Raw genomic sequence first — 115343 nt, 5'->3', positions numbered from 1 at the left:
ACCATGACCACATTGTTCATTGTTTTGGCGGCTTATTTAATTGGTTCCATTCCCTTTGGCTACCTGCTGGCCCGCTTCTGGAAAGGCATTGATATTCGCCAATACGGCAGCGGCAACATTGGGGCAACCAACGTTTGGCGCACACTGGGCAAAGGACCGGGAATGCTGGTACTGCTGCTGGACATGTTAAAGGGTGTGTCGGCGGTACTGCTGGCTAAACAACTGGAAAATGCCGATTTAACTCTTTTGGCTGCGGCACTGGCTGTAATGATGGGGCACAGTTGGCCGGTGTGGCTGGGATTTAAAGGGGGTAAAATTATCGCTACCGGTGCGGGGGCCATGCTGGCCGTCGCTCCCGCTCCCCTTCTCATGAGTTTACTGGTATTTGTGTTGACCCTCGGCCTCTCCCGCTATGTTTCCTTGTCCTCCATCCTGGGGGCGGTTTCCTTACCCTTCTGGATATTTGCTTTCAATTATAATGCTAAGTATTTATTTTTTGCCATAATGGTGGCAGCCTTTGCCGTTTTTAAGCACTGGCCCAATATTAAGAGGCTGGTGACCGGAACGGAATTTAAAATCGGGGGAAAAAAATCCTAATCTTGGAGGGTCGTGAATGTCCAAAATTGCAATGATTGGAGCCGGGAGTTGGGCTACCGCACTGGCTCAGGTATTGGCCCAGAAGGATTATTCCGCCGTTTTATGGGCCCGCAGGCAGGAACTGGCGGATTTAATCAATGATGGCGAAAACAGCCGGTATCTGCCGGGCATTCCTCTTCACGCCAAAGTCACCGCAGATACCGACCTGGAAAGGGTTCTGCAAGGGGCTGAGGCCGTTGTGTTCGGAGTTCCTTCCCATTGCTTCAGAGACTTGCTGAAAAAAGCTCTCCCCTTCCTTCAGCCGGGGGCACAAATCATCAATGTGGCCAAGGGCCTGGAAGAAAGCACCTTGTTGAGACTTTCCCAGGTTTTTGCCCAGGAGGTGGGAGAGGCTGCCCTGGACCGTTATACGGTTCTTTCGGGACCCAGCCATGCAGAAGAAGTGGGACGGAACATACCCACCGCCGTGGTGGCTGCCTCCCGTAATTTGGCCACGGCAGAATATGTGCAGGATCTTTTTATGTCCACAAATTTTCGTATCTATACCAATCCCGATGTAACCGGAGTGGAATTGAGCGGAGCCTTAAAAAATATTATCGCCCTGGGCACCGGTATTGCCGATGGCCTGGAGTATGGAGACAACACCAAGGCGGCCATGATGACCCGGGGATTGGCGGAAATAACCCGTTTAGGCTTCAGTATGGGGGCGGAGCTGCTTACCTTTGCGGGACTTGCCGGAGTAGGGGATTTGATTGTTACCTGCACCAGCATGCACAGCCGCAACCGCAGATGCGGCATTGAAATTGGCCGGGGTAAAACCCTGGAGGAAGCGGTGGAGAGTGTTAAAATGGTGGTTGAGGGCGTCCGGACAACCCGGGTAGCCTGGCAACTGGCCAAACAGCAGGGAGTGGAAATGCCCATTACCGAACAAATTTACCGGGTGTTGTTTGAAAACTGTTCGCCCCGCACCGCGGTGATGCACCTGATGGGCCGGGGCAAGAAACTGGAAATGGAAGAAATTGTATCGGAGAAAATAAGCTGCACCATGGATCAAGGCAGAGAGGAAAAACAATAAGAAAACAGGGCCCAAGGCCCTGTTTTTTATTATTGTTTTTTCTTTTGCCCGGGATTGGCCCAAGGGAGGTCATGATGAGGTGATTTGGAGGGACTATTGGGTTGTTGAGGCTTCATTGGTTTCTCGGCATGGGGGGGTTTATGACCTACAGGAGAATGGTTTTCCGGTTTTTTATCTATTTGGGGGCCTTTTCCAGGACCCATTCCAAAACCCATGCAAATCGCTCCTTTATATTTATGGTATTTACAGTAAATATATGGAATCCAGTGAATTTTGGTTCCAGGCAAATGGGCTTTTTTAAAAAAAAATTAAAATTAAATCTAATTTATCTCTAAACCAGTCATAAAGGGACAAATATCAAATATGTTTTAAACAATAGAAAGTGCAAGATATGTTAGGAAAATTTTAGGATAGGCGGAAATTATCGTCATAAATTGGACAGAGGCTCATATATATATAATGTTAATGTATGCCACTGGGAAAAAATTCAGGTAGGAGGTTTGCCTTCCGCCTAAAGTGTTTGGTTTCCGGTCTTCAACGGTCCATGATCGCGGGGGAGGGATGTAGTATTTCAATATAATTTTCCCTGATAATTCGTATGATATTTGGAGGAGGGATAAAACATTTATGGAAAAATTAGATATCTTCCGCGATATAGCGGAGCGGACCGGGGGAGATATCTACCTCGGTGTGGTCGGCGGTGTCCGGACCGGTAAATCCACGTTTATAAAAAGATTTATGGAATTGACCGTTATTCCTAACATCAAAAATGTATATGATAAAGAGCGGGCCAAGGATGAACTTCCCCAGAGCGGGGCCGGAAGAACCATTATGACCACCGAGCCCAAATTCGTACCCAACGAGGCGGTTGACATCGCCGTAAACTCCGGTTTGAAGGTCAGAATGCGGTTGGTTGACTGTGTTGGCTACAGGGTGGTAGGTGCTTTGGGCTATGAAGAAGAAGAAGGTCCCCGCATGGTGACCACGCCTTGGTTTGAAGAACCCATTCCTTTTCAAGAGGCGGCTGAAATTGGTACCCGCAAAGTCATCTCCGAACACTCCACCATTGGGGTGGTTGTTACCACTGATGGTACCATTACCGATATACCCAGGGAAAATTATATTGATGCTGAAGAACGGGTGGTGGAAGAATTAAAAGACATCAATAAGCCCTTTGTGATCTTACTAAACTCCACCAAGCCCCAGGCTTCCGAAACCTTACAGATGGCGGCGGAAATGGAAGAAAAATACGATGTTCCGGTGCTGCCCGTGGACTGTGCCGAATTAAATCAGCAGGATATCTTAAAAATCCTGGAGCAGGTTCTCTATGAATTCCCCGTGAACGAAGTCAACATTAGTTTGCCCCTTTGGATCGAGGAATTGGAAAGCAAGCACTGGCTGCGCCAAAGTTTTGAAGATGCGGTTAAAGACACCGTGCGCTATGTCCGGCGTCTAAGGGACATTGAAAACGCTGTTACCAGTTTGGACGGGTATGACTTTGTCCATCAGGTTAACCTGAAGCATATGGATATGGGAACCGGTTCCGCCTCTATCGACATGGTGGCCCAGCCGGATCTGTTCTACCGGGTATTATCCGAGGAAACCGGCCTGCCTGTTGAAGGAGATCACAACATCTTCAGGATCATGAAAGAATTGTCGGTGGCTAAGCGCGAATATGACAAGGTGTCCAATGCTTTGCTGGAAGTCCGCGAAACCGGCTACGGCGTGGTGACTCCCAGGCTGGATGAAATGAATCTGGAGGAGCCTGAATTAATTCGCCAGGGCAACCGTTTTGGAGTTAAACTAAAGGCCAGCGCCCCCTCCCTGCATGTCATACGGGCGGATATCACCACCGAGATTACACCGATCATTGGAACCGAGAAACAATGTGAAGAGCTGGTTCAATATATGTTGGCCGGGTTTGATGAGAATCCTCAAAAAATCTGGGAATCCGAAATATTTGGCAAAACCCTTCATGATTTGGTGCGGGAAGGAATTCAAAACAAACTCCACCGGATGCCGGAAAACGCACAGGTTAAATTGCAGGAGACCTTACAGAGAATTGTCAACGAAGGCAGTGGAGGTCTAATTTGTATCATTATTTAATAAAGCCATAAAATACCCCACAGATTTGGTTACAGGCCAATTCTGTGGGGTATTTTATTTCAGGGCAAAAAAATACCCTCTGGCGAGGGAAGTAAGGGCACCACACTCAATGCAAAGGGGAAATGATGAAAAACAATATAAACTTGTGAATATTATATCAAATAAAACAATTCCATTACAAGTTTAGAATTAATAGAGGCAATAGCAAGAATGTTCAATACAATTTTTCGATTTAGCCCGTTTCTACATACGAGTTATTTTGTTCTTGAAAAAAGCATTGTTTTAATAAAGTACTTGCATGGGGAAGCGAAAAGACCCAATTTAATGATCATAGAAAAAGACAGCAGGAGAAAAAATAGGTTCGGTAGAATTAATTTTAAAAAGATAAGCAAATTTATTGGTATTGGGGATTGTAGGCTTACTTTGAGAATGCTATAATGTCTACTGTGTGAGGATAAATATACACCCAAAAAGGACACAAGGAGATCCGTGGTGAATAAAAAAGATGCCAAATATTATCTGGTAGAAGAGGGTATACTGCCCGAGGCGATTATTAAAACCGTTATGGCCAAGGAACTCTTGCTTAAGGGAGCGGCCAATACGGTGAATGAGGCGGTGGAAAAGGTTGATTTGAGCCGCAGCGCCTTTTATAAGTACAAAGATAAGGTTTTTCCCTTTCACCAGTGGAGCCGGGGTAAAATTGTTACTTTGGCTGTTTTATTGGAGCACAGGTCGGGAGTTCTTTCCACGGTTTTAAATATTATTGCTTCGGTAAAAGGAAGTATTTTGACCATTAATCAGAATCTGCCCCTCCAGGGGTTGGCCAATGCCACGCTGTCCATTGAGACTGCTGAGATGGACCAGGATTTGGAGGAGTTATTAAAAATTATCCGGGGAGTCAGCGGTGTCCAGGACGTGCGTCTGCTTGGACAGAACTAGACTGGATTGGCGAAAGGAGCACGTAAAAGATGGAAGAAAAAGTGATTAAGATCGGTCTTTTGGGCCTGGGAACCGTCGGCTGCGGCGTTTATAAAATCCTGGAGGAAAATAAGGAAAGCATTCAGCAAAGGGCCGGCATTCGTTTGGAAGTCAAAAAGGTGCTGGTGCGAAGTTTGGATAAAAAGCGCGGCGTTGAATTGCCGGAAGCGATGCTGACCACCAGCCTGGCCGACATTATTGAAGACCCGGAAATAAAAATTGTGGTGGAAGTATTGGGGGGGGTTAACCCTACCCTGGACTATGTTTTGGCCGCCCTGAATCAGGGTAAAAGTGTCGTTACCGCCAACAAGGATATGGTGGCTGAGTATGGTGAGCAGTTGTTCGCGGCAGCTCAGCGCAATCAATGTGACCTGCTTTTTGAGGCCAGTGTGGCCGGGGGTATTCCCATCATCCGTACGTTGAAACAAAGTCTGGCGGGCAACCAGATTGAAGAGGTTTTCGGCATTATTAACGGAACAACTAACTACATGCTGACCAAAATGACTCAGGAAGGCAGTCCCTTTGCAGAGGTTCTATCCGAAGCCCAGGCCAAGGGGTACGCGGAGTCGGATCCCACGGCGGATGTGGGAGGATTTGACGCAGCCAGAAAGATTGCGATTCTGGCCTCCATTGCCTTTAACACCAGGATTCCCCTCAGTCAGGTTTACACCGAGGGAATCACCAAAATTACCGTAGACGACATTGCCTATGCCAGTGAGCTGGGCTATATGATTAAACTGCTGGGCATTGCCAAAGCCCGGTCGGAGGGTGTTGAGGTCCGGGTGCACCCCACCTTTATTCCCAAGGATCATCCCTTGGCCGCAGTGGGGGATGTATTTAATGCCGTTTTCGTCCGTGGCAATGCCGTTGGCGACACCATGTTTTACGGGAAGGGCGCCGGCGAACTGCCAACCGCCAGCGCGGTGGTGGCGGATATCATGGACGCTGCCAGGGATATTGTGCGGAATGTACCCGGAATTATCGGCTGCACTTGTTTTGAGAAGAAACCGGTGCTGGATATCGGAGAAACCTTCAGCAAATATTATATTCGCTTGAAAGTGGCGGATAAACCAGGGGTTTTAGCTTCCATTGCCCTGGTATTCGGCAATAAAGAAGTGAGCCTGAAGTCGGTTCTGCAGAAGGCCACCGACAATACGGCGGAACTGGTATTGATTACGCACCGGGTTCAGGAGCAAAATGTACAGGACGCCTTGATGGATATAAAACAACTTTCATCGGTGCTGGAAATCGCCAATATGATCCGGGTAGAAGGAGAAGAATAAAAAAACCCCATGAATAACAGCGTAAAAGTGACCGTACCCGCCACCACGGCGAATATGGGCCCGGGTTTTGATTGTTTGGGTATGGCTCTCAAACTTTATAACCAAGTTGAAATCTCGCCGACGGATGGAGGCCTGGCCATTGAGATTCAAGGCGAGGGGGCCGGTGATATCCGAAAAGACGAGGGAAATATTGTCTTCAAGGCAGTGGAAAGACTATTTCAGGAAGCGGGCCGGCCCTGCCCCGGTTTAGTCATCAAATTAACCAACCATATTCCCGCAGCCCGGGGGCTGGGCAGCAGCGCCTCGGCCATTGTCGGAGGGCTGGTGGCGGCCAACCGTTTGGCCGGGGATCCTTTTACTCCGGAGAAGTTGCTGGCCCTGGCCACCGAACTGGAGGGGCATCCGGACAATGTTGCCCCGGCCCTGCTGGGAGGAATTATTATCTCGGTGGTCCAGGAGGGGAAGGTACACTGGTTAAAAATAACCCCGCCGGATGGATTGTCGACCGTTGTGGCTGTACCGGATTTTAAGTTGTCTACCCGTGCGGCCAGAGAAGTATTGCCTAAAACGGTGTCTTTACAGGACGCGGTTTTTAATCTGAGCCGCTCTGCGCTGCTGGTGGGAGCGCTGTGTGGAAAAAGGCTGGATCTTTTGCAAGTGGCCGGGGAGGATCTGCTGCACCAGCCCTACCGCTCCCAATTGGTTCCGGGAATGACGGAGGTCATCAGCAATGCCCGTCGGGCCGGGGCTCTGAATGTAACCCTTAGCGGGGCCGGGCCGGCGGTCATCGCCTTAACGGACGGTCCCAATCCCCAGGTGGCTCAGGTCATGGAGAATTCCTTTGCCGCGGCTGGTGTAAAATGCCTGGTAAAAGTGCTGGAACCCACGGTTGCCGGGGCTGAAATAATATGATTTAATAATTTTTTGTAGAAAAGCATAGGACTAAACCAGAGAGGCAGGTTAACAGAATGCTGGTAGTAAAAAAGTTTGGTGGAAGCTCGGTGGGCGACCCGGAGCGGATCAAGAGAGTAGCCCGGCGGGTTGTGGAGGAGCACCAGAAGGGAAACCAAGTGGTTGTTGCGGTTTCTGCCATGGGAGATACCACCGACGATTTAATTAGTTTAATGAAGCAGGTTACCAACAATCCTCCTGAGCGGGAAATGGACATGCTCCTTTCCACCGGAGAACAAATATCCATTGCTCTTCTAGCCATGGCCATCCGGGATTTGGGATCCGATGTGGTTTCCCTGACCGGCGGTCAGGTTGGTATCTATACCGATGATGTACATACCAAAGCCAAAATATTACGCATCGAGACCGGCAGGGTTCGGGAAGAACTGAACCAGGGACGGGTGGTAGTAGTGGCAGGCTTTCAGGGGGTTAATCCCGATGGAGATATTACCACCCTGGGCCGGGGAGGTTCCGATACAACGGCGGTGGCCCTGGCGGCAGCTCTCCGGGCGGATGTCTGTGAGATTTTCACCGACGTGGACGGAGTCTATACCACCGATCCCCGGGTTGTTCCGGAAGCCCGCAAACTTTCCCATATTTCTTATGATGAAATGCTGGAACTGGCCAGCCTGGGAGCCCAGGTGCTGCATCCCCGTTCGGTGGAATTAGCCAAGCAGTATGGGATACCGCTGCATGTTCGCACAAGCTTTAATCACATGGAAGGAACTATTGTTGAGGAGGCACCCGATATGGAAAATGCACCGGTGGTCAGTGGCGTGGCCCACGATTATAATGTGGCGAAGATTGGTTTGTTTGATGTACCGGATAAGCCGGGAGTAGCCAAGACCATTTTTAAAGCCTTGTCTAAGCAGAGCATCAACGTAGATATGATCATCCAGAGCGCCATGCGCAACAATATGAACGACATCGGCTTTACTACTACCATTGACGACCTGCGCAAAGCCCTGCAGATTATTGAGGCCATCCAGGACGAGGTAGGCTTTAAAGGTTACACCCACGACGAAGACGTGGCCAAGGTATCCATTGTGGGTGCGGGTATGATCTCTCATCCCGGCGTGGCTGCGGATATGTTTGAAGCGCTGGCGGATGAGGGAATTAATCTGGAAATGATCACCACCTCCGAGATCAAGGTTTCCTGTGTTATAAAGAGAGCGGATACCGAGAAAGCCGTTAAGGCCCTGCATAAAAAATTTGTAACGGAATGGCAATAAACTGAAAAACCTGCGTAAAAATGAAGCCCCTTTACGGGGCTTCAGAACATAGAATAATAGGGTTTCAGAACTTAGGGACAAGTTCTGAAACCCTATTATTCTATGTTCTTAAAACCACTTGCTATGAACGGCACCCTAATTGTTAGACACAACGAACGATGGGGTACTTTTCTTCTGGCTAAATTTACAGTTGAAGAGAAATTAAAAGCAGTAAAACGATATTTAGATGATATCTTTGATGAGTACGAGGGCATTACATTTTTCTATTGACTAATTTAGTCAATAGAATTAGAATAAAAATTGACCAAAACAGTCAAAATAGGTGATGATGATGCAGGAGTTTCATATTCCCGAGGATAAAAAGCAGCGGATCATCCGCGCAGCCATGGAGCACTTCGCCAAAAACGGCTACAAAAAGGCAACCATGGACGAAATCGTCGCGGCGGCGGATATCTCCAAGGGCCTGATTTTCCACTATTTTGGTAGCAAGAAAAAGTTGTACCTCTATCTCTATGAATTTGCCTACGGCCTTGTGTATGACCGCGTAGTGAAGTCCTTCGAGCGGGAAGACCTGTTTGAGCGCATCCGCGAATCAGAGCAGATTAAACTGGCTGTGGTGAGCGAGTACCCTTATGTGTTGGACTTTCTCCTCTCGGTCCGCAGGGAAACGGACGAATCCTTGCGAGAGGAAATTTCCAGAGTCAAAGTGGAGAGCTTTCCGCCGTGGAAGGAAACCTTTCTGCCGGGACTTGACGCATCCAAATTGCGGGAGGGCATCGATCTGGAGAAAGTGATCAAAATTATTTCGTGGACCACCAATGGGCTTCTGTCCGAGCACAAGGACGACTTCGTGCTGGAGGATGTCTTTGCGGAAATGGATGAATACCTTAATCTGATGCGCAAAGCATTTTACAAGGAGGGGTATCAATGAAGAGGCTGTTGAATCTGACCGACAGTGCTGCCGGGGATATCTCCCTGACCGGCGGCAAGGCTGCGAATCTGGTCAGGCTTGCAGCCATGGATGATATCCATGTGCCCGGCGGCTTTGTCGTCACCACCGACGCCTTCCGGGAGCTTTGCACCAGTGTGGTTGCGTCCCGCAGGGAAGCCCTGCAGGCCTCCTCCCCGGCGGAGCTTGCCCGGGCGGGCGCCGAAATCCGGCAGGCGATCCGGAATATCCTCATCCCGGAGGAATTTTTGCGGGAGCTTGAGGCGGCTCTGGCGTCCTATTCCCCGGACATCCTCTTTGCCGTGCGTTCTTCGGCCACGGCGGAGGACCTGCCCGACGCCTCCTTTGCGGGGCAGCAGGACAGCTACCTGAACGTACGGGCCGCCGACGTCCCCCGCGCTGTGATGGATTGTTTCGCCTCGCTGTACAACGACCGGGCGGTTGCGTACCGCATGAAAAACGGCTTCCGCCACGAGGATGTGGCCATCGCCGTGGTGGTGCAGGAGATGGTCCCCTCCCAGGTTTCCGGCGTGCTGTTTACCGCCGACCCCATGACCTCCGACCGGCTCACCTGTGTCATCGAGGCAGTGGTGGGACTGGGCGAGGAACTGGTGTCCGGACGCAAAACGCCCTTCACCTGGCGGCTGCGCAACGGGAAAACCAAAACGGACATCAAGGCCGCCCCGCCCCTCACAGACAGTCAATTGCGAGAACTTGCCGCCATCGGCAAGGAGATCGAGGCTGCCTTCGGCGCGCCCCAGGACATCGAGTGGTGTTGTGTGGACGGACGATTTTCCATCGTGCAGTCCCGGGCGATCACCACGCTGTATCCCGTTCCGGAAAGCAGGGACAGCCTTAAGCGCGTCTTTGTATCGGCTGGACACATGCAGATGATGACCGACGTGATGCTGCCGCTGGGCATGTCCTTCATGAAACTGATCGCCCTTTTCCGGATGGTGGAGGTGGGCGGGCGGCTATTTATTGATATCACCCACGACCTGAAGACCGCCTACGGCAAAAAGATGATCCGCACCAAGCTTGCCGCCACCGACCCGCTGACTCACCAAGCCATAGAACAAGTGCTGGCGCGTAAAGACTATATCCGCGGTATCCCCAAAGGCCCCGGCAGCTTCTCCACCTTCAGCGGCTGGCTGCCTATCATCCGGGAAGCCATCCGACTCTACCGGCGCAACAACCCCGCCGACATCGACCTCTATATCGACCGGATGGAGCGCGTCATTGCCCGGCTGGAGGAGCGGCTGGAGCCTCTTTCGGGAATAGCGGCCATCGAGGCCATTCTGGAGGATCAAAAGCAGCTTTCCGCAATCATTTACGATGCCTCCGGCTTTGGGATGGTGCTGGCCACCCAGTTTATCATCCAAAAAATCGATGCCATGGGCAAAACACTCACAGGTGAGGAGAACATCAGCAACCGCCTGTCCAAATCGGTGGAGCACAACCCCACCTCCGAGATGGGGCTTGTCCTCAGCGAAGTCGCGGATCTGGCCCGGGAGTATCCGCCGGTGGTGAGGTATCTCGAAGCAGCCGGCGAAGCCTTTCGCATGGATGATTTGCGCCAAGTGGAGGGCGGCGGCGCGGTGGCGGACGCTTTTGAGAATTTCCTGCGGCACTACGGCATGCGGGCCACCGGCGAGATCGACATCGCTAAGACCCGCTTCCGGGAAAATCCCGCCGAACTGGTGGGCGCCATTCTCACCAACATCCACACCTTACCCAAGGGACACGGCAAGTCGTCCTTTGAACAGGGTCGACTGGAGATGGCAAGACTCACGGAAGAACTGGCAGCCCTGGCGGAACAAAAACTGGGTTCCCGCCAAGCCAAAAAGCTGCGCCGCTATATCTCCTTTTTCCGCAATTATGTGGGCACACGGGAGTATCCCAAGTACTTCTGGATCTGCCGTTACGATGTCTACAAACGAGCGATTATGCGAGAGGCAAAGCGCCTGGCGGAGCGAGGTATCTTGCAGGAGCCCGGCGACATCTTCTACCTGTACCTGGAAGAGCTGCAGGAGGCAGTCCAAACAGGCCAGGTGGATTACACGGACATCGACCGCCGCAAAAAAGACTATACCCACTTTGCCAATCTCACCCCGCCGCGGGTCATTTTTTCGGACGGCGAGGTGCCGGAGATGGCTTACCAAAAGAATATCCCCACCGGGGCGCTGCCCGGTTTGGGGGTGTCTTCCGGCGTGGTGGAAGGCCGGGCCCGTGTGATCCGGTCCATTGAGGACGCGGTCATGGAAAAAGGCGATATTCTGGTGACCTCCTTCACCGATCCCAGTTGGACGCCGGTGTTCGTCTCCATCGCGGGGCTGGTCACCGAGGTGGGCGGCATGATGACCCACGGCGCGGTCATCACCCGGGAATACGGTCTGCCTGCCGTGGTTGGCGTTGTCGGCGCGACCAGACGTATCCGGGACGGTGAGCGCATTCGGGTAAACGGCGACGAGGGCTATGTGGAAATTCTTTGATTAATAAATGCAACCAGATAGTTCCGTTTGGATATTGACCATGCTGGTCGGTTTATGCTACAATGCAATTACCGACCAATATGGTCAATTTTGATTAGGACGTGATGCTCATGCATGAAAACTTTGTCGGTCTCAAAGCGGAAAAGCGGGATGCCATCATCAACGCAGCGCTGGCGGAATTTGCTGCCAAGGGATACGATCTCGCCTCCACCAATGAGATTGTCCGGGCGGCCGGCATTTCCAAGGGGGCGCTGTTCCACTATTTTACCAGCAAAAGGGAGCTGTTTTTCTTTCTCTGCGATTATGTGTACGAGGTGGTCAACCGGGAGTTTTATAAACAAATCGGTCATTGCGAAGGCGATCTGCTTACCCGGTACGGCAGGGCGGCGCGGCTCAAGGCATCCGTCTACCTGCGCTATCCTCCGCTGTTTGAATTTGTTAAGAGGCTGACACAGGAAAAATCTGCCGAGATCGCCGGGGAGCTTGCAAAAAAGCTTTCTCAAATCACGGAGGCGGGCTACAATCATTTACTGGGGAATTTGGATGAATCCCTCTTCCGACAGGATGTGCCTATAGACAAGATCCGGGATCTGATCGTCTGGGCACTGGAAAACTACGGCTATCGCACGATGGAGCTGGTTCAAGACCAATTACTGGAAGAGATCGATATAGAGGTGCTTAACGCGGACTTTGACGATTATCTCGATGTCCTGCGCAAATGCTTCTATACACAGTAGAGGAGGGATTCTATGTCTGCCATAGAAATTCGCGGCCTTAAAAAACGCTTCGGCAAGACCGTGGCGCTGGACGGTTTGGAACTGTCCGTACCCGGAGGGGGAATATATGGTTTCATCGGACCCAACGGCGCGGGGAAATCCACCACCATCCGTATGCTGCTGGGGCTCCTGAAAAAGGATGAGGGCGATGTGCGCCTGCTGGAGGGCGACCCCTGGCGGGACGCGGTGGAACTGCATAAGCGGCTCGCCTATGTCCCCAGCGACGTACAGCTCTGGGACAACATGACCGGCGGCGAGGTGATTGACTTTCTGGGCCGGCTGCGGGGAAGCTATACAAAAAAGCGCCGGGCCGAGCTGATTGAACGCTTTGATCTGGATCCGACAAAGAAATGCAAAACCTACTCCAAAGGCAACCGGCAGAAAGTGCTGCTGATCTCCGCCTTTGTGTCGGATGTGGAGCTGCACATCCTCGACGAACCCACCACCGGCCTGGACCCGCTGATGGAAACGGTCTTCCAGCAGTGCGTCCGCGAGGCAAAGGATGCCGGTAAGACGGTGTTTCTGTCCAGCCACATTCTCTCGGAGGTGGAGGCGGTTTGCGACACCATCGGCGTTATCCGGGCGGGCAGGATCATTGAGCAAGGCAGTATGGAGGATCTGAGGGCTCTTATCAGCCAACAGGACCCCCCTACCCTGGAAACCCTGTTCATGAATTACTACCGGAAGGATGACGAAAGGGGGACCTGAGCATGAAACGTTACTTTCATGGTACGACTGCCATCATGACACTGTCTATGCGGCAGAATCGGGTTTTCACGCTGGTTTGGCTGCTGCTGCCGGGGCTGTGGGTCGCCATCAACACCCTATCTTCATTGGTGCTCTTCCCCACCCAGGAGGCCCTCGTCAAGATGGGCGTCACGCTGATCGACCCGCTCACCGTGGCTATACACGGCCCACTGCTGGACGTTTCGGTGGCCGGATTTGTCACTTGGCGCACCAAGGTTTTTCTGGTTCTGGTAAGCGGGATTTTCAGCATGATTTACGTGGTGCGGCACACCCGGCTGGCCGAGGAGCAGGGCAGGCGCGAACTGCTTGGCGCCAATGTGACCGGCAGTCTTGCGACCTTGGCGGCAGCGCTGCTGAACATGCTGCTGATCAACGCAGCGGCGGCTGTCTTTGCCCTGCTTGGGATGACGGCTCTGGGGCTTGGTTTCACAGGATCGCTGGCCCACTGCCTCGGATTTTTTGCCGCCGCCTGTGTTTTGGGCCTAATGGCGGGATTGGTCGCTCAGTTCTTCGTGGGCGCTTCGGCGGCGCGGGGAACCTCTTTCGGATTTTTGGGGCTGCTATTTGCCCTGCATATCCTCTGGAACGTGAGCGGGGGAAACAGCCTCGCGGCGTATTTCAACCCTTTGGAATGGCCGCTTCTGATCCGGCCCTTTGCGGGGGAGAGGTTTAGCGTCCTTCTGATTTCCCTGGCCATAACGATCCTTCTGGCGGCGCTTTCTTTGTGGATGACCCACAGGCGGGACGTGGGAGCGGGGCTCATCCCCCAGCGGGAGGGACGCGCCTTCGCCAAGCCCGGATTCTGCACGTTGTCCGCTTTGGCATGGCGTACCCAAAAGGGACTGTTCCTCTCCTGGCTGATTTTTTACGCAGTGTTCTCCTTCGCTCTGGGCTGTGCCAGCTACCTGATGGTAAACGCAGTCAGTTCGGCCGAGGCGCTGGCTGAGCTGATCGCGCGCCTTGGCGGCGTGGACCGTGCCTTCATGTCACTGATGTTGTATATTTTTTCAATGCTTATTTCAGTCTATGTGCTGATGTCGGCGGGTATCCTGCGCCGGGAGGAGACGGCCAAGGGAGAACTGTTGCTGTCCCTGCCTGTCCGGCGAAGCCGTTTTGCCACCGGGCATCTGGCGTATATCTTCGGCGGATCCGCAGCTCTCGCTCTGGTTTCCGGCCTTTGTGTGGGACTGGGCGCGATGATCGGTACTGGGGATCAAAGTGCTGTTTCCCGTTTGTTTTTCGAGATGGCAGGGAAGATACCGGCGATCTGGGCTTTCGGCGGGATTTCGATGCTGCTGTTTGGCGCACTGCCCCGCTGGATGTCCGGGCTCAGCTATGGATTACTGGTGCTATTTGTGCTACTGGAAATCCTCTGGGAACAGCAGTCGGTGAGCGATGCCGTGTATGCCCTCTCTCCCTTCTCCTGGGTGACGCCGCTCAAAGTCGCGCAGCCGCCATCGGCGCTTGTGCTGTTATGCGCCATATCAGTGCTGTTGGCTGCTTTGGGCATCGCCTTGTTTGGGCGCAGAGATGCAGCCATGCATTAATACAGACTACGGAATAGAAACCGCAAAACAGGGATGACAATTTTCTGCATTGAAAATTGTCATCCCTGCCTGGAAGCTACCGGTCGCAGTTGAACCGACGACCTGCGCACCACGAGTAAGCTGCTCTGCAATTAAACATTCACCCACATACTGGTGAGTGGATGTCTGTTTTCTTTTGCGCGGACCCCCTCAATCGAAAATGAAGGTGGATATTTGCCTAAATAAAGTAGGTAGTTTACATATTTACATGCGCACCCTTATACAAAACGGGTATTGCCGCTGCTATAAGGATCATACCCATAAAAGCGGGTGCGGCATGACCCAGTGATACATAGATTTGACCTCCAATGATAGGACCAATCATTCTTGCCAAAGCCTGAATAGATTGGCTGCCTCCTTGAATCCTTCCTTGTTCACTGGAATCGACAGACTTAGAAAGCATCCCATTGAATGAAGGCCCAAAGATCGAATCACCAAAACCAAATATAAACACTCCAGCGATAAAAAGAGGATAGAATGAGAACAAAGCCGATGCTGCAATAAGACTGTAGCCTATAATCTCCGAAACCATTCCAAGAATTGCTATCTGTGCATCACTAAGTTTTAACAAAAGCTTTGGCATTATGAAACCTTGTGAAATGATGTCTTGGAAGCCCATAATTGAAAGCACAAGCCCGATGAGGGCAGGCTTCCAACTGAAAGTATCCATTGTAAATTGTGAAAAAACTGCCTGTAAAGATCCGTTGGGTATCCAAAGTAAGAACGCTGAGACAAGTAGCCTTTTTAAGTTTTTCATGGAAAGTAAGTTTGCGAGCTGTATAAATGGATTCAATCTTACAAAGGTAATCTTTTTCAGCCGGTTATTCTTGTCAAGACTCTCAGGCATATATAAGATTCCATAAACAACATTCAATAAAGTGATGATTGCTCCAAAATACATGGGTACAGAATAACCAAACTTGGTCAGTAATCCGCCTAAAGTTGGGCCAATGACGGTGCCTACACCTACAACCGCACTCAACCATCCAAAGTATTTGGTTCTCTGTTCCGGAGGAATAATATCTGCAAAATATGCAAAGATCGTGCTTATGCTCCCGCCTGTTATGCCTTCTATTATGCGCCCGGCAAATAGTACCCATAGAGCTCCTCCTAGGCCAAAAACTAAGTACCCGATTGCGGAACCCAAAAGGCATACTAAGAGCAATGGACGACGCCCATATCTGTCGCTCAATGCTCCAAGTACGGGAGCCGCAAAAAATACGCAGATGGCATAAACAGAGGTCAGCAGCGTAACAACGATAGCTTGTTCTCCCGGATTGCTTGTATAAGGCTGCACTAAGAATGGGACGACAGGTGTTATGATAGTAAAACCTATTCCGCAAAGAAACACAGACATAAGACCGAATATTAAAGCCTTTTTATCTACGGTTTGTTCTGTGTTCTGTTCATTGTGTGATCTAAATATGAACACTTAAATTCTCCCCTCAAAAGTGATAGTTTTGCTTCCTTGGAAGCAAAACTATCGTATCATGATTTTGCTTCCTTGTCAGCAAAAAAATATCAATAAAAATGCAGCCGGTTCTCAATAGAGTTGGGCTGCCTTGGTTTCATTTTCATATTCAAATTTATTCCGACTTAGTATCTCCACCCAGTTTCTTTATTTCTGCATCCAAATGCCTGCTATACTTTTCCACGAAGCTAAGCATACTGTCAAATTGTTCCTCAGTTACCTGCTCAAATACGGCTTTATCCCGCTCTTGAAATTCTTTGTGCAGTTCCTCATGGATTTTATAAATTACTTTCCCTTGCGGAGTCAAGCGAAAATAGATTTCTTTCTTGTTATCCGGCTTCTGGTAGCTTTCGATAACGCCTTTTTTTATAAGCTTCTTAGTTATTTTACTGATGGCACCGGTAGTCATATAAAAGGACTCCGCAAGTTTTGCCACGTTGGAATCTACATTTCTTCCAATGTATTCAATACAATGTACTTCAGAAGACTTATAACCCTTAAGGCTGTCTTCCATCTTAGGCTTGTTAAGCCAAACCAGTTTGTTTAATAAGTCCCTGAACCCCATGATGACCTGTTCTTCTTTGTTCATGGCCTGTCCTCCCACCCGTTGCTGCGTTAACAATATTATATTAAAATTTTTGTTCTATTTTGGCCCCTTTACGGGGCTTTATTTTTATGCAGAGGAAAACCGCTCATAGCTTGAACCAAGTAAAAATCACTGGATGATTTCGTTTTATTCTGAATTGAACAGGGAATACTTCCTATCTCCACGGACATAAGATAACGCGCCAAGCGTCCAGTCAATAGTACGAAGGAACCCATAGTCGCCCGTATCAAACCGGACCGCGTTATAACTGTAGTTTCCAGTTTTTTCAGAACCAATCGCATCTTCTATGGGGACAAAGCGGCCGTCGAACTCATCCTCCATCGGCCGATAGGTTGTTTCCTGCAAGGTATGGCTTGAAACCGTGTATACATACATATTTTCGCTGCTCATGGGGTGTAACTGCACCGTGTTTCCGTCCGTGCTGACCGAAACCTCGCAGTAGTTGTCTCCTTGCGTTTGATGACAATTCAGAGGTTTCAAGTCCAAACTGCGGATGATCTGGAGCGAATTAAGGTCGTACACAAACAATCCGAAATAGCCGTGAAAAATCACCATATCGTCGGAAGCGTAGTCGAGCTTTGCCATATCGGCGCCTACTGTTTGCTCCGGTGACCATTCCGGAGAAGTGGGTTCGAGCGTAGTCTGCCGGGTTTCATCGGATGGAACCGGCTGTCTGGGATTCGAAAGAAGGCCGATTCCCACAGCAATTACGGCAATTACTGTCACAGCCATCACCCAAAAGACAGGCTTATGGTAATGGAGAATGTTTTTTATTCTGCCTTTCACATCTCCCTCGCCGAAGGCCAGGGGGTTTCCGTTGAGGATACGCCGACCCGAAGCAAGGGACAGCAGCGAAGCGGAATAAGCCTTCTTAATATCATAGCCCATTTCCCGGATAACCTTCTCATCACAGGAAAGCTCCATATCCGTACTCATCAACAAAAAAGCGACCCATACCAGCGGATTAAACCAATGAATGCTTAATACCAAAAAGGCAAAGGGCTTTACAATATGGTCAAACCGACTGATATGCGCCTGTTCATGCCGGATGATATAGCTTTTTTCCTCCGCCGTCAGTCCGGCGGGGATATAGATGCTTGGTTTGAAAACACCAAGTACAAAGGGGGTTTTCAGATTGTCGGCTTCATAAATGCCCGGCTCGGACAACGTTGCGTTTTTAAGCCGCTTATTTAGGATGAAAACAGATAGGATGCTGTAAACAAGCATGACCATAATACCCGCAATCCAGATATACGCGCCGATTTGTGTGTAAAGCTGCAAGGGATTTACAACGGCTTCCGCAGTGGGTACGGGCAGTGCTCCGTTTATAATGGGATCAATGCCTGTTATGTCACGGTTGATTTGAAGAGGTGGTTGATAAAGAACATCGGTTGAAATGGACGGAGTATTTTTGGGAAGTAGGCTAAACGCGCTTTCAAAGGAAAAGGGGCAAAGCAGCCGAAAGGCGGCAACGCTCCACAGCGCATAAGAAATGACCTTGGGTGCTTTTTTCAGCGGTAACCGTATGAGCATAATAAAAAGGATGACATAACTTGCGGTCAGGCTCATATTCAAAATGGCAAGAAAAAATTTTTCCATCATCAGCTCTCCTTGTGTTCATCAATGAGCTTTTTCAATTCAGCAGCCTGAGTGTCGCTTAGTTTTCTGCCACCAATAAAAGCTGCCAGAAATTTAGGCAGTGACCCGCCAAAAGCATCCTCTACAAACCGTCTGCTTTGCCTGGCGTAAAATTCATCCTTTTTTAGCAAAGATGTAACAACCGCATTTTGGTTTTGAAAAATACCCTTTTCACATAGATTTTTTAAAACAGTATAGGTGGTGGACTTTTTCCAGCCCATTTCTCTTGAGCATAGTTTCACCAGTTCACCGGAACCGATTGGTTCAAGCCGCCAGATTAATTCGGCAAATCTCCTTTCGCTTTGCGCAAGTTTATCTTTCAAGTCAATTCCTCCCGGGTCTATTCTTTATAGACTTCCCGCTTTAAGTCTATAAGAAATAGACCTGCAGATCAATACTTATTCCAGTAGTTTTTGAAAAATATTTCTTATACTTTTGATTATGTGCAATATCCCGCCTGCCCAAAGCACCTGTCCCTTGATTACGCAGAATTTTTACAATATACGCCTCCAGCATAATTCAAACAGTAACAGATGACAAAAGAGATGACAAAAAAATAAATTATTTACTAAATATTTTTGCAAATTGTGGCCTGGTGGACAAGAATCTTTTATAATAAGACTATAAAATTTAACGGTAAAGGAGTAAAAACATGAAAATTTTAGTTCCTTACGATGGATCAAATGCAGCTCAAAGCGCAGTGAATTACGCATTGAATTTCGCCAAAAACCACAAAACGGGAGAAGTTACCTTGTTAACAGTGGCTTGCAACGATGCTCCTTTTGCCCGGGACTTTGTAGCCAATCCCATGGAAGTTTTACAAGCCTGCCAGGACTATTTTAAAGGTAGTTTGGAGAAAGCCAAGGGCATGTTTGCTGCCGAAGGGGTTGAAGTAAAATCCGTTTTACAAACCGGTGATGTAGCCGAAGTGATTATCGACATGGTAAAAAACGAAGGCTATGACAAAGTGATTATGGGCAGGAGAGGACTGTCCGCTTTAACCGGTTTGGTGCTGGGCAGCGTCAGTTCCAAGGTTCTGGCCAATGTGGATGTGCCGGTAACATTAACCAAATAGTCTTCTTTGCATCGGCTCCCTACCAAGTAGGGAGCTTTGTTGTCAAAAGAAGCAATATTAATTATGATTTTTTTCACAAAAGGGTAGAAAAAATTTTGGCAAATGTTCTATAATGAGCAAAATTGAAGGGGGGATACGAAATGAAAATCCTAGTTCCTTACGATGGTTCGGATGCTTCTCAAAATGCTCTGGATTTTGCTTATAAAATGGCCAAGAGAGACAGTTCCGTTGAAGTAACCATTATTTCCGTGGCCTGTACGGATTTTGTTTACTTTTCCAGAGACTTTATGACCAACCCCATTGCCATTATGGAATCCTGCAGGGAATTCTTAAGATCCCACCTGGAAAAGGCCGAAGAGCGGTTCAGCAACGCCGGCATTCCGGTAAACACCATTTTAGAAGCCGGAGACGCGGCAGAAATCATTATTAACACGGTTAAGAACCAAGGGATTGATCATATTGTCATGGGTCGCCGGGGACTTTCGGCCTTACGAGGATTTTTACTGGGCAGCATCAGTTCCAAAGTTCTGGCCAATGTAAAAGTCCCCGTCACTCTATTAAGCCGTTAGTAGCATTGGTCTAAACACCGGGTACGGTAAAAGCAATTTAATTATAAAGAAACTAATAGAACACGGATTTAACGGATGATATTAAACAAGATAAAAAATCCGCGGAAATCCGTACAATCCGCATTCTATTAAAACTTAGTAATTCTGCATGGCCTGGCCCAGCTCCTGGGAACGGCTGGTGGCCCGGAGAACGGCCTTTAAAATGGTATCTTGAAAATGTCCCTGGTCCAGTTGCTGAATGCCCGCCATGGTGGTGCCGTTGGGGGAGGTTACCTGCCGTCTAAGAACTTCCGGTTTTTCACCGGTTTCCATCAGCATTTTGGCGGCGCCCAAAAGTGTTTTTAATACCAGGGGGCGGGCCGTTTCTCTGGGTATTCCGGCGGCTTCCCCGGCCTTTTCCATGGCCTCCACCAGATAGTAGATGTAGGCCGGCCCGCTGCCGGATAAGCCCGTTACGGCATCCAGCAGGGGTTCGTCGAAAACCACCACTTCTCCCACCATGCGGAAAATTTCCCCGGCCAGGGCCAGTTGTTCCGGAGAGGTATATTTTCCGGCGCTAAGGCCGGTGGCGGACTCCAGCACTGCACAGGAAGTGTTGGGCATGGCCCGGACCACGGCCACTTCAGCATTTAAACCCTCTTCAATGATGGGGGTTGAAATGCCGGCCAGCACAGAAATGACCAGTTGGTTGTTGGAGATGCACCCTCTGACTTCCTCCAGTGCCGTAAAAACATCCTGGGGCTTCATGGCAAAAATAATGACATCGGATTGGCTGGCAGCCTGACACTTATCGGTTACCGGAACAATTCCGTAATAACTGCGCAGGTAGTTTAACCGTGCTTCATTATTTCGATTGGATACCCATATTTCCCCCGGACGGACAATTCCCGTAGACAGCAAGCCCCGAACCATGGACTCACAAATATTTCCTGCTCCGATAAAAAAGAAACTTTTTCCTGCCAGCATAATATTGCCTCCTTACTTACAGGCGAATTTGGCCTGTTCCCCTGATGACATATTTGTAACTGGTCAACTCCGCCAGTCCCATGGGACCTCGGGCGTGAAGTTTTTGGGTACTGATGCCGATCTCAGCGCCAAAACCAAATTGAAAGCCGTCGGTAAAACGGGTGGAAGCATTGTGATAGACAGCGGCGGCATCCACTCTCTTTAAAAATTCTTCTGCGGCACCGACATTATCGGTAATGATGCTTTCCGAATGTCCGGTGCCATATTTTTGTATATGCAGGATGGCTTCGTTCAAGTCTTCCACCACTTTGACCGCCAGGATGGGGGCCAGAAATTCCGTGGCCCAGTCGCTTTCTTCAGCCGGTTTTATTCCCGGAACCAACTGAACCGTTGCCGGACACCCGCGAACTTCAACTCCCCGGTCAGCCAGTTCCTTGATGGCTCCCGGCAGCCAGGAAGGAGCTATGGCCCGGTGCACCAGCAGGGTTTCGGCCGCATTGCAAACCCCGTAACGCTGGCATTTGGCGTTTAAAAGAATATCCAGAGCCATGGTTCCCCGGGCGTCCTGATCCACATAAAGATGACAGTTTCCCACTCCGGTTTCAATCACAGGCACTGTGGCTGTTTCCACCACTCTGCGGATTAGGCCGGCGCCGCCTCGGGGTATGATCAGATCCAAAAAGCCGTTGAGCCGAAGCATTTCATCCACTGCTCCCCGCTCGTCGGTATCTACAAACTGCACCGCTTCTTCCGGGATGGGCGTCCCGGATAAGCCTTTTTTAATGGTTTGAACTAAGGCCCGGTTGCTGTTAAGGGCGCTGGAGCCGCCCCTTAACAGTACGGAACTGCCGGCCTTCAGACCCAGGGCACAGGCATCCACCGTTACATTGGGCCGGGCCTCATAAATCATACCCAGCACACCCATAGGCACCCGGACTTTGTCGATGGCTAAACCGTTGGGTAAAACCCGAGATTCCATCACTCTGCCCACCGGGTCATCCAGATCCATCACTTGCCGAATCCCTTCCACCATATCGCCGATGCGGGCTGGAGTAAGAGCCAGGCGATCCAGCAGGGAAGGCTGCATCCCCTCTTGTTCTCCTTTGGTCAGGTCCATTTCGTTGGCCCTTAAAATGTCTTCCGCATCCATCAGCAACTGCCGGGCAATACCCAGCAGACCTTGGTTTTTTTCTTCGCTGCTTAACAGGGAGAGGGTTTTGGCGGCTTCTTTGGCCTTAAGGGCAAGCTCTTTTACATAGGACATCCTGAAAAACTCCTTTCACAAACCAACCAGTCCCGGTTGATGACTTCCAAGCCCCTTTGCGGGTTTTTGATGATCAGGCGCAAGTCTTCGGCAGAAAGATTGGAAATACCCCTGGCCAGCTCGACGCCGTTGGCGTCAGCCACAGCCACCACATTCCCCGCACTGAAATTTCCCGCTACATCCATGACGCCCACTGCCAGCAAGCTTTTATTCCCGGCCAGCAGCGCTTTGGCAGCCCCGCCGTCAACCGTGACGGTCCCCCGGGGTACACTGCCAAAGGCAATCCATTGCTTCCGGCTTTTTAGGCAGTTGACAGAGGGTTCAAAGGAAGTGCCCCGGGGTTTCCCCGCTGCAATGGATACCAGAATTTCCGGGTTTTTGCCACTGGTAACCACGGTACGGATGCCGCTCCTGGCGGCGATGCGCGCGGCCGCCAGCTTGGTGCGCATTCCTCCGGTGCCCACCGGACTGCCGCTGCCGCCGGCTGCCCGGGCAATTTTTTCATCCACCTGCTGAACCACAGGAATCAATTGGGCCTTCGGGTCTTTTCGGGGATCACTGCTGTACAGACCGTCAATATCCGTCAGGATAATCAGCAGTTCGGCCTCCACCAGTCCGGCTACCAGAGCGCTTAAGGTATCGTTGTCGCCGAAGCGGATTTCCGCAAAAGCGACGGTATCGTTCTCATTCACAATGGGTAAGACCTGATTGCCCAGCAAAGCGTTTAGCGTGTTGCGGGCGTTAATATAACGGCGGCGGTCCGCCAAATCCTCTTTGGTTAAGAGGACTTGCCCCACCCTGATTCCACGGGCTAAAAAGAATTCATTGTATTTTTCCATTAAAAGGCCCTGGCCTACTGCCGCAGCCGCCTGCCTTTCAGGCATGGTCAAGCTGGCCCGGTTCCATCCCAGGTGGCCCAAACCGGCTGCCACCGCCCCGGAAGAAACCAGAACCGGCTGCCAGTTGTTTTGATAAAGTTGAATAACGGCCTCGGCCAGTTGCTGCATGCGTCCCCCGTCTAATTGACCGGAAGGATTGGTAAGACTGCTGCTGCCAATTTTAATAACAATCCGCTTATGAATTTCCACGGTGCAACACCACCTCAAAAAATAAAAAGCCCTTTCGTCCTAAAAGGACGAAAGGGCATACTTTCGCGGTACCACCTTAATTAATGCACAAAGGGTGCATTCACTCTTAGCCCGGTATCGGGGGCATCCGGTTCGGTTTTCCCGAACGGCTCCGGAGTGGGATTTCAAAATCTTTGCCCGAGGGATCTTGCAGCCGTCGAATCCCACTCTCTAACAGGCAGAGGATTTTTACTGTTCTCTTTCATCGCCTCTTTGTTTAATTGAGTTTATTATAACTATTCTCAAACAACAATGTCAAGAAAAGGTCTATTAATATTATGTATACATCCCTTAGGCCGATTTCCAGATCCCTTCACCATTACCGGCATTCTTTCATAAGATAGGTTAACGATGACTTTTGGAGGAATGGGCTTGATAACGGTAATGAAAGTTAGAGGAGAAAAACATTTTAACTCTTTTATACAGCTTCCCCGGAAAATGTACCGGCAGGACCCTTTCTGGACACCGGTATCGGATGCCAGCCAGCGGCAGATATTTAACGTCCAGGCCAATCCTGTACTGAGGCACCTTGACTGCGAGCTCTATCTGGCATTGGATGAACAACAACAACCGGTGGGACGGATTGCCGCCATTACTGATGATCTTTTACAGGATCAAAAGGTCGGTTTATTTGGCTGCTTTGAGACCATTGACGATATTGAAGTGGCCCGGGCCTTGTTAAACGCGGCAACCGAAAGTCTGGCCGCCAGAGGAAAAAGGGAAATGCAAGGACCGGCAACCATCAATACAAACCAACAGGTGGGACTGCTGGTGGACGGTTTTGAGTCTCCCCCCATGTTTTTGATGCCCTATAATCCTCCTTATTACGGTCCCCTATTGGAGGAACTGGGATGTTCCAAAAAGCTGGATTTATTTTCTTACGTTTGGCAACCGGAGCATACCGAGTCCAATACCAAGCTCGGGGCAGTAGCCAAGAGGGCCGCCAAAATTCCCGGCATCCGGTTGCGCCCCATAAACCTCCGGGACCCCTGGGGTGAAGGCGGCAGAGTGGCGGAGATGCATAACCGCAGCATGACCAATCAGTGGGGATTTGTACCCATGAATCAGGAAGAGGGAGCCGCCTTTCTCACCGGTATTCGGTCCTTTGCTGATCCGGAGCTGTTAGTCTTTTGCGAAGTGGATCAGAAAGCCATTGGCGTCTTCATCATACTGCCCGATCTGGGTCCGCAACTGCGGGCTGCAAAAAATTCTCCAGGCAGGAGAATAGGCAGACCCACTTCTGTTCGTGTGGGCATTTTAGCGGTGGTACCCGAATACAGAAGTCGTGGTGTGGTGGCTTTATTCATTGACCACGCCATTCGTGTCATGAACCGGAAAGGCTATAAACAGGCGGAATTATCTCTGGTAATGGATTCAAACTTTCAGATGAACAGTATTATCACCGGTAGTGTAGGAAGTAAAGTAAATAAAGTTTTCCGGGTCTATACCAAGGAGATAAAATAGGTCTGTAATTATTTGGAAATCCTGTGACGTTCGAACTCCTTGATACGTATTATAAAAAAAAGCCTGAAAGGAGTAAGAAGATGTTTAGATTTTTTCCTCCCCTAAGGGATCCGAGGGCTGCGCTATTTGGACTGACCTTTTTTAGCAATCAGAGTCCCGGGATAGAGGATAAGTTGGAGAATTTTGCTAATATACTGGAGACAACGCGTAAATCTTTGTCCATTATTCGCACCGAGATGAAAAATTTTGAAACCACCATGCATTCTTTAATGCTTCCGCCCAAGCAGCAATATTCCAATAAACCGGTAGAAATTCCGGATCAGGAAGAAGCGGACTGTAACCCCAGCCAGAGTTATGCTCCGCCTCCGGTAAATCCACAGGGGAATGTGTTGACCCAGTACCCCGCTTCATATGCCTTTGAACAGCCCGTTACAACCATGGCTGTTGAACCCGCGGTAGAGAAAAAGAATGAAAGCTCCGATCAACTGCAAAGCTTTTTAAGGGATTTGCAGAGACTGATTGATGAATATACCGGGCAATAATAATGGGTTATGTAAAAAGCCACAGGGAAGCATCCACTGTGGTTTTTTACATTATCTTTGGATGATTGATACCTGGTAGCCGGCGGCTTCTACACTGTCCATTAAATCTCCGGCCAGGATATTGGAGGGCTCAAACAAAACCTTTACCAACTGCGTCTCCATATCTGCCTCCACCTCCAAGACACCGGAATACTTTTCCATGGCGTTTATAACCTCCAGTTTCTGGGTGTCGGTGTCCATCTCCCACACTCGGAAGATTACCTGCTCAGACAAGAAATCACCTCCATGACGAATAAGTCTTCTTGCATTAAAATGGCCCCATTTGTTTTTTTTATATCTGGAAATATATTAAAATAAACAAAGGAGACGACAGAAGGAATTTAGCGAATTTCGTCGAACTTTAAAAAGTCCAAAACTCTACACATAGGAGATGATGATTTCATGCCCATTTTTGAATACGTCTGTAAAACCTGTGGTAAAACTTTTGAGAAATTACAACTGGCCGGGCGTGAAGAAACGGTAACCTGTACAGCCTGCGGTCAAGAAAAGGTGGAAAAAAAAGTCTCCGCCCCTTTCCTGCCTGCTTCCGTTGGCAAACCGGCCAATGAGGATCGCAGTGCCTGTTGTGCCAAGGCACCGGGTAATTCCGGGTGTCCCACCGGCAGTTGCGGTATGTAAGTTACAGTCCGTAAAGGAATGGATGATTAAACCGGGGAAATTCCCCGGTTTTTGCTTTTCTAATGGGTTGCCCCTCCTGAATATAGTTTTAGTAAAGGGAAAACAGGCGGGGAGTTACCGATGAACCAAATGGAATTTTTGCACAATTTTATTATATTGTTTGTCCTGCTGGCCACCTTGCTGCTGCTGGCTCAGACGCTGGTGCCGGTATTAAAAACACCGGATAAGCAGCCTTTTGGCCTGGTGGGATTATGGCAATTCTTCGGCAAACTGAGAAACATGCTTTGCTATTGTCTGATCTCCATTGCCCGAATGCCGCTGTTCCTGCTGTTTTTCTTGCTGGTTTACGGTATTGTCCTTTCCTTTTACTATTGGCAGCGCCAGACTGAATTAAGTCTGGCAGTGACTTTGGGTCTCAGCATTTTAACCACGGTGCTGTCTTTAGCCGGACTGGCCTTAATGCTGGCGCCGGTAATTTTTATCACCCAAAGAATTTTATTTGATTACATCATTGAATCGCAGATTTTTAGAATTGCCATTTATTCCGTTTTTGTACCCTTCATTTATATTTTTGTCATCCAGGATTTGACGCCTGGCCCCCTGGTAGAAGGAATTATGCTGGCCGGCATGGCTTTAAACTTTTATCAAATTTTCAGGGGCATCATTCTTTGTTTGAGATCTCCCGGCATCGCCACCATCCATCGCTGGGGCGACCGGTTTGCCCCCATTTCACTCATTGTATCCTGGCTGCTGATCATCATCTTTAATTTATATACCTTGATTCTCCTGGTTTCCAATACCGATCCCTATGCCTTTGTGAACAATTCCGGACCGGTGACGGAACCTTTAAAGCTGTTGTATTTTACCATTATCACCTTTACCAGCGTTGGTTACGGCGATATTATTCCCAGGGGAAGCTTGGCAGTTTTAATCACCCTGGTTGTGGCTGTTACAGGCTTTTTGTATTCCGCCCTTTTTGTAGGAAGCATACTGGCGGCTTTTACAGCCGGCAGAAGGGAATAGATTGGGCAGCGGGCAGGATAATAAGAAAGAGCGGTAGAACTTTTTTCTTGAGATTTTTATGACCGTTAAAATGAAATTAGGAGAGATACTTTTGCGCGTTGAAGAAATTGAGGGTCTTTATCCCCCGGCCCTGGCCCGGTCTTATTTGCAAGGGGAACCCGGCGTCATAAGGCTTTTTCAATATGATCCCAGGCGGCAGGAAGCTTTTCGGGACCACCTTGAATACCTGCTTACCCAACGGCAAGAACCGCTGGATTTACCCGCAGAATGTTTAAAAGAGTACAACCTCTCCCTTGGCTGCGGTTCTCAAACTACGGCAAACATTGAGCTTATAGAAAAGAACAGGGCGGTAGCGGTTGTTACCGGGCAGCAGCCGGGTTTTCTTACCGGGCCTTTGTATACCATTTATAAGGCTATGGGGACCATTGTGCTGGCCCGTAAACTAACCCGGGAACTGGGGCATCCGGTGGTTCCGGTTTTTTGGATTGGCGCCGACGATCACGACTTTGCAGAAGTTAATCATATTTATCTCCCCACCTCCCAAGGTCCCCAGAGGGTGGGGCTGGAGGAGAAACCCGGCGTCAGATTCTCCCTTGGACATCTTCCGGTACCGGAGGAAGCGGGCAGGCTGTTGGATCAAATCAAGGAACTAACGCCCCCCATGGGATGGCAGCAGGAAGGAATTGAACTGCTCCGTAAAACAGCCCGGAATTCCCTAAATGTTGCCGATTGGTTTGGGCGTTTAATGACCTTCTTATTTAAAGATTACGGGCTGGTGATGGTAAACCCCCTGCTCAAGCCTCTGCGTCAAAGATCCGCAGGTCTGTTTTATCAGGCCGTTATGTCCGCACCCCGGGCGGATCAGTTGCTGGACTCGGCCTGCCGGGAAATCCGCAGCCTTGGTTTTTCTCCCCAGGTGCAAAGTGAGGGAAACAAGGCCCATTTATTCCTTTATATCCAGGGACAAAGGCAGACCTTGTTTGCAGATAAACAGACTTTTTATAACCGGGAAAAACGGACAACCTGGGAGCGGGAGCAGTTGGCTGAACAAGCCTTGACCCAGCCGGATTCTTTCAGTCCGGATGTTGTCCTGCGACCGGTGCTGCAAAATAAGCTGTTTCCTGTCCTGGCTTATGTGGCGGGGCCTGGAGAAATGGGTTATTTTGCGCAGTTTAAAAGGATCTTTGAACTTTTTAACGAGAGGATGCCGGTGATCTACCCTCGTCCCAATGTGACCCTGGTGGAACCGCTGATCCATAAGTTAATGCAAAAATATCACGTTCCTCTGGAGCAGATTCCCCGGGGGCTGGAGGATTTTATCGCAGTCTACCTGGAGCAGTCCGATGAGGTGGGAATCGCCGCCCTGTTTAATGAATTTAATGAAATGTTGAAAAAACACCATAAAGGACTTGTGAAAAAGGTAGCGATAATTAATCCGGTCATTCAAGGCTTGGGTCAAGACTGCCTGCGGCGCATGACGGGGAACCTCAGGGCCTTTGAAGCGAAGGTAAACCAGCATCATCGCAGGAATCATGAAGCGGCTCTCCGGCAATTGGCCAAAATAAACCACATGCTTCACCCCCTGGGACAATGGCAGGAGAGAGTTTATAATGTTTTTCCCTATTTGATGAAATATGGCCCGGATTGCATAGGGGAGATGATTTCTTTAATGGATGTGGAGAATTGGCAACAAAAAATTTTATTTTTTGATTGAGAAAGTATTCACTTTCCCTGAGAAATGGAATAAAATAATCAAAAGGCAGGTAGGGGGAGTGCAAAATGAAATACCAAATCAATCTTATTGAGGCCATGAAAAGATTCAGGGAAATAAACTTATCGGTTTTTCCCGTTCCGGGAACAAGTAAATACTGTGTTTCTTTCCCAGAAGGTCACTCCACCCTGTTAAAGGAAAAGGTGTTCCTTGAAATGGCTTGCAGTCTCCAGGGTCAAACCCGCAAGGAGATTTATGAACGCCTGCAGGCTTCTGCGAGATAACCAAAAATCTTCACCGAAAGGTGAGGATTTTTTCTTTATAATACAGCTTCTTTTGATATGATGAGGAGAGGAGTTTGTTGAGACATCGTTTAAAAGGAGATTGCTATGTTAGCCGTTGGTTTTTTCTTTGTTTTGGCAGGAGGGATTTTGTTTTCTGCCGGCATTATCGGGGTATTTTTACAGCTCTTGTTTTCCGGGGGTATAGACCTGGGCAGTAAACCGGTTCGGAAGTGGCTGGGAATTTCCGCCGCAGGATTCTTAGGGCTGATGCTGGGATTGCTCATGGCCATGACCTGAAAAAATAAGCGCCTGACCCTTCAAGGGTCAGGCGCTTATTTCACTCATAATATTTTTCCAAGTGTCGGGATCAACATAGCGGTAGCGGGACCCTCCATGGTAATAATCCCGGCCTTGAAGGGATCTTTTGGTTACGATGGCCGGTCCCCGGTGGCAGACGACCTTATAAATTCCCACCATTAGATCCGGGCTGATATTGCTCTCAACCTGGGTTGTAAACAGCCACAACAGCCTGGGAATGTTATGCAGATCACCGGGAGAAATAATATTGGCGGCCATAGCCCGCAGAACCGCTTCATCATCCCTGCGGAGCTCCAACCGAGTTTCCTCGAAGGCTTGGGCCATGGTCAAGGCGCGTCCTTTGAGATGAAAGGTGCCAATCAGTGCACTGGCTTTTTCTAAAACCGGCTGATCAAAAGTAAGTTCCCCATGAATCTTAATTCTCATCAAAGTTTCCAGGCGGTTGATGAGAGGCTTTTTTCCACCTTTGTTCCACAATGTTTCAATGGTGCTTAATTGTCCGTCCACTTCCACATTGGTGTATAAAGGGACGCTTAAAACACCCACTTTACCGTTACCACTGTCAAAACGCAGGAGGGTTACGGCTTTGATTTTACTTCCGTCGACCCAGAAGCAAATAATATTGGTTTTGTCCTTGGGAGCTGCATCTGCCGCGACGGCCGGTAAGAAAATGAAAAGACCCAGGAGCAGTAAAACCAAGGGAGAAAGCGGCATTTTTAATGTCCGGCAGGGAATTGAAAAAAATCGGTTCCTTTTCATAATCCTTATTATGCCAAAAAAATAAGCTCTTATTACTTTTACACAAAGAAAAGAGCTTTTTAACTGGCAAATTCGGCAAGCTTGCCGGCAAATTCTTTCATTTCATCGGCCATTTTCCCTAATTGTTCAACCGCCATACCCACCTGTTCGGTGGTGTTGGTCTGCATTTCAGCAATGCCGGCCGTTTCCTCAATACCGGTAATGATGGTATGCATGGATGCCTCGATGTTGGACAAGATGGTGCTGATTTTTTTGGCGGAAACAACACTGTCTTCGGCCAATTTACGAACCTCATTGGCCACCACTCCGAAGCCCCGGCCATGATCCCCTGCCCTGGCTGCCTCAATGGCTGCGTTGAGACCCAGGAGCTTGGTTTGGTCGGCAACCTTTTTAATAAAATCAATGACTTCATCGGTATCCTTAATATGTTTTTCTGCCTGGCTTACAGCTTCATTTAACTTGTGACTGTGAGAGCCAAGAATTTTTGTAACGGTGTCGATGGCTTCGGGAACACTTTGAACGGTTGTATTTAACTCCTCCGCCATACCAGCCAATTGCTGGGCCTGTGCCCGCAATTCCTGGGCGGTTTCTTCCTGACTGCGGGCAATGGTGTACATTAATTTGGATATCATGGCATCGGCTAGGTGTGTATTTTCTGCTTTATTACTCATAATGGCAGCATTAACGGAGGCATTCCCTGTAACGTCCACCACAACATCCAGATTGGGTACTTTTAATAACTGGGTAAAATCCAGGAAAGTTTGGATGCCTAACTCTCTAGCCGCCACCAACCCGGGAGCATCCGAGTTAACATCGGCAATACCCACAACGGATACTTCAGAGAGTGATGATAACAGGCGCAGCATGGCTAGACCGCCACGACCACCCCCTACAATTCCTACCCTTGTCAAGTTCATAACCTCCTGCTCTACGCTGGTTCGTTCAGTTCACTATGATTATTCTCTATCCAAATGGTATTTCCTACTATGGTAACAAAAAATTTTGAATATTTTCGTCTGAAAAATAACAAAATTTTGTTTATTTTAATGGTATTGTACAAAAATTAAACATCTTAATGGTTCAGTATATTTTAAAAGTTTTACTATTTCCGGTTGTCGAATGATACACATTCCAATATAATTTTATCAAAGTGTTAATGTCTGGAGGGAAAAGAAAATGATTCCAAATGGCAAAAAAGATAAATTATTTACCATTCGGACCAAGCTATTGACCGGTTTTGCCGTTATCTTGATTATAACCACAGCGGCAGGCTTTGGTATTCTTGCCATGTTAAATCAGATGAATCATTCATATAATCAATTAATTGAATCGGAAGTCCAGGTGATGAATCAAACCCATGCCGCCTTAGTGCGGTTTGAACAGGCTGCTTTGGACCTGCGGGGATATATGCTCAATGGAGACCCGAATTATGTGCTGAGATACCAGGACGGCATTAAGGGTGTGGAAGGATCCATCAACGGACTGGGTCAATCCATTCAATCCGCCGAGGGAAAAAATTATTACAATACCCTAATCAATTCTTTTCAGGAATTTAAGGTGTATGCCGACGGGGCCATTAAAATAAAACAGGAAAGCTTAGCGGCGGAGGACTCCTCCAATCAGAAAGTGGAGGATTATCTTAACCAGGGAAAAGGTTCTGTTGAACGGGTTGTTCAGTCAGGCAACGCCATTGTTTTGTTCATGGAAGATCAATTAAATAAAGGAAAGGTAAGAAATAACCAAACAGCCTCCCAGGTGAAGCAGTTTACTTTGATTGGCATCTTGCTATCCATTGCCGGCGGTCTAATCGTAGCCATTTATATTGTCAATATAATCTGCCGCCCGGTAAAGGCGCTGACCAAGCAGGCCGCTCAAATTGCCGAGGGGAACCTGTCTTCCGAGAAAATCATGGTTCACAGCCGGGATGAATTAATGGTCTTGGCCAAAGCCTTTAATAAAATGACGGATCATCTTAGAAACATTCTAATGGAATTAAAGAGTAAGTCTGCCAAGGTAGCGGCGGTAGCCCAGCAGCTTACCTCAACCATTCAGCAGACCTCTTCCGGAATCGCCGCTTCAGCTTCTTCCATGCACCAGATGGCCAGTATGGTTCAACAGGTGGCGGACAACACCCAGAATGTTTCTCAGGTGGCGGATACAACCGCCCGGCATGCCAAAGAAGGACAGTCCGCTGTAGATAATATTCGAGGTCAGATGAACAACATTTCAGATTCCACCCAAATGGTGGGACAGGCCATTCATAACCTGAATGAAACCGCCGTACAGGTTTTTCAAATCATCGACCTGATTACTGAAATTGCTGAACAAACCAATCTGCTGGCGCTGAATGCCGCCATTGAAGCCGCCAGAGCCGGAGAGCAGGGCCGGGGTTTTGCGGTGGTGGCGGATGAAGTAAGAAATTTGGCCGAACGCTCCGCCAGGGCCGCCGGTGAGATTAAGAGCTTGATTTCCTCCGTCCAGGAAGAGTCCGACCGGGCTGTCCATGCCATGGACAAAGGAGCGCAAGAAGTGGAAATCGGCAATCAGGTTGTATTGCAGGTGGGAAGCGCCCTGGGTCAGATTATTGCATCGGTGCAGTACTTGGATGAACAAATCCGCGAAGTGGCGGTGGGATCGGAGCAGATGTCCGGCGGAGTATCCGGGACGGTTGCCACCATCCAAGAGCAAACCGCCATTATGCAGGAGATTTCCTCCATGGCCGAGGACTTTGCATCCATGGCGGCAGAACTGGAGAAAATGTCCGGCGCTTTTCAACTGGAAGAGTACCCGGAAGCAAGTAAGGAAGAAATCATAGAAGATTTTCAGCCCCAAATGGTAGAGGAAAAACCGGAACCCTGTACAGAAGAAATAGAACCCCAAACAAAGGCAGAGCAGACGGAAGCACTAAAAACAGAAGAGAGCCGTTAGAGAAGAAAAGCAGCAGGAAAAAGCCGGCTGCTTTTTTGTCGCAATAGACGACATAACTATTTATTTTAAAAAGATAAAGCTGGTAATTTCAAATTTTGAGCAACATTTTGTCTGGCAAAAACGTCTTTAGGGTGTAGATAATTTTGTTGGCCAGAAGGAAGGTTTTATCATTGTCCGAAGCAGGGGCAGGTACAAAAACGAAGTGGCTGGTTTATTTGGGTATTAGCGTCTTGTTAGTGGGAGCGGTGGTTTCTGGTTTTTTACTGCGCCTGGAACAAGCCGAGGCCAATAAGGTTCCACCGGGTGTTTCTGTTCGGGGGCTGGATATGTCCAATTGGGAAAGGGAACAGGTAGAGGAAAAGCTTGAAGAATTGGCCCAGGATCTTTCGACCCAAGAGGTTTCGGTGGTCTTTGAGGATCAAACCCGGACGGTTTCTCTCGAGGAGTTGGGTTTTACGGTGAATGTGAACGATACCCTGGATCAGGTCTTTACGCCCAGGGATCACTCCCTGCTGCAGCAGTGGAAAGCCTATTTTCAACCTGCCAATAGGGAGATTGCTCTTTCCGTATGGCTGGACAAAGATAAATTAGCCCTGATCTTAAACCCCATGCTGAATTCTATTGAACGCCCGGCCACGGATGCTTCCTTTAAAATTGAAGATGGAGAGGTCCTGCTTATCCCGGATCAAAAGGGAAGGAAGGTAAATTACGAGCAGATTTACAATGATCTGGTTCAAGCCATCCGTAATGGAAAAGAACTGAAGATTGCTTTGAAGACGGATGAATTGGAGGCCGGTACAACCCTGCAGGAGATTGAGGCCTTGAAGATTAACGGCAAAATTGGTGAGTTTACAACCTATTTTGACGGTGAGAATACAAACCGCCGCATGAACATAAAACTAGCGGCCGATAAAATCAACAACCTGATGTTAAAGCCCGGCCAGGAATTTTCTTTTAACCAAACCGTTGGGGCCCGTACCGCTGCGGCGGGTTTCCGTCCGGCCAGGGTTATTGTGGGCAATGAATTCGACGAAGCTTTGGGCGGGGGCATTTGTCAGGTATCCACCACCTTGTATAACGCCATCCTGCTGGCCAATTTAACCCTTGTGGAAAGACACAACCACTCCCTGGCCGTCAGTTATGTGCCCCTGGGGCGGGATGCCGCGGTGGCGTGGGATTTGCTGGATTTTAAATTTAAAAACACACTGCCCGGTCATGCTTACCTGCGAACCAATACCGGCAGGAATTACATCACCGTTCAAGTTTATGGCGAAACCAAGACGAAACAGGATGTCACCATCCGGAGCTGGGTAACCGAAACCGTGGAAGCCGATCCAATTATAAAGGAAGACTCCAGTCTGGCTCCGGGTGAAGAAACGGTGGTGGATGCCGGCTATAAAGGATTTAAAGCGCAAGCCGAGAGAATTATCCGTGATAACGGGGAGATCGTCGGGCGGGAGGCCTTACCGGCCAGCCGCTATTATCCTAAGGCAAAAATAATCCATGTAGGGCCCTCCGAGGAAAAAGCAATGTCTAAGGAAGAGGTTAATTCCTCTATAGAAGAAAAACCGGATCATTCAAAAAAAGAGCAAGAGCAGAAACAGGAAGAATATGTACAAACAGAGTTTTAATGAAGGGACCCGGAAGGGTCCCTTTTCTTGCCTTAATACCCCGGTGCCTAGGAGAGAAACGGGTCATGAGTGGCGGCAAGATCATTATTCTGTTAAAATAAATAGTAATCTCCCGGGGAATTTTATTTTTCGTAGACTCTATTTCAAGAAATCCGGAATCCTTTTTTTTGTCAGTTAAAGATTAAAAGAATATTTCCTAAATTTAACAAGACCTTAATGTGGTTTTTTACAATAAATGATACAATTTTGTCAAATGGGAGGAAAAAATGTCCAAAAACATCGGGATTATTGACCTAGGTTCAAATTCCATCCGGCTTATTCTTATGACCATAGTGAATAACGGAGCCTATAAATTACTGGACGAGATTAAGGAAACTGCCAGAATTAGCGAGAACATGGGTCCGGAGAGGGTGATCAAAGCGCCGGCCATCGCCCGGGCGGTACAAACCATCAAGCTGCTGCAAAAATTCTGCCGGGCCAATAAGGTTGACAGTGTGGTTGGCGTGGCTACCGCTGCTATCCGCAATGCTGTAAACGGCGGTGAAGTTCTGGAAACCGTCATGAAAGAAACCGGAGTATCGTTTCGTATCCTTTCAGGAGAGGAAGAGGCCCGATATGTATACTTTGGCGTTGTGAACAGCCTGGAGTTTAATGATGCTTTAATCATAGACATCGGTGGAGGCAGCACGGAGCTTATATTATGTAAGGAACGCCGGATGGTTCAATGGGCCAGCCTTCCCTTTGGTGTTGTGGACCTGACAGAAGGTTTTCTTCCCACACCCGAAATTTTTCCCGATCAGATTGAAAGATTGGAAAAGTTCCTGCGGTCCCAATATTCCACCATCCCTTGGCTGGAATCAGCCAAAGGACTGGAGGTGCTGGGGGTAGGGGGAACCGTTCGCAATCTTGGACGAATGGATCGCAAGAAAACCCGGTTTAGCCTGAATATCCTGCATAATTACCGTATTCATACGGAACGGGTTAAACAAACGTATCTGTATTTACAGGATACCACCATTGATGAGCGTAAAGCCATCCCCGGACTGTCTAAAGAAAGGGCGGACATTATCCTCGGCGGGGTGGCGGCCATTGCAAAGCTGCTGGAGCATACCGGGGCGCCGGGCATTCGGGTCAGTGGATCCGGGCTGCGGGAAGGCATTTTTTATGAACACTATTTCCGCAATCAATCCCGGTATGTTTTAAATGATGTGGTTGAACACAGCGTGCAGAATTTCATGGATTTGTACCGGGTAAGGCGCCATCATTCGGAACATGTGGCCAAATTATCCCTGTCCCTGTTTGATCAATTGGAGTCCTTGCATGGTTATGGATTCTGGGAGCGCAGGATTTTGCGGATTGCAGCGCTGCTGCACGATGTTGGAAATGCCGTAAGCTACTATAACCACCACAAGCACAGCATGTATATTTTGTTAAACGCCAGGATCAACGGCCTTTCCCATCGGGAAATGGTTCTGGTGGCCCTGGTAGCCGCTTCCCATGGCAAGATCGACCTGAAGTTCAAATTACAACAGCATTCCGATGTGTTGTATCCTCAGGACGGCATGCTGGTACGCCGGCTGGGCGTGCTGCTGCGGATGGGTGAAAACCTGGACCGCAGTGAGGCCGGCGTGGTGGAGGATGTGATTTGTACCATAAAGGAAAATGAGGTGCAAATTGATTGTAAAGTGACCGATAATGCGGACCTGGAAATTCGGGAGCTTTATAAAAAAGTAACCAATTTTAATAAGGTTTTTGGTAAAAGATTTAAATTTCCCAAGGAGGAACAATGATTAAAGCAAGAAATGGCGCACTGGCGGGATATAACGGCAGGCTCATTATTGTGGAGGGGTGCGACGGTTCCGGTAAAAGCACCCAACTGTACCTTCTTAAACGTTGGTTGGAGGAACAGCAATACCCTGTATTTTTTACGGAATGGAATTCTTCAGAACTGGTAAAGAAATCAACTAAAAAAGCAAAGAAGCTCAACCTGCTAACCCCCACTACTTTTAGCCTGATCCATGCCAGCGACTTTGCCGACCGTTACGAAAAATTGATTTTGCCACACCTCAGGGCCGGTTATCTGGTTCTGGCAGACCGGTATGTTTACACGGCCTTTGCCCGGGATATTGCCCGGGGCTGCGATCCGGAGTGGGTTCGCAACCTGTATAGTTTTGCCCTTCGACCGGACATTGCCTTTTATTTTCAGGCGCCGCTGGAGGTTTCCGTACAGCGGATTCTTTCCGGCCGGCCGGAATTAAAATATCATGAATCCGGTATGGACCTGGGATTGAGCAGCGATCCGGTGGAGAGCTTTAAATTGTTTCAAGGCATTATCAAGCAACAGTATGATGAAATGATTGAAGCTGAAGGCCTGACCGTGATGGATGCTACCTTGAGTATTGAAGAGCAACAGAGCAGGATGAGGGAAATGGTCAGCCGCCTGGTGCTGAGAGACTTTCATCCGCCCACCTATGGAAAATACCTCAGTTGTTTGGTGCAGGGGGAATAACCATGGAGAAACAACTTACCTTTTACGGACAGGGGCTCCCCTACTTAAAGGGACATGAATATTCCGGCATCCTGATTGTTATCGAAGGGGCCGACTGCTCAGGCAGATCCTGGCAGGTAAAAGAACTCCGCACCTGGCTGGAACGGAGTGGACATGCGGTCCTGGACACCGGTTTAAGGCGTTCGGGCTTAATTGGGGATGCCATCCTGGAAGCCAAGCAGGGGAATACCCTGGGCAAAAGGACTCTGGGCATGCTGTATGCCACCGATTTTGCTGATCAACTGGAAAATAAAATATTACCCGCCCTAAGGGCCGGTTTCGTCGTATTGGCAGACCGGTATATCTTTACTCTCATGGCCAGGGATTTGGTTCGCGGGGCCTCCAAGGACTGGCTGCGCAAACTCTTCGGCTTCGCTCCCATTCCCCACCTGATCTTTTACCTTCAGGTGGACCCCCAGGTTCTATTGTACCGCTCCTTCGAAAAATATGGCTTTCTGGATTACTGGGAGTCCGGTATGGATATCTGCCTCTCCGGAGACATCTTTGAGAGCTTTCAAATCTATCAAAGCCTATTGGCCCGCCAATATGACCAAATGGCCGAAGAATTTAACTTTACCGTGCTAGACGGCCAGGAAAGCCCCTTAATCATTCAAAAAAATATCCGCAGAGACATTCAACGTTTCCTTGAAGAAAGAAGGCTGGAGACTGATGTCAAATAACGCTATTTACCTTGAAATGGTCCTGACCCTTGGCAACAAGTTTCAATATGACCAACTGCATGCCGCTGCCGTTGAACGGTTGTCCGTGTCCCTTTTTGAACAGCTAAGGAACATTCATCATTTGGGGGAGTCCGAATTAACCTTGCTCCGGCATGCCGCCCTGCTGCACGATATCGGCATCTTTATTTCCAAGAAAAGACATCATAAACACTCGGCTTATCTGGTGCTGCACGACCGGGGACTGGATGGCTATCCCCAGAAGGAGAGAACGCTTTTAGCCCTGCTGGTTAGAAACCACCGCAAAAATGTAAAGATCGAAGCTTCCAATCTATCTCGTTTCTCCAAACCGATTTTAAAAAAATTAATTGCCCTCTTGCGGATTGCCGATGCTTTGGATTATTTCCACCGGGGCCAAACCATCGTGAAGGATGTTAGAATGCAAGGCGAAAATTGCATCTTTACGGTGGAAGGGGTAAATCTAAATACCCTGGGAGAACAGCTTGGTAAGAAAAGCGCTTATTTTAGAGAAGTGTTTGGATTAAATCCGGTATTTGCCAGTGCCGATGCTCCGCACGGAGAACCGTTAAATTTTTTTAAGGAATTAGATATAGAAGATCAACCAACGGAATATGATGGTGATAGCATAGAACTACATGATGAAACCACCGCTGGAACAGAGCAAGGGACGGAAGACGACGACAAAGAGAATTTGGAGCACCATTTCCAACCGGCAGAAGAGCAAGAGATCCTTACAGAAAAACCCGTTGCAAAGGTCTAAAAATGTTATTGGCGGGGAGTAAGAGTGTAGAGGTTCAGCAACGAGAGGAGTGGAAGCCTTTACATGTGGTTGGTCCTGGGTTTATTCCTGGTCCTGGTGGGTTGTTTAAAAATAGTGTTGGCAGAAATTAAATAGGATAAAGAAACATTGCGGCCATGCCGCAATTTTTTTGTGACAAAAGAGCTAGAGAGAGACGGATCTAAATAAGGGACTTTTTCTGCCGGAGCGGTAAAGGGTAGAGGAAGGGAAAAGATAAAACAGAGAGAAATTTATATTTGTAACTATTTTTTTACTAAAGGACTGATGAAACATGCTTTTTAAAGTGGCCAGCTTTAATGTGAATTCCATCCGTGCCAGAAAAGAGGCCCTGCTGGATTGGTTATCCATAAACCGGCCGGATGTAATCTGCCTTCAGGAGACCAAAGTGATGGACCATGATTTCCCGGCTGCAGACTTTGAGCAGGCCGGATATCAGTGTTTATATAAAGGACAAAAATCTTATAATGGGGTTGCTATTTTAAGCCTTCACCCCATGAAACCCCTGGCCACAGAACTGGGAGCTTTTACAGAACCGGGAGAAGCCCGGATGATCGCCGCCCTTATACAAAACATTCCTATTGTCAATACTTATATTCCCCAAGGGTTTGCACCGGATAGTGCTAAATTTTCCTATAAGCTTGCCTGGATCAGAGAATTAAGGCACTACTTTGAGCGCAACTTCAAGCCGGATGAACCACTGCTCTGGACCGGGGACTTCAATGTGGCCCCGGAAACCATTGATGTACACAATCCTAAGAGGCTGCTGGGACATGTGGGGTTTCACCCGGAAGAGCATAAGGTGCTGGATTATGTAAGAGAATGGGGTTTTCAAGATGTTTTCCGCCTGCATCAGCCGGAAGGCGGCCACTTTACCTTCTGGGACTACCGGGTGCCCAAGGGAGTGGAAAAAAATCTGGGCTGGCGCATTGACCATATCTGGGCCACCGCCCCCCTGGCCAACTGTTCAACCAGGGCTTGGATTGATATTGAACCGAGAAAGCGGGAAAAACCTTCCGATCATACTTTTATACTGGCGGAATTTGACCTGCCGGATGCTTTTAAGGGCTGATTATAGCTGGGCGGCACTACGGAGATTTTCAGAACTTTACTGCCTTACCTGCAAAAATAAAAACCCGTGCAACCTTTTATTTAAGGTTTCACGGGTTTCATTTTTTATAAAACTGGTCGGAGCGACAGGAGTTGAACCTGCGACCTCTACCACCCCAAGGTAGCGCTCTCCCAAACTGAGCTACGCCCCGATTCTTTTAACTTTTTTGCCAGCTTGCCTTGCCGACAAATGTTATTATAGCTAATACGTTAAGAAAAGTCAACAGAAAAACCAGCTTAAATAAACGGTCGTTTACTCAAATGGACTGGTTTTTACAGCATTGAAACAAAACTGAAATTCCTGTATAAAAAGGATAGTTTACTCTATTTCAGTTAGTTATGAGTATGCTTATATATATTCTTATTATACCTAACTAAAACATTATATTAACAATTTTCCCTTTAGATATAGCTGGGGGATTCATTTTTGAAAAATGTGAGGGGATAAATGCATGAAACGGAATGTTTAATCTATACCGTCCTCCTTTTCTATCGGCAGGATAGAGAGGTGCTTAGTTTTTATAGGTATTCAAAGCCAACTCTAATGGATCTATTTTTAGCAAATACTAATTCGAGCAATTGGCCATATTTGTGGAAAGTGTTACGCTGGTTTTATCGACCGAAATGGTCTATAATTTAAAAGACTATTTATTTTAGAAAGAAGGCGAATAGTATATTTTCAAAGTTTTTTAACTTGGAGCTTGAAAAGCAGGAGCGTATTTTAAATGCGTCCATGAAAGAATTCGCCCAAAAAGGTTTTAAAAATGCCTCTACCAATGAAATAGTAAAAGAGGCGGATATTGCCAAAGGAATGCTTTTTCATTATTTCAATAATAAAAAGGATTTGTTTTTATTTTTGTATGATTATAGCTTAGAGGCTCTTGAGGAGGAGTTTTTTGGAAAAATAGACTTGCAGGAAAGGGATCTTTTAAAAAGATGGCGGCAATTAGCATTACTAAAAATTGATGTTATAGCCAAGTATCCTGAAATGTTTCGCTTTATCATGGCAGCCAATTTTGAAAACGATGGTAAAGTGAAAAATGAATTGCAGAATAGAAATAAAGATTTTATTACAAGCAGCTACGCCATGATTTATGACAATATCGACCATTCTAAATGGCGTAACGATATTGACATTAAAAGAGCCATGGATATTATTAACTGGACCATTGAAGGTTTTGGAGTAAGACAGCAGGAAAAGACAAAGCTTCCCTCTTTTAGCGAGTTTAATTGTGATGAGATCATGGCAGAAATGGATCGGTATTTAGAACTTTTCAGAAATTGCTTTTATAAGCAACAGGAAGATGCTTCTTCCCAATGAATGGGATTGAACCCCGTGAAGGTTGTATTCAAGCCTTTACGGGGTTCTATTTTGCGGGTAGGACAAATCACGGAATATTACCCCTAATTCACGGTGGGAAACCCCCGAATATCTTCCGGGGGCCTTCATCCTTCTTACTTCTCTACACTATAGGAACCACAACCGCAACTGCCTAACAGAAGAAGGATAAGGATTAAAAAGATGATGAAAGCACAGCTATCATAACCGCCGCAACCGCCAAAACCATAACCCATTGTTCATTCTCCTTTCTTAAAAGATACTCCATAATATGGGAGGCATTGCTGGAGTGTTACAAAGAGAAGTAAACCTCTACTTGCTGCTAAGGGTTTACTCAAGGTGAGAGTAGTACTCGCGTAGTGGCCACATCTGTTCGATATTATATGGTTATTTGGTCTGAAATGTTACGTATAGGTGGGGATCATGCCTTTAGATTTTCTTCTCTTTGCAGCCTGTTCAAAGGATGCGCCGGAGTTTCCCGGTGCTGATAAATATTAAAATTTAACCCAAGGGGAACCTATATCTAAAGGGTGAACTACACTATAATGTGGAATATTTAAGACTGACCGTGCAGGAATCTTATTGCAAGGCGGCAAATGAAAATCGTCAGGGGGCTGCTTCCAAAATGCGGTTTGGTAAAAGTGCGTTTAAATATGAGGGTACTTTGAAGGGATATCTAACCTTATTATTCGTCCTGTGTGCTGCTGATCTGCTGATTACCTTTGCGGCACTGCCCTTGGGAGCAATGGAGATAAATCCGGTCATGGCTGAAATCATTCATACGCCCCAAGGAATCATGCTCAAGTTGATCGGTTCCTTGGCGGTGGTTGCGTGGCTCTGGCACAGGCGCAACGAAACCGTTCTGAAGCTGGCCAAATGGCTGGTAGGGGGCTACGGGTTTGTGGTGATGTGGAATTTATGGGTTTTTGTTCGATTGGCCGCCAGATAAAGCGCTCAGGGGAACATTCTAATGTTCAATCCCCAATTCAGGTGGGTTTATTAAACTGGTGTACATTTTAAGATTGTAGTATAAAATTATATATAGAACCATTTAAAGGGAGGGGGATTTATGAGATTATCCGCCAGTGTATATGAACGGACCGGGGATGACACTTTATCCGCTTCAATGTACAATTTTGTAATTGGCGCCTGCCTATTACTGGGCTTTGCCGTTACGGCATTTACAGCCTTTACCTTTGCTGATTTGCAATTAACCATCCTTCATTATGTGGGTTATTTAGTGAGTTCCATTGCTGGAATTATTATTTCGTCCAAGTCCAAAAGTGCAGTTGTCTCATTCCTTGGTTATATGATGGTGGTGGTTCCTTTTGGAGTGATTTTAGGCCCTGCCTTAAACCCCTTGGCTCCGGGCCTAATTCACCAAGCTGCTGTGATAACGGGAGCAATAACCGGTACAATGTTAATCTTCAGCACCGCTTTCCCCAGTTTTTTTGCTGGCTTAGGAAGAGTTTTGCTTATTGGCTTAATTGGTTTAGTTGTGGCCAATGTCATCACGTGGGTTATGGGCATTCATCCTACGATCTTAAGCTGGATCAGTGCAGTCTTATTTTCTCTGTATATCGGCTATGATTGGTACAGAGCTCAAAATATACCCTTTACCATGGACAATGCCGTTGATGTCTGTGTCTCCCTGTATCTTGATATTATTAACCTGTTCCTCTCTATTTTGAGAATTTTGAGCGATGATTAACCATAAATAAAAAGATGATAAACATTGTTTTGACCAAAAAGCATTTTTGAAAAACCTGGGGGATTCTCACAGGTTTCCTTTTTTTGTCATGTTTTTGTAATATTCCCATGCTACAATAAAATCATATGAAAAGTGAGGTGTAAATGATGAAAATAACAGTTCATGGCAACCTAACCGAGAAAGAGATTGAAAGCATCATCACCGAAGAGAAAGGACGATTTGCTTCGCGGCAGAAAGAAATCGCTGAGATTGAAATATCGGAGATTAACCGTGAGGAGTTAGAAGTGAAAACCTGGGCCCAATCGGATATTCGCCGGGTTAGGCGTATCACAGGGTATTTGAGTACGGTAGACCGGTTTAATGATGCAAAAAGGGAAGAATTAAAGGAAAGGGTCGTGCATTTGTAGGTGGATACCCCTGCCGGGAGGTGGGGGTTTTATAATTTCCTGCCGTAACAGAGTTTAAAATAACATATTTTAAAATATTCAAACAATACTAACTCTTTTCTGACGATACTCTTAACTCTAACGCAATGAAATCATTTTGTAATAATTCTGATATATGCTTAATGTAACAACGCAAGGGAGGAGACAAAATGAAGCTAAGTGTCCGGTGTTGCTTAGATGAGAAAGAGATCGCAGAAATAATTGCTAAGGAAAAAAGAATATACGAATCCGCAGGTTTAGAGATTGAGGAAATGGAAATCATTGAAATATGTCCAGGAGATACCAATGTAAGGTGTGTAATTAGAGATAAAAAACCCGTTAAACAAATTCTGGGTTCAAAAGCCCAGAATTTAGTAATGAATCAAAACTAAACCGATCACTCCATTTAAGAGAGATGAGACCTGCTATTGCTAGTATCAATGGAAATACCCCGGTTTTCACCGGGGTATTTTTTACTAACGATATAAGGTGTAGTTGCAATTACTGGATGAAGATGAAGATGGGGTAGTTGGGCAATTATTTTTAATTTGTGTTAATAGATTGCTTAATTGCTTTTGAGTGTTGGCATTCCCAAGAACAGATTGTAATTGAGTCGAGCAGTTGCTGGACGACTTCTGAGTTTTGACATTCCCAAGAATAGATTGTAATTGGGTTGAGCAGTTGCTGGATGATTTCTGAGTGAAGCACTGCTTTGCCAATTGACTCAGGCTTGTCCCATAAGAGACGTTGCAAGTGGAGGTAGCTGCTAAAGCGGGAACGGTAAACGTTAGTAAAGAGATAGCCAAGGTTCCGAGTACAAGAATCTTTTTCATGAAACAGAGGACCACCTTTCGTATAATTGATTGGTAGCTGGTTTAAATTATATAAAATGTCGACTAATAATAATAGTGGAAATATTTACCCACAATATTTCAATCGAAAAAAACTCTGATAGAATATGGCTTCACACCCACTAAAAAAATCTGCTGATACCGATAATTACTAAAATAAATCCGGGCAGAAGGGCCATTTGCCTGCCCATAGATGTTTTGCTTAATTTTGCACCAGCCAGTGTTCCACAATAGGTAAAGATAAACTGACATGCGCCCACGCAGAGGGCCATGGTTAAAATATTGTACCCCAGCAAAGAAATGGCTACTCCCGCTCCAATGGAGTCCAGGGCTAAGGCCATACCCAATAAAAGTGATTCCTGTATAGAAATTGTACCTGACTGGTCGGCATCCGCCACCTGTGGATCTTTTAAAACTTGTATCAGTATACCAAATAGCCGCAATTGAAATAAAGTGGTAATATCCGGTACGGTGGTGGTATGGGATTCCGCTATATCTCTAACGGGCATAAGGGTTTTAGAATGAAAGTATTGGAAGATTGCCCAGGCTCCCATAAAGACTAAAATGCCGCCTCCCATATGTTTAGCAATGGCGGCGGATAAGTAATGATTTATGGCACAGCCTGCCAGCATGGATAAACCTAGACTGGCTATGGATATAAGGCAAATAAAGATCATGGACAACAGAGGAAGTTTTATTTTGCGAATTCCATAGGAAAATCCCACCCCTAAAGCATCTAAATTTAAAGCTAAGGAAATAAGGATTATGCCTAAAATGTTCACTCAGTTTCCACTCCTTCAATCTTTGCTCTGAAGTAGTGTATGTTTTCATTTGCTTTAAAGTTCTTTATTAATTCTTCCTGATATTGGCTGATAAAATAAATTATGGAACTTTACTAAAATAATTGTTAATTTGAACAAGAAAAAATAGCAAAATATTATAGACCGGCAGGTCAATAAAAAGTAGCAATGTGGTTTATTATAGGTGTGATTATAATACATTTCACCTTGGGTCAATTGCTTTGCCAATGGGATACTTGATATTGGTTAAAAATATGAATTACTCTAAAAAATCTTTTAACTTTGTATCCGGTTCATGATATCTTCGGTAGTAATGAACCGGAGTCAAATAGGTCAATAATCTATTTATCAAGGGTATACGCATTAGTAGCATAAATATAAAATAGGCGGCTGTTATAACCGAAAGAGAATAAACATAGTTTACAATTACACGAGCCCAGCCGCTAAGGTTGGTCAGCCAGGTTACTTGTTGACCAAATAAGTACAATATATAAGCAGACAAAGGAATGGAAATTAAATAAATCATTACCGCAAAAAGGGGATGACTTGCTTCCACCGCTTTTTTTGGACAAAATCCCATGCACCGCATACAAGATTCACAGGTTAAGGACCAAAAAGGTCGTTTCTTTTTCCAGCCTCTCATTTTAACAGAACCTGTGGGACAGTTTTTTTCGCAAAGCCCACAACCGTTGCAGTTTTCATTGGCGTAAAATAACTTTGCCAGCATAAATCTTCCCATCAGCAAGTAACCAAGGGAGATCTGGAATAGCAAAATACCTAAAACAAGCTGCACCTGACCCCGAATGTACCTTCCGCCGGAATATAAGATATTGGCCATCTTTAAGGCCCGGGGCTTGTTCCTGTCAATGATGGCTCTAGAGTTTGCAGGACTTAGGCCCCAGTGAAGGGCCAGCCAGTTGCTTACCATATCAATGCCGCTCAGCAGTCTGATGTTGTAGCCTTTTAATAAAAGCAGTAAGGCAACAAGATAAACGGCAGTTCCCTCAAAACCCGGAGTAAAAACGGGTCCTATTTTTAGACCGGCTCTTGTGGCAACGGCAAAGGCCTGTGTCCCCTTACCCCGAGGTAAGCTCAATACAAATCGTATGATTAGCCAGGGAGCCGTGAATCCATGTGTAGGAAACAAAATGCCTAAGAGATTTGTAGAACAGGTATTGACTTTAGGTTGGCGGCCATGTTTGGTTATTTGATAAATCTTACTGGGAATCCCCTTTTCCCGGGCCACATCAGCAAACCAGTGAGCTACTCTGCGGGTATTGCCTGTACCGGACATATAGTATATTTGAGTTTGTTTGATCAACAGGTTACGTCCCTTTCAAAAAGAGATATAAAAGGATAATCGTATAGATTAATTAATCTTGATGAATTATTATTAACACATTCATCCTTTAGTTCGATAATATATTATTCTCTTTAAATTATTACTTATGTTATATATACGCACGGTATATAGGGAAAGAAAAGAAAGGTAGAAATTCCTGAGGAATTCAATATTACGTATGCCATTTACCTTTTGTTTTTACTCTTTGTTTTATAATAGCCAGATGCAAATAAACCTTCCACGACCTTTCCCGCGATCATCCCACAGAAATATGAGTTATGATCCCAAACATAGTACCAAGAACAATACCGAATAGAATATAACTTTTGAAGGATAATGAATATTTAAACATAGGTTCTTCCTGGATTTAAAATAAATCATGGATGTTCTCTGACTAAATAACATACGAAGAAGTGACTAAAGATGCCCTTCGTCCACATTATATCATAGACCTTAGTTAAATATATTTTTACCAATCTGCAATAAGACTAGATGATGCTTGGTCTCTGCTTCATAACAATTTAAAAAAGTTTTGGGAAAAATATACTTGCCAATTTACAAAATTATTTTTTTAATATAGTATTACTAATTAGTAATACTATATGCGGGGGTGGCCTATGGATTTAGTAAATTGTCTGATGGTAACCGGGTTAACGTCCTATGAAGCAAGGGTTTATATTGCTTTGCTTTCAGAAGGACCCTTAAGTGGCTATGAGGCGGCCAAGTTTTCCGGGATATCCCGTTCAAATGTTTATATTGCCCTGGAAGGACTTATAGAAAAAGGGGCGGCCTACAAGATTGACGCCGAAAGCATTCAATATACCGCTGTGCCCGTCGACGAATATTGTCAGAATAAGAAGCGTGCCTTTGATCAGGTGCTTTCCTATATAAAAGAAAATGCACCTCAAAAGCTGGAACCCCCGGAGGCCTATATCACCATCTCCGGTGATGGCAGAATTATTGATAAGATGAAAACCCTGCTTGAAAATGCTAAAGAACGCCTGTATCTATCCATGGCGGCAAGAGAATGTCAAATAATAAAAAGTGAGCTTGTTTCTGCGGCCAAGCGCGGAATAAAAATTGTCATCATAACTTCACAACCCTTTCATATGGAAGGGGCGGAGATTTATTATGCGGACAAAGAGGCCTATCAAATTCGCTTAATTGCCGACTCATCCTTCATATTAACGGGCAATATGAAAAACGAAAAAAACATGGCCACCTGTTTATTCACTCAAAACAAAACCCTGATTACTCTTTTCAAAGAGGCGCTCAGGAATGAAATAGACCTTATTACAATGAAGAAAGGAAAAAGGACCAGTGTTTATTAATCATAATACCGCCTATGAATTAATTGAACATTATGGCAGCCCATTATATGTATACGATGAAAGTATTTTGCGGAACCGATGCAGGGAATTAAAAAATCTTTTACCGGGTATCAATTGCACCGTTAATTACTCCGCCAAGGCCAATAGCAACCTGGAAATTTTGAAGATTATACTGAATGAAGGGTTAGACGTGGATGCCATGTCTCCTGGGGAAATCTATATTGAACAATTGGCCGGGTTTCCAGTCCATAGAATCTTTTATATTGGCAACAACGTTTCGGCAGAAGAAATGAAATACGCCATAGAGCGGGAGATTTTAGTCAGCGTGGATAGCCTTTCCCAACTGGAACTGTACGGAAAAATCAATGCCGGTGGAGCCGTTGCCGTTCGTTTTAATCCGGGAGTGGGAGCAGGACATCATGAAAAGGTTATTACTGCAGGAAGAAACACAAAATTTGGTGTACAGGCAGATTTTGCAGATCAGGTCAAAGAGATTGTAAAGAAATATCAATTAAAACTAGTGGGGATTAATCAGCATATTGGTTCTCTTATTTTAAATGAAGACAAATATATTCAGGGTGTAAAAGGACTCTTGCAGATTGCTAAGCAATTTCCCAATCTGCAATTTATTGATCTTGGCGGTGGTTTGGGCGTACCCTATGGAGAAGGAGAGGCCCGGCTGGATCTTTCAATGCTGGCCATAAAGCTTTCTGCCCTTTTAAAGGAGTTTCTTCAGAATTATGATAACAAAGAAGTGGTTTTCAAGATTGAACCGGGCCGATACCTGGTTGCTGAATGTGGAATTTTATTGGGCCAAGTCTATTCAATCAAAGAAAATTATGAGAAGACCTACATAGGAACCGATCTCGGCATGAATGTTTTGGTTCGCCCGGTCCTGTATGATTCCTATCATCAAATAGAAGTCATCGGTAAAAAGGAAAGAAGCGGTCCGTTAAAACCAGTCACTGTGGTGGGAAATATTTGTGAAAGCGGAGACTTTATTGCAAAGGACAGACTTTTACCGGAAATACGTGAAGGTGATTTGTTGGCGGTTCTGAATGCCGGAGCCTACGGCTATGTTATGTCATCCAATTATAATTGCCGGCTGCGGCCCGGTGAAGTATTGATGAACGCAGATGGCAGCCACCGTATGATCCGAAGGCGGGATTGTTTTGAGGACCTTGTAAGGCATTATGTATAAGGAAGTAAACGATAAATTATATTAATTTCAGATTTCAAACACAATATCGTACAGCTTTTGCCAAAGTGACAAGTTATTTTACCGACTGATAAAATAATTTGCCACTTTTTTTTATCATTTTTACTAAAAGAAATACTTTGTTTTAGAAAAAAATGGACAAAATAAAATTTAAATTATTTAGAATCTTTGCTATTTACGGACTCATCTAATTTTATAATGTCGATTTTCATTTTATGGCATGGATTTTGCTTTAACATTATATTGTATTCCTCATCGTCTAACATTAAATCTTAAGGGAGGTATCAAAATGATTGTAGGAGTACCAAAGGAAATTAAAAACAACGAGAACCGTGTTGCTATTACTCCTGCCGGAGTAGAGGCTATGCTTAACCATGGCCACCGGGTAATTATTGAAAATAAGGCTGGTGTAGGCAGTGGCATCAGCAATGATGATTATCTGGCTGCCGGGGCAGAAATTGTTGAAACCGCCAAAGAGGTTTTCGACCGGGCCGATATGATCATGAAGGTAAAAGAACCGCTGGCAGCGGAATACGACTTATTTAAAGAGGAGCAGATGCTGTTTACCTATTTGCACCTGGCTCCGGAACCAGAACTGACTGCAGCCTTGTTAAAGAAAAAGGTTGCCGGTATTGCTTATGAAACCATTCAATTGGACAACGGTTCTTTACCCCTGTTAACCCCCATGTCCGAAGTAGCTGGACGCATGTCCATTCAAATTGGCGCCCGGTACCTGGAAAAAACTTATGGCGGTTCCGGTGTACTACTGGCTGGGGTGCCCGGGGTGCCTGCCGCAGAAGTGGTTATTGTGGGAGGTGGAATTGTAGGAACCAATGCGGCTAAAATGGCTATGGGCCTGGGGGCGAACGTAACCATTTTGGATTTAAACGTGGATCGTTTACGCTACCTGGATGACTTGTTTGGCGGTCGTATTCATACCGTTGCCTCCAACAGCTATAACATTGCCCAGGCAGTTAAAAAGGCCGACCTGCTGGTAGGCGCGGTACTGATTCCCGGGGCCAAGGCTCCCAAGCTGGTAAAAGAAGAAATGGTTAAAGGGATGAAACCCGGATCCGTTATTGTGGATGTGGCCATTGACCAGGGTGGATCCATTGAGACCATTGACCGGGTAACCACTCATAGTGAGCCCACCTATGAAAAATACGGCGTCATTCACTATTCGGTGGCAAACATGCCTGGAGCAGTGGCCCGGACTTCTACCTTTGCTTTAACCAATGTTACTTTGCCCTATGCGCTTCAGCTTGCCGATAAAGGTTGGGTAAAGGCAGTGCAGGAAAACCGTGCCCTGGCCAAGGGTGTCAACGTAGCCGCCGGGCAGTGCACCTATGAAGCCGTAGCCAAGGCCCTCAACCTGGCATACACTCCGCTGGAACAGGTACTTGCTTAATCACCAAAGGGTACTGAAATCTAGCAACCTTCTTTTAAAAAGGATGACTTTTTCAACAAACTGAACCAAAATACAAAGAATACTGGAGGTTGGAATAGTATGAAAACCCCCGAAAATGAAGGCCTGCATCGTGGTCTAAAAGAAAGACATATTCAACTGATAGCCATTGGCGGTGCCATCGGTGTAGGTCTTTTCCTGGGTTCCTCAACAGCCATTAAAACCGCCGGACCGTCTCTCATGCTTTCTTATCTGATCGCAGGTTTAGCAATTTTTATTGTATTACGCGCTCTGGGAGAGATGGCTGTAACCTACCCGCTATCCGGTTCCTTTGGTGCCTATGCGAATATGTTTATCGGTCCGGTATACGGCTATCTGACCAGTTGGACCTACTGGTTTATGTGGGTGGTTACTTGCATGGCGGAGATTACCGCTGCCGGAATTTACATGACCTTCTGGTTCCCGGATACCCCGCAATGGGCCTGGGCTCTGGCCGCCCTGGTTATTATGACGGTAGTCAATTTAATTAGCGTAAAACACTATGGTGAGTTTGAATTCTGGTTTGCTCTGATTAAAGTCGTGACCATTATCGCCATGATTCTTATCGGTGGAGCCATGATTTTCTTTGGTATCGGCAACAACGGCGTGCCCATTGGCATATCCAATTTGACAGCTCACGGCGGCTTTTTTGCCAAGGGCTTTACCGGACCGGCACTGGCCTTGGTCATGGTGGCCTTTGCTTACCTGGGCATGGAATTGATTGGTGTAACTGCCGGTGAAGCAGAGAACCCCCAAAAAACCCTTCCCTCGGCCATCAATAAAGTCTTATGGCGTATTTTAATTTTCTATGTGGGTGCCTTATTCATCATTTTATGCTTATTCCCCTGGAACGAAATTGATCCCTCCAAAGGAAGTCCCTTTGTTCTTACCTTCAGCAAGGTCGGGATTCCGGCCGCCGCCGGCATTATCAACTTCGTAGTGCTTACGGCCGCCCTGTCTTCTTGCAACAGCGGTATCTTTAGTACCGGTCGTATGTTGTACACCCTGGCCCTGCAAAAGAAGGCCCCCGCTTTCTTTGGCAAGCTCAGCGGAAGCGGCGTACCTGTGAACGGTATTTTCATATCCGCAGCTTTTCTTTGCATCGGCGTGGTTTTAAACTATTTGGTTCCGGCGAAAGTTTTTGAATATGTTACCAGCGTAACTACCATCGGCGCGGTTTGGGTATGGGGAATCATATTGGTTGCGCAAATCAATTACCGCAAATCCTTATCCCCGGAACAAGTATCCCAGCTTAAGTTTCCCACGCCCCTGTGGCCGCTGACTTCTTACCTGACCCTGGCCTTCTTAGCCCTGGTGGTTATAATGATGGCCTTTAGTGAAGGCACCAGAATCGCTCTGTATGTGGGCCCGGTCTGGTTTGGACTGCTGCTTTTGAGTTACTATTCCTTTGGTTTTAATAAAGATGATGCGGTTAGAAAACAGAAAGCCTGATATGACTTGAAACACTAGTAAGAAGCAAGGGACGCGTGCCCTTGCTTCTTCTTTTATGGATTTATTTCATCCAACTCTTCTAACGACAAATTTATTTCCACAGCCTGAAGGGATTGATTGTGTGCCTATAGAATAAATTGGCAGGATCCTTGGGAGGGGAGTTATGGACGATGGAAGAATTATTAAATAATATTCTTTTGCAGTTAAAAACCCTTAACCAAAAAATTGATCATCTAGAAGAGGGACAAGCGCTTCTTGGTTTTAGATTTGATAAGTTAGAGCAAAGGCAAGCAGTACTCGAATCTAAGTTTGATAAGTTAGAGCAAAGACAAGCGGTACTCGAATCTAAGTTTGATAAGTTAGAGCAAAGGCAAGCGGTACTCGAATCTAAATTTGATAAGTTAGAGCAAAGACAAGCGGTACTCGAATCTAAGTTTGATAAGTTAGAGCAAAGGCAAGCAGTACTCGAATCTAAGTTTGATAAATTAGAGCAAAGGCAAGCGGTACTCGAGTCTAAATTTGATAAGCTAGAACAAAGACAAGCAGTGCTTGAGTCTAAATTTGACAATCTGGAGTTTAAGGTGGATGAGTTGGACAAACGTGTTGATAGACTGACAATCCACATGGAAAATCAGGTTGTTGATAAAGTCCGGGCTCTGTTTGACGGCTGGACCGAGCATGAAGAAAAGTTTGTAGATACGGTGGAAAAGGTAGACCAAATCCATCTAAAATTTGACCGTCTAGAATTAGAAACGGATAAACTGGGAATCAGCCTGGAAAAAGGAATGGCTGTACAGGCCGGACATTCGGAACTTTTGGACCTTCTGGCGGTACGGTCCATCCGGCAGGAAGCGGATATTCAGCTTCTCAGAAAGGCGAGATAAAAGAGAGTTTGGCAAAACTACTTTTAAATAGCGGGCCAAAAATAGGCAGGTAACGCTACGGATAACCGGCTAGTAGGAATAGAACACGGATTCAACGGATAATACGGATTTACGTGGATTTAAAATATAAATGATTAATCCGTGTAAATCCGTGGAATCCGTAAAATCCGTGTTCTATTATTTTTTAGAAGCTTCTATTAGGTCAGGGTTTCTTTCATCCATTGGATGAGGCTTTGGCCATGTTGGCTGCGGATGTTTTCCACTTCGTCAATATTCCGGATCTGTCCCTTTTGGATGGCCACCACCATATCCAGAATCGGTTCTACTTCCGCCACCTCGTGGGTGCTCATGATGACGGTCTGGCTTTCCAGATCCAGAAAAGAAATCAGAGACCGAATAATGGAATCCCTTACCAGGGGGTCCAACCCCGACAGGGGTTCATCCATTAAGACCAGCGGAACTTGACGGGAGAGGGCGAGGATGATTTTTAACCTGCCCCGGTTTCCCTTGGATAAACTTCGTACCTTTTGATCCGGTTCCAACTGCATAAAAGTCAGCATTTCCATGGCTTTGGCCTGGTCGAAATCTTTAAACAGGCCGGCGTTGAACCGAATGGTTTCCAGCACGGTAAAAAAGGGATAGAGCACATCCAGCTCCGACAGATAAGCCACCTCTCCGGCAATGCGGCGATGAGCTGCTTTTCCGTTCACCTCTACCAAACCGCTGCTGGGACGCGCTAAGCCCGATATTAATTTTAAAAGGGTGGATTTTCCGCTGCCGTTGGGGCCAACCAGACCGATAACCTTTCCCTGGGGCAGCGTGAAACTGATGTTGTTTAAGGCCGTCCGGCCCGGATATTTTTTGGTTACGTTGGAAAACGCCACAATGGAATTCATTCTTTTCTTCCTTTCCAATTTCTCAGTTTGGGAATAATGTCTCTCGCAAGCCGTCCAATATCTCTTCGGCTGAAAATCCCATTTCCTTCATATCCTTAATAAAATCCTCCATCTGCTCCCGCTTTAGGTCTTCCCGCAACTGCAGGAGCCGTTTTTCATTTTCAGTAATAAAGGTACCCAGCCCCCGCCGGGTTTCGGCAATGCCCAACTGCTCCAATTCGTTATAGACCCGCTGTACGGTATTGGGATTAACTCCGCACTGCAGGGCCATTTCCCGGACCGAGAGCATCTTGTCCCCGGCCTTCAGTTCTCCCCGGATCACCTGGCGGGAGATGCGCTGCACAATTTGCAAATAGATGGGTTGGGTGTTGTTATAGCTTTGATTCATCACTACACCTCAACTTTGTTGTCAATCAGCCAGGTGGACAAAAAGTATAAAGCCAGCGTAAGAATAATATAAAACAAAATTTCGCCGCCATAAACCGGACCGAGGTGAATGGAATCGCTAATCTGGGGCACATACTTCAGGGTGGTTAAAGGGATGTTTAAAGCGCCCCAGTGGGTTAATTGATCATAAACCCAGGTACTGCGCAATTGGTCCATGCCCCAGGTACCGGCCCATAAGGTTCCAATACCGGCCAGCCAGCGAAACCGGCCTAAAATATTACGGACTGCAGCACTGACCACCACGATTAAAGTCACCCAGGCGGAAAAATAAATGCCCAGGGCCAGAGCCAGCAGTGCCATGTAGGCCCCCAGTTCCGTAACCAAAGCGGCGGTTGGAAGAGAGTCTATTCCCAGGGATTGAGGCAGGAAACTATTCATCCCGGCCAGTAAAATAATTCCGCCCAGCAGTAAAAGGATGACCAGCATTTGAAGCAAACCGGTGAAAAATTTTGCGCCAAGCAGCATCCAGGTTGGCTGCGGGCAGTGCAGCCAGAGATGCGGTGCGTACTTAAATTCGTAATTCAGGTTTTTAAACATGTAAAGAGAAAGGTAAAAAAGGGAGAAGAAAAAAAATACCGGGATTACCAGCACCACCATATGGCTCTGATTGGGGGCGCGGTAGATAAGCCATAAACCTGCTAGGAAAAGGAAAGCAAACTGAATCAAGGCCGAGTTGCGAATCATCCGGTGTTCCTTTTTCACCAGATTCCACCATGCATTCATAGGGGACCTCCTTCGTGTGTAATAATGTACTAGTGTTATAGATAAATAGTACACTAGAATAATCTGTCTGTCAATCTCTAAAAGGACCCATTGTCAGGTGGATGAAGCGGGTGTATATTTACTTGAAGAACGATGTAAGCTTAAAGCAGCCCAAGTAAACGGAGATGAAACGATGATTAAATTGCTGAAATTCTTAAAGCCCTTCCGAATTCCGGTGGTGTTTGTTTTAACCCTAATCTTTTTACAGTCCCTTGCCGATCTGTATCTGCCGACTCTGCTGGCGGATATTGTGGATATCGGGATTGTTCAAGGGGATACGGCCTATATTTTAAAAATTGGTGGCTTTATGCTGCTGGTGGCTGCCGGAGGGGTCACTTGTTCCATTACTGCAAGCTTTTTATCCTCCAAAGTGGCAGCGGGTTTCGGCAGGAATCTTCGGGCAAGAATCTTCTCCCATGTGGAAAATTTTTCCCTGCAGGAGTTTGATCAATTTGGCACGGCGTCTCTCATTACCCGGACCACCAACGACATTACACAAGTTCAGCAGGTATTGACGGTTATGCTGCGGATGATGATCAGCGCGCCGTTGATGTGTGTGGGCGGCATTATTATGGCTGTTTCCAAAGATGCCAAGCTGTCACTAATCTTTGTAGGAGCCTTGCCAATCCTGGCCGGTCTCATTTATGCCGTGATCAGCAGAGGTATACCGCTTTTTAAAATTCTGCAAATTAAATTAGATCGCTTAAATCTGGTTCTGCGGGAAAACCTGGTGGGGATTCGCGTCATCCGGTCCTTTCACCGGATTGATCATGAGCAGAAGCGTTTTAATCAAGCGAACCTGGATTTAACCGATACCGCCATCAAAGTCAATAAGATTATGGCGGCTCTCATGCCGGTGATGATGCTGGTTCTTAACTTTTCAACCATCGCCATCCTTTGGTTCGGCAGCATCCGTATTGACAACGGAGACATGCAAGTGGGAGCCTTAATGGCATTTTTTCAATATGCCATGCAAATCATGTTTTCGCTCATCATGGTTTCCATTATGTTTGTCATGATTCCCAGGGCCTCGGCTTCCGCTATCCGGATTAACGAGGTGTTGGACATGGAACCCGTTATCCGAGATGAGGCAGCGGTGCAGCCGGCTCAAGGGAAACAAGGCTACGTGGAATTTCAAAATGTAACCTTCAGTTATCCCGGGGCGGAAAAACCGGCTGTCTCCAACATTTCCTTCAGCGCCAAGCCCGGGGAAATTACCGCCATTATCGGCGGCACCGGATCGGGCAAATCCACGCTGATCAGCCTGATTCCAAGGTTCTATGATGTTGACAGCGGCAGTATCCTGATAGACGGCGTGGATGTGCGTCAAATGTCACAGGAAAGCCTGCGGGCAAAAATTGGTTTTGTGCCCCAGAAAGCGGTGCTGTTTACCGGCACCATTGCAGAAAATATCCGCTACGGTAAAGAAACGGCTTCGGATGAAGAGATACAACAAGCCGCGACCGTTGCTCAGGCCACGGAATTTATTTCCTCCATGAAAGAAGGTTTCCAATCCTTGATTGCCCAGGGAGGCACCAACGTTTCCGGCGGGCAGAAGCAGCGCCTCTCCATTGCCCGGGCCCTGGTAAGAAGACCGGAGATTTATGTTTTTGACGATAGCTTTTCAGCCCTGGACTTTAAAACCGATGCCAAGCTGCGGGCAGCCCTAAAACAGGAAATAACGGCTTCCACCGTGCTCATGGTGGCCCAGAGAGTCAGCACGGTCATGGATGCGGACCGCATCATCGTGTTGGATGAGGGGAAAATCATGGGCATCGGCAGTCACCGGGAACTGATGGATACCTGTGGGGTATACCGGGAAATTGTGTCTTCACAGTTGTCAGAGGAGGAAATTGCGTGAGTAAGGAAGGCAGAGAACAGAGACCTGGCAGAAAACGGCATTTTGGTCCCGGCATGGGACCTCAAATGGGCCTGCCGGTACAAAAAGCAAAGGATTTTAAAGGCACCCTGAAAAGGCTGCTGGCCTATTTAAAGCCCCGTAAATTTCAACTGCTGGCCGTGTTTTTCACCGCTATTCTCAGCACCCTTTTCAGCATTGTCAGCCCCAAATTTATGGGCAAAGCAACCACCAAACTATTTGAGGGCAGCCTGTTGAAAATGCAAGGGGTACCGGGAGCGGCCATCGACTTTAATTATATCCTGCACATTCTTCTCATTTTGGCCGGGCTTTATCTTTTCAGCGCCTTGTTCAGTTACATCCAGCAATATATTATGGCGGGGGTGGCCCAGAAAACCGTTTATGACCTGCGCAATGAGGTAAACGAGAAACTGGCCCGCCTGCCTCTTAAATTTTTTGATGCCCACCCCCATGGGGAAATCCTAAGCCGGGTGGTCAACGATGTGGATAATATCAGCAGCACCCTGCAGCAAAGCCTGACCCAACTGATTACATCGGTGGTCACCCTGGTGGGCGTGGTGGTAATGATGCTGACCATCAGCCCGTTAATGACCCTGGTAGTTCTCCTGACCCTGCCCCTCAGCCTGATTGTTACTAAAGCCATCGCTTCCCGCTCCCAGGTTCACTTTGTGGGCCAGCAAAAGGCCTTGGGGGAGCTGAGCGGACATGTGGAGGAAATGTATACCGGTCATCCCGTGATAAAAGCCTTCGGACACGAGGAAAAATCCATTGCCCGATTTAACGAGATGAATGAAGAACTCTACCACTCCGGTCGGAAAGCCCAGTTTATTTCCGGCATTATCATGCCCTTAATGAGCTTCATCAGCAACATCGGCTATGTCCTGATCAGTGTCATTGGCGGTGTGCTGGTCACCAGAAGGGCTATTGAAATCGGGGATGTGCAGGCTTTTATTCAATACTCCAAGCAGTTCTCCCAGCCCATTACCCAATTGGCCAACATTGCCAATATTATTCAGTCTACCATTGCCTCCGCCGAACGGGTCTTTGAACTTCTGGACGAACAGGAAGAAATGCCGGAAGCGCCGGAAGCAACCATCCTCGCTTCCCCCAGGGGCGAGGTTCATTTCCAGAACGTCAAATTCAGCTATAAGCAAGAGGCTCCGCTGCTGGAAAATTTAAATATGGATGTTCAACCGGGGCAGACCATTGCCATTGTCGGTCCCACCGGCGCAGGCAAAACCACGTTGGTGAATCTGCTGATGCGTTTCTATGAACTGGACGGCGGCAAAATAACCATTGACGGGGTTGATATAACCAAACTAAAGCGCGGCAATTTGCGCAGACTGTTTGGCATGGTGCTCCAGGACACCTGGCTCTTTAACGGTACCATCAGAGACAATATCGCCTATGGACGGGAGGGAGCCACGGAAGAAGAAATTGTACAGGCAGCCCGGGCAGCCCACGCGGACCACTTTATCCGCACCCTGCCCCAGGGCTATGACACCATTTTAAACGAAGAAGCATCCAATATCTCCCAGGGACAAAAACAGCTTTTGACTATTGCCCGGGCCATCCTGGCGGATCCCGCCATCCTGATTCTGGACGAGGCCACCAGCAGCGTGGACACCCGGACCGAGGTTTATGTACAAAGGGCCATGCAGGAATTGATGAAAGGAAGAACCAGCTTTGTCATTGCCCACCGGCTTTCCACCATCCGGGACGCAGATATAATCCTGGTCATGAATAACGGCCAAATTATCGAGAAGGGCAGCCATGAGAATCTCCTGGCCGAAGGGGGCTTCTATGCGGATCTCTACAACAGCCAGTTTACAGGAAAAGCTTTCCGCAAGGGCGCCTGATGAGCAGGGGAAAGCGCAACCTGCCGGAAGTCGAGATATTTTTAAACACACGCTGTTACAGATTACCTTTTTAACCGTCAAAAAAGAGTAAAGTTATATTTTAATGGATAGGGAGAGATTGTTTTACATGAAAAAAGGATGGATCTTTATTTGCCTGGTTGGCCTGCTGGTTACTTTTGGCAGTACGGCCTTCGCTGAAACACCCATCAAGCTGATTGTAAATGGAGAAGAAGTCCAGCAGGATCTTCACCCCCAAATCATTAGCGGCATGATCATGGTGCCCATCGAATCCATAAATGTTGCCTTAAACCTGGAGGTACAGTGGGATCAACAGAACCATACCCTGTCCATTGCCAATCCGGGAGAGTCCCGGGAGCAGGTGGTTGCCAGCCTGCCGGGAGCAGACGTCACCTTGTATGCCAAGAAATATAAAGGGGACTATGAACAGTTCAAAGTGCAAATGAAGGACTGCGTTCGTTCTTTTCCCTATTGGCATAATGAGAGCAACTTTCTCCCCCAAATCTATTTTAGTGATCTCAACGGGGATGGACGCAAAGAGTTAACGGTGATCCTGACCACCGGCCATGGAACCGGGGTATACGACAGTGAGGTTCATGTATTAACGGAGGATCTTAGCGAGGTATATGTGGAGGATGCCATGCCCATTGTTTTAAAGAATGTAAAAACACAAATTTTACCCACCGGAGTGGAAATTTCCATCGGGGATAAACAAACGATGATTGCCCAAGAGAACATTGCCATTGAGCGGGAGAAATGGTATACGGAGGTTGGGTTTACAGGCGTGCGGTATTTTTTTGATACCGAAAATCAGCAGTTAAAGGCTGCTGTTCCTGCCACCCTGTCCATCGGCGGATTCCTTGGGGAGGTACAGATTACCTATACTTTTAAAGATAAAATGTATCAAGCCCAGAAGGTTGAGTTTTTGCTTTCGGAGGAAATCACCGAGGATGATCTTGAAATTTCAAAATCAGCAGCCGGAGGGTGGACAGATGTTAACGCGGAAGAATTAATTGAAGAGATATATAAAAAGAGAGAAAATAACCCCGGGAGGGTAGGGGTAGAATGGTAATGGCAAATGCCCGCTGATTCCATAAAAACTTGTTTACATAATTAGACGCTAGCGAAAAAGAGGCTGTCTCTCCAATAGGCTTAGAACCTATCTTGAGAAGCCTCTTTTTTATAACCATTCTACCCATCAATTAAGTACATGAGCCCGGAAAAACGATGGAAACCAGAGAAAAGCGGTTTAACCTATTGCCTGATTTGATGATGTATGGGGTAAGTTGGTTCCGGGCATTTTATCCATGTAAAATCAAACTTCAATAACAACCGGTGCGGATCATTCCTCTCTTACACATCCGTGCTGGATATACAATGGAGGATTCAGGTGAAAAAGCTTTTACATAGCAGACCAATTAAAATGACCTGTGTAATCTTCTTGTTTACTTTTAGTCTGTTTCAGCCCACAACTCTTTTTGCAGAAACAACCTCCCCCATTGAAAAAGAGGAAAGAGGCGTATTTGCAGAGGATATTTATAATCAATTTAAAGGAATGGATCAGACTTATGAAGGACCGCTGCCCTGGGAGAATGAACAAGTATTTTTAGAGGGCATGCAAAAAAACAACACGCCCATTAAGATGGCGGCTTATAAGGCTGCCCTGCATGATCCTTTGCCGGGAGAAGAATATAATATTGGTCTTGCGGCCAGTAAGTTGGCAGGCACAGTAATAAAAGCGGGTGCGGTATTTTCTCAGAACCAGACTTTGGGTCCCTACACCCAAAGTAAAGGCTACCAGGCGGGGCCCACTTACGCCGGCAGTAAAGTGACAACCACCGTAGGCGGCGGTGTCTGTAAGATTGCTTCTTTATTGTACAATGTAGCTACCCTAAGCGATTTGCAAATCATCATGCGCTACCCCCACTCCATGACCGTACCCTACGTTCCTCCGGGACAAGACGCCACGGTTTTTTGCGGGGTTAAAGATTTGCGGTTTTTAAATGACACCGGTGGATCCGTGATGATCTGGTCCCAGAAGGTTGGCAATACCGTTTATATGGCTTTGTATGGTACGAAAAAACCACCGAAAGTTACCTGGCATCATCGGGTTCTTAAACGACATAACTACTGGTTCACTGAAAAACTAAACCCTAATCTGCCCTCAGGAGAGGAAAAAATAGCACTGCCGGGACAAGAAGGATTGATTGTACGATCCTGGGTAACGGTGGAATACCCCGATAAAACAAAGTTAACCAAAAACCGCGGCATGAGCTGGTATAGCGCAAGTCCGTGCATTATTGAGCACGGACCCCTGAAAAAATAATCTTTATTTTAAAGTAAGCACGGTTTTTAAGCCGGCATCCGAGCATCCTTGGAAATGAATGCCAAGAGTTCTCATGACGGACAGATAAGCAATAATCTCTTGGCTAAATTTTTCCCCGGGACAAATAACGGGAATTCCGGGTGGATAACAAGTGATCACTTCAGCACTGATGCTCCCCATGGCTTCCTCCAATAAAAGGGGCGTCGTTGAGGCTAAAAAAGCCTCCCTGGGCGGGACCATCATTTCCGGGATGAAAGGAAAGGGATTTACATCTTGTATTTCCGTGTACGGACCGGTTACCTCCGGATGTAGCCGAATATGCTGAATCATATCCCTTAAAGCATAAAGCATTTTATTGGCATCACTCAACCAATTACCGCAAGTCACTAAAAGAAGCAGATTAAACACATCAGACATTTCCACTTGAATTTGGTGATGCTTCCTTAACCATTGTTCCGCCCAAAGACCACTGATTCTAAGATTTTTTAAGGAGATATTTATTTTGGTAGGATCCAGCCCAAAAACACCCGGCCCGCCAATCATTTCCTCCCCCAGTACATTATAATCGGGGATTTTTTTTATTTCTTTGCGTAAAAACCCGGATAACTGCAGGGCACTGCCCATCAGTTCCCTGCCGTAGCCGGACATTTGAGCCCGGGTTCCATCCAGGGAAGCCAGCAGTAAATAAGAAGTGCTGGTGCTTTGCAAGAGCTTAAGGGATGCTTCCAGCCTTTGCCTGTCCAGGCGATTTCCTTTTACATGCAGCATGGAAGCCTGAGTAAAGGAGGCCAGCATTTTATGAGTCCCCTGAACCGAAGCATCCGCCCCGGCCTCCAAAGCCGTTATGGGCAAATCCTCATGAAAACAAAAGTGTGGGCCGTGTGCCTCATCAATTAATAGAGGAATGTTATACCTATGTACGACTTGGGCAATGGTTTTAACATCGGAAATAACTCCCTGGTAAGTGGGGTAAACCAGTAAAACGGCTTTGGCGTCCGGATTGCCTGCTAAACAGCGGTCAACAGTCTCTGGAGACGTTCCCAGGGGAATCCCATATTCCCGGCTGTATTCCGGCAGAAAAAAAACCGGTATTGCTCCGCTTAAAATAATACCGCTTAAAATAGAGCGGTGTATATTGCGGGGAACCAGTATTTTATCACCGGGATTGCAAGCCGCCATGATCAGGGCCTGGAGTCCGCAGGAACTTCCGTTGATGAGAAAATAGGTCTGTTCAGCCCCAAATAACTCGGCAGCCAACCGCTCTGCCTCACGGATAATACCGTGGGGCTGATGTAAATCGTCCATACCGGGCACATTGGTGACATCCGTACGATAGGCATTCTCTCCCAATAACGCTAGAGCAGGATTTTTAAGAACCTGGCATCCTTTATGACCAGGCATGTGAAATCGCACCGTTTGATCCTCGATATATCCCTTTAATGCGTCGATGATGGGAGTGGTGAATGTTGTATTCATTTTAAATTCCCCCAGATTTCATTAATATGTTATATGCAATGGGGAATTAAAAAGTGAAGAGACATAAAACTTAGGAAATACTTATAAATACCAGACCAATAGTGATAAACAATGCCCCTAGAAGTTGATATCCCGTTACAATCTCACTGAGAAAAAAGAAGCTGAAAAGCATGGTCACCAGCGGGGAGCAAGCCATAATTAAGGTTACTTCGTTGATGTTGCCCTTTTTCAAGGCAAAAAAATAAGCTAAATCCCCCACCAAGGTGGCCAGAATCGCCTCAATGCCTATAAAAACCCACAACAGCGGGGGGATCTGAAAAATTTGTGAAAAGCCCCGGGAGCCCACCAACCAACCCAGCACCAGTGTGGCGGCAATCATGGTTCTTAAGGAAAGGGCCGTGAGAGGATGTACGTTGTACATTCCCAGCTTGCCAAATAAAGGGGCTAATCCCCAGCAAAACATGCCGAATATTGCATATAAAAGGACCATTTTATACCTCATTTATAAAATATTTCCAATATATTTTATATGTCAAAATTTATTTAAAAAGACTGCCAAAAGCATTGGGGCAAGAATTTTAGGCCTTGTATTATACAAAATAAAAAGGCCCCCGTTCTGAGAAAACGGAGGCTTATATTGCATCTTATGGGGGATCGGTCTTTTCACCAATCCGGGCCATTTTTTCGTAAATTGCCGGCAGATGCTGCAAATCTCGTTGCTCAAGATGATTTTAAATAATGCATTATGATGTTCTGGCGTTTTTGCAACGATTTATGATAAATCGCTTCTCCTTTTAATGACAATTTGTTTTTTCCTTTAATTTAAGAAGCATTTATAATATAATTTTTAAAATATATAAATTTGGTTTGGATGTGGTTCTATGACCATCGTTGAAAGGCTTTTTCAAATAAAAAGTCAGGATCCCAAGCCCTACTGCCCCCGGGCCTTTTTGCAAAAGGTTTATAACCTGGGCTACCGCAACCAGGGCATGATGATCGTTGAACTGAAGGGCAGGGGGACAGGTTCTGTGTGCTATTATGCGGAAATTAAAAAGAGAAAGGTTCTTTTAATTGAAAAAAGTAAAGAAGGGACCACCACAGAAATTGTAGGGTCCCTTGAGAACCTTATGGCGGAACTGACCACCATCAACCTTAATTTTTAACACCCGACGCGATCCTTCCGGCCCGGTTAGTAAAGCAGGGGCTTGAGCATGGGGGCGTATTTGCGGCTGAGGGGCACTTCTTTGGCCGTATGATGTAATTTAATGATGTAGGATTTATCCCCGCTGGGAAGCAGCCTTTTTATTTTATTCACATTGACAATAAAGCTATTATGAGTGCGGGCAAAACCTAGATTTTTTAACCGTGCTTCATATTCATTCAGGGTGCCGGAAATAGAGCATTCCCCGTCCAGGGTGTGGAAGGTCACCTTTTTTAAAATAGGCATTTTTTCAATAAACAGAATTTGCTGAATATCCAGGGCAATGGTAGAGCTTTTCAAATTTAGAATCAGTTTTTGGTGCGTTTGTTTAATAATTTTGCGCAGGCGCTTCAGAGTGATTTCCAGCCGCTCCGGGCTTACCGGCTTCAGCAGATAATCCAGGGAGCCCAGCTCAAAGGCTTTGAGAGCGTGGTGGTGGTGTCCCGTTACAAAAACTTTGTGGATGTTGCTGTCAATTTTCCACCCTACCTCCATGCCGCTGCTCTCCGGCAGGGCAATATCCAAAAACACTACTTCCGGCTGCAGCCGGGCAATCTGCCTGACCGCATCCTCGCCGGTGGCGGCCTCTCCCACCACCCGCACATTTTGTTCAAAAAGGAGTGTTTTTAGATATTTCCTCTGCACAGGGTTATCCTCAACAATGAATGCTCTCACCTGAATCCCCCTTGGATGGATCATGGACAAGGAGGTGTTCCTTGTCCATAATGTTCTAGTGTTATCTAAGCAGTTCTTCGGGTACTTCTGGTTGGTACGAAGTAAACCAACTGGTAGGATAAATGCCAATATAGGAAATTACCAGCGCCAGGGAAACACACAGGTTTAACAAAAATCGTTTCACGGTATACCCTCCTTTCTTTTATTAAATTAAATTGTCAATGGCCTTAAATAGAGCATGGCCCATTTTCGTCAGGGTAAAGGTGTGGAAGAGTACAGCCAGCAGGAAGGCCAGCATAATATCCTGCTCCGGGCTCCAGAGAAAAAAAATGACGCCGTAGCCCACCAGGAGGGAACAGGAGATAAACTTCAAACGCTTTCTGCGGGCTTCACTTTTAATAGGCTTTTCTTGGTTATCCACCGGCGCTAATTTTATAAAGACCAGAAAAGCCAAGAGCAGTATCAGGAAGGCGAAGACATTTAAAGGTAAAGGATAAACGGCCAGCCCCTTGGCTGTAAAAGCAATGATTAAAAAAAACGTTAATGTGCTGAGTAAACATTTGTAATAGGCGTTGTTATGTACCCCGCCGGAAGGCAGCCTCAGAATGGCGGAACTGATTAGTGCAAAGGCAAACAATTTAAAAACGCCAAGGATGGAAGGAACAAGGACAAACACTGCTAATTTTATAAGAGCGCCAATAATCACTTCCAGACCGTAGGCAACCACCGCTACCTTCCGGTGGTCCAGGTTCAGTTCAGTTCCCAGGTATTGAGCAAGATGGACGGACCAGCCGTGAATCATGCCGCAACCCCCTGCTGGGGAAAGGTAACGGTAAAACCTTTGGCACCGTTCACACCGTAATGGATGGTACCCTGGTATCTTTGAATGGTACTTTCTACCAGGGCCAAGCCAAATCCCCGTCCTGTACCTTTAGTGGAAAATCCTATTTTGAAAATTTCCGCCAGAATGTGGGGTTCAATGGGCGGCCCGGAATCTTCAATGGTAAAGACGTAATCATCCGCCACCTCGGTCACTTTAAGGTGAATTAATTTTCTACTGCTGTTGTCCTTGGCGTTTACGATGCAGTCCATGGCATTGTCCAGCAGATTGCCAAAGATGGTGGTGGTGTCGGTGGGTGTTAGCTTCAATTGTTTTAAATCGCTTTGGATGGTCAGTTTTAATTCAATACCCTTGATTAGGGCGGACTGCCGCTTATTTTGCAGCAGTACCCTCAAAGATGGATTGGAGACCGACAGTACCTGACTGTTGAAGCGGCACTCGGCGCCCATATCCTTGAGGTAAGTCATGGCTTCCTTATGGTCGCCGCTTAAAATTAAGCCCATAATGGTCTGCAGGTGGTTGAGGTATTCGTGCCGTTCGGAGCGCATAATTTTCACGGCTTCTTCCATATAATTTAAACTATGTTTCTGCGTGTCAAGTTTCATACCTAAATATTTAACGGTAGATAACCATTTAATAACAAAAACAGCAAAAATGAAATTACAAAAAGCCATTAACAAAATAAAATAAATAACAAAGTTATATGGATAATAAAACATTATTGTTTTAGAACCAATTGAAATAAAAAGGGTTACCATAAATACGAATATAGTCATCCTTTCAAGAATCTTGGTTTCTATTCTCAGCCCCATTCTGAAATCCTCCTAGAAATAGTTTTTTCTTGTAAATAAAGATTGTAATCAAGGCGAAAGCCAGTAAATGTGAATATCCAGAGAGCGTTCTTACTATTGGTTTCATTGCCCAAAGTTCCCTTATTGTTGTGCCAAGCAATATCTGTACTATAGAATAGATTGAATTATCTAATGCTATCAAGGTACTTAAACTAAGGAGAGAAGCGATTAGACCTTGTATAGCAGGAAATTTACAAATAAGTATAAATAACATAAAAATTACAAATAAACCTATTACAGAGTGAACACCAAATGGGAAGGGCAAAAGCCTTGCAAAATAACTAGCGGGCACAGAAATCAGGGTGGCTAAGATAATTGGACGCGTTTTTATTGGGTACCCCAAAATGACGTATCCGAAAGTAAATATCAGCAAACTTTCCGGTATGGAATAAAAAATGAGGACCATTAACGGCACTTTATCCATAAACACGTTCACCACCCCAATTTTAAATAATAATTTTTCAACTATTTCTACATATTTCCTTTATTACCTTCTTAAGATGCCTCTTTTTTACCCTAAAATGCCCATAAAAATCTAAGGTTTTATAATATAATTTAGGTATTTGCTGAATTACTTCAGCGCGATTAACCCATAGAAATTCAATTACGCACAGACAGTTTTTAGTGACAAATCACTTCTTTTAAAGCGCGGCGGCATCCGGCTTACGGATGGATGATGGAGGGAAGAACATTGAGGCAGGTTCATCAATACCAGGACTTAATGGTTTTAAGTCAAAAGGAAGTCAGCATTGTGGCCGGCAGCAGGGCCTGGTTTGAGGACGGCAGTACTGCCGATTTAAAGTTAAAAAGCGTAAAAAACTGCGGACCGGGGGAAATCAAATTCCGGCCTGTTTTTTATAAAGAATTAGGCGGTGAAATGAAAAACAGGGAATATAAGATCGAGGACTGCCGGGAGATGATTTTTTCCGGCAATCACCTTTTCTTTGAAATACAACTCCATTCCCAACCCTATGCCCTGCTGGAGGTTATGGGTACGGAAGGGTTTCATGGGGCTATCCGGGTGACGGTGGAAGGACAAGGCTGCCTCAGCATCCATCTGCCTTTAACCTGTGAGAGCAGCAGTGGGCATTGGGGTAGCCCGGGCCATGAACCCATTGAGGGAAGATTGTTGATTAAGGTTCCTCGGCCGGTATCCCTTACCCTGGATAGCACAGGCCGGGGCCGGGGGATTATTGGCGTGCCGCTGGATCGCCTGCAGGCCGTTATCCGGGGGAGCATGCGGCTGGACTGTCAGGAGGCGGGGGCTGCGGAGATTCACATGCAGGGCAGCGGCAGGGTTTATGTCGAACAGGTCCGGCAGACTTTAAAGGTGAATGTTGCCGGAACCGGCGACGTGGCGGTGACGACCGGCAGCTTTAAGGAAATGCAGGCCGAGGTTTCCGGGTCCGGCAGCCTGGTGGCCGGCGTTACCGTAGAACGGGCGGAACTGCTGTTAAAGGGAACCGGCGATATTGTGGTGGGACATATATTGGAACATTCCCTGGAGGCGCACCAGGGACCCGGGAAGATTATTGTTTTAAAACGAGGACGAGCTTAAATAAAAAGGAAGTATGGCAAAACTAATTTTTAATAGCGGTTATAGAATAGGAAGATAACACAACAACCGGTCAATTAGAATAGAACACGGATTTTTCGGATTGCACGGATTAATGATTTATATTTTAAAATCCGCGTAAATCCGTATAATCCGTGTTCTATTCTTTTTTATTTCTTGTAAATAAGGGGCTGTTCATTTGCAACGGCTGCTTTTTTGCCGCTTTCTTTTCCCCGTTTGCCCCAGGGTTTAAATACGGATATAAATACCACCAGGATGAGGACCAGTGTCTGAAGCAAGCCAAAGTAAAGATTCATTTGTTTGTAGTGGAGGTAAGTGGCGTCCTGCAGCACGAAAAAACGTTTTACCTCGGACAGGGCTTCCATGCCGTTAACCCAGGGACCCAGCACGAAGGTGCCGAACAGGATCTGAAGAATGGTCACCACCCACTTTACATTGATCCAGTTAAACTTAAAAAATCCCCAGTGGGTCAGCCAACAGAGCAGCAATCCCGTAAACAGGCTTCCTAGGGCGCCGGGAATGATAACAAAGTCATCAATGAGTTTAATGGCTGCGTTGGTAGCGTAAATTTCATCTCCGGTAGCCGGGTGGGAAAGGAAATTCAGCAGCACCAGGGAAGTGGCTCCGCCGACCCAGATACAGGTGAAGAAGAGGTGCAGGCCCTTGAGGGTGTTTTTCCCTTTTAAACTTAACTTTTTCATGGTCTGTAGCCTCCCTTTATTGAATAGAACTTGTCATGACAGCTAATTAAGCAAAAAAATTTGTTATTCTAAATTACTGTAGATCTTATTTAATAAAAACTTCAGTTCCTGTTCTTTTTCCTTATCAATTCCTTTTAAAGCTCTTTTTAAAATCTGAGTGGCCAGGGGGGGCAATATGTGTTCCAGGCTGCGTCCTTTATCCGTTAAAAAAATCAAGGAGGATCTTTTATCCAAAGGATTTTCTTTCTTAATAATCAGTTCCTTTTTTTCAAGTTTCTCCAGAATACGGATGGTGTTGGGGAAATCCTTATAATTCAACTCGGATAATTCCTTGGGTGAGAGACCTTCCTGATCCCAGAGCCGGTTTAAAATGCCCCACTGCTCGGGAGTAACGTCATATTGCTTAAAATGCTGCAGCAGTTCATTTTTTAACTTGCTGTTGGTCTTGTTGAGGATAAAGCCTAAGGAATTACTAATATCCATCCATACACTCCCTGAGTTGGTTTATATGTCACGACAAGTATATAGAAAATTTGACTGACTGTCAAGATAAGGAAGATTAAGCGTTTTTGCAGTGGGTTAAAAAGGAGTTTTGCCCTGCTCCATAGAATTTTCTTACCATAGAAAGATTTGTTAATTATGGAAAGGTTGTTGGTGATGAAGCGGTTGCTAAGAATTCTTGGGATTGCGGGACTGATCCTGGGATTAGGTTTGCTTTCTTGCCCTTATGGCTTTGCCGGAGAGACCATTTTTAGTCCCGGGTACCGGGTAAAGACCGAGCTGGATGAGAATCAAATTGGCTATAACGCCGTCACCGCCACCCTGGTCCTGCCTCAGGGGCAGGATGTCAGCGGGATTCAGGAGGCCGGGGCGGCCTACAACTATCTGGGAATTGAAACAGCCAACGGCAATAGTTTGGAGATCGGGGTGCATAAAGACCTTTACGATCTGCCCGCAAACCGCTGGTCTGTATTTGCCGGGACCAATTATCACGGGGCCTTTGAGGAATATGGCTCCAATGAAAAATGGCATAACTTCAGAATCATGCCCTGGTATCAAAGGGGCCCCGACATGCTTTTCCCCGACGGCAGTACCGTGACCATGACCCTGCGGGTGGAAAAGGACGACGAGGTCGTATTTGAAATTCCCGGCTTTGAAATCATCCGCATGAAGATGCCGGGTGCCAATGTAGAAGGCAGGCAGCAGGTTTTTCGCCGGGTGACCAGCTTGATGACCTATGAAGCCGGAGGGTTTACCAAAAACAACCGCTGGGAGGCAGTGTCCCTGCAAAAACCCGGCGAATCCTTTGTCCGGTGGGTACCGGCCCCGGAGCAGGTTCACAAATCCAATAATATGGATGAAAATGATCCCGGGAATTCCTCCATCGTGGTAAAAACCTCCCTGGATTATTATCCGGAGATTGTGGATATCAGCGGCTTGACGCCCAAGGCGCCGGTTCCCCAGGGCGGCCCGGTCACTTTTAAACTGGGACAAAGGAGCTATGCCGTAGGGGAGAGGGTCATTGAAATGGACGCAGCCCCTTACAGTGAACAGGGCAGAACCTTTATACCCGTAAGATACCTGGCCGAATCTCTGGGCATCAGCGACATCCAGTGGGATGAAGAGACCCAGCGGGTGACGCTGAACAAAGGGGAGCAAACCGCAGTGCTGACAGTGGGCAGCAACCAGTTGGAGACTCGCGGCACACCGGTTACCATGGATGTCGGCCCGCAGATCCGGGATGGCAGGGTCTATCTGCCCGCCCGTTATGTGGCGGAGGCCTTTGGCCGCTATGCGGGATGGGAGCCGGAAAGCCAGGCGGTCATCATACAATAGTATAGAGGGGGAAGAGAAACCTTTGTTTCCGCAGAGGTTTCTTTTTAGTTATAGGGTAAGGTCAACATTTTAACGATGCGCTAAGGCCAATAGTACCCGTTTTTTACCTTGCCCCGGGCCGTGTATACCTTCTTGTAGTTTCAAGACTTTCGTGGCCTGCCAGATAGGCAATACGTTCCAGCCTGAATCCTTGATCTGCAAGGCTCTTACAAAATGTGTGCCTTAGAGTATGGGGTGAAACATCCTTAAGTCCTGCATCCTTAGCATATTTAGTAACCATATGCCTTATCGTCCTATCCGACATCCTTGTATTTCGTTCACTTATAAATAGGGCTTCATTGTTACTAGAATCTTCTCTGTATTTAAACCAATTTTTAAGGCTTTCAACCGTGTCGCTATTCAAAGGTATTATTCTAAATTTACTGCCCTTGCCGCCACGAACAGTAACATTCTCCCTGCGTTTTTCAATGCAGACATCAATAGTGTTAAGATCGGATACTTCCTGAACTCTTAAACCGGCTCCGGCCATAAGCCTGCATATTGCCAAGTTTCGGCTTTTTCTTTTTATGTTTTTTTCTTGCTCTATAGCCTGAAAAAATTTGGAGGCTTCCTTTTTAGTTAGCCATTTAGGAGCGGCATACTGTTTCATCGTTCTTTTCATTTTCACTTTTATAGTGGGGTTATAAATAACCAGGCCGGTCTCAGCGGCATATTTATAAAAAGTCTTAAGCGATGCCAGTATTTTATTTATATATGCAGGCTCATATTTCTCAACCTTGTCCAAAAAAGAAATAAACTCATGAATAGATAAAGTTGTTATCTTGTTTGGCTCAAATCTGTCACCCTCGGTATTTTCAAACCAATTTATCAGTTTTTGAAGCATTGCAGGGTATTCATTTATAGTCTTATCACTTTTGCCCTCATTTTTAAGCCATATTACATAAGCGTTTCTCATAACTTATCCTCGCCGATACCTAATGCTTTAATAAAAAGGTCTAAGGAATTTTCAACTTCCTCGGCAATCAAAGTGATAATGTCTGTGTAATCATTATCAATACTTGCTTTTTCTAAAGCTTTATAATACTCGTGCCTTTTTGCAGTTTTTATTACTGCAACTGGATAGCCGTCTTGCATCAAAAGCAAGTTCATAAGTAATCTTCCTGTACGTCCATTACCGTCAATAAAAGGATGAATGTATACAAAATCATGATGAAATCTAGCAACCTTTTCGATAGAATGAAGATCTTTGACCTCTCCCGAATATAACCAGTCGATAAGTTCTCTCATACGCGGCGGTACCAAGCTGTTCATCGGGGGTACGTGTTTACTGCCGGTAATAAATACATTAACTTCACGGTATTTTCCGGCATCTCGGTCACGAATATTCTTTAATATCAGGTAATGGAGTTGCTTAATAACATGCTCTGTTAAGGACTCTTTATTTGCTATCAGTTCCTCAACATAGAGAACTGCTTCCTTATGGTTAATTACCTCAAAGTGTTCACGTAAGGATTTACCCCCAATTGTAATTCCTTCTAGTACAACCTTGGTTTCCAACAAGGTTAAGGTATTGCCCTCAATGGCGTTGCTGTTATAAGTCCAGTCTATCAGCAAATATTCTCTTAGATTTTCAACTACTTCGGGAGGGAGCGGTCTGCTATCATCTAATAATTTTTTCTTTTTATCAATTCTTTCAAATAGTTCTATATTTTTAAATTCCATTTCAGATTCCTCCGGCCAATCCATATAGATACCATCTTCGCATACTGGGCAAATAAATTCATCATGCCAAATTTCTTCTTGTGGTTTATCCGGGTTCCAAAAAGTATCTAGCAATACCAGTTCGGCACCACATTTCCGGCAATTTGGCTTTATATAAAACGGTTTATTGCCCGGACGTGGACTTGCAGCACTATCCGGGGATAACTTTTTATTATCAATCATAATTAGCACCTTCTATTAAGGTATGGCTCATTCCACATTGCCGACAGTTTATAACATTATACGTATTCTCGGCAATTAATATATGGTTAATTTTACCGTATTCTCGGTAATAAAACAATAATTAAAAGAAATATTATTTCCGGGAATAAACAATACCGTTCCAACAAGGGGAGGAGGCAAAGGTTGTTTTTTTAGGCTTAAATAGGTATTATAAATGGCAGTGGACAAAATACTGTTAGAAACGCCTGTAAGGAGGAACCTCGGATGACCACCGAAGAAAAGATCAAAATTATTGAACCCATCGGGGGCAATATCGGCATGATTAAACCCAGAAAGGCCAAGGAGACCGTTGGGATCATTTTAGAACATCCGGACTTTGCCAAGGCCTATCAATGCATCCAGCCCAACAACCGCATTGCTCCCGCCCACACAGGGAAGTTTGACTACCGCTGGGAGTACCATCAAAAGGAAGACGCTTATTTGCTCCATCTGACTTTCTGTGACGGCGTTAGCTTTGCCATCCGTTTTTTAAGGAATCGGGCCGGGCAGATTTTGGAGCAATTGCAGGAAATGAATAAAAAATCACCGATGTTCGGGGTGATTTTACGGTTCAAGGAACAATGCAGCCCGGATATTTATGATGATTCCATTGCTTTGATCGGCCTTGAATTTGATAGAGACCCAGCGGCGGAATGGCCCCGGGAAAGAACAACGGCATAACCCGTTAGGGACTTGCAATCCATCAGGGCAGAAAATGCGGTAAGCCATTTTCTGCCCTGATTTTGCTCAACGGAATGAAAGGGACATATTTAATAGATTAATAGTTGATTTATTTAAAAATTTACGACATAATATTTTTAAAAGTACGTTTGGATGTGATTTTGTGAAAATGATAAGTATTACCGACATGAGAAAAAATGCAAAAAATGTGCTTGAGGAAGTAGTCAGTACCAAAAAACCAGTGGTAATATTGCAAAGATCAAAACCGGTAGCCTATCTAGTCGATGCGGAAAGTTATGAAAAAATGCAATATATTAATGAAGCTGATCAATTTAAAGAAGCCAGAATGAAAAGCTTAGAAAAGTTACTTCAGTTAAAGGAGAGGACAGCTTCGAGAACAGGCAAACAGGAGAATTCGACAACTATAATAAGGGAAATCCGTGAAGGTATTGGTCGCTATGAGTAAATACATTTGCCTGGATAGTTCGGTATTCGTGAAGCTTTTTATTGAAGAAGATGATAGTAATAAGGCAAAAGTGTTATTTCAAAAGATTATTGAAGATAATCAAATGATTGTTTTACCGGCCTTTGCCTGGGCTGAAATAGGTAGCATTATCAGGAAAAAGATTAGGCGGGGCGAACTAGGTCCTCGGGAAGCGGATGAAATTTGGTCTGCCTTTCGCCAATTTCCTGGCATAATCTATCTTGAGGAAGAAGCGGTTGCAGATAGAGCCTGGAAAATTAGTCGTTACTTTAACTTGCCAACGTTATATGATGCAGCATTTTTGGCAGTTTCGGAGGAGATAAAGTGGCGAACAGGGGAGACTTGTGAACTGTGGACGACAGATGAAAGGCTGGTCCAAAATCTGAAGGGTAAAAAGGAATATGTTAATTCACTAAAAGATATCGGATAAGAGGGAATGTCTTTAAAATTGGCATAGAAGAATACGGTTTTGGAAGTTTTACCATTTGGGTAAAGATATTATAGCAACCCAGAAAAACTGTAATCAAGGAACTCAAAAAGTTTGTGAGGATATGGGGAATATAATGGACCTAGCTGTTATTTAAATTAATTTGCGAATTAATTGTACAATGTTGATAAAATATATACAATAATCTTATTGAAAGATCTGTATTAATACTGTTTTAGATAAAACTATATTGGTATACCATAGTATTCTATGTTATACTTAACTTGAAAATATTGTTAATTTAACAAATGTTTTATTTTATATATTGGTTTCACCAATGCTTGTAAAAAGAACGGGACACAGTTTAGTGGAAGTGGGTTTTTATGAGTCGGAAAAAAAGATTGAAAATGAAAAAGGTCGGCATAGAACATTTAGAGCAATATAATCAATTGCTGCGGTATGTTTTTCAGGTGACCGATAACGATTTACATAAGATTGGCTGGGAAGAAAGAGACATCATTCTTGCCAAATCTCCGGTGCTGGAACAGGCGGATGTTTTGGGGTGGTTTGACGGAGAAAAACTGGTGTCCCAGGTGGCGGTTTATCCTTTTCAGGTGAGAATATTCAATAAGACCTATGATATGGGCGGGCTCACCGGCGTAGGAACTTTTCCGGAATACTCCAATCAGGGCTTGATGCACAAGCTGCTGCAACAGGCACTGACGAACATGCGGGAGAAAAAACAGTCAATTTCTTATCTTTATCCTTATTCGATCCCGTACTACCGTCGCAAAGGATGGGAAATCATTTCAGATAAGATCACTTTTGAAGTGAACGACTTTCAACTGCCCAAAATCAAAACGGTGCCCGGAGAGGTTGAGCGTGTTGATATTGAAAATCATAATTTAAAGCTGGCTTATGAACGTTTTGCCCATCAGACCCATGGCGCCATGCTGCGTAACGATTTAGCATGGGATGAATATTGGCGGTGGGATCTTGACGATCTGACCGCTGCTATTTACTACAACGAAGGCGGACAGCCCGACGGGTATGTGCTTTACTGGATTTCAAACGAAGTGTTTCATATTAAAGATATGATATTTATCAACGAGGAAGCCCGCAGCGGGCTGTGGAATTTTATCAGCGCCCATTTTTCCATGATTACAAAGGTGGTAGGCAATATTCATACGGATGAGCCGCTGGCTTTTCTGTTGGAAGACGCGGATATTAAAGAAACCATTTCTCCTTATTACATGGCCCGTATTGTGGATGTGGAGCAATTTATTAGCCAATACCCCTTTAAGCCTGACAACAGGGAGCGCAGATGGACTTTTACGCTTGACGATCCGCTGCTGCCGTGGAATCAGGGTACCTTTGCCATATGCATACATCCCGATGGCAAAGGCAAGATAGCGCGTGTGGAGGGAAGCAGCAAATCGCAGATAGATATCCAAACCATGACAACCATGCTGCTGGGTTATAAAAGGCCGGATTATCTGCTTAAAATCGGTCGCCTTTCCTGCAGCGCGGAAACAGTTGACATGCTGGAAGATGCCATTGAACAGCAAACGCCTTATTTCTCGGATTACTTTTAAGTCCTATTGGTAAGCAGGAACCCCCTGCCAGGTTCTTTGAACGGCAAGGGGTTTTTTCTTATTTTAGACTGATATTCAGCTTGGTCTTGGAAATGATGTGGTAAACACCGTCCTGGGCCTCGTACTGTTTAACGACGCCGTTTTTAAAGGCTTGATGTTCCTGGACGTCCTGGGTTTGCTGCTCCATGATGTTGATCATTTCATTCACTTTTTGCTTATACTCCATAAATTGCGGGTTGTCTTTCAGGGAGCTTTCCAGATCCTTTCCCAGCAGAACGGTGGTTGAAAGCAGGCGGGTCACTTCATCGTCCCCGATATAAACAAAGGTGCTGGGGTCTGTCAGTTCCCGGCCCCGGACCTTTACTTGAATGGTTCCTTTCTGTTCCAATTGTTCCAGCGCATCCACCAGGATGGAGGGGAGCAGGAGACCCATTTCATCGGCAATTTGCTCAACGCTTTTCTCACAATAGCCGTCCATAGATTTATCTCGAATGTAATTAGCCACTCTGGTAAGCAGTCCCTTGGAAATTTTACGCGGTCTGCTGCCGCAGCCACAGGATGATTTTTCTCCACTCATGCCATTACCTCCCTAATCAAAAACATCTGTTTATAATTAAACCAGACAAAGCCCCTACTGTAAATAGTACCGGGGTGTGGTGGAAAATCAAGTAATGCAAATTTAATCTTTAAATCATTAGATTTTCATTGCATTTTTACTTTAGGTTGGTATGCTCTATTACAGGAGGTGTTATACGTGACGATATTGTCATCAGAGCAATTTATCCATGTATTTGGCCGCCACCCTGTTTCAGTTTATATGGAAGATCCTAGATTTTTTATTCGGGAAGACGTGATGTTTACCCCGGAATTTATGGATCATGTAATGGTTTTGGCCGAGGCCTTTTGTAAAACTTTCCGGGAAGACTGCTAAAAAAGTTAAGAAGAATGCAATGAAAGCGTAATAAATAAATTGCCACAGTGTATTATAATACAGATTATAGATTCGATTTTTTTTTGAAATGGAGGAAGAAGAAACATGAAACATGAACTGCCGGCTTTACCCTATGATTACAATGCTCTGGAACCCCATTACGATGAGCAAACCGTAAGACTGCATCATGACGCTCACCACAAGGCATATGTGGATGGCTTAAATAATGCCGAGGCCAAACTGGCCGAAGCCAGGGAGAAGGGAGATTTTGCCCTGGTTAAACACTGGGAGAGGGAACTGGCTTTCCACGGTTCCGGACATATCCTGCATACCCTGTTCTGGGACAATATGAAGCCCGCGGGCGGTGGTCCCGCCACAGGATTGGTGGCGGAAAAAATTGACCAATATTTTGGCAGCTTTGAAACCTTTAAAAAGCAATTCTCTGCGGCTGCGGTGGCAGTTGAAGGTTCCGGCTGGACCCTGCTCTGCTACAATCCGGTCTTTAAAAAGCTGGAAATTCTTACGGCGGAAAAGCACCAGAATCTGACCCAATGGGGTGTTACGCCTCTGTTGGCCCTGGATCTCTGGGAGCATGCCTATTACTTAAAATATCAGAACAAGCGGCCGGCCTTTGTGGAAGCCTGGTGGAATTTGATTAACTGGGATGATGTAAACCAGCGCCTGGCAGCCTGTCTGGGTAAATAAGCCTATGTAAAAAATGCCTCAACCAAGATCTTGGTTGAGGCATTTTTAATCAACACCCAGTTGCTGTTTTAATGCGGTTTGGAGGGTTTGAGAAAAATTAACGCCGGCCTTTTCTGCTTTAGCATTTAGCCAACTTGGAATGGTTAGCGTTTTCTTAACTGCGCGATTATCGTTTTCCAGCCTATATTTATCAGTATCCGCAACAATGAAATTAACAAATTGGGATTTAGCGGTATCTAATTTTTCAGACGGTGAGGGAATTGATTCCTGGCTATCTTCTGCATCACATAGCCACATTGCGGCAGCATCCTCGGCCATTTCTATAGCATCGACTAGGTTCTTACCGCAAGTAATACATCCGGGTAAATCTGGGATGCGGACGTCATATTCACCGGAAGGTAGAGGAGTGAATATAGCAAGGTAAACATATTTTATATTATTTACCCCCTTTCAATGTCAAGAATATATTATTATTTATTATAATTCCCGAAGAGCGGGACTTATTCAAGTCCTGCTGCTTCTAGGATTCCTTTGGCGGTGTATTCATTGATTTCTTTGTGTCTTGGGAGTGGGATTTTTATTCCGGGTTTATTTGGGTGCTTAGCCATGTCGTTTTTTGCCTACTGTTATTTCCCACCCAGCGGTTTTTAGTTTTTTGTCAAGGTCTCGTCGCTTCATCCACCCCACCTCTTGATTATTATAACACGTGTTAATACGTGTATCAATGGTAATTAATTGTTTATCCATTACAGTCCCAGGGTGAAAGTAAAAGTCGTGTATTCATTTTCCACACTGGTAACCTGTATATCACCGCCCAACCGATCTATAATGGTTTTGGCGATGGATAACCCTAAACCGTAACCGCCGTTTTCATGGGTTCTGGAGAGGTCTGCTCTATAAAATCGGTCAAAAACTCTGGGCAAATCTTGTTTCGCGATGCCTTTCCCACTATTTTTTATAGAATAGATAACCTGACGTTTTGATTTTGTTAGTGATAGATCAATCTGCCCATTTTCATTTGCATATTTTACAGCGTTATCGAATAAAATCGCCACAACCTGTTTAACTTTTTCCAAGTCGCCTTTAACAATGATATCAGGCTCTATGGAATGGGAGAGTTTAATCCCTTTTTCAATCACTACGGCTTCCATGGACGACATCACATCATAAATGGCGCTGCTCATATTAAATGGCATTTTCCGTATTTCTAAATTGACATCCTCTATCTTGGCCAAAGATAAAAGGTTGTTGAGGAGTTCTGTCATTCTGTCCGTTCCGACTTTTATATAGGAAAGCCATTTTATTTGACTTTCAATGGTTTCTTCCTGATTGGCCAAAAGTGCGTCGTAATTGGCATTGATAATGGAAAGGGGTGTTTTTAATTCGTGAGAAGCATCGGCCACAAATTGTTTTTGTTTTTCCCATGCTTCGGCGATTGGTTTAATGGCCCGGTTGGCAAAGAAACGGCTAATGATAAAAATAACCAAAAGCATGATGAATCCTACAAAAATTAAGGTTGTAAGCAGTTCAAACAGAGTTTTATTGTATTCCGTCACGTCTAAAAAAACAATCTTATATTTGTCTTCCGCTACGATAAAGGATTGTCCGTTTCCACTAATAACATGTTTGCCCATTTGGCTTAAAGCATATCGCCACTGTCTGCCTTCTAAGGTGATGGCGCTATTGTTTTTTTGATTGTTCCAGGCAGTTTCAGCCGCTTTATAATAAGCCTCGGCCGGCATATCAACAAAAGAGTTGATTTTTAAAATCTGGCCCTGGGAATCTACCTCAATATTAAATGAAAAAGGACCGTCCAAAGAAAGATTTTGGATAATGGATCTGGTTCCTATTTCCGCACCGGGCAAGGTCTTTCCTTGTATTGTGATTTGCGTTTCGGATCGTGAATTCAATTTGCTTTCAATTTCCGAATGGATGTTGCTATAAGTAATAAAATAAATAATGGCAAAGGCAGCAACCATCACCAGCGAAGTAATGGACATATTCAAAATAAGAAATTTGTTACGCAGCCTTGTAAACATTTTACTCCTCATCTTTTGCAGTTTTTAACACGTACCCTGCTCCCCGTATGGTACGAATGCAAACGTCAGATTCCAGTTGAGTTAACTTTTTTCGTAAAAGGGATACATGGATTTCTACACGGTTATCTTCGGCATCGGTATTATAACCCCATAGTTTTTCAATGATGATTTCTTTGGAAATAATCATGCTATTTCTTTTGATTAGTAATTCCAATAGTTGAGATTCTTTTAAGGTTAGCGTAATCTTTTTGTTTTTACAACCAAGTAGAAGGGTATGCGGATTTAACTGGATATTTCCATATTTAAGGATGCCGTCATTGATCAGTTCGGTTTTTCTACGCCCCAAGGCACGTAGACGGGCTAAAAGCTCGTCCGTGTGGAAAGGCTTGGCTAAATAATCATCAGCTCCGCTGTCAAGACCGCGCACCTTGTCTTCTGTTTCACCTCTTGCCGTTAACAAAATAACCGGTGTTTCAATGCCGTTGCGACGTAATTCTTTAAGTATACTTAGGCCATCCATTTTGGGAAGCATGATATCAAGAATAATGATATCGTAAATGCCGGAAAGTCCACAGTCCAGTCCAGCTTCGCCATCGAATTCCAAATCAACGCTATAATGATTTTTTTTAAGAACTTGAGCAATGGCTTCAGCCATATACTTTTCATCTTCCACCATCAAAACCCGCATTTTCAACCTCCCTGCCTGCAAATTCAAGCTGATTAAAAAGGTATAGCCATAGCATAGGAGCGGATACCCGCTTCTATGCTATGGTTTTTTCTGTCCTTCTTACTTTGTCTGAGCAGCTTTGCAGCTCACGGGGATTAGTCCTCTATTGTAACAGTGTCCTCTGCGCCATCGGGAGCCTTTTCGGTCCAGGTCTCACCACCGTCGGTGGAGAAAGTTCTGACGCCGTCTTTCATTTTAACCAGTATGCCCTGTCCATCAGCATCTTTCAGTGGAGTACCATTCAAGAGGGTGAATTGGCCGTCTTTTTCGCTGATCGTCATGCCGTCGGGAACCTTTTCGGTCCAGGTCTCACCGCCGTCGGTGGAGAAAGTTCTGACGCCGTCTTTCATTTTAACCAGTATGCTCTGTCCATCAGCATCTTTCAGTGGAGTACCATTCAAAATGGTGAATTTACCGTCTTTTTCGTTGATGGTTACGCCGTCGGGAGCTTTTTCGGTCCAGGTCTCACCACCGTCGGTGGAGAAAGTTCTGACACCGTCTTTCATTTTAACCAGTATGTCCCGTCCATCAGCATCTTTTAGTGGAGTACCATTCAAAATGGTGAATTTACCGTCTTTTTCGTTGATGGTTACGCCGTCGGGAGCTTTTTCGGTCCAGGTTTCACCGCCGTCGGTGGAGAAAGTTCTAACACCGTCTTTCACTTTGATCAGTATGCCCCATCCATCAGCATCTTTTAGTGGAGTACCATTCAAGAGGGTGAATTGGCCGTCTTTTTCGCTGATCGTCATGCCGTCGGGAACCTTTTCGGTCCAGGTCTTACCGCCGTCGGTAGAGTAAGTTTTGACGCCGTCTTTCATTTTAACCTGCAGACAAGTTGCAGGGGTTGCTGCCAGGGCCGTTCCCACACCGATGGCGGTAACAAGGGCTCCGCAAAGAACAAAAGTACCCACTTGTTTTTTTACTGATAAAATTTTGCTTTTCATGGTTATAATCCCTCCAAGAAATTTTTAGTAAAGCAGATGCTTTACATTTATCATCATAAACACTCTACCTTTAGCGAACCTTTAATAAAAAAATTAAAATAAAAAAGCATGATAGAGCAAGAGATCATCCATTGGACCGATATCGTTGGATGATTATGAGCAGCCGGATAACGCAGGAAGAAAAAAGCAAAGATTGGCGACAGCCAGGAAAAAGGTAAAGCTGAAACAGAGGAACCGAGATGCAAGCCATTTGACGAAAGCGGTTTGAAAACATTGCGTTGGGTAAAAAGTTTAGGACTTTATCAAAAGACTTTACCACTGAGCAGAAGTAGAGAAGGGTGAACGGGTTGAGGGGAATGCATTGCTATAAAAAACGCGTCAGGAAAGGCCCTGGCGCGCTGGGGGTGTTAGGGGGAGAGAGGAATTTTTTCCACGGAAACATTGTCGGTGAGCCACAGGGAACGGATCACGTGGGACACCCGGGTTTGATCCCCGCTGGTGTAAAATTGTTCTTTACCTGGCCGGTTCTCTTGGCTGGCTAGGTTGTTTTCAGTTAAAACCCGGCTTACCTGCCGGGCTACGGCCAGGCCGGTATCAATAACCGCGATCTCCGGACCGGCCAATTCTTCAATTAGCGGTCTTAGGAAGGGATAATGGGTGCAGCCTAAGACAATGGTATCTGCCCCCTGGTCTAGAATCGGTTGCAGGAAACCCATTAAAAAGTTCCGGGTTTCCAAATCATTAATTTTTCCCTCTTCCACCCGCTCCACCAGACCGGGGCAGGGCTGGGTGATGACGCAGGTATTTTCGGCGTACCGGTTGACCAGAGAAGCAAAGCGATCACCGGCAATGGTAACGCCGGTAGCCAAAACCCCGATTTTACCGTTTCGGGTGGCGTTTACCGCCGGTTTTACCGCCGGCTCCATGCCCACAATGGGAACCGGAGAGGCTTGGCGCAGTTCCTCCAGACCGGTGGAGGAAGCGGTGTTGCAGGCAACGACAATCAGTTTTGCTCCCAGGGAGAGTAAAAAATCCAGTATGGCCCGCTCCCGCCGGCGTATGATTGCGGGTTCTTTATCGCCATAGGGGCAGTAAGCGGAATCAGCGTAATAAAGGATGTCTTCCCCGGGAAGGAGACGGCGTATTTCCCGGGTAACGGATAAGCCGCCAACTCCGGAATCAAAAACACCGATGGGTGCCCTTTGAGACAAGATGATCACCTCGAAGTTGCTTGATCAATTACCGTAATCCATTATACCGTTCCCGGATGTGAGAACGCAAGTCAGTTATTTTCCAGGATTTTCAAAATTAAATTGATACTATTTTTTATAGCTGACAAATCATAACCAGATGTTATAGTTATAATAAAGGAATGTACAGTGATTTTGGCGAAGGATCATCAGGGATAAGAACGGAGGTGAGGGACTTGACGGAATACCGGTTGACAACCATGACCAAGGCGGCAGGGTGAGCCGCTAAAGTAGGACCGGGAGTCCTTTCAGAAGTTCTTCAGCAAGTACCCAGAGGGACCGACCCCAACCTGTTGGTTGGACTGGAAACCTCTGACGATGCTGCAGTGTACCGCTTAAACAGCCAGTTGGCCACCATCCAAACCGTGGATTTTTTCACGCCTATGGTGGACGACCCTTATCTTTTCGGACAGATCGCAGCAGCCAATGCCCTCAGTGATGTCTATGCCATGGGCGGCACCCCGCTGCTGGCATTAAATATTGTTTGTTTTCCCTCTTGCCTGCCGTCCAGTATTTTAGCGGAAATCCTCAAGGGCGGAGCCGATAAAGTTTTGGAAGCCGGGGCGGTGATCGCCGGCGGCCACAGTGTGCAGGACGATGAACCCAAGTATGGGCTGGCGGTGACCGGTGTGGTGCATCCCGGCAGGATTTACAGCAACGCCACGGCCAGAGCCGGGGACCGGGTTATTCTCACCAAACCCCTGGGCACCGGAATCCTCAATACCGGAATAAAGGCGGGGTTGGTGGAAAAAGGGGATATGGCAAGGGCCCTGCAGACCATGGCAACTTTAAATAAAGCGGCCGCCGAGGTGATGGTTGAAACGGGCGTTTCAGCCTGCACCGACATTACCGGTTTTGGTTTTCTGGGACATGCGGCGGAAATGCTGAAGGCCAGCGGCCTAAGCCTGAGGGTTTATGCCGCCGAGGTGCCGGTATTGTCCGGAGCCGGGGAACTGGCCCGCATGGGTATCATTCCCGCCGGAGCCTATAACAACCGCAGCCACTTAGGAGACGGGGTGGAAACGGGAGAAGGGGTCTGCCGGGAAGAAATGGATATTCTTTTTGATCCCCAGACCTCCGGCGGGCTGTTGATGGCCGTTGCTCCGGAAAAGGCGGCTCTTTTGATTGAACGGCTGCACGGGGCCGGCGTAACCGAAGCCCGGGTGGTGGGACAATTGGAAGAACCGGGCGAATATTTGATTCGTGTGGAAAGGAGCCAATAAGTATGTTGAAAGAAATAAATTGCCGCGGCTTGGCCTGCCCCCAGCCGGTGATCAACACCAAGCGGGCGCTGGAGGAGCTGGAGCAGGGAAGCCTGGTGGTGCTGGTAGATAATCCGGTGGCCCGGGAGAATGTAACCCGTTTTGCGGAAAATGCCGGCTGTAGAGTGCAGGTGGAAGAAAAGAACGGGGAATTTTATATTACCGTAACCAAGGGAGAAGGCACACTGCCTCAGACAGCCCCGGCAGCCCGGAATGAAACCGGACCCATGGTGTATCTCATTGCCAGTAATACCTTTGGCAGCGGAGCCGAAGATTTAGGTGAGACGCTAATGGTCAGCTTTTTTAACAGTCTGCTGGAAAAATCGGCTCCCCGGATGCTGATGCTGGTGAATTCCGGCGTGCGTTTGGTGATTCAACAGTCCAGGGTACTGGAACAAATCAGCAAACTCCGGGAGCGGGGCACGGAAGTGGTGGCCTGCGGCACCTGCCTGGACTACTACCAATTGAAGGATCAACTGGCTGTGGGGCGGGTCACCAATATGCTGGAGATTCTGGATCATCTGACCGGCGACGGCAAAGTGGTTACCCTCAGTTAGTTTTGCTGAAAAAATGGGTGACAGGTCCGGCGGAGTATGATAAACTCTAACCATGGCAACCATAGGGTTCCTGTAAGTAGCTGAGATGAGTCAAGAAAAGACAATTTCATAGAGGAGGTTGAGCGGAGATGAGCTGAGTTTAGTTGAGAGCGATGGAGCGTTGTTCATATCGTTAACTTTAACCAGGCTTACTTAGCCTGGTTTTTTAATTTAAGATGAGGAGAGATGAGCATGAGTCATGAAGTGGTTGGTCAAAGAGTTGTAGAGACCAAAATGAACCGTACCAAGGAAATTGCCGTAGTCGCCTTTTTAATTGCCATTGGGGCGGTGCTGCGGATGTTTGCTCCCAATATCCTGGGAATTACCCCAAACTTTATTATTGCCATGTATTGCTTAGCCATTTTATTAATTAAGCCGAAAATCGGCGGCGCTCTGGGAATTGGTATTGTAGCCGGGGCGGTCAGTATGATCTTTTCTAAATCCCCTATTCCTTATCTGAACCTTTTCAGTGAGCCCTCCGGCGCTCTGGTCTGTGCTTTCCTGGCCTGCTATCTGCCGGAGCTTTCCATAAAAAATTATTCCTTTAAGCCGGCCCTGGCGACCCTACTGGGAACCCTGGTAAGCGGCGGCGTGTTTGTGGTCTTAAATTTTCAGTATGCCCTGCACCTGCCGGCGGCGGCCATGCAGGCAGCCTTTGTGGGTGTAGTGATTCCGGTGTCCCTGATTAACATGATTATTGCTCAGGCCCTCTACGCTCCGGTGAAAAAATTTCTTTACCGCTAAGGGCTGAAGGAGACAGGATAAAAACCATGACAGAATACGCTTTGGAGTTTCGCAGTTATAGTTACGGCTACCCCGGGTCCGGGGGAAAGGCCTTGAAAAATATTAATCTAAAAATTAAAAAGGGAACCTTTGTGGGTTTAACCGGTCCCACCGGGGCAGGAAAAACCACTTTTATTAAATCCGTCAACGGCATCATCCCCCATTTCGAGGGAGGGACCATAACCGGCGACGTGCAGTTGCAGGGGCTGGATACCCGGACCCTGAACACCGCTCAAATTTCCCGGCTGGTGGGGACGGTCTTTGACGATCCGGAAGCCCAGATTGTGTGCCTGGATGTGGAGCAGGAGCTGGCCTTCGGATTGGAAAATTTGGGCGTGGCTCCGGAGGAAATGGAACAGCGCATTCACACCGCCTTGAATCAGACGGGAATTGCTCATTTACGCACCCGTTCCACCCGCTCCTTATCCGGCGGACAGAAACAGCGTCTGGCCATTGCCGCGGCCCTGGCCCTGCGGCCCGAAGTGCTGGTGCTGGATGAACCTACTTCGGAACTGGACCCCATGGGCAGCAAGGAAGTATTTCAGGTATTGAAGCATTTAAACCTGCAGCATGGCATTACGGTGGTGGTGGCGGAACAGAAAATTGAGCTGCTGGCTGCTTATTGTGAAGAGCTGGTGTTGTTAAAAGAAGGGGAAATGGTTCTAAGCGGAAAGCCCAGGGAGGTTTTTGGCAGGCAGGAAATGAAGCATCTGGGGGTAGGCTTGCCGGAGGTTACGGAGCTGGCCCTGAGATTAAAGGCCCATTCCCGGGAATTACCCGTTCAGTTGGAGGAAGGTCTTCAGTATTGCTGCGATTTACTGGCTCAACAACGGAGGGTTGCCTTGTGACAACGGTGATCGATATCAAGGAGCTTGCTCACAGTTATGAAAGCGGACAGCCGGCTTTAAAGGGGATTAACCTGAACATCCGTCAGGGAGAAATGGTGGCGCTGGTGGGTCAAAACGGCGCCGGCAAAACCACCCTGGTAAAACATTTAATCGGCCTGCTGCGTCCTCAGACAGGGCAGGTAACCGTTGCAGGCAGGGATGTATCTACCGCCCGGATTTCCGAATTATCCCGGGAGGTTGGTTTTGTTTTTCAAAACCCCGATCATCAGATCTTTAATGATACGGTAAAAAAAGAAGTGGCCTTTGGGTTGGTCAACCAGGGCCTGCCGGAAAGTGAGATAAACCGGCGGGTGTTGGCGGCTCTCCGGGAAGTGGGACTGGAGCAGCAGGCCGAAGCGTACCCTCAAAGTCTCAGCCGGGGGCAGCGTCAGAGGGTGGCCCTGGCCTCGGTACTGGCGCTGCAAACCCCGATCATCGTATTGGATGAACCCACCACCGGTCAGGATTATCAGGAGCGGCTGCAAATCATGGAGCTGATCCGGAACTTGAACCGGGCCGGTCACACCATTTTGTTTATTACCCACGACATGTCCCTGGTGGCGGGATTTGCCCAAAGGGTGGTTGTCCTTTGCCAGGGCAGGATTTTGCTGGAGGGTCCCACCCGGGAGGTTTTAAGCCGGCAGGAGCAGCTTGCCCAAACCTTGCTGGAGCCTCCCCAGATTATGATGCTGGCCAGCCGGTTGGCTGCTTTGAACAGCTTAAACATTACCCCAAGTTCCGAAGTCATCTTAACGGTAGACGAGATGTACAACTATCTCATGCGTGTACTGGAGGGAAATTAAATGGCCCGAGTGGTTGAATATGTATACCGGGAGTCCGTGGTGCACCAATTGCACCCTCTGAGCAAGCTGGCCTGGGCACTGGGGGTAATGGTTTTGGCTCTGACTTTTAACCATGTGTATTATTTGCTGGCTCTTTTATCTTCGGTGGTCATGGTGGCTGCCGCAGGCAAAGTTTTAAAAGATCTGGCTTTTGTCCTTAAAGGCTTGACCCTTTTTGGCGGTGTTTTAGTATTGCTGCAGGTCCTCTTTTTTCACGGACAGGACGTACTGTTTTATCTGCTACCCGGCCAGCATCTGCCGGTGAGCCGGGAAGCGGTGCTGCTGGGAGTGGCTATGGCTCTGAGAATGATGACGGTGGTTTTAAGTTTTCTGGTCTTTCTGGCCACCACCCAGTTTAAGGACATTATTCTGGTCCTTACGGAAAAATTAAAGCTGCCTTATGATTATGTCTTTATGTTTATGACCGCTTTACGCTTTGTTCCCACCTTTATGATGGAAGCGGTTCAGGTCAGTTATGCTCAACAGGTCCGGGGATTGCCCATTGACACCGGCAACCCCCTGCGCAAACTTAAAGCTTATGTGGCTGTGGCTCTGCCCCTGGTGTTAATTTCCCTTAAAAAGGCTGAACGGCTGGCCATTGCCATGGAAACAAGAGGTTACGGCAGCGGGGTCCGCACGTACTTAAAGGAACCCAGTATTGAGAGAATAGATTGGCTGGTGATGTTTCTCATTGCCGTTATGATTGTTGTGGCAATCTTATTCAGGCTGCAAGGCTTTGGGGCGGCCGGTTATTAACGGAGGGTATTTCAATGAAAAAGTTATTAATGGGCAACGAAGCCATTGCCTACGGTGCGCTGGAAGCAGGCGTTCAGGTGGTCACCGGGTATCCCGGAACCCCTTCCTCGGAGATCTTTACCACCCTGGCAGGCATGGCCGGGGAGCGTGGTTTTCATGCGGAGTGGTCGGTGAACGAGAAAGTGGCCCTGGAAGTGGCGGCGGGAGCCGCTTATGCCGGCGCCCGGGCCATGGTGACCATGAAGCAGGTGGGTCTTAATGTGGCGGCGGATCCCCTGATGACCCTGGCTTATATCGGGGTCAAAGGGGGACTGGTGCTGGTTGTGGCGGATGACCCGGGGCCCCATAGTTCTCAAAATGAACAGGATACCCGGAAGTTTGCCCAGTTTGCCAAACTGCCGGTGCTGGATCCCTCCACGCCCCAGGAGGCTAAGGACATGACCCGGGCTGCTTTTGATATTTCCGAGTCTCTGGGACTGCCGGTGATTATTCGTCCTACCACCCGGACCTGTCATGTATGTCAGGACGTGGAAGTGGATGAAAAGCAAATGGAGCGGCCGAAACCCGGTGGTTTTCAAAAGGACCCGGGCTGGGTTATTTTTCCCAGCCTGGCCATCAAGAGACATCGCTGGCTGAATCAGCAGCAGGATGAAATGCAGAAAATCTTTGAAAACAGTCCCTTTAATAAAATTCACCCCGGTTCCAGAAGAAGCGGTATTGTGACCACCGGGGTGGCTTATAATTATGTTTTGGAAGTCATTGAGCAAATGCAGTTGGATATTCCTGTTTTAAAGATCGGGACCTCGTACCCGCTGCCGGTTCACTCGACCCTGCAGTTTTTGGATGGCATTGACCGGGTGCTGGTAATTGAAGAACAGGAACCGGTGTTGGAAGATCAACTGATCAAAATGATCTGGCAGCACCGCCGTCCTCTGGTGCTCCGGGGGAAATACAACCGTCTGGTGCCCCGGGAGGGTGAACTGGATGTTGATAAGGTAAAAAGAGCGGTGGCCGCCTTTTTTGAAATAGACCTGCCTTGTAAAGAGGAGAAAAAATTGCCGCCGCTGCCGGTACGTCCGCCGGTATTATGCGCAGGGTGTCCTCACCGGGCTTCCTTTTACGCTTTCAAGCAGGCGGCCAGGGGAACGGATGCTGTTTTTACCGGGGATATCGGCTGTTATACTCTGGGCAACATGGCTCCTCTGAATGCGGTGGATACCTGTTTATGCATGGGCGCCAGCATCACCCTTGGCACCGGGCTGCAACTGGTGGAGCCCGAACGCAGGGTGGTGGCCTTTTTGGGAGATTCTACCTTTTTCCACACCGGTATTCCCGGCTTAATCAATGCCGTGCATAACGGGGCCAGGCTGACGGTGGTGGTTTTGGATAACCGCACCACAGCCATGACCGGGCACCAGAGCCATCCGGGATTAACCCGCAATGCCACCGGGCAAAGGGTAGAGCCCCTGGAGATTGCCCGATTGGCTGAAGCCTGTGGCGCCGGCCTGGTTCAAGTGGTGGACCCGCTGGCCTATGACGAGGCTGTGCAGGCTGCCCGGGAGGCCCTGGAATTCCAGGGTGTGTCGGTACTGGTGATGAGAAGGGAATGCATTGCTCTGGTAAAAGGGCAAAACCCATCCAGAAGGATTGACCGGGAAAAGTGCTTGGACTGCGGGGTTTGTTTAGAGGAGCTGGGCTGTCCCGCCCTGTTCAAGGGAGAGGAGGGGCCGGTGATCGGCACCGCCTGTACCGGCTGTGATTTATGTAAACAAATCTGCCCGGCGGAAGCCATTGTTGAGGGAGGGGAAGTTCAATGAGGTTGGACATTGTCATTACCGGGGTGGGCGGCCAAGGAAATGTTCTGGCCTCCCGTATACTGGCCCGGGCGGCCATGGATTACGGTCTGTCGGTGCGAACTTCCGAAGCCATCGGCATGGCCCAGCGGGAGGGCGTAGTGATGAGCCAGGTGCGCATGGGCAGCGGCTCCTTCGGAGCCTTGATTCCCAACGGCCAGGCGGACATACTGCTGGGTTTTGAACTGGCGGAGACTGTGCGGGGGTTGCCCAAGTTAAAGCAAGGGGGCGTGGTGGTGGTCAACACCGAAACCATTTTTCCCGTATCGGTAAGCCTCGGATTGTCTCAATATGACCCGGACCAACTGATATCCTATTTGCAGGAACAGGCCGACGGGTTAAAGCCGGTCCATGCTACGGCGCTGGCCCGGCAGGCAGGAACCCCCAAGGCCACCAATATGGTGATGCTGGGAGCCTTGGCCGGGCTGAATGTACTGCCCTTTGCAGCCGCCCATCTGAAGCAGGTGGCCATGGAACTGATTCCCACCCGGCTGCGGGAGATAAATCTGAAGGCTTTTGAATTAGGACAACAAGCAGTGGGAGGTGCTTAAGCATGTCGGTGCTTTTAAAACCATCAGCCAAAAACTTTGACTATGATCTCCTTTTTGAGGTCCAGTCCGGGAAACTGCAAAGAATGATCCAACGGATCTATGCCCGGTCGCCTTTTTACCGGCGGAAACTGGATGAGGCCGGTATTCAGCCGGGAGATATTCAAAGGGTGGAGGATTTGGCCGGCGTGCCGTTTACCACCAAGGGAGAGCTGCGTACGGGCTATCCTTTGGGACTGCAGGCTGTTCCGGAGGAAGAAGTGGTGCGCATTCACTCCTCATCGGGAACCACCGGGAAACCCGTGATTGTACCTTATACTTCCACCGATGTGGAAACCTGGGCGGAGATGATGGCCCGGTGCCTCAAAATGGCCGGAGTTACCCCCCGGGACCGGGTTCAGGTTACGCCGGGTTACGGCCTGTGGACCGCCGGCATCGGATTTCAGGCCGGGGTGGAGCGCTTGGGCGCCATGACCATTCCTACGGGGCCGGGCAACACCGACAAGCAATTGGAGTTAATGGAAGATCTGCAGACCACCGTGTTGATCGGAACTTCTTCCTACGGGCTGCTGCTGGCGGAAGAGATTCAGAAGCGGGGTCTGAAGGATAAAGTTGCCCTGCGGCGGGGCGTATTTGGCAGCGAGCGCTGGGGAGATAAAATGCGCGCGCGCATTACCGAAATGCTGGGCATTGAAACCTTTGATATTTACGGCCTGACGGAGATTTACGGGCCGGGCATCGGCATTGACTGTTCCTGCCACCAGGGGCTGCACTTCTGGTCCGATCATCTTTTGTTTGAGATTATTGATCCTGTGACCGGGAGACCCTTGCCGCCGGGCCAACAGGGCGAGCTGGTGATCACCACTTTGACCAAAGAAGGGATGCCCCTGCTGCGCTATCGCACCCACGACATTACCCGCCTCCGTTTGGAAGCCTGCTCCTGCGGCTCTCCCTTCCCCATGATGGACCGGGTTCTGGGCCGGACGGACGACATGGTCAAGGTAAAAGGCGTGAATATTTATCCGGGTCAGATTGATCACGTTTTACGCCTGTCCCCGGGGGCCAGCAGTGAATACCAAATTCTGCTGACCCGCCAGGAAGGAAAGGATCGCATCGCCATCAAAGTGGAAGCCCGGGAGGGCGCCGATTACAAGACTTTGGCCGACGAGTGCCGCCGCAATATTAAAACCCGCATCGGCATTCAGGCCGAGGTGGAAGTGGTGGCCTGCGGAATGCTGCCCCGGTCGGAAAAGAAGAGCAAGCGTGTATTTGATTTAAGGGAAAAGGATATGGTATAAGCCTTTAAATGCTTTGAGCCAGTCTGGAAGGTTTCCTTTGGAATTCGCACACCAGGCTGAGGCCGGCTTTTAGGGGCATCTTCAACCGGAATCTTTCCATGGAGCGTTTATCCAGCAGTGAGTTGGGTACGTATACCGAACCGGACAAATGTTCAATGGAGGAGGGGACTTCTTCTTTGTCCGCCCGGTAGGAAAATTTAAGCACCTGCCGGTCCATGGTGGGCGTTACGGAATCAATTTTGAGGTGGACCACGTCCAGCGGCTTATAGGTGGTGGCCGGGGCCACGGATTTAATCCGGCGGATTTTTCGCTCATAAATGGCCAGGGCCGCATCCACCAGGGCTTTGTAACTTACATTGTATTCCAGCACCACCGGATACCCGTTGATGGTGGTGAGGGCGGTTTGACGCAGGCTCCGGGCCAGGGCGCTCATTTCCTCGGTACGGAGCAGCTCGTTGAAGATGGTGAAAAGATCATGACTTTGCTCGGGAATTAAATCTTCCTGCCGGGGCTGCCGGAGGAGGGTGAGAATTTCCTTGAAGTCGCTGATCTTTTTTGTTTTTTTGGCCAGGCCCGGCAGGGTGATCCGGTTATCCGCCGCCATGACCCGGTCCAGGGACAGGCGTATTCTCTGCTGCCAATCCAGCAAAGGCTCTTCGGCGAAGACTTCCGGCAAATGCACCACATAAATGCCGTGGGCATTGGCATATTCCCAGGCCGGGCGGGAAAAATCCCCGGCAATGAAAACACCACCCACATAATTGACGGTCAACGTTTCTTTTTCCCTTTTACCCCCGTAAATGCGGTGAAATAAATCTCCCCGGTTATTGTCCAGCAGGTCCCGGATGAGTTCCCGCCGGGCAGGCAGGGTTTGCTCCAGGTCCAACAGCGTGGCTTTGAGGTTGCGCACCAACTGCATATCGGCGGCGGCATCGGTTTCGCCGGGACCCCTGGCAGCTACAATTAAAACCGTATTTAAACAAAAGGGGCTGTTATTTAAATCCACCCCGATGACACCTACTTGATGCTGCGTTCCCCGCCCGCCCAGCTTTCGGCGCGGTACTCCCGCAATATAACCGTTGTTTCTTAAAACATAAGCTACCATATATTCAAATAATTTTTGGCCGGAAATATAAAGGGACAAAGGGCACCTCCAGGAAAATGTATGATGATCTTAAGTATGACCCACTAAAAAAAGGTTTATGTTTGTTTATGCTGAATGGTCAGTTCCATCTATTTCTAGCACCGGGCATAAATATTATCCTGGATAAATGATCATATTATTATCACCGGGCTGTTCGTGAAGAGAAAATTTTTACGGCAGTTCGTTAAAGGAAACCCTCCTAACGGAGGGTTTCTGGCATTTTAGCTTAAGGGGATTCCTTTGGGGTCTGGTTTTAGCCTTAAGGGATATGCTTATAGTCCTGCTGCTAGCCTTATGAGCACTGCTTGCGGGTCTTGTAGAGATATACAGGACCTGGGAGAAAAACAGAATAAGTCCAGCAACAGGACCCGAGAGAATTACCCCAAAGGCTAGCAACCGGTTTAGGGCTGGATTGGGTCCTTGGTTCCCTTTAGCAGATGCTGAAACAGAGGGTCGGTGACCCTCAATAAATTCAGGTTGCTGTGAAAGAAAATTTGTTTGAGGGGTGGAGTAAAGATCAAGCGAAGCATCCGGTCAATGCCCCGGTTATCCAGACGATGCCAAAATTTTTGGAACCGGGTATGCCTCAGCAGTAAATGAGAATATGGGCCCATGTTTTTTTCATAGTCGGCATTACCGGCAATACTTCGGGCGGCCTGGATTCCGCTGATGATGGAGGTGAAAACTCCCGAACCGAACCAACTGCTGACAAAGCCTCCGCTGTTCCCGGTGAAAAATGTATTGCCCACCCGGTGGGTGTGAAGCAAACCGGTTTCATAATCCACATCCCATAATTCCACCAGTTCTCCCCGGATATTTTCTTCTTTTAAAAATTTTTGCCAAAGAGAGTTCAACTGCGCCGGCTGGATATTGGGAACGATTAAAACAAGAGAAGCCTTTTGGGAACTCATGGGAGCCAGATAAGCCAGGCCTCCTTTGCAGTAATCCGTGTTAACCCACACACCGGCCCGGAAGGGATTAAATTTACCCAGAATGGTAGCTCCCCGGACCCAGCCCTGAAAAGCACTTTGCCAAATATGAAGCTTTTTGGCCCAACGGTTGGTCCCGTCCGCCACCACCAGATAATTAAAATCCTTTAGGAGTTCTTCCGGCTTGACATAATTTTGAAACCGGACAGGAGTCTTTAGCATCCCGGACAGTTGAGACTCAATGGTCTGCTGCCCTTGACCCCGCAATAAAATATGACCTAGCCGGCCCTTAATGGCATACTTAGCGTTGGGTCCTTTTATCATAAGGCTTTTCAAGGGAGCCAGAGTTTTCAGTGCCAATTGGTATTCCTGTTTTAATTTTTCCGCCGGGTCCCCCATGGGAGGAACCATAAAATTTAATAACAAGGGTGCAAAGGTAAAGGGGCTTCCCACCTGGTGTTTTTGTTCGAAAATAACCGGCCTGATTCCCTTTCGTTCCAGTTCAACGGCACAGGAAAGACCGGCAATTCCTGCTCCGATAATGGCGACACCGTCCATCTTTTACCTCCTTTCCCTGGTATGGAATCCATCATTGATATTTTCCTTCGGGATAAAAATAATATGCCTATGAAATAATGATCTTAGGATCTGATATTTTAAAAAGGAATCAGGAGGTGATCGGTTGCCTAAATTAACGCAAAAGGATATTCTAAACAATATTCTTAAAAGGGCCTTTGATCAGGAGGTTCAGCAGAAGGCGAAATATGCTTTTTTGGCCGGTACCGTAAAGGATAAAAGACTGATCAAAATATTTAAAGTATTTGAGCATACAGCCCAGAGCCATATAGCCGAACTGCAGCAGGAAATGTACAATTTAGATATTAAATAGGAGGCGGTTATGGATAGCCTGGAATTCCTTCAGGATGCCCTGCGGGATAAAATTAGCAGCCAGAAGTTTTACAACGACGCTGCCATTGAAATTCGTAATCCTTCAGCCCTGCAATTAATGCTTAAACTGAGAGACGAGGAAATGAGGCATATTGAAATTTTGCAGAAAGAAATGGAGGCCATTAAAAATAAACCCTTTACGGTAACCAGAATATTAGCCAAATTAAAGAGCTAGATTTTAGCTCTTTTTCTTAGCCGCCGTTCCAGGGGTTCCTGAACTTTCACACGGGTTGACAGCCAGGAAATGATCATTAAACCAAAAAGGTCCAGGACATAACTATTCGAGAAATTCCAATTTTTATGATGAAAGTTTCCCACTTTCATCATAAGATATTCCATAAAAAGAAACAGGCCGGCGATAACAAAAACATAAACCAGTTGCTCCCAATGCCTACGGGGATAGAAACGCATATAAATTAGGCCCAAGGCTGCCACTGTCCCTAAATAAATCACAGGAACCCCGTTTAGCAGAAAAGCCTGCGTAAAGCGGTAGGCGCCCAGTTCCGTTCCTGTCATGTCCACCATATAGACCACCAGGGCCGAGATCAGAGCAGCGGGCCAGTATTCTTTGATCCCCTGGAAGCGGAGCAGGAGCAAAACCGCAAGCCAGCTTGCCAGGACAAACATTACCCAATAAGTCATTACTGCCTCCTATCCAGACGGGATACCAACAGAAACCAAAGGGAGGTAGCCAGCCCCAGGATCGAGGAAAGTAAGGTGAAAAGCCATAGACTCATCATTTTTCTCCCTTCTAAACCTCCCTACTATTCCCCCGGGCCCATCATCTTATGCATGTTACGGGAAGCAAATTACGGACAGGATAAATCGGGGGATACTTTACCATTCCCGGTTATCTTTTGTAACATTTAAAGCTATTCACCGTACTATATAATAGGTTGATTTTCCCATAAGGATGGAAAGGGGTTGTGCTGGTGGCAGGTGATCGTATGTTCGGTTCCGGTTCTGGTGGAATGACTTTGTTTTTGATTTTCATTCTCCTATACCTAGGTCAGAAGGGGAGTTTACAAGGGCACCAGTATTCGGAAAACAATGGATCGTCGAAGGATGTGAAGCCAGCAGCCGAGAAAAAATATGCTGTTGGTTTAGCGGATGGTGAAGTGGCGGAATACCCGTGGAACAACACTGATCAGATGGAGCAGGGCTATGCAGGCGAAATGGAAGGGCAGGAAATGGAGTTTGACTCACCTTATGATATAGGGGACCAGGGGGATGTTGTTCAGCCACAGGTAGAAATGGATTCCGATGAAGAGTTGGTTCAGGAAACAGGGAATGAATGGATGGGAGGATTCGGTAGTTGGGAGCCTCCTGTAGAAAAATCTCCTGCTGAAGGGTTCCCCTTCCAGGGCGGCTATACGATTTTGCCCATTGATGAAAGTAAAGTTAGCAACGATCCCGTTGAAAACGAGGAGAGTATCGAGGACGAGGAAAAGGGACATCCGGATGAGCCGATTCTTGGCGGTCAAAACAAGTTGTTTTTATATCCTTCAGTAAAGAACGTAGAACGGGAAAAGGGAGATTCAGCGGGACCGAAGGTCTCAATAAAATTTCAAAAATAACAAGAAAAGGTGTTGGCGCCATGTCAACACCTTTCCTGTTAGTCTGGAAGCGGAACGTCAGGTTTAATCCAAATCATGAACCGCCGCGCCGGGGCCATCGGTTTCCTGGATCATTAACTGATTCAGTTTTTCCAAGCCGGTTAAAAGTCCTTGAATGTCTCTTTCCTGCATATTTGCCAGAAGACCGGCCAGATAGTTGGTGCGCATTAGGGAAAGGGTATGGCCGAATTCCATCACCTGAGGTAAGAGGTCGATGTGAACCACCCTGCGATCATTTTCGTTACGCCTGCGCACCACTTTGCCCTGCTTCTCCAACCGGTCCACGATGCCTGAGACCGTGCTTTTGGCCAGACCCAATCGTATGCTTAAATCCCCAAGGGTTATGCCCGGGTTTTGAAATAATTCCTGCATTAAATGAAGTTGGGGAACCGTAAAACCACAGCCATTGGTTTGAGACAGCATATATTGACGAAATTTTCGATTCAGCGTACGGATCAAATCCTTCAGTTGTTCGGCTTGTTGGACGAGCGGTTCTTCCATAAAAAGCACCTCGCTTACCAAGAATTATAAATCATTAGTGTATTAAGAATATCATTATTTTATCGGAGAGTAAATAATAATAGTTTCAAGATAGATACTATTCAGAAATTTTTGTCTGTTTAACCGGGGTTGTTTTCTAATTTTCATAATGGTAAGATGAACGCGAAAAACAATGCAAAAGGGAGATTACCATGCGCTATAACACCATCTTTGATATTATTGGTCCGATTATGGTGGGCCCATCCAGTTCTCATACGGCGGGTGCGGCCCGCATAGGAAAAACTGCCAGGGGGATCTTTGGCCGGCAACCCACCCGGGCGGAAATCACGCTATATGGTTCCTTTGCTCAAACCTATCGCGGGCACGGGACGGATATTGCCATCGTGGGTGGTATACTGAACTTGTCTCCTGACGATCAGGGTATTGTTCATTCCTTGAATATGGTTCGGGAAAAAGGGGTAAAGGTAGAACTGAAGATTGTTGAGGAGGCACTGGACCACCCCAATACAGCCAGGATTAAACTTAGCGACGAGCGGGGAACCCTTGAGATCATGGGTGTTTCTCTGGGGGGTGGTAAAATATCCATTACCGAGATGAATGGATTTAAAATTTCTTTAAGCGGTGAGAGTCCCACCCTGCTGGTTTTTCATCAGGACCGTTACGGGGTCATTGCCCAGGTAGCCCAGGTATTGGCCCGCAACGAAATCAATATCGGCCATATGGAGGTAGCAAGACGCTCTAAAGGGGATGAGGCCTTAATGGTCATTGAAACCGATCAGGAATTAACGGCGGAGCATATTGAGGACGTTGAAAAAATATCTCACGTATACAAAGTGGCCATTCTCAGACCTTAATATTTGGAGGGACAGACATTGAAGTATCATTCGGTAGCCGAGTTTGTGCAGTTGGCAGAAGAACAGGGAATCACCCTGGGAGAGGTGGCCCTGGAACAAGAGGTCCTTTCCTCCGGGCGTTCCAGGGAAGACGTTTACGCCATCATGGAAAAGAGTCTTAGCGTGATGGAACAGGCTGTGGAAAGGGGTATGAAGGAAGCGGTCTATTCCAGAAGCGGCTTAACCGGCGGAGATGCCCAACGGTTGAAACAATATGCCGACAGAGGTAAAAGTTTGTCCCAGGGGGCCATTTTGGATGCGGTAAATTTTGCTTTGGCCACCTCTGAAGTAAATGCCTCCATGGGGCTGGTGGTAGCCACGCCCACGGCAGGTTCCAGCGGCGTATTGCCCGGATGCCTGCTGGCCACCGGTAAAAAGCTGGGCAGTTCCAGGGAAAAATTGGTGTACGCTTTGTTTAACGCCGGCGGCATCGGCTTTGTGATTGCCAATAATGCCACCATATCGGGAGCCGCCGGAGGCTGCCAGGCGGAAGTTGGCGCTGCTTCGGCCATGGCTGCTTCAGCCATGGTGGAACTGGCCGGAGGGACTCCGGCCCAGTGTGCCCACGGAGCGGCCATGGCCCTTAAAAACCTGCTGGGTTTGGTTTGTGATCCGGTGGCCGGATTGGTGGAGGTGCCCTGTGTAAAAAGAAACTCCATGGGCGCCGCGGTGGCGGTGGTAGCTGCGGATATGGCTCTGGCGGGTATTACCAGTGTGATACCCTGTGATGAGGTCATTGAGGCCATGTATAAAATTGGCACCCTGTTGCCTTCCTGTTTACGGGAAACTTCTTTGGCTGGACTGGCTACAACGCCAACCGGCAAAGCTTTGGATCAGAAAATTAATTCCGGTCATAAAGACTGAAGGGGCTGATGCAAAAAGAACCTGGAAAGGTTCTTTTTGCGCGGGCCCTTCTTTTTGAAAAATAATAGAACACGGATTTTGCGGATTTCCACTGATTCTCACGGATTTTTTAATCTTAATTTAAAATCCGCGAGTATCTGTATCATTCGTTCACTCCGTGTTCTATTCTTATTGGCGGTTGTTCGTTAGGTATCTGTCTGTTCTTTGGCCTGCTTATAAAAAATAGTTTTGTCGTCACTCCCTTCTTTATTCTTTGGGCAGACATAAATTGTTAGGTGCAATATGAAAAGCAAAGCTGTGGACTGCTCTTAGCTGACCGCCACCGGAAGGTCTTCCAGGCCCGCCCGGATAATGGCTTCGATAACTCTGGATACCGGCAGACCGCTTTGCTGGGATAACTTCTTTATTTGGGTAATGGTTTGCTTATTGCTGACAATGTTAATTTCCTGGAAGTTAGAGAGATGAAGCACCTGCTCTTGGGAGATTTTTTCCATATGCTTTTCAATATTTTTATTCAATGTACACGCCTCCAATTTCTAGTGATGATAAAACATTCCCCGTACAGCCGGGGGATCCCTTTGGAGAATTGCTGTTGTAATGTCGATATGAGAAAACCATTCGACAGTTAACTCCCGGAGAAAAAAGGCAAAGAAAGAATAAAATGGTTTTTATTTTGGCAAACTGATTTTATGGAAGAAATTGTTTACCTAAATATGGTTAAAATGGAATGTAATCACTGGTGGTATAAGGGCAGACGTGAAATAATTTCCAAATTATTAAATTTATACCTTTCTCCTGACATGAAAATATTGGACGCCGGCTGTGGAGCTGGTGGAAACATGGTTTTTTTGGAGAAATATGGTTCTGTGATGGGTATCGACATATCGCCAGAAATGGTAGAACATTGTAAGAAAATTGGGTTGATGGCTCGCCGGGAGTCGGTCACCAGGCTTTCCTTTGAGGATCAAAGCTTTGATTTAGTGTTGTGTTTGGATGTTTTGGAACATCTGGAGAATGACCAAAAGGCTCTGGAAGAACTAAAAAGAGTGCTTCGGCCCGGGGGGCTGCTGCTGATCACGGTGCCCTCATTTTCCTGGCTTTGGGGCAGACATGACGAATTAAACCAACATTATAGAAGATACGATTCCGGTGAACTACAGCAGATTTTGCAGTCCGCCGGCTTTCAGGTGGAAAGAAGCACTTATTTTAATTTTTTTCTTTTGCCGCCGGTATGGTTGGTCCGAAAACTGGGTAGAATGCTCCCGGCATTCGGGGGAAAAACAGATTTTCAGTTTGGTTGCGGAAGGTTAAATCTCTTTTTTTATGCTGTGATGAAGCTGGAAGCGGTATTAATGGATTATGTGAACCTGCCCATTGGGGTTTCCCAATTGATATTGGCCAGAAAAAAAGAAAGTTCTCCATAAAAATAAATCGGCTTCCTCGGGAATAGCCCGGGGATTTTTTTTGCATCCTTAAATATAGAGGAGAGGATGGCATTGACTTATAAATATTATCCTGTTTATGTCTGGCAATGTACGGTCTGCGGACAAAAATTTCACGGCAAAAACCCGCCTTTCCATTGCCCAAATTGTTCTAGCGAGACCAACCGGCACATTCTGGTACCGCCGGAGAATTCCCCGGCGGCTACTCCCGACGGGCAAAATTCCATTGGCCTGCCCGGGTTAAATAATCTTTTATATTTAGTGGGATCCGTTCAGGACGGCAGAGCCAATGCCATGTGCTGCAGCAGTGTAACCCAGGTGACTTATGGGCCTGCCCGGGTTGCGGTGGCAGTAAATAAAAATAATTTTACTCACGATTATATCAAGGTCAGCGGGGTTTTATCCATTTCATTATTAAACAAAAACCAAGGAGCCATGGCCCATCACTTTGGGAGAAATTCCGGCCGGCAGATCAATAAGTTTGAAGCCTATTCCCAAAGGTCCGGAAAAACCGGGAGCCCCATCATTGAAGGCTGCCTGGGTTATTTTGATTGCCGGGTAAATCATACCCTTACGACAGATCTGGATAGTCATACCCTGTTTATCGCGGAAATAGTGGATGCAGATATAAAATTTGAGGGTTCTCCTCTAACCTATTGGGAATATCTAAAACACCTGTCCAATTATTCGTCACCGACGTAATTTTCATTATAAATTGAGAAAAAATTCTCTTGCTCCTGTTCGGGGTTTCGATTACAATTGATGGTAATAAGGGCAAGAACGTGCATTTGTCCTTGAAAAAGGAGGTTTGACAAAATGTTCGTTAAAGATGTTATGATTACTTCCCCCGTTACCATTCCCAAGAGCACGCCAATTTTGGAAGCATTGGAAAAAATGAAAAGACTTAAAATTCGTCAACTTCCTGTAACGGATAAGGGTCATCTGGTAGGCTTGGTTACGGAACGAGAACTGCTGACCGTTACCCCTTCCCCGGCCACCACCCTTAGCGTTTTTGAAATGAATTATCTTCTATCTAAAATGGTTGTAAGTGAAGTGATGGTGAAGGACCCCATTACCGTCTCACCTGAAACCACCATTGAAGAAGCGGCACTCATTATGAGGGAGAATAAAGCAAACTGCCTGCTGGTTATGGAAGCAGAGGAACTGGCCGGCATTATCACTCAAACAGATATTTTTGACGCCTTTATTGAATTCTTTGGCCTAAGAAAAGCAGGCACCCGGCTGGTGCTGCAGACTCACGACCGGGTAGGGGCTCTGGCGGAGCTAACGGATATTATCCGGGATATGAACATCAATATCCGCGGCTTTGTGGTTCACAGAAAGGATCATGATACCCTTCATATTGTTGTGAGGGTCAATACCGTGGAGCCTGATCAATTGGTAAAAGAATTGGAAGCAAGAGGAATTCCGGTTCTTTCCGTAAGCTAACTCTAAAACCAAACCCCGCCCAACGGGTCTGTGTCCCGGGGCGGGGTTTCATTTTTATTCCGGTTTATAAATAACCCCGGCATGAATCTCTTTAATGGAATTACAGCCGGTGAGAATCATGGCCTGCTTTAATTCCGCAGCCATTTTTTCCAGTAAACCTTTAACTCCCTCAGCACCTCCGCCAAAGGCGCCTACCACCAGGGGTCTGCCCACCAGAACCCCATCGGCACCCAGAGCCAGAAGCTTCAGCACGTCGGTGCCGCTTCGCACTCCACCGTCGGCCAGAACGGCAATTTTACCTTTTACCGCGGCGGCGATGGCAGGCAGTACCTCTGCGGCGCCGGGAGTGCTATCCAATATCCGGCCTCCGTGATTGGAGACCACAATGGCACTGGCTCCGGCAGCCACCGCTGCTTCCGCTTCGTCCACCGTCATGATGCCTTTGAGGATAAAGGGGAGTTTTGTTGAATGAATGATTTCTTTCAACTCATCCAGGGTTTTGGGGCCTACGGGCTGACCTTTAAGGGCCATGGTGACCAGGCCGGCCCCGTCAATATCCACACCCACTGCCTTTACTCCGGTGGCTTCCGCCCGGTGGATGAGCTCTTTAATCACTTCCTGGTCCCGGGGTTTAATAATGGGAATGCCGTGCCCCTGTTCCGCGGCAATGGCTTCCAGGCCGGAAGCATACATGGCCGGGTCGGCGCCGTCGCCGGTCCAACCCAGTGTGCCGGCCTGCTTGCTGCCGGAAACGATCATACCAATGAAATCCCGCTCGCTGATGGCACCGCCCATGTTATAAGGAGTACCGGTCATGGGAGCGGCCATAATGGGGCTGGCTAACGGAACGCCAAATAGTTCGGTCTCAATGCTGGGATTTTTAGCCCCGTGAAGGGTACGCATATTTAATTGATAAGCTTCCAAAGCCTTTAAATTGTTACGGAAACCAATTCCGCTGCCGGTTCCACCCATGCCGGGAACCTCGCCGGAACAGGCACGACCGTCACAAACAGGGCACACCCGACAGTAACCCTTGAGTTGTTCCTTGGCCTGTGCTCGAATCACTTTTAAATCCATAATAAAACCACTCCTAAGTAAAATAATTTATAAATTTTCGGTTCTTAGGGGTAGGAATCCTGCTAAAGAACAATTTGTTGGCCTGATTTTCCAGAATCAGGGGAGCCAGTCTGCGTCCTGCCAGAATTGCGGGTTGATGCTGCTTACCAATTGGGGTTTCTGAATTTCCTCTATCATTTCGGGTTTGGTGGTAAGGTATAACTGGCGGGTTGCAGCTTGCCAATTTACCTCCACCGGAAAGAAGGTTTCCATGGTGGATTGGGTAACATAACTAATACCATCCATAATCAAGGGTGGATCTGCCAGTTCAATGGGCTGATCGTTGATGAGCAGAGTCTTGCTGTCAGGATTGAAGCATATTTGGGCAGCCGGTGTGCTGATGTCGATGCTGTTGGCCTGGCTGTTCCAATTAATTTGATAACTCATCAAACTGCATAATTGTTTTAGAGGAATAAAAGGTTTGTCTTGGTGAGAAAAGGTCCTAAATTCCGGGGGCAGTTCTTGGTTATTAAAATATACCTTTACCGGTGTATTGTCAACGAGATACTGTTCAAAACCTACATCCTGCCAGACAATTGAAACCGGGGTTCCCACTGTAACCTGATCAAAGAGCCACAGGATGTCTTCGTTTCTTAACCGAATACAGCCATCGGAGGCATAGGTTCCGATGGATGCGGGATTACTGTTACCATGAATTCCATAAGCCCCGCCCGGAGCGCTGAGACCAAGCCAGCGGGGACCGAGGGGGTTCCAAGGACTGCCGCCGGGAATGTTCTTTTTATAATAGGGCGGATTCACTTGTTTGTTGACCACTTGAAAGTTTCCTTCCGGAGTGAAGCTTCTCTGACGTCCGGTGGCTATTGGGAATACTTTTGTCAGCATATCGTTTTGGTAAAAACCCAATTGATTGTTTTTTTTGTTAATGATAATTTTTCTTTCTTCAGCAAAGGCATTCCCGGGATAAAACAAGAAGGACATAGCGAAACAAAGGGCTATGGTCCACAGTGGGAAAATATTCTTTTTAAAGAGCGTAAAAGATCCCTCCCTAATAATAGACTTTTATTAATGACTATTAGCCGGGAAGTGGACCTATGACGGAAATATGCAAGAGTGTTCTTCCAGTTGCCAAAAAAGGAATTGTCGAATATAATCCTGGCAGAAATGAATTTAAGGGGCGTTTTATTTGCACGAGATTGCAGTGGTTTTGGATGAGCAGGCGGTGATTGTGGGAGTTAAACTGGCCGGGGAGGAAGACGGACAGTTAACCGAATCTCTGGAGGAACTGGTGAGTCTGGTGGACACGGCCGGGGCGACGGTGTCGGGCCGGTTTGTTCAAAATCGCCAGCGGCCGGATACAGCCACCTTTATCGGAAGGGGCAAAGTAGAGGAACTGGCAGACTACTGCCAGGAAGTAGGGGCGAATCTGATTATCTTCGACCGTGAACTTTCCCCGGCTCAGGCCAGAAATCTGGAAGAAAGAATTGGACATAAGGTGATTGACCGCACTCAGCTAATTCTGGATATTTTTGCCCGGCGGGCCCAAACCAAGGAAGGGAAGCTGCAGGTTGAACTGGCTCAGCTTAAGTATCTGCTGCCACGCCTTACAGGACAGGGAAACCAGTTATCCAGACTGGGCGGAGGAATCGGAACCCGAGGCCCCGGTGAAACCAAGCTGGAAACAGACCGGCGGAGAATCCGCAAACGCATTTCCGACCTGGAACAGGAGTTAAAAGAGGTGCAGCGGCACAGGGCCTTGTTAAGACAGGATCGGAAAGTGGAACCCTTGCCTCTGGTTAGTTTGGTGGGGTACACCAATGCCGGCAAAAGCACCCTGCTGCGCACCCTGACCGGGGCGGAGGTTCTGGTGGAAGACAAACTTTTTGCCACCCTGGATCCGACAACCAGACGGGTGGTGCTTCCGAATAACGATATCATCTTGTTAACGGATACCGTGGGCTTTATTCAAAACCTGCCTCATCATCTGGTGGCTGCCTTCCGGGCCACTCTGGAGGAAGTTCAGGAAGCGGATCTGCTGCTGCATGTGGTGGATGTTTCTCACCCCTATTGTGAAGAACAGATTCGTGCGGTGGATGGGGTTTTGGAATCCCTGAAGGCAAGCCATAAACCGGTGATCATGGTTTATAATAAGATGGATCTGGTAAAGGATTCCCGGTCCCTGCCTATCACCGGCCATCCGGCTGTGGCTATATCCGCTCTTTCCGGGCAGGATATTCAACAGCTTTTAGCAAAGATCACCGAGGTATTAAAGGAAAGATACTCCATTATTGAATTGACGCTTCCCTATGCCAAAACAAGCCTGATTTCATTGCTGCATGAAAAAGGAAAGGTCTTGACGGAAGAGTATGGCGAAACAGGCATTCACATCAAAGTGGAGATTAGTACCGTTTGGGCGGACCGGGTGATGAGTCAATTATAAAGTTTTTTGTATTCAGTATTATATTTATTAACTTTTATGCCCGAAGCAGCTTGACCCTTGTCGAATGTTATGGTAATATTAAAAACGTTCGCGGTAGTTGTTAAGAAGTTGGTAATAAAACAAAAAAATAACTATTGCAAAGTGATTTTGGCTGTGGTAAGATAACAAATGTCGCCGCTGAGCGGTGAACAAAAGGACAAGCCAAAAAAGCTAATAAGAGACCTTTCAGATGCGAGCGTGACAAGTCAAGCGAAGCAGATCAAAGGTCGAAGCTGGTCTTTGAAAACTAAACAGAACGATGATGGATGAAAAGATGGGAAGCCAAAGTCGGGTGAGAACCCGAGACTAGGCGGACCAAAAAACAATCCTCGTCAAAGCGTGAAAACGCTAGCGAGTAATTCAGAACACAAGAGCAAATCAACTCTTGAAAATATTTTAGGATATTTTATGGAGAGTTTGATCCTGGCTCAGGACGAACGCTGGCGGCGTGCTTAACACATGCAAGTCGAACGGAGTTTAAAATGAAACCTAGTGATTTTTAAACTTAGTGGCGGACGGGTGAGTAACGCGTGGATAACCTGCCGGATAGACCGGGATAACAGTTGGAAACGACTGCTAATACCGGATACGCTCCTAGGAACGCATGTTCTAAGGAGGAAAGATTTATCGCTAACCGATGGATCCGCGTCCCATTAGCTAGTTGGAGGTGTAACGGACCCCCAAGGCGACGATGGGTAGCCGGCCTGAGAGGGCGAACGGCCACACTGGGACTGAGACACGGCCCAGACTCCTACGGGAGGCAGCAGTGGGGAATCTTCCGCAATGGGCGAAAGCCTGACGGAGCAACGCCGCGTGAGGGAAGAAGGCTTTCGGGTTGTAAACCTCTGTCTTAAGGGAAGAACAAAATGACGGTACCTTGAGAGGAAGCCCCGGCTAACTACGTGCCAGCAGCCGCGGTAAAACGTAGGGGGCGAGCGTTGTCCGGAATTACTGGGCGTAAAGGGCGCGTAGGTGGTGCATTAAGTTAGAGGTGAAAGTGCGGGGCTTAACCCCGTGAGGCCTCTGATACTGGTGGACTTGAGTGCAGGAGAGGGGAGCAGAATTCCCAGTGTAGCGGTGAAATGCGTAGATATTGGGAGGAATACCAGTGGCGAAGGCGGCTCTCTGGACTGTAACTGACACTGAGGCGCGAAAGCGTGGGGAGCGAACAGGATTAGATACCCTGGTAGTCCACGCCGTAAACGATGAGTGCTAGGTGTTGGGGGTATCGACCCCCCCAGTGCCGTAGTTAACACAATAAGCACTCCGCCTGGGGAGTACGGTCGCAAGACTGAAACTCAAAGGAATTGACGGGGGCCCGCACAAGCGGTGGAGTATGTGGTTTAATTCGACGCAACGCGAAGAACCTTACCAGGGCTTGACATCCTCTGAAAAGTATAGAGATATACTCCTTGCCCTTCGGGGTAACAGAGAGACAGGTGGTGCATGGTTGTCGTCAGCTCGTGTCGTGAGATGTTGGGTTAAGTCCCGCAACGAGCGCAACCCCTAACATTCGTTGCCAGCGAGTAGAGTCGGGAACTCGAATGTGACTGCCGTTGACAAAACGGAGGAAGGTGGGGATGACGTCAAATCATCATGCCCCTTATGTCCTGGGCTACACACGTACTACAATGGCCGGTACAGACGGAAGCGAAGCTGTGAAGTGAAGCAAATCTGAGAAAGCCGGTCCCAGTTCGGATTGTAGTCTGCAACTCGACTACATGAAGTCGGAATCGCTAGTAATCGCAGGTCAGCATACTGCGGTGAATACGTTCCCGGGCCTTGTACACACCGCCCGTCACACCACGAAAGCTGACAACACCCGAAGCCGGTGACTTAACCGCAAGGAGAGAGCCGTCGAAGGTGGGGTTGGTGATTGGGGTGAAGTCGTAACAAGGTAGCCGTATCGGAAGGTGCGGCTGGATCACCTCCTTTCTAAGGAGAACGAAAGCGGCTTGGGAGAAGCGAGCCAAGCAAGGAAGCTGCGAGGGAGTGCGCGGAGCGTATAGGAATACGTGAGCACACGAGCGAAGCAGCTGACGAAGCAGGGCGAAGCTTATCGCGAGACGCGCGTACTCTGGTCGATCGTTCATCATCGAGCTGTTTAGTTTTGAGAGACCTGAAATCAACCAGGAAATACCGGTTGATTTTAAGTCACTCAGCAGGTAAAATCATAAATCCAGGCCTTTCAGAAGCGAAAGCAGATCAAAGGCCGACCGTTCCTTGAAAACTAAACAGCGAAAGAAGTAAAGCGTCGTAGAAACAATTTTGCAGGTTATGAAAGTAACCGAGCGAAGGAAGTAGGTCAAGAAAGAAAGGGCATACGGTGGATGCCTAGGCGCTAAGGGCCGAAGAAGGGCGCGGTAAGCTGCGAAAAGCCACGGGAAGCCGCAAGCAGGCGTTGATCCGTGGATACCCGAATGGGGCAACCCGGCGGAGCAAACCTCCGTCACCCTGTGCTGAATCCATAGGCACAGAGGAGGGCACCCGGGGAACTGAAACATCTAAGTACCCGGAGGAAAAGAAAGAAACATCGAACCCCCAAGTAGCGGCGAGCGAACAGGGGCGAGCCTAAACCAGTGAACTTCGGTTCACTGGGGTTGAGGGATCCTCATCAAGTGATTGCTAGTCCTAGTTGAAGCTGCCTGGAAAGGCAGGGCACAGAAGGTAAAACCCCTGTAGACGAAAGGACGAAAATTGCAGAGGACATCCCAAGTACCGCAGGACACGAGAAACCCTGTGGGAATCCGGGGGGACCACCCCCCAAGGCTAAATACCCTAAGCGACCGATAGTGAACCAGTACCGTGAGGGAAAGGTGAAAAGCACCCCGGGAGGGGAGTGAAAAAGAACCTGAAACCGTATGCCTACAAACTGTCGGAGCACGTTAAAAGTGTGACGGCGTACTTTTTGTAGAACGGACCGGCGAGTTACATCCAACGTGCAGGTTAAGGCAGGAAAGCCGGAGCCGAAGCGAAAGCGAGTCTTAAAAGGGCGAAAGTACGTTGGAGTAGACCCGAAACCTGGTGATCTACCCATGTCCAGAGTGAAGCTTTAGTAAAATAAAGTGGAGGCTCGAACCGACCTTCGTTGAAAAGGAGGCGGATGAGATGTGGGTAGGGGTGAAATGCCAATCGAACCAGGAGATAGCTGGTTCTCCCCGAAATAGCTTTAGGGCTAGCCTCGGAGGATGGATTGCGGAGGTAGAGCACTGAATGGGCTAGGGGCCTTCACGGGTTACCGAACCCAATCAAACTCCGAATGCCGCAATAACTAAGACTCCGGGAGTCAGACTGCGGGTGCTAAGATTCGTAGTCAAAAGGGAAACAGCCCAGACCAACAGCTAAGGTCCCCAAGACAGGCTAAGTGGAAAAGGATGTGGGGTTGCACAGACAACCAGGATGTTGGCTTAGAAGCAGCCACCATTGAAAGAGTGCGTAATAGCTCACTGGTCAAGTGGCCCTGCGCCGAAAATGAAACGGGGCTAAGCCTGGCACCGAAGCTTTGGATTGTCGAAAGACAGTGGTAGGGGAGCGTTCTTATCGAGTGGAAGCAGTACCGTAAGGAGCTGTGGATTGATAAGAAGTGAGAATGCCGGTATGAGTAAGCGAAAAGGCAGGTGAGAATCCTGCCCGCCGAAAACCTAAGGATTTCTGGGGAAGGTTCGTCCGCCCAGAGTAAGTCGGGACCTAAGCCGAGGCCGCAAGGCGTAGGCGATGGACAATCGGTTGAGAATCCGATACCACCTAAGACCGTTTGAGGATGGAGTGACGCAGGAGGGTACGTTGAGCCGGCGGCTGGAAAAGCCGGTCCAAGCTTGTAGGGTGTAAGATAGGCAAATCCGTCTTACGGAAAGCCCGAGGAGTGAAGGGGAGCGAAAACAAGTAGCGAAGCAGCGGATCCCAAACTGCCAAGAAAAGCTTCTAACGAGGTTTGTAGGTGCCCGTACCGTAAACCGACACAGGTAGGTGGGGTGAAAATCCTAAGGCGCGCGAGAGAACCCTCGTTAAGGAACTCGGCAAAATGACCCCGTAACTTCGGGAAAAGGGGTGCCTCGATATCGTGAAAAATGCACATTTGGAGCGAGAAGAGGCCGCAGAGAAAAGGCCCAAGCGACTGTTTACCAAAAACACAGGTCCCTGCTAAAGCGAAAGCTGACGTATAGGGGCTGACGCCTGCCCGGTGCTGGAAGGTTAAGGGGAAGAGTTAGACGCAAGTCGAAGCTGAGAACTGAAGCCCCAGTAAACGGCGGCCGTAACTATAACGGTCCTAAGGTAGCGAAATTCCTTGTCAGGTAAGTTCTGACCCGCACGAAAGGCGTAACGATTTGGGCACTGTCTCAACGAGGGGCTCGGTGAAATTGTAATGACGGTGAAGATGCCGTCTACCTGCGACAGGACAGAAAGACCCCGTGGAGCTTTACTGTAGCTTGACATTGGGTTTTGGTATTTGATGTACAGGATAGGTGGGAGACTGAGAAGTATGTACGCTAGTATGTATGGAGTCGCCGTTGGGATACCACCCTTTAGATATTGAAATTCTAACTTGATACCATGAAGCTGGTAAAAGGACCGTGTCAGGTGGGCAGTTTGACTGGGGCGGTCGCCTCCCAAAGAGTAACGGAGGCGCCCAAAGGTTCCCTCAGCGCGGAAGGAAATCGCGCGTTAGAGTGTAAAGGCAAAAGGGAGCTTGACAGCGAGACCTACAAGTCGAGCTGGTACGAAAGTAGGGCTTAGTGATCCGGCGGTGCCGAGTGGAAGGGCCGTCGCTCAACGGATAAAAGCTACCCCGGGGATAACAGGCTTATCTCCCCCAAGAGTCCACATCGACGGGGAGGTTTGGCACCTCGATGTCGGCTCATCGCATCCTGGGGCTGAAGTAGGTCCCAAGGGTTGGGCTGTTCGCCCATTAAAGCGGTACGTGAGCTGGGTTCAGAACGTCGTGAGACAGTTCGGTCCCTATCCGTCGCAGGCGCAGGAAACTTGAGAAGAGCTGTCCCTAGTACGAGAGGACCGGGATGGACGGACCGCTGGTGTACCAGCTATCGTGCCAACGGTAATGCTGGGTAACTAAGTTCGGAAGGGATAAGCGCTGAAAGCATCTAAGCGCGAAGCCCGCTTCAAGATGAGGTTTCCCACTTGAAAGAGGTAAGATCCCATGAAGACGACATGGTAGATAGGCCGGGGGTGTAAGGGCAGTAATGTTTTGAGCCGACCGGTACTAATCGATCGAGGACTTGACCTAGAAACGACCTTTACGAAAAGCGCTGTTTAGTTTTCAGGGAATGAATAAGTCAATAGGTTTCTGGTGACGATACCGGAGGGGATACACCTGTTCCCATCCCGAACACAGCAGTTAAGTCCTCCAGGGCCGATGGTACTTGGGGCTCACGCCCCTGGGAGAGTAGGTCGTCGCCAGATTAATTTTAAAAAGCCTTACAGTTGTAATAACTGTAAGGCTTTTGGTTGCTTTATTACTAGCTTATGTAGAGTAGTAGATATTACAATTTAAGGGCGGATATACTTTAATCTGATTAGAGATCTCCTGCGCAGCGCATTATAGCTAAAGCCAAAGGAAGTAGTGGCGCCATTGGCATTGGACAAACTTCAATAAAAACATAACCATAATTTATATTACGAAATAAGTTAAAGTATGGAGTGAGCAAATGCTTATTGGAGTGGTAGCGGATACACATATGCCGCGAAAGGGCAAAGAACTTCCTAAAATGCTGCTGCAGGGCCTTGAAAAGGTGGACATGATCATTCATGCGGGGGATTTGACGGAACTATGGGTATTGGATCAATTATCTGAAATAGCCACAGTTAGCGCAATTGCAGGAAATATCGACCCGCCTGCTGTAGTAGAAGCATTAGGCTATAAAAAAGTTTTGGAGGTTGGGGGGCGTAAAATTGGAGTATTTCATGGTCATGGGAAAACAGGGAAAACGGTAGAAAGAGCCTTCAATGCGTTTTCTGATGTAGATTGCATTGTGTTTGGACATAGCCATATACCGTACTGTCAAAGACGTCAGGATGTATTAATGTTTAACCCTGGCTCTCCTACTGATAAAAGAAGACAGGCCATGTACTCTTACGGCTTACTTGCGGTTGGAGAAAACATCCGGGGAGAGTTGATATACTTTCTATAGACAAGTCATTAACCCCATTACCTTAGGCAGTGGGGTTTGTTATTGTTCTTTCAGCAGGGAGGTAATCTTATTGACTTGTTGTTGGATAGGACCTGCAAGATCTGAGAAGTTTATATTGGTATTATAGATTAATTGTTTTATGCCCGGGGTATCGATGGCTGCCACCAACCGGTTTAGGCCGTCATTGCTTAAAGTCTCGAAGGGTTTGCGGAAAGCCGATATGTTTTCCACGTGATCCTGTAGGGGCTTGATCAGAGCGTTATAATCTTTACCCTTGATCATTGAACGGGCTGCCAAAACACCGCTGATCAAGGCCTCCACCGCGCCTGTCCCTAATAATCTTTCCGTTAATCCGGCTGAACGCCCCGCCAGCAGGATGTTATCAATTTTGAATTGACTGGCCTTGCCTGTGGACCACATGGGGATAGAGAATTTGTAACCGAACTCAAGATCTTCCAGTCCTTCAAATTCTAAAAAGTCCTTATACAAAGTATCGATTTCATACTCGCTATCTCCGATTTGGCACATACCCACAATGGCTTGGGTTGTGTTGATCGGTCCCAGACGCGCAAACCCTCTTCCGGCATATTTTTTATTAAAATAAATGGTGGTGCCGCTGGGCTTAAAGGCTCCGTAGGCTAGGCCCCCCCTGAGATGGACCATTCCATAATCCGTCCATACACCTAGTTCCTTCGGCACTGTGTCTTTTCCGTTGGCGATGACCACATAATCATATTTTTTAGAGAGTTCTTTATAATCGGCAGGCCGGTTAAAATGCACAGGGGTTCGTCTTAAGGAGCGAAATAACTGATTTTCTATGGAATCCGTGTGCTTACCGCGTCGGATAATATAGCCTAATTTACCGGTGATGGTTGTTTCTGTTTCAGGAGCCTTCATGATTAACTCATCGCATCTGTTAATGGGTTTGATATCAATGTTATATTTTTCCCTCAAAAAGTTGCGGATATCGCCTTTATCTTTATGTAGGACATTCAGCCAATGAACGATACAATACCAGGGCCAGCCAACGGATTCATCCCGCTCAAATACGTCCGGAATGACTCCCAATCTTTCGCACTCCAGGGCGCAGGCCAACCCGCTCAGCCCTGCTCCGATGATCGCTATCTTCATATAATTTACTCCCGCTTGATTTTTCTATCTGCAGCAATTATAAATATTCCTTATATTAAAGCTTATTATGCTAAAGTTTTTAAGGAAAAGAGTTGGTATTTGACGAGTAGTTAATCAATGGGGATAAATATAAGAGAACTTTTCAGGATTCATTAAAGGGGCATTCAGAATATCTTCAGCTTCTTAAGTTATAATCTTTTATAAAAGGAAATTAACAAAAATCACATAACAGAGATCTCCCTCTAATGATTTGGCCACGGCGTACTATATTTGCAATTTTTTGATAGTATCTATTATGAATTAAGGCCTTTAAGGTTAAAATTTCATAGATTTTCAGGAGGAAAAAGGTGAGAATTAATCGTCAATTACATTTGTGGATTGGTTTGATTACCTCTGTTTTAATACTAATTGAAGCGGTCACAGGTTTACTAATGACAGAACCGTGGCTTATGGGTGTAAACAAACCGTCAATAGAACACCGGAACCAGGCGGGGCAATTAAATCCGGAGGATAGTTCAAAAATAGGGGAACCCGGGGAAGGGCAACATTTCTCACAGGGAGGTCAGGGAAACAATAACTTAATGCATGTAGTTAAAAATCTCCATGCAGGTAGAATAGGCAATACAGATGTTTCGATACTACTTGACGTAGTGGCCATCGGGATGATTATACTTACAATCACTGGAATTATATTATCGGTAAGGACTTTAAGGGCCCAGAGTAAGCAGAGGAGAAAAAAATACTGGAAATGAATAAACACGAAACCGAGGATGGTATTGGCTAATCCCGGTTCGTGTTTAGTTGACTTTTTAACATATTTATTATTCTATTCAATAATTCTTAGTAACTTAGCCGTGGCCTGAACAGGATAGGACTCCGCTACCGGACCGGTGAATGTCACTTCGACTATAGAACCTTGATGAATATCCTGGACCGGTAAATCGGCACCCTTGACACAGGTGGCAATGGCCGTATCATCCGTAATCCGAATGGTCGCTTTATCATAACGGGTATCCTCCGTTAGAACGCCCTCCACATAGATGGAGGAAATTTTATCTCCATCTTTAACAACACTCTTGACTTCTCCGCGAATGTCTATTTGCACCGTTGGTTCCGATACTTCATTTTCATTTGGCAGAGCAAGTTTTATGGTGCTCATGGTTCTATTCAGAACTGCGGCAAATTCAGCCCGGGTAATTTTGGCCTTGGGGGCAAAACCGCCTTCTCCGCGGCCTTTCATGATTCCGGTGTTATGAATAAAGGCTAAATCGGGGGTTGTCTCAATATCATTAAATTGGGGCCACATTTGTATGGTTACTACATTCAGGTTTTTCACTTCGAAACACTTGGCAATGGTCTGAGCCACTTCAATTCGGGCAACTTCTTCATCAGGTTTAAACTTCCGGTCTGGAATATCAAAAACATTAAAAAATCCAAGTTCCATAACGCTTTGACTATAATATTGGTTTTCTTCCACATCGTCAAAATAATCAGCAGGGGAAGGGGCTTTAATAAAACGAAGGTTATCGAAGTTAAAATCAAAAATCCGGTCAAGGCATACTGCCAGTTCCGCCCTAGTTAGCTTTCCTTCGGGATTAAATAAATCCGCGGCAACTCCTTGCATGATTCCATTTTTATAGGCCAATTGGATTTCTTTATCTGACCAGTGGCCGTCAACATCCTTAAAAGGTTGTGTATCGGCAAAACAAAGGCTGGGTAGCGACAGCAACAAAACCAGGATGAAAGGGAGTAGTAATTTTTTCATTTTTGTCCGCTCCTTCTTATAGACTATTTACCTATAAGACTGTAAAAGGAGAAAAAGGTAACTACTAAAAGGATAGAACACGGATTTAACGGATCATAAGGATTTTGCGCGGATTTTATATAAATTATTAAATCCGTGTGAATCCATGGAAATTCGTTAAATCCGTGTTCTATTTTTAACCGGGTGTTTGTTCGTGTAATCGGTCTGTTCTTTGGTGTTCTTTTTAAAGTAGTTTTGATTCCCTTTAACTATCCATTGGGGAAGGAATTATTCTTTTGGCTCCTTTTTATGTTCCTGGGAATCTTCCAGCCAAAAGGTACTTTCCACCGGAAAGGGTCTGATGATTTCCTGTAAATATTCCAAAGAAAGGGGAATGGTTTCCCTGGTGGCCCCGTCCGGACCTTTCATTTTTAAAATAAATTGTTTCAATCCTTTCAGTCCTTCCTCTTTTTTTCTATCATGTGCCGGGGGGAGGAAAAACATTCAATGGCATTGATCTTGACAAACGATATAATAATGATATCATATTAATATAAAAAATATATTGTGGGAGGTTAAGGCATGACTGAAAATCAAGCGTGGAAAATGAATGGTTTTCTGGCTCTATTGCTCCTTTTGGTTTTAATTGCGGTATCCATTTTCTTTTTTGTTCAAGGAATGTTCTTTTATGGCTCCGTCGCTATTTTTATAATGATCATCCTATCCAGTGGAATGCTGATTGTTCAGCCGAATCAAGCCAAAGTAATCACCTTTTTTGGCCGCTATATGGGCAGTATTCGGGAAAGCGGTATCTGGCTTACCATTCCCTTTTCCAACAATAAGAAAGTTTCTTTAAGGGTCCGCAATTTTAACAGCGCCCGGTTAAAGGTCAATGATGTAGAGGGCAATCCCATTGAAATTGCCGCGGTGATTGTATTTAAGGTTGTGGATTCCGCCAGGGCTTTGTTTGATGTGGACAATTATGAACAATTTGTAGAGATTCAAAGCGAAACCGCACTACGTCACGTAGCAACCAAATATCCCTACGATAACTTTGAAGAAACGGGTTATTCCTTGAGAGGAAATACCGAGGAGATTGCCTCCGAACTCGGCAGTGAGCTGCAGACGCGACTGGAAGGGGCCGGGGTTGAGGTTATTGAGGCCCGGCTGACTCATCTTGCTTACGCCACGGAGATTGCCAGCGCCATGCTTCAGCGCCAGCAGGCATCGGCCATCCTGGCGGCCAGGAAAAAGATTGTGGAAGGTGCCGTTGGCATGGCTCAAATGGCCATTGAAAAATTGCAGAAGGAAGGCATTGTGGAACTGGATGATGAGCGTAAAGTGACCATGATTAATAATTTAATGGTAGCCATTGTTTCCGAAAAACCTGCACAGCCAGTGATTAATGCTGGAAGCCTTTATTAGAAGGTGATGCTGGTGGCGCCCAAAAAGAGTTTTGCCCTGCGCATTGACCCCAAGCTGTACGAAATACTTGAAAAGTGGTCCGCAGATGAGTTAAGAAGTGTTAACGCTCACATGGAATTTTTATTACGGGATGCGGTCCGCAGAGCCGGACGGCTGTCAAAGGAGGAAATGAAAGCTTCCCGGGCTTCAGAAACCAATAAAGAAGGATAGAATCATCCCGGTAGAATAGAAAAGACCGGCCTGGAAGCAATTTGGCCGGTCTTTATTGTATATAGAAAGAAAAACCGCCTGCCGCAGGTGGTTCCAAGAAGCTTTAGCGATGAGTAGAAAAAACTACCTCCAATTGATAGAATAGTGCAGGTTTCGCCAGCCGCACTAAAACAAAGGAGGTAGCATCCAAAATGGATACAGAAAGATCTTTGTTAGCAGCTCCATAGCTTTTGGCATTGATTTTACCATTTTTATGAATATATAGTGTTTTAGCCATTCTTTTTGTACTACTTCAAAATTATTGGAATTATTTTTAACAATAGTTTAAATACTAATTATTTATAATAATCTCCGCATTATAACACAACTGCAACTGGCAGTTGACATATCTCTAAGTGTGGCTGGTAGCAATGCAACCACACTTTTTGTTATTATGAAATTATCAAAGGAAGGGTGTTACACAATGAATATTTCAGACAGAATTCAAAACTTAAGAAAAGCGAAAGGCATTTCCCAGGAAGAACTTGCAGGCAAGGTAGGCGTATCACGTCAGGCTGTTTCAAAATGGGAGAGCGAACAGAGCATTCCCGATTTAGACAAAGTCATTATCATGAGCGATTACTTTGGGGTTACGAC

At 47.0% G+C, this 115343-nt stretch carries 118 protein-coding genes, 1 tRNA gene, 3 rRNA genes and 1 other annotated feature (1 of these 123 running past the window's edge); of the genes, 78 read left to right on the top strand and 44 right to left on the bottom strand.

Annotation, left to right across the window (positions count from 1 at the left end):
- Nucleotides 1-3 precede the first annotated feature (3 nt).
- The 12 genes from plsY (at nt 4) to DESRU_RS14785 (ending at nt 14733) form a co-directional block, all read left to right on the top strand.
- Nucleotides 4-597: a glycerol-3-phosphate 1-O-acyltransferase PlsY gene (plsY, locus tag DESRU_RS14850; RefSeq protein ID WP_013842899.1), complete on the top strand. Its 594-nt coding sequence runs from the start codon at nt 4-6 to the stop codon at nt 595-597.
- A 16-nt stretch (nt 598-613) separates the two neighbouring features.
- On the top strand, nt 614-1672 hold the full coding sequence (locus DESRU_RS14845; protein WP_013842898.1) for an NAD(P)H-dependent glycerol-3-phosphate dehydrogenase: 1059 nt from the start codon (nt 614-616) through the stop codon (nt 1670-1672).
- 627 nt (nt 1673-2299) lie between these two features.
- Nucleotides 2300-3778: a stage IV sporulation protein A gene (gene spoIVA / locus DESRU_RS14835; RefSeq protein ID WP_013842896.1), complete on the top strand. Its 1479-nt coding sequence runs from the start codon at nt 2300-2302 to the stop codon at nt 3776-3778.
- A gap of 492 nt (nt 3779-4270) precedes the next feature.
- Nucleotides 4271-4717 carry an ACT domain-containing protein gene (locus DESRU_RS14825; protein ID WP_013842895.1) on the top strand — a complete coding sequence of 149 codons (447 nt, stop codon included), beginning with the start codon at nt 4271-4273 and terminating at the stop codon, nt 4715-4717.
- Nucleotides 4718-4746: 29 nt separating this feature from the next.
- The gene (locus tag DESRU_RS14820; protein ID WP_013842894.1) at nt 4747-6039 is read left to right on the top strand and encodes a homoserine dehydrogenase; all 1293 of its coding nucleotides are present in this window, start codon (nt 4747-4749) and stop codon (nt 6037-6039) included.
- Between the two features lie 9 nt (nt 6040-6048).
- Complete coding sequence (thrB, locus tag DESRU_RS14815) at nt 6049-6951, top strand: homoserine kinase (protein ID WP_013842893.1); 903 nt, start codon at nt 6049-6051, stop codon at nt 6949-6951.
- 56 nt (nt 6952-7007) lie between these two features.
- Nucleotides 7008-8222 carry an aspartate kinase gene (locus DESRU_RS14810; protein WP_013842892.1) on the top strand — a complete coding sequence of 405 codons (1215 nt, stop codon included), beginning with the start codon at nt 7008-7010 and terminating at the stop codon, nt 8220-8222.
- Between the two features lie 325 nt (nt 8223-8547).
- Nucleotides 8548-9153, top strand: coding sequence for a TetR/AcrR family transcriptional regulator (locus DESRU_RS14805; protein WP_238446444.1), 606 nt, complete (start codon nt 8548-8550; stop codon nt 9151-9153).
- Complete coding sequence (locus tag DESRU_RS14800) at nt 9150-11663, top strand: phosphoenolpyruvate synthase (protein WP_013842890.1); 2514 nt, start codon at nt 9150-9152, stop codon at nt 11661-11663. The genes DESRU_RS14805 and DESRU_RS14800 overlap by 4 nt, the downstream gene beginning before the upstream one ends.
- Nucleotides 11664-11773: 110 nt before the next feature.
- The gene (locus DESRU_RS14795) at nt 11774-12400 is read left to right on the top strand and encodes a TetR/AcrR family transcriptional regulator (RefSeq protein ID WP_013842889.1); all 627 of its coding nucleotides are present in this window, start codon (nt 11774-11776) and stop codon (nt 12398-12400) included.
- Between the two features lie 12 nt (nt 12401-12412).
- On the top strand, nt 12413-13147 hold the full coding sequence (locus DESRU_RS14790) for an ABC transporter ATP-binding protein (protein ID WP_013842888.1): 735 nt from the start codon (nt 12413-12415) through the stop codon (nt 13145-13147).
- A 2-nt stretch (nt 13148-13149) separates the two neighbouring features.
- Nucleotides 13150-14733 carry an ABC transporter permease gene (locus tag DESRU_RS14785; protein WP_013842887.1) on the top strand — a complete coding sequence of 528 codons (1584 nt, stop codon included), beginning with the start codon at nt 13150-13152 and terminating at the stop codon, nt 14731-14733.
- Nucleotides 14734-14968: 235 nt separating this feature from the next.
- Here DESRU_RS14785 and DESRU_RS14780 read toward each other — a convergent pair whose 3' ends face one another.
- The 4 genes from DESRU_RS14780 to DESRU_RS14765 form a co-directional block, all read right to left on the bottom strand.
- The gene (locus DESRU_RS14780; protein ID WP_013842886.1) at nt 14969-16204 is read right to left on the bottom strand and encodes an MFS transporter; all 1236 of its coding nucleotides are present in this window, start codon (nt 16202-16204) and stop codon (nt 14969-14971) included.
- 154 nt (nt 16205-16358) lie between these two features.
- Nucleotides 16359-16832 (bottom strand): MarR family transcriptional regulator, encoded by a 474-nt coding sequence (locus DESRU_RS14775; protein WP_013842885.1) that lies wholly within the window; start codon nt 16830-16832, stop codon nt 16359-16361.
- 144 nt (nt 16833-16976) lie between these two features.
- Complete coding sequence (locus DESRU_RS19980) at nt 16977-18452, bottom strand: M56 family metallopeptidase (protein ID WP_013842884.1); 1476 nt, start codon at nt 18450-18452, stop codon at nt 16977-16979.
- Nucleotides 18452-18811 carry a BlaI/MecI/CopY family transcriptional regulator gene (locus DESRU_RS14765; protein ID WP_013842883.1) on the bottom strand — a complete coding sequence of 120 codons (360 nt, stop codon included), beginning with the start codon at nt 18809-18811 and terminating at the stop codon, nt 18452-18454. Before DESRU_RS14765 ends, DESRU_RS19980 begins: the two co-directional genes overlap by 1 nt.
- Nucleotides 18812-19140: 329 nt before the next feature.
- On the opposite strand from DESRU_RS14765, the gene DESRU_RS14760 reads away from it, so the two are divergent.
- Together DESRU_RS14760 and DESRU_RS19975 are read left to right on the top strand one after the other, a co-directional pair.
- Nucleotides 19141-19563, top strand: a complete 423-nt coding sequence (locus tag DESRU_RS14760; protein ID WP_013842882.1) for a universal stress protein — start codon at nt 19141-19143, stop codon at nt 19561-19563.
- 140 nt (nt 19564-19703) lie between these two features.
- Nucleotides 19704-20132: a universal stress protein gene (locus DESRU_RS19975; protein WP_013842881.1), complete on the top strand. Its 429-nt coding sequence runs from the start codon at nt 19704-19706 to the stop codon at nt 20130-20132.
- Between the two features lie 135 nt (nt 20133-20267).
- Here DESRU_RS19975 and proC read toward each other — a convergent pair whose 3' ends face one another.
- Genes proC through proB form a run of 3 tightly spaced genes read right to left on the bottom strand, consistent with a single transcriptional unit; the run spans nt 20268 to nt 23450 of the window.
- Nucleotides 20268-21098: a pyrroline-5-carboxylate reductase gene (proC, locus tag DESRU_RS14750; RefSeq protein WP_013842880.1), complete on the bottom strand. Its 831-nt coding sequence runs from the start codon at nt 21096-21098 to the stop codon at nt 20268-20270.
- Nucleotides 21099-21114: 16 nt separating this feature from the next.
- Nucleotides 21115-22362 (bottom strand): glutamate-5-semialdehyde dehydrogenase, encoded by a 1248-nt coding sequence (locus DESRU_RS14745; protein WP_013842879.1) that lies wholly within the window; start codon nt 22360-22362, stop codon nt 21115-21117.
- The gene (gene proB, locus DESRU_RS14740; RefSeq protein ID WP_013842878.1) at nt 22350-23450 is read right to left on the bottom strand and encodes a glutamate 5-kinase; all 1101 of its coding nucleotides are present in this window, start codon (nt 23448-23450) and stop codon (nt 22350-22352) included. The genes DESRU_RS14745 and proB overlap by 13 nt, the downstream gene beginning before the upstream one ends.
- A 40-nt stretch (nt 23451-23490) precedes the next feature.
- Nucleotides 23491-23704, bottom strand: a binding site (T-box leader).
- A gap of 157 nt (nt 23705-23861) precedes the next feature.
- Here proB and DESRU_RS14735 point away from each other — a divergent pair.
- Both DESRU_RS14735 and DESRU_RS19970 read left to right on the top strand, forming a co-directional pair.
- Nucleotides 23862-24953, top strand: a complete 1092-nt coding sequence (locus DESRU_RS14735) for a GNAT family N-acetyltransferase (RefSeq protein WP_013842877.1) — start codon at nt 23862-23864, stop codon at nt 24951-24953.
- Between the two features lie 236 nt (nt 24954-25189).
- A complete protein-coding gene (locus DESRU_RS19970; protein WP_187290581.1) occupies nt 25190-25495 on the top strand; it encodes a hypothetical protein in 306 nt (101 codons plus the stop codon).
- Nucleotides 25496-25546: 51 nt separating this feature from the next.
- Here the strand turns inward: DESRU_RS19970 and DESRU_RS14725 are convergent, their stop codons facing one another.
- Nucleotides 25547-25768 carry a heavy-metal-associated domain-containing protein gene (locus tag DESRU_RS14725; protein WP_013842875.1) on the bottom strand — a complete coding sequence of 74 codons (222 nt, stop codon included), beginning with the start codon at nt 25766-25768 and terminating at the stop codon, nt 25547-25549.
- Between the two features lie 168 nt (nt 25769-25936).
- On the opposite strand from DESRU_RS14725, the gene DESRU_RS14720 reads away from it, so the two are divergent.
- The 5 genes from DESRU_RS14720 (at nt 25937) to DESRU_RS14700 (ending at nt 29488) form a co-directional block, all read left to right on the top strand.
- Entirely contained in the window at nt 25937-26173 is a 237-nt protein-coding gene (locus DESRU_RS14720) for an FmdB family zinc ribbon protein (protein ID WP_013842874.1), read from the top strand.
- Between the two features lie 120 nt (nt 26174-26293).
- Nucleotides 26294-27196: a potassium channel family protein gene (locus tag DESRU_RS14715; protein WP_013842873.1), complete on the top strand. Its 903-nt coding sequence runs from the start codon at nt 26294-26296 to the stop codon at nt 27194-27196.
- Between the two features lie 91 nt (nt 27197-27287).
- Nucleotides 27288-28910 (top strand): bacillithiol biosynthesis cysteine-adding enzyme BshC, encoded by a 1623-nt coding sequence (bshC, locus tag DESRU_RS14710; protein WP_013842872.1) that lies wholly within the window; start codon nt 27288-27290, stop codon nt 28908-28910.
- A 65-nt stretch (nt 28911-28975) separates the two neighbouring features.
- On the top strand, nt 28976-29191 hold the full coding sequence (locus DESRU_RS14705) for a hypothetical protein (protein ID WP_013842871.1): 216 nt from the start codon (nt 28976-28978) through the stop codon (nt 29189-29191).
- A 105-nt stretch (nt 29192-29296) separates the two neighbouring features.
- Nucleotides 29297-29488 (top strand): hypothetical protein, encoded by a 192-nt coding sequence (locus tag DESRU_RS14700; RefSeq protein WP_013842870.1) that lies wholly within the window; start codon nt 29297-29299, stop codon nt 29486-29488.
- Nucleotides 29489-29515: 27 nt separating this feature from the next.
- On the opposite strand, the gene DESRU_RS14695 is transcribed toward DESRU_RS14700, so the two are convergent.
- Both DESRU_RS14695 and DESRU_RS14690 read right to left on the bottom strand, forming a co-directional pair.
- Nucleotides 29516-30223, bottom strand: coding sequence for an LCP family protein (locus DESRU_RS14695; protein ID WP_013842869.1), 708 nt, complete (start codon nt 30221-30223; stop codon nt 29516-29518).
- 104 nt (nt 30224-30327) lie between these two features.
- Nucleotides 30328-31179 (bottom strand): methyl-accepting chemotaxis protein, encoded by an 852-nt coding sequence (locus DESRU_RS14690; protein WP_049786761.1) that lies wholly within the window; start codon nt 31177-31179, stop codon nt 30328-30330.
- A gap of 265 nt (nt 31180-31444) precedes the next feature.
- Between DESRU_RS14690 and DESRU_RS14685 the strand changes: the two genes are divergently transcribed.
- The 7 genes from DESRU_RS14685 (at nt 31445) to xth (ending at nt 39941) form a co-directional block, all read left to right on the top strand.
- Entirely contained in the window at nt 31445-33196 is a 1752-nt protein-coding gene (locus DESRU_RS14685) for a methyl-accepting chemotaxis protein (RefSeq protein WP_013842867.1), read from the top strand.
- A gap of 170 nt (nt 33197-33366) precedes the next feature.
- Nucleotides 33367-34827: a VanW family protein gene (locus tag DESRU_RS14680; RefSeq protein WP_013842866.1), complete on the top strand. Its 1461-nt coding sequence runs from the start codon at nt 33367-33369 to the stop codon at nt 34825-34827.
- 266 nt (nt 34828-35093) lie between these two features.
- Nucleotides 35094-36617, top strand: a complete 1524-nt coding sequence (locus DESRU_RS14675; protein WP_013842865.1) for a Ppx/GppA phosphatase family protein — start codon at nt 35094-35096, stop codon at nt 36615-36617.
- Nucleotides 36614-37336: a dTMP kinase gene (gene tmk / locus DESRU_RS14670; RefSeq protein ID WP_013842864.1), complete on the top strand. Its 723-nt coding sequence runs from the start codon at nt 36614-36616 to the stop codon at nt 37334-37336. Before DESRU_RS14675 ends, tmk begins: the two co-directional genes overlap by 4 nt.
- A 2-nt stretch (nt 37337-37338) precedes the next feature.
- The gene (locus DESRU_RS14665) at nt 37339-38055 is read left to right on the top strand and encodes a dTMP kinase (protein WP_013842863.1); all 717 of its coding nucleotides are present in this window, start codon (nt 37339-37341) and stop codon (nt 38053-38055) included.
- A complete protein-coding gene (locus DESRU_RS14660; RefSeq protein WP_013842862.1) occupies nt 38045-38833 on the top strand; it encodes an HD domain-containing protein in 789 nt (262 codons plus the stop codon). The genes DESRU_RS14665 and DESRU_RS14660 overlap by 11 nt, the downstream gene beginning before the upstream one ends.
- Before the next feature lie 310 nt (nt 38834-39143).
- Nucleotides 39144-39941 (top strand): exodeoxyribonuclease III, encoded by a 798-nt coding sequence (gene xth, locus DESRU_RS14655; protein WP_013842861.1) that lies wholly within the window; start codon nt 39144-39146, stop codon nt 39939-39941.
- Between the two features lie 113 nt (nt 39942-40054).
- On the opposite strand, the gene DESRU_RS14650 is transcribed toward xth, so the two are convergent.
- Nucleotides 40055-40131, bottom strand: a tRNA-Pro gene (locus DESRU_RS14650).
- A 542-nt stretch (nt 40132-40673) separates the two neighbouring features.
- Here DESRU_RS14650 and DESRU_RS14645 point away from each other — a divergent pair.
- From DESRU_RS14645 to DESRU_RS14625, 5 genes are all read left to right on the top strand, one after another.
- Nucleotides 40674-41300 carry a TetR/AcrR family transcriptional regulator gene (locus DESRU_RS14645; RefSeq protein WP_207635954.1) on the top strand — a complete coding sequence of 209 codons (627 nt, stop codon included), beginning with the start codon at nt 40674-40676 and terminating at the stop codon, nt 41298-41300.
- 643 nt (nt 41301-41943) lie between these two features.
- Nucleotides 41944-42267, top strand: coding sequence for a DUF5658 family protein (locus DESRU_RS14640; RefSeq protein WP_143758796.1), 324 nt, complete (start codon nt 41944-41946; stop codon nt 42265-42267).
- Between the two features lie 120 nt (nt 42268-42387).
- Nucleotides 42388-43029 (top strand): Bax inhibitor-1 family protein, encoded by a 642-nt coding sequence (locus DESRU_RS14635; RefSeq protein WP_013842857.1) that lies wholly within the window; start codon nt 42388-42390, stop codon nt 43027-43029.
- A 143-nt stretch (nt 43030-43172) separates the two neighbouring features.
- Complete coding sequence (gene nrdD, locus DESRU_RS14630) at nt 43173-43436, top strand: anaerobic ribonucleoside-triphosphate reductase (RefSeq protein ID WP_013842856.1); 264 nt, start codon at nt 43173-43175, stop codon at nt 43434-43436.
- Nucleotides 43437-43624: 188 nt separating this feature from the next.
- A complete protein-coding gene (locus tag DESRU_RS14625; protein ID WP_013842855.1) occupies nt 43625-43846 on the top strand; it encodes a hypothetical protein in 222 nt (73 codons plus the stop codon).
- A 581-nt stretch (nt 43847-44427) separates the two neighbouring features.
- On the opposite strand, the gene ytaF is transcribed toward DESRU_RS14625, so the two are convergent.
- The gene (gene ytaF, locus DESRU_RS14620) at nt 44428-45087 is read right to left on the bottom strand and encodes a sporulation membrane protein YtaF (RefSeq protein ID WP_013842854.1); all 660 of its coding nucleotides are present in this window, start codon (nt 45085-45087) and stop codon (nt 44428-44430) included.
- 277 nt (nt 45088-45364) lie between these two features.
- On the bottom strand, nt 45365-46426 hold the full coding sequence (locus DESRU_RS14615) for an EFR1 family ferrodoxin (RefSeq protein ID WP_013842853.1): 1062 nt from the start codon (nt 46424-46426) through the stop codon (nt 45365-45367).
- 638 nt (nt 46427-47064) lie between these two features.
- Here DESRU_RS14615 and DESRU_RS14610 point away from each other — a divergent pair.
- The 5 genes from DESRU_RS14610 to DESRU_RS14590 all read left to right on the top strand — a co-directional run bounded on the left by DESRU_RS14610 (nt 47065) and on the right by DESRU_RS14590 (nt 52777).
- Nucleotides 47065-47778 (top strand): TrmB family transcriptional regulator, encoded by a 714-nt coding sequence (locus tag DESRU_RS14610; RefSeq protein WP_013842852.1) that lies wholly within the window; start codon nt 47065-47067, stop codon nt 47776-47778.
- A complete protein-coding gene (gene lysA / locus DESRU_RS14605; RefSeq protein WP_013842851.1) occupies nt 47768-48979 on the top strand; it encodes a diaminopimelate decarboxylase in 1212 nt (403 codons plus the stop codon). Before DESRU_RS14610 ends, lysA begins: the two co-directional genes overlap by 11 nt.
- Nucleotides 48980-49286: 307 nt before the next feature.
- The gene (ald, locus tag DESRU_RS14600) at nt 49287-50405 is read left to right on the top strand and encodes an alanine dehydrogenase (RefSeq protein WP_013842850.1); all 1119 of its coding nucleotides are present in this window, start codon (nt 49287-49289) and stop codon (nt 50403-50405) included.
- A 99-nt stretch (nt 50406-50504) separates the two neighbouring features.
- Nucleotides 50505-51893, top strand: coding sequence for an amino acid permease (locus tag DESRU_RS14595; RefSeq protein ID WP_013842849.1), 1389 nt, complete (start codon nt 50505-50507; stop codon nt 51891-51893).
- A gap of 170 nt (nt 51894-52063) precedes the next feature.
- The gene (locus DESRU_RS14590) at nt 52064-52777 is read left to right on the top strand and encodes a hypothetical protein (protein ID WP_013842848.1); all 714 of its coding nucleotides are present in this window, start codon (nt 52064-52066) and stop codon (nt 52775-52777) included.
- 197 nt (nt 52778-52974) lie between these two features.
- Here the strand turns inward: DESRU_RS14590 and DESRU_RS14585 are convergent, their stop codons facing one another.
- From DESRU_RS14585 to DESRU_RS14575, 3 genes are read right to left on the bottom strand one after another with little or no spacing between them, the layout of a single operon-like run.
- Entirely contained in the window at nt 52975-53673 is a 699-nt protein-coding gene (locus DESRU_RS14585; protein ID WP_013842847.1) for an ABC transporter ATP-binding protein, read from the bottom strand.
- 22 nt (nt 53674-53695) lie between these two features.
- Nucleotides 53696-54061, bottom strand: coding sequence for a GntR family transcriptional regulator (locus DESRU_RS14580; RefSeq protein ID WP_013842846.1), 366 nt, complete (start codon nt 54059-54061; stop codon nt 53696-53698).
- 2 nt (nt 54062-54063) lie between these two features.
- Nucleotides 54064-54843, bottom strand: coding sequence for a hypothetical protein (locus DESRU_RS14575; RefSeq protein ID WP_013842845.1), 780 nt, complete (start codon nt 54841-54843; stop codon nt 54064-54066).
- A gap of 172 nt (nt 54844-55015) precedes the next feature.
- Between DESRU_RS14575 and DESRU_RS14570 the strand changes: the two genes are divergently transcribed.
- From DESRU_RS14570 to DESRU_RS14550, 4 genes are all read left to right on the top strand, one after another.
- Nucleotides 55016-56743, top strand: a complete 1728-nt coding sequence (locus DESRU_RS14570; RefSeq protein WP_041275444.1) for an ABC transporter ATP-binding protein — start codon at nt 55016-55018, stop codon at nt 56741-56743.
- Nucleotides 56740-58620 carry an ABC transporter ATP-binding protein gene (locus tag DESRU_RS14565; RefSeq protein ID WP_013842843.1) on the top strand — a complete coding sequence of 627 codons (1881 nt, stop codon included), beginning with the start codon at nt 56740-56742 and terminating at the stop codon, nt 58618-58620. The genes DESRU_RS14570 and DESRU_RS14565 overlap by 4 nt, the downstream gene beginning before the upstream one ends.
- 127 nt (nt 58621-58747) lie before the next feature.
- Nucleotides 58748-59710 (top strand): stalk domain-containing protein, encoded by a 963-nt coding sequence (locus DESRU_RS19965; RefSeq protein WP_013842842.1) that lies wholly within the window; start codon nt 58748-58750, stop codon nt 59708-59710.
- A 318-nt stretch (nt 59711-60028) separates the two neighbouring features.
- Nucleotides 60029-60964, top strand: a complete 936-nt coding sequence (locus DESRU_RS14550) for a VanW family protein (RefSeq protein WP_013842841.1) — start codon at nt 60029-60031, stop codon at nt 60962-60964.
- A gap of 3 nt (nt 60965-60967) precedes the next feature.
- Here DESRU_RS14550 and DESRU_RS14545 read toward each other — a convergent pair whose 3' ends face one another.
- Both DESRU_RS14545 and DESRU_RS14540 read right to left on the bottom strand, forming a co-directional pair.
- Nucleotides 60968-62440 (bottom strand): aminotransferase class I/II-fold pyridoxal phosphate-dependent enzyme, encoded by a 1473-nt coding sequence (locus DESRU_RS14545; RefSeq protein ID WP_013842840.1) that lies wholly within the window; start codon nt 62438-62440, stop codon nt 60968-60970.
- 70 nt (nt 62441-62510) lie between these two features.
- The gene (locus DESRU_RS14540) at nt 62511-62930 is read right to left on the bottom strand and encodes an EamA family transporter (RefSeq protein ID WP_013842839.1); all 420 of its coding nucleotides are present in this window, start codon (nt 62928-62930) and stop codon (nt 62511-62513) included.
- Between the two features lie 391 nt (nt 62931-63321).
- On the opposite strand from DESRU_RS14540, the gene DESRU_RS14535 reads away from it, so the two are divergent.
- On the top strand, nt 63322-63603 hold the full coding sequence (locus DESRU_RS14535; RefSeq protein WP_013842838.1) for a hypothetical protein: 282 nt from the start codon (nt 63322-63324) through the stop codon (nt 63601-63603).
- 26 nt (nt 63604-63629) lie between these two features.
- Here DESRU_RS14535 and DESRU_RS14530 read toward each other — a convergent pair whose 3' ends face one another.
- The 5 genes from DESRU_RS14530 to DESRU_RS14515 form a co-directional block, all read right to left on the bottom strand.
- Nucleotides 63630-64316: a LytR/AlgR family response regulator transcription factor gene (locus DESRU_RS14530; protein WP_143758795.1), complete on the bottom strand. Its 687-nt coding sequence runs from the start codon at nt 64314-64316 to the stop codon at nt 63630-63632.
- Nucleotides 64317-64377: 61 nt separating this feature from the next.
- The gene (locus tag DESRU_RS20360; protein WP_013842836.1) at nt 64378-64500 is read right to left on the bottom strand and encodes a cyclic lactone autoinducer peptide; all 123 of its coding nucleotides are present in this window, start codon (nt 64498-64500) and stop codon (nt 64378-64380) included.
- A gap of 21 nt (nt 64501-64521) precedes the next feature.
- Entirely contained in the window at nt 64522-65118 is a 597-nt protein-coding gene (locus DESRU_RS14525; RefSeq protein ID WP_013842835.1) for an accessory gene regulator ArgB-like protein, read from the bottom strand.
- Entirely contained in the window at nt 65115-65762 is a 648-nt protein-coding gene (locus DESRU_RS14520) for a sensor histidine kinase (protein ID WP_187290580.1), read from the bottom strand. Before DESRU_RS14520 ends, DESRU_RS14525 begins: the two co-directional genes overlap by 4 nt.
- A gap of 175 nt (nt 65763-65937) precedes the next feature.
- Nucleotides 65938-66432: a hypothetical protein gene (locus tag DESRU_RS14515; protein WP_041275442.1), complete on the bottom strand. Its 495-nt coding sequence runs from the start codon at nt 66430-66432 to the stop codon at nt 65938-65940.
- A gap of 267 nt (nt 66433-66699) precedes the next feature.
- Between DESRU_RS14515 and DESRU_RS14510 the strand changes: the two genes are divergently transcribed.
- On the top strand, nt 66700-67566 hold the full coding sequence (locus DESRU_RS14510; protein WP_013842832.1) for a GIN domain-containing protein: 867 nt from the start codon (nt 66700-66702) through the stop codon (nt 67564-67566).
- A 167-nt stretch (nt 67567-67733) separates the two neighbouring features.
- On the opposite strand, the gene DESRU_RS14505 is transcribed toward DESRU_RS14510, so the two are convergent.
- On the bottom strand, nt 67734-68285 hold the full coding sequence (locus tag DESRU_RS14505) for a DUF2269 family protein (RefSeq protein WP_013842831.1): 552 nt from the start codon (nt 68283-68285) through the stop codon (nt 67734-67736).
- 63 nt (nt 68286-68348) lie between these two features.
- The gene (locus DESRU_RS14500) at nt 68349-68768 is read right to left on the bottom strand and encodes a MarR family winged helix-turn-helix transcriptional regulator (protein WP_013842830.1); all 420 of its coding nucleotides are present in this window, start codon (nt 68766-68768) and stop codon (nt 68349-68351) included.
- Nucleotides 68769-68924: 156 nt separating this feature from the next.
- Between DESRU_RS14500 and DESRU_RS14495 the strand changes: the two genes are divergently transcribed.
- Nucleotides 68925-70121 (top strand): copper amine oxidase N-terminal domain-containing protein, encoded by a 1197-nt coding sequence (locus DESRU_RS14495; RefSeq protein WP_143758794.1) that lies wholly within the window; start codon nt 68925-68927, stop codon nt 70119-70121.
- A 103-nt stretch (nt 70122-70224) separates the two neighbouring features.
- Here the strand turns inward: DESRU_RS14495 and DESRU_RS14490 are convergent, their stop codons facing one another.
- Both DESRU_RS14490 and DESRU_RS14485 read right to left on the bottom strand, forming a co-directional pair.
- Complete coding sequence (locus DESRU_RS14490) at nt 70225-71076, bottom strand: tyrosine-type recombinase/integrase (protein WP_013842828.1); 852 nt, start codon at nt 71074-71076, stop codon at nt 70225-70227.
- Entirely contained in the window at nt 71073-72065 is a 993-nt protein-coding gene (locus DESRU_RS14485) for a Fic family protein (RefSeq protein ID WP_013842827.1), read from the bottom strand. The genes DESRU_RS14490 and DESRU_RS14485 overlap by 4 nt, the downstream gene beginning before the upstream one ends.
- Nucleotides 72066-72329: 264 nt before the next feature.
- Here DESRU_RS14485 and DESRU_RS14480 point away from each other — a divergent pair, with 264 nt between their 5' ends.
- From DESRU_RS14480 to DESRU_RS14465, 4 genes are all read left to right on the top strand, one after another.
- Nucleotides 72330-72785, top strand: coding sequence for a hypothetical protein (locus DESRU_RS14480; RefSeq protein WP_013842826.1), 456 nt, complete (start codon nt 72330-72332; stop codon nt 72783-72785).
- Nucleotides 72786-72954: 169 nt separating this feature from the next.
- Nucleotides 72955-73251 (top strand): type II toxin-antitoxin system Phd/YefM family antitoxin, encoded by a 297-nt coding sequence (locus DESRU_RS14475; protein ID WP_013842825.1) that lies wholly within the window; start codon nt 72955-72957, stop codon nt 73249-73251.
- Complete coding sequence (locus tag DESRU_RS14470; protein WP_013842824.1) at nt 73244-73699, top strand: type II toxin-antitoxin system VapC family toxin; 456 nt, start codon at nt 73244-73246, stop codon at nt 73697-73699. The genes DESRU_RS14475 and DESRU_RS14470 overlap by 8 nt, the downstream gene beginning before the upstream one ends.
- A 380-nt stretch (nt 73700-74079) precedes the next feature.
- Nucleotides 74080-75291: a GNAT family N-acetyltransferase gene (locus DESRU_RS14465; protein WP_013842823.1), complete on the top strand. Its 1212-nt coding sequence runs from the start codon at nt 74080-74082 to the stop codon at nt 75289-75291.
- Between the two features lie 58 nt (nt 75292-75349).
- Here DESRU_RS14465 and DESRU_RS14460 read toward each other — a convergent pair whose 3' ends face one another.
- On the bottom strand, nt 75350-75868 hold the full coding sequence (locus DESRU_RS14460) for a hypothetical protein (RefSeq protein WP_013842822.1): 519 nt from the start codon (nt 75866-75868) through the stop codon (nt 75350-75352).
- A 177-nt stretch (nt 75869-76045) separates the two neighbouring features.
- Here DESRU_RS14460 and DESRU_RS20965 point away from each other — a divergent pair, with 177 nt between their 5' ends.
- Nucleotides 76046-76222 (top strand): hypothetical protein, encoded by a 177-nt coding sequence (locus DESRU_RS20965; RefSeq protein ID WP_013842821.1) that lies wholly within the window; start codon nt 76046-76048, stop codon nt 76220-76222.
- 105 nt (nt 76223-76327) lie between these two features.
- Entirely contained in the window at nt 76328-76927 is a 600-nt protein-coding gene (locus tag DESRU_RS14455) for a superoxide dismutase (RefSeq protein ID WP_013842820.1), read from the top strand.
- A gap of 45 nt (nt 76928-76972) precedes the next feature.
- On the opposite strand, the gene DESRU_RS14450 is transcribed toward DESRU_RS14455, so the two are convergent.
- The 5 genes from DESRU_RS14450 to murI form a co-directional block, all read right to left on the bottom strand.
- Nucleotides 76973-77341, bottom strand: a complete 369-nt coding sequence (locus DESRU_RS14450; protein WP_337998894.1) for a type II toxin-antitoxin system HicB family antitoxin — start codon at nt 77339-77341, stop codon at nt 76973-76975.
- 332 nt (nt 77342-77673) lie between these two features.
- The gene (locus DESRU_RS14445) at nt 77674-78966 is read right to left on the bottom strand and encodes a sensor histidine kinase (RefSeq protein ID WP_013842817.1); all 1293 of its coding nucleotides are present in this window, start codon (nt 78964-78966) and stop codon (nt 77674-77676) included.
- 1 nt (nt 78967) lies between these two features.
- Complete coding sequence (locus DESRU_RS14440; protein WP_013842816.1) at nt 78968-79654, bottom strand: response regulator transcription factor; 687 nt, start codon at nt 79652-79654, stop codon at nt 78968-78970.
- A gap of 134 nt (nt 79655-79788) precedes the next feature.
- Entirely contained in the window at nt 79789-80637 is an 849-nt protein-coding gene (locus DESRU_RS19960; RefSeq protein ID WP_013842815.1) for a sialidase family protein, read from the bottom strand.
- A gap of 407 nt (nt 80638-81044) precedes the next feature.
- Nucleotides 81045-81848 (bottom strand): glutamate racemase, encoded by an 804-nt coding sequence (gene murI / locus DESRU_RS14430; protein WP_013842814.1) that lies wholly within the window; start codon nt 81846-81848, stop codon nt 81045-81047.
- 215 nt (nt 81849-82063) lie between these two features.
- Here murI and selD point away from each other — a divergent pair, with 215 nt between their 5' ends.
- The 9 genes from selD to DESRU_RS14385 all read left to right on the top strand — a co-directional run bounded on the left by selD (nt 82064) and on the right by DESRU_RS14385 (nt 90712).
- Complete coding sequence (selD, locus tag DESRU_RS14425) at nt 82064-83110, top strand: selenide, water dikinase SelD (protein WP_013842813.1); 1047 nt, start codon at nt 82064-82066, stop codon at nt 83108-83110.
- 2 nt (nt 83111-83112) lie between these two features.
- A complete protein-coding gene (yedF, locus tag DESRU_RS14420) occupies nt 83113-83706 on the top strand; it encodes a sulfurtransferase-like selenium metabolism protein YedF (RefSeq protein WP_013842812.1) in 594 nt (197 codons plus the stop codon).
- Between the two features lie 231 nt (nt 83707-83937).
- Nucleotides 83938-84489 (top strand): tryptophan transporter, encoded by a 552-nt coding sequence (locus DESRU_RS14415; protein ID WP_013842811.1) that lies wholly within the window; start codon nt 83938-83940, stop codon nt 84487-84489.
- A 26-nt stretch (nt 84490-84515) separates the two neighbouring features.
- Nucleotides 84516-85376: an energy-coupling factor ABC transporter ATP-binding protein gene (locus DESRU_RS14410; protein WP_013842810.1), complete on the top strand. Its 861-nt coding sequence runs from the start codon at nt 84516-84518 to the stop codon at nt 85374-85376.
- Nucleotides 85373-86218, top strand: coding sequence for an energy-coupling factor ABC transporter ATP-binding protein (locus DESRU_RS14405; protein ID WP_013842809.1), 846 nt, complete (start codon nt 85373-85375; stop codon nt 86216-86218). The genes DESRU_RS14410 and DESRU_RS14405 overlap by 4 nt, the downstream gene beginning before the upstream one ends.
- Entirely contained in the window at nt 86219-87013 is a 795-nt protein-coding gene (locus DESRU_RS14400) for an energy-coupling factor transporter transmembrane component T family protein (protein WP_013842808.1), read from the top strand.
- 14 nt (nt 87014-87027) lie between these two features.
- Nucleotides 87028-88830, top strand: a complete 1803-nt coding sequence (gene iorA / locus DESRU_RS14395) for an indolepyruvate ferredoxin oxidoreductase subunit alpha (protein ID WP_013842807.1) — start codon at nt 87028-87030, stop codon at nt 88828-88830.
- A complete protein-coding gene (locus DESRU_RS14390; protein ID WP_013842806.1) occupies nt 88827-89417 on the top strand; it encodes an indolepyruvate oxidoreductase subunit beta in 591 nt (196 codons plus the stop codon). Before iorA ends, DESRU_RS14390 begins: the two co-directional genes overlap by 4 nt.
- A gap of 2 nt (nt 89418-89419) precedes the next feature.
- Nucleotides 89420-90712 (top strand): phenylacetate--CoA ligase family protein, encoded by a 1293-nt coding sequence (locus DESRU_RS14385; protein ID WP_013842805.1) that lies wholly within the window; start codon nt 89420-89422, stop codon nt 90710-90712.
- Nucleotides 90713-90716: 4 nt separating this feature from the next.
- Here the strand turns inward: DESRU_RS14385 and DESRU_RS14380 are convergent, their stop codons facing one another.
- Together DESRU_RS14380 and DESRU_RS14375 are read right to left on the bottom strand one after the other, a co-directional pair.
- Nucleotides 90717-91856 (bottom strand): hypothetical protein, encoded by a 1140-nt coding sequence (locus DESRU_RS14380; protein WP_013842804.1) that lies wholly within the window; start codon nt 91854-91856, stop codon nt 90717-90719.
- Nucleotides 91857-92257: 401 nt separating this feature from the next.
- Entirely contained in the window at nt 92258-93343 is a 1086-nt protein-coding gene (locus DESRU_RS14375) for an NAD(P)/FAD-dependent oxidoreductase (RefSeq protein ID WP_013842803.1), read from the bottom strand.
- A gap of 124 nt (nt 93344-93467) precedes the next feature.
- Here DESRU_RS14375 and DESRU_RS14370 point away from each other — a divergent pair, with 124 nt between their 5' ends.
- Both DESRU_RS14370 and DESRU_RS14365 read left to right on the top strand, forming a co-directional pair.
- A complete protein-coding gene (locus DESRU_RS14370; RefSeq protein ID WP_013842802.1) occupies nt 93468-93674 on the top strand; it encodes a hypothetical protein in 207 nt (68 codons plus the stop codon).
- A gap of 9 nt (nt 93675-93683) precedes the next feature.
- On the top strand, nt 93684-93908 hold the full coding sequence (locus tag DESRU_RS14365) for a hypothetical protein (RefSeq protein WP_013842801.1): 225 nt from the start codon (nt 93684-93686) through the stop codon (nt 93906-93908).
- On the opposite strand, the gene DESRU_RS14360 is transcribed toward DESRU_RS14365, so the two are convergent.
- Entirely contained in the window at nt 93905-94375 is a 471-nt protein-coding gene (locus DESRU_RS14360; protein WP_013842800.1) for a CBO0543 family protein, read from the bottom strand. The two genes, DESRU_RS14365 and DESRU_RS14360, sit on opposite strands and share 4 nt — an antisense overlap.
- A 284-nt stretch (nt 94376-94659) precedes the next feature.
- Between DESRU_RS14360 and DESRU_RS14355 the strand changes: the two genes are divergently transcribed.
- Nucleotides 94660-95310, top strand: coding sequence for a hypothetical protein (locus tag DESRU_RS14355; RefSeq protein WP_013842799.1), 651 nt, complete (start codon nt 94660-94662; stop codon nt 95308-95310).
- A 63-nt stretch (nt 95311-95373) separates the two neighbouring features.
- On the opposite strand, the gene DESRU_RS14350 is transcribed toward DESRU_RS14355, so the two are convergent.
- Nucleotides 95374-95850: a MarR family winged helix-turn-helix transcriptional regulator gene (locus DESRU_RS14350; protein WP_013842798.1), complete on the bottom strand. Its 477-nt coding sequence runs from the start codon at nt 95848-95850 to the stop codon at nt 95374-95376.
- 191 nt (nt 95851-96041) lie between these two features.
- On the opposite strand from DESRU_RS14350, the gene sdaAB reads away from it, so the two are divergent.
- Complete coding sequence (gene sdaAB, locus DESRU_RS14345; RefSeq protein ID WP_013842797.1) at nt 96042-96704, top strand: L-serine ammonia-lyase, iron-sulfur-dependent subunit beta; 663 nt, start codon at nt 96042-96044, stop codon at nt 96702-96704.
- Nucleotides 96705-96722: 18 nt separating this feature from the next.
- On the top strand, nt 96723-97607 hold the full coding sequence (sdaAA, locus tag DESRU_RS14340; protein WP_013842796.1) for an L-serine ammonia-lyase, iron-sulfur-dependent, subunit alpha: 885 nt from the start codon (nt 96723-96725) through the stop codon (nt 97605-97607).
- Between the two features lie 308 nt (nt 97608-97915).
- Here sdaAA and DESRU_RS14335 read toward each other — a convergent pair whose 3' ends face one another.
- A complete protein-coding gene (locus tag DESRU_RS14335; protein ID WP_013842795.1) occupies nt 97916-98125 on the bottom strand; it encodes a hypothetical protein in 210 nt (69 codons plus the stop codon).
- A gap of 171 nt (nt 98126-98296) precedes the next feature.
- On the opposite strand from DESRU_RS14335, the gene DESRU_RS14330 reads away from it, so the two are divergent.
- The 3 genes from DESRU_RS14330 (at nt 98297) to DESRU_RS14320 (ending at nt 100498) form a co-directional block, all read left to right on the top strand.
- Nucleotides 98297-99031, top strand: a complete 735-nt coding sequence (locus DESRU_RS14330) for a class I SAM-dependent methyltransferase (RefSeq protein ID WP_013842794.1) — start codon at nt 98297-98299, stop codon at nt 99029-99031.
- A gap of 72 nt (nt 99032-99103) precedes the next feature.
- Nucleotides 99104-99751, top strand: a complete 648-nt coding sequence (locus DESRU_RS14325; protein WP_013842793.1) for a flavin reductase — start codon at nt 99104-99106, stop codon at nt 99749-99751.
- Nucleotides 99752-99865: 114 nt separating this feature from the next.
- Nucleotides 99866-100498 carry a CBS and ACT domain-containing protein gene (locus DESRU_RS14320; protein WP_013842792.1) on the top strand — a complete coding sequence of 211 codons (633 nt, stop codon included), beginning with the start codon at nt 99866-99868 and terminating at the stop codon, nt 100496-100498.
- Nucleotides 100499-100552: 54 nt separating this feature from the next.
- Here DESRU_RS14320 and DESRU_RS14315 read toward each other — a convergent pair whose 3' ends face one another.
- Both DESRU_RS14315 and DESRU_RS19955 read right to left on the bottom strand, forming a co-directional pair.
- On the bottom strand, nt 100553-101575 hold the full coding sequence (locus tag DESRU_RS14315; RefSeq protein WP_013842791.1) for an alpha-hydroxy-acid oxidizing protein: 1023 nt from the start codon (nt 101573-101575) through the stop codon (nt 100553-100555).
- Nucleotides 101576-101671: 96 nt separating this feature from the next.
- Nucleotides 101672-102457, bottom strand: a complete 786-nt coding sequence (locus DESRU_RS19955; RefSeq protein ID WP_238446307.1) for a L,D-transpeptidase family protein — start codon at nt 102455-102457, stop codon at nt 101672-101674.
- A 6-nt stretch (nt 102458-102463) separates the two neighbouring features.
- Between DESRU_RS19955 and DESRU_RS20960 the strand changes: the two genes are divergently transcribed.
- The 6 genes from DESRU_RS20960 to DESRU_RS14285 all read left to right on the top strand — a co-directional run bounded on the left by DESRU_RS20960 (nt 102464) and on the right by DESRU_RS14285 (nt 110197).
- Nucleotides 102464-102670 (top strand): hypothetical protein, encoded by a 207-nt coding sequence (locus DESRU_RS20960; protein ID WP_187290675.1) that lies wholly within the window; start codon nt 102464-102466, stop codon nt 102668-102670.
- Nucleotides 102671-102758: 88 nt separating this feature from the next.
- The gene (gene hflX / locus DESRU_RS14305) at nt 102759-104012 is read left to right on the top strand and encodes a GTPase HflX (protein WP_013842789.1); all 1254 of its coding nucleotides are present in this window, start codon (nt 102759-102761) and stop codon (nt 104010-104012) included.
- A gap of 444 nt (nt 104013-104456) precedes the next feature.
- A 16S ribosomal RNA gene (locus tag DESRU_RS14300) occupies nt 104457-105986 on the top strand.
- A 368-nt stretch (nt 105987-106354) separates the two neighbouring features.
- Nucleotides 106355-109293, top strand: a 23S ribosomal RNA gene (locus DESRU_RS14295).
- A gap of 59 nt (nt 109294-109352) precedes the next feature.
- A 5S ribosomal RNA gene (gene rrf / locus DESRU_RS14290) occupies nt 109353-109469 on the top strand.
- The 16S, 23S and 5S rRNA genes sit together here, the layout of an rRNA operon.
- Nucleotides 109470-109714: 245 nt before the next feature.
- Nucleotides 109715-110197 carry a metallophosphoesterase family protein gene (locus tag DESRU_RS14285; protein ID WP_013842788.1) on the top strand — a complete coding sequence of 161 codons (483 nt, stop codon included), beginning with the start codon at nt 109715-109717 and terminating at the stop codon, nt 110195-110197.
- Nucleotides 110198-110236: 39 nt separating this feature from the next.
- On the opposite strand, the gene DESRU_RS14280 is transcribed toward DESRU_RS14285, so the two are convergent.
- On the bottom strand, nt 110237-111328 hold the full coding sequence (locus DESRU_RS14280) for an NAD(P)-binding protein (RefSeq protein WP_013842787.1): 1092 nt from the start codon (nt 111326-111328) through the stop codon (nt 110237-110239).
- A gap of 329 nt (nt 111329-111657) precedes the next feature.
- Here DESRU_RS14280 and DESRU_RS14275 point away from each other — a divergent pair, with 329 nt between their 5' ends.
- Nucleotides 111658-112080 carry a PepSY domain-containing protein gene (locus DESRU_RS14275; protein WP_273484743.1) on the top strand — a complete coding sequence of 141 codons (423 nt, stop codon included), beginning with the start codon at nt 111658-111660 and terminating at the stop codon, nt 112078-112080.
- Between the two features lie 74 nt (nt 112081-112154).
- Here DESRU_RS14275 and DESRU_RS14270 read toward each other — a convergent pair whose 3' ends face one another.
- Both DESRU_RS14270 and DESRU_RS20955 read right to left on the bottom strand, forming a co-directional pair.
- Nucleotides 112155-113093: an S-layer homology domain-containing protein gene (locus DESRU_RS14270; protein ID WP_013842785.1), complete on the bottom strand. Its 939-nt coding sequence runs from the start codon at nt 113091-113093 to the stop codon at nt 112155-112157.
- A gap of 267 nt (nt 113094-113360) precedes the next feature.
- Nucleotides 113361-113522, bottom strand: coding sequence for a hypothetical protein (locus DESRU_RS20955; RefSeq protein ID WP_013842784.1), 162 nt, complete (start codon nt 113520-113522; stop codon nt 113361-113363).
- Nucleotides 113523-113654: 132 nt separating this feature from the next.
- On the opposite strand from DESRU_RS20955, the gene DESRU_RS14265 reads away from it, so the two are divergent.
- A complete protein-coding gene (locus DESRU_RS14265) occupies nt 113655-114497 on the top strand; it encodes an SPFH domain-containing protein (RefSeq protein ID WP_013842783.1) in 843 nt (280 codons plus the stop codon).
- 12 nt (nt 114498-114509) lie between these two features.
- Nucleotides 114510-114707: a type II toxin-antitoxin system antitoxin gene (locus DESRU_RS14260; RefSeq protein ID WP_013842782.1), complete on the top strand. Its 198-nt coding sequence runs from the start codon at nt 114510-114512 to the stop codon at nt 114705-114707.
- Between the two features lie 103 nt (nt 114708-114810).
- On the opposite strand, the gene DESRU_RS20950 is transcribed toward DESRU_RS14260, so the two are convergent.
- Nucleotides 114811-114984, bottom strand: a complete 174-nt coding sequence (locus DESRU_RS20950) for a hypothetical protein (protein WP_187290579.1) — start codon at nt 114982-114984, stop codon at nt 114811-114813.
- Nucleotides 114985-115104: 120 nt separating this feature from the next.
- Between DESRU_RS20950 and DESRU_RS14255 the strand changes: the two genes are divergently transcribed.
- Nucleotides 115105-115343, top strand: partial view of a helix-turn-helix domain-containing protein gene (locus tag DESRU_RS14255; protein WP_238446306.1) — the 5' end (the start) only. 442 nt of this gene lie beyond the right edge of the window; the window shows 239 of its 681 coding nt (coding positions 1-239); its start codon is at nt 115105-115107; its stop codon lies beyond the right edge, outside the window.

This window comes from Desulforamulus ruminis DSM 2154 (assembly GCF_000215085.1).
GTDB lineage: Bacteria > Bacillota > Desulfotomaculia > Desulfotomaculales > Desulfotomaculaceae > Desulfotomaculum > Desulfotomaculum ruminis.
Note: the sequence above shows the minus strand (reverse complement) of the source record. Positions and strands in the feature narration are given on the sequence as shown.

Excerpts from the sequence above, each read along its gene's own strand:
- DESRU_RS14685 (WP_013842867.1), top strand. The coding sequence starts at position 31,445 with ATGATTCCAAATGGCAAAAAAGATAAATTATTTACCATTCGGACCAAG.
- DESRU_RS14820 (WP_013842894.1), top strand. The coding sequence starts at position 4,747 with ATGGAAGAAAAAGTGATTAAGATCGGTCTTTTGGGCCTGGGAACCGTC.
- spoIVA (WP_013842896.1), top strand. The coding sequence starts at position 2,300 with ATGGAAAAATTAGATATCTTCCGCGATATAGCGGAGCGGACCGGGGGA.
- DESRU_RS14360 (WP_013842800.1), bottom strand. The coding sequence starts at position 94,375 with ATGACTTATTGGGTAATGTTTGTCCTGGCAAGCTGGCTTGCGGTTTTG.
- DESRU_RS14570 (WP_041275444.1), top strand. The coding sequence starts at position 55,016 with ATGATTAAATTGCTGAAATTCTTAAAGCCCTTCCGAATTCCGGTGGTG.
- sdaAB (WP_013842797.1), top strand. The coding sequence starts at position 96,042 with ATGCGCTATAACACCATCTTTGATATTATTGGTCCGATTATGGTGGGC.
- tmk (WP_013842864.1), top strand. The coding sequence starts at position 36,614 with ATGATTAAAGCAAGAAATGGCGCACTGGCGGGATATAACGGCAGGCTC.
- DESRU_RS14480 (WP_013842826.1), top strand. The coding sequence starts at position 72,330 with ATGACCACCGAAGAAAAGATCAAAATTATTGAACCCATCGGGGGCAAT.
- DESRU_RS19980 (WP_013842884.1), bottom strand. The coding sequence starts at position 18,452 with ATGATGGAAAAATTTTTTCTTGCCATTTTGAATATGAGCCTGACCGCA.
- DESRU_RS14390 (WP_013842806.1), top strand. The coding sequence starts at position 88,827 with ATGAGGTTGGACATTGTCATTACCGGGGTGGGCGGCCAAGGAAATGTT.
- DESRU_RS14545 (WP_013842840.1), bottom strand. The coding sequence starts at position 62,440 with ATGAATACAACATTCACCACTCCCATCATCGACGCATTAAAGGGATAT.
- DESRU_RS14520 (WP_187290580.1), bottom strand. The coding sequence starts at position 65,762 with ATGAAACTTGACACGCAGAAACATAGTTTAAATTATATGGAAGAAGCC.
- DESRU_RS14385 (WP_013842805.1), top strand. The coding sequence starts at position 89,420 with ATGTCGGTGCTTTTAAAACCATCAGCCAAAAACTTTGACTATGATCTC.
- DESRU_RS14330 (WP_013842794.1), top strand. The coding sequence starts at position 98,297 with ATGGAAGAAATTGTTTACCTAAATATGGTTAAAATGGAATGTAATCAC.
- DESRU_RS14775 (WP_013842885.1), bottom strand. The coding sequence starts at position 16,832 with ATGAACAAAGAAGAACAGGTCATCATGGGGTTCAGGGACTTATTAAAC.
- DESRU_RS14535 (WP_013842838.1), top strand. The coding sequence starts at position 63,322 with ATGACCATCGTTGAAAGGCTTTTTCAAATAAAAAGTCAGGATCCCAAG.
- DESRU_RS19975 (WP_013842881.1), top strand. The coding sequence starts at position 19,704 with ATGAAAATCCTAGTTCCTTACGATGGTTCGGATGCTTCTCAAAATGCT.
- DESRU_RS14700 (WP_013842870.1), top strand. The coding sequence starts at position 29,297 with ATGTTAGCCGTTGGTTTTTTCTTTGTTTTGGCAGGAGGGATTTTGTTT.
- DESRU_RS19955 (WP_238446307.1), bottom strand. The coding sequence starts at position 102,457 with ATGCTGACAAAAGTATTCCCAATAGCCACCGGACGTCAGAGAAGCTTC.
- DESRU_RS14415 (WP_013842811.1), top strand. The coding sequence starts at position 83,938 with ATGAGTCATGAAGTGGTTGGTCAAAGAGTTGTAGAGACCAAAATGAAC.
- DESRU_RS14760 (WP_013842882.1), top strand. The coding sequence starts at position 19,141 with ATGAAAATTTTAGTTCCTTACGATGGATCAAATGCAGCTCAAAGCGCA.
- DESRU_RS19965 (WP_013842842.1), top strand. The coding sequence starts at position 58,748 with ATGAAAAAAGGATGGATCTTTATTTGCCTGGTTGGCCTGCTGGTTACT.
- DESRU_RS14790 (WP_013842888.1), top strand. The coding sequence starts at position 12,413 with ATGTCTGCCATAGAAATTCGCGGCCTTAAAAAACGCTTCGGCAAGACC.
- DESRU_RS14580 (WP_013842846.1), bottom strand. The coding sequence starts at position 54,061 with ATGAATCAAAGCTATAACAACACCCAACCCATCTATTTGCAAATTGTG.
- xth (WP_013842861.1), top strand. The coding sequence starts at position 39,144 with ATGCTTTTTAAAGTGGCCAGCTTTAATGTGAATTCCATCCGTGCCAGA.
- thrB (WP_013842893.1), top strand. The coding sequence starts at position 6,049 with ATGAATAACAGCGTAAAAGTGACCGTACCCGCCACCACGGCGAATATG.
- DESRU_RS14525 (WP_013842835.1), bottom strand. The coding sequence starts at position 65,118 with ATGATTCACGGCTGGTCCGTCCATCTTGCTCAATACCTGGGAACTGAA.
- DESRU_RS14675 (WP_013842865.1), top strand. The coding sequence starts at position 35,094 with ATGTCCAAAAACATCGGGATTATTGACCTAGGTTCAAATTCCATCCGG.
- iorA (WP_013842807.1), top strand. The coding sequence starts at position 87,028 with ATGAAAAAGTTATTAATGGGCAACGAAGCCATTGCCTACGGTGCGCTG.
- DESRU_RS14610 (WP_013842852.1), top strand. The coding sequence starts at position 47,065 with ATGGATTTAGTAAATTGTCTGATGGTAACCGGGTTAACGTCCTATGAA.
- DESRU_RS14720 (WP_013842874.1), top strand. The coding sequence starts at position 25,937 with ATGCCCATTTTTGAATACGTCTGTAAAACCTGTGGTAAAACTTTTGAG.
- DESRU_RS20950 (WP_187290579.1), bottom strand. The coding sequence starts at position 114,984 with ATGGCTAAAACACTATATATTCATAAAAATGGTAAAATCAATGCCAAA.
- DESRU_RS14375 (WP_013842803.1), bottom strand. The coding sequence starts at position 93,343 with ATGGACGGTGTCGCCATTATCGGAGCAGGAATTGCCGGTCTTTCCTGT.
- DESRU_RS14265 (WP_013842783.1), top strand. The coding sequence starts at position 113,655 with ATGACTGAAAATCAAGCGTGGAAAATGAATGGTTTTCTGGCTCTATTG.
- DESRU_RS14660 (WP_013842862.1), top strand. The coding sequence starts at position 38,045 with ATGTCAAATAACGCTATTTACCTTGAAATGGTCCTGACCCTTGGCAAC.
- DESRU_RS14590 (WP_013842848.1), top strand. The coding sequence starts at position 52,064 with ATGGAAGAATTATTAAATAATATTCTTTTGCAGTTAAAAACCCTTAAC.
- DESRU_RS14445 (WP_013842817.1), bottom strand. The coding sequence starts at position 78,966 with ATGTTTACAAGGCTGCGTAACAAATTTCTTATTTTGAATATGTCCATT.
- DESRU_RS14400 (WP_013842808.1), top strand. The coding sequence starts at position 86,219 with ATGGCCCGAGTGGTTGAATATGTATACCGGGAGTCCGTGGTGCACCAA.
- DESRU_RS14585 (WP_013842847.1), bottom strand. The coding sequence starts at position 53,673 with ATGAATTCCATTGTGGCGTTTTCCAACGTAACCAAAAAATATCCGGGC.
- DESRU_RS14715 (WP_013842873.1), top strand. The coding sequence starts at position 26,294 with ATGAACCAAATGGAATTTTTGCACAATTTTATTATATTGTTTGTCCTG.
- DESRU_RS14365 (WP_013842801.1), top strand. The coding sequence starts at position 93,684 with ATGGATAGCCTGGAATTCCTTCAGGATGCCCTGCGGGATAAAATTAGC.
- DESRU_RS14515 (WP_041275442.1), bottom strand. The coding sequence starts at position 66,432 with ATGGATAAAGTGCCGTTAATGGTCCTCATTTTTTATTCCATACCGGAA.
- DESRU_RS14705 (WP_013842871.1), top strand. The coding sequence starts at position 28,976 with ATGAAATACCAAATCAATCTTATTGAGGCCATGAAAAGATTCAGGGAA.
- DESRU_RS14490 (WP_013842828.1), bottom strand. The coding sequence starts at position 71,076 with ATGAGAAACGCTTATGTAATATGGCTTAAAAATGAGGGCAAAAGTGAT.
- DESRU_RS14810 (WP_013842892.1), top strand. The coding sequence starts at position 7,008 with ATGCTGGTAGTAAAAAAGTTTGGTGGAAGCTCGGTGGGCGACCCGGAG.
- DESRU_RS14455 (WP_013842820.1), top strand. The coding sequence starts at position 76,328 with ATGAAACATGAACTGCCGGCTTTACCCTATGATTACAATGCTCTGGAA.
- DESRU_RS14805 (WP_238446444.1), top strand. The coding sequence starts at position 8,548 with ATGATGATGCAGGAGTTTCATATTCCCGAGGATAAAAAGCAGCGGATC.
- DESRU_RS14785 (WP_013842887.1), top strand. The coding sequence starts at position 13,150 with ATGAAACGTTACTTTCATGGTACGACTGCCATCATGACACTGTCTATG.
- DESRU_RS14410 (WP_013842810.1), top strand. The coding sequence starts at position 84,516 with ATGACAGAATACGCTTTGGAGTTTCGCAGTTATAGTTACGGCTACCCC.
- DESRU_RS14350 (WP_013842798.1), bottom strand. The coding sequence starts at position 95,850 with ATGGAAGAACCGCTCGTCCAACAAGCCGAACAACTGAAGGATTTGATC.
- DESRU_RS19970 (WP_187290581.1), top strand. The coding sequence starts at position 25,190 with ATGAAAAATTTTGAAACCACCATGCATTCTTTAATGCTTCCGCCCAAG.
- DESRU_RS14745 (WP_013842879.1), bottom strand. The coding sequence starts at position 22,362 with ATGTCCTATGTAAAAGAGCTTGCCCTTAAGGCCAAAGAAGCCGCCAAA.
- DESRU_RS14320 (WP_013842792.1), top strand. The coding sequence starts at position 99,866 with ATGTTCGTTAAAGATGTTATGATTACTTCCCCCGTTACCATTCCCAAG.
- ald (WP_013842850.1), top strand. The coding sequence starts at position 49,287 with ATGATTGTAGGAGTACCAAAGGAAATTAAAAACAACGAGAACCGTGTT.
- DESRU_RS14800 (WP_013842890.1), top strand. The coding sequence starts at position 9,150 with ATGAAGAGGCTGTTGAATCTGACCGACAGTGCTGCCGGGGATATCTCC.
- yedF (WP_013842812.1), top strand. The coding sequence starts at position 83,113 with ATGTTGAAAGAAATAAATTGCCGCGGCTTGGCCTGCCCCCAGCCGGTG.
- DESRU_RS14640 (WP_143758796.1), top strand. The coding sequence starts at position 41,944 with ATGCGGTTTGGTAAAAGTGCGTTTAAATATGAGGGTACTTTGAAGGGA.
- DESRU_RS14500 (WP_013842830.1), bottom strand. The coding sequence starts at position 68,768 with ATGGATATTAGTAATTCCTTAGGCTTTATCCTCAACAAGACCAACAGC.
- DESRU_RS14485 (WP_013842827.1), bottom strand. The coding sequence starts at position 72,065 with ATGATTGATAATAAAAAGTTATCCCCGGATAGTGCTGCAAGTCCACGT.
- DESRU_RS14540 (WP_013842839.1), bottom strand. The coding sequence starts at position 62,930 with ATGGTCCTTTTATATGCAATATTCGGCATGTTTTGCTGGGGATTAGCC.
- DESRU_RS14495 (WP_143758794.1), top strand. The coding sequence starts at position 68,925 with ATGGAAAGGTTGTTGGTGATGAAGCGGTTGCTAAGAATTCTTGGGATT.
- nrdD (WP_013842856.1), top strand. The coding sequence starts at position 43,173 with ATGATGAAAATAACAGTTCATGGCAACCTAACCGAGAAAGAGATTGAA.
- DESRU_RS14460 (WP_013842822.1), bottom strand. The coding sequence starts at position 75,868 with ATGAGTGGAGAAAAATCATCCTGTGGCTGCGGCAGCAGACCGCGTAAA.
- DESRU_RS14440 (WP_013842816.1), bottom strand. The coding sequence starts at position 79,654 with ATGCGGGTTTTGATGGTGGAAGATGAAAAGTATATGGCTGAAGCCATT.
- DESRU_RS14315 (WP_013842791.1), bottom strand. The coding sequence starts at position 101,575 with ATGGATTTAAAAGTGATTCGAGCACAGGCCAAGGAACAACTCAAGGGT.
- DESRU_RS14270 (WP_013842785.1), bottom strand. The coding sequence starts at position 113,093 with ATGAAAAAATTACTACTCCCTTTCATCCTGGTTTTGTTGCTGTCGCTA.
- DESRU_RS14470 (WP_013842824.1), top strand. The coding sequence starts at position 73,244 with ATGAGTAAATACATTTGCCTGGATAGTTCGGTATTCGTGAAGCTTTTT.
- DESRU_RS14635 (WP_013842857.1), top strand. The coding sequence starts at position 42,388 with ATGAGATTATCCGCCAGTGTATATGAACGGACCGGGGATGACACTTTA.
- DESRU_RS14625 (WP_013842855.1), top strand. The coding sequence starts at position 43,625 with ATGAAGCTAAGTGTCCGGTGTTGCTTAGATGAGAAAGAGATCGCAGAA.
- DESRU_RS14285 (WP_013842788.1), top strand. The coding sequence starts at position 109,715 with ATGCTTATTGGAGTGGTAGCGGATACACATATGCCGCGAAAGGGCAAA.
- DESRU_RS14595 (WP_013842849.1), top strand. The coding sequence starts at position 50,505 with ATGAAAACCCCCGAAAATGAAGGCCTGCATCGTGGTCTAAAAGAAAGA.
- DESRU_RS14575 (WP_013842845.1), bottom strand. The coding sequence starts at position 54,843 with ATGAATGCATGGTGGAATCTGGTGAAAAAGGAACACCGGATGATTCGC.
- DESRU_RS14475 (WP_013842825.1), top strand. The coding sequence starts at position 72,955 with ATGATAAGTATTACCGACATGAGAAAAAATGCAAAAAATGTGCTTGAG.
- DESRU_RS14795 (WP_013842889.1), top strand. The coding sequence starts at position 11,774 with ATGCATGAAAACTTTGTCGGTCTCAAAGCGGAAAAGCGGGATGCCATC.
- DESRU_RS14665 (WP_013842863.1), top strand. The coding sequence starts at position 37,339 with ATGGAGAAACAACTTACCTTTTACGGACAGGGGCTCCCCTACTTAAAG.
- DESRU_RS14280 (WP_013842787.1), bottom strand. The coding sequence starts at position 111,328 with ATGAAGATAGCGATCATCGGAGCAGGGCTGAGCGGGTTGGCCTGCGCC.
- plsY (WP_013842899.1), top strand. The coding sequence starts at position 4 with ATGACCACATTGTTCATTGTTTTGGCGGCTTATTTAATTGGTTCCATT.
- DESRU_RS14465 (WP_013842823.1), top strand. The coding sequence starts at position 74,080 with ATGAGTCGGAAAAAAAGATTGAAAATGAAAAAGGTCGGCATAGAACAT.
- DESRU_RS14845 (WP_013842898.1), top strand. The coding sequence starts at position 614 with ATGTCCAAAATTGCAATGATTGGAGCCGGGAGTTGGGCTACCGCACTG.
- DESRU_RS19960 (WP_013842815.1), bottom strand. The coding sequence starts at position 80,637 with ATGAAAAGCAAAATTTTATCAGTAAAAAAACAAGTGGGTACTTTTGTT.
- DESRU_RS14505 (WP_013842831.1), bottom strand. The coding sequence starts at position 68,285 with ATGAAAAAGTTAAGTTTAAAAGGGAAAAACACCCTCAAGGGCCTGCAC.
- DESRU_RS14695 (WP_013842869.1), bottom strand. The coding sequence starts at position 30,223 with ATGCCGCTTTCTCCCTTGGTTTTACTGCTCCTGGGTCTTTTCATTTTC.
- proC (WP_013842880.1), bottom strand. The coding sequence starts at position 21,098 with ATGCTGGCAGGAAAAAGTTTCTTTTTTATCGGAGCAGGAAATATTTGT.